Source organism: Micromonospora sp. CPCC 206061 (assembly GCF_036906915.1).
GTDB lineage: Bacteria > Actinomycetota > Actinomycetes > Mycobacteriales > Micromonosporaceae > Phytohabitans.
Genome location: NZ_JBAKHX010000028.1, coordinates 1 through 89553, shown reverse-complemented (window position 1 = coordinate 89553; position 89553 = coordinate 1). Strand labels below are relative to the sequence as shown.

Genomic DNA, 89553 nt, shown 5'->3' with positions numbered 1-89553 from the left:
CGCCGGGGCGCGGGCCCGCCGGGGTGCGGGCCCGCCGGGGGCGCGCCGCGCGGGGCCGCGGGTGGTGGGTTCAGAAGAGGGTCAGGGGGAAGACTTCGAACTGGGCGGCGTGGCGGGTGCCCAGGCGGGTGCCGGTCGCGCGGCCGATGCCGTCGAGGAACTCTTCCGGGTCGAACGTGCCCGCGCCAAGGCCGCGCAGGTAGGCGTCGTGGGCGCGCAGGGACTCCAGGCCGCGGGCGAACGTGTCCGACACGTCGACGGCGTGCTTCGCGTCTGGCGAGCCGGAGCACCAGACCTGTTGCACGCCGCCCCATGGTTCGAGGCCATCGTCTAGTTGGTCGGTGAAGACCCAGCGGTTGCCGGCGTCGCGGACGGCGTCGAGCACGGCGCGGCCGGTCGCGATGTGGTCGGCCTGGTTCAGCATGATGGCGCCGTCCCAGGTGTCGCGGAAGTTGTTCGTGATCACGATGTCGGGACGGTGCCGGCGGACCACCTTCGCCAGGGCGCGACGCAGCGGCACACCGTACTCGATGATGCCGTCGGGGAAGCCCAGGAACTCGACGTCGTGGACGCCCACGACGGCGGCCGAGGCCCGTTGCTCATCCTCGCGGACGCCGCGCGTCTGCTCCGGTGGCATCCCGTCGATGCCGGCCTCGCCGCTGGTGACCAGGCAGTACGCGATGTGCTTGCCCTGGTCGGTCCAGCGCGCGATGGCCGCGGCGGCACCGAACTCCAGGTCGTCGGGGTGGGCCACGATGGCCAGTGCGCGCTCCCAGGTCTCGGCGAGCGGTTCCAGCGGGTTCGTCATGCGCCAAGTCTGTCAAACGCGGTGACGGAGCCCACGGTCTCTAATGGTTGAAGCTACAACTTTATTCGGCGTACGTTGTTGATGAAGGTTCATTGACTTGGAGGTCGGGATGACGGACGCGATGCTGGGAGTGCGCCCCGCCGCGGTGCGTACCCGGGTGACGGTGCCGCTGGCCTTCCCGGACGGGTACCGCACGAGTGCCGAGGTGTTCACCTTCACCGGGCTCGTGGACGGCCGGGAGCACCTGGCGCTGGCCCTCGGCGACTGGCGCTCGGCGGCGACCCCGCTGGTGCGCCCGCACAGCGAGTGCCTGACCGGGGACGTGTTCGGCAGCGAGCGCTGCGACTGCGGGCCTCAGCTGCGCGAGGCGGTCGAACGCATCACCGACGCCGGCGGGTTCCTGCTGTACCTGCGGCAGGAGGGCCGGGGGATCGGCCTCTACGCCAAGCTCGACGCCTACGCGTTGCAGGACACCGGCATGGACACCTACCAGGCCAACCTGGCCCTCGGCCACGGCGAGGACGAGCGTGACTATGCCGCCGCCGCGCAGATGCTGCGGGCGCTGGGCGCCGACCGCGTGCGGCTGCTGAGCAACAACCCCGACAAGGCGCTGCAGCTTGACGCCCTCGGCATTCAGGTCGAGGAGCGGATCCCGACCGGCGTACACCTGTCGGCCGACAACGCCCGCTACCTCGCTACCAAGGTTACCCACACCCGCCACACCATCGATCTGCCACTGTGGAGCACCCGATAAACCTCGACGACGCCTGGCAGGCCCACGATGAGAGCTGACACGGACCGGCTGTGGCTGGCGGCCGCGATCCAGGTGTCGCGGCAGTCGCCGCCGTCGCCGCACCGGTATGCCGTCGGGGCGGTCGTCGTCGACCGTGACGGCACCGTGCTGGCGACCGGATACACCGGCGAGGGCGACCCCCGCAACCACGCGGAGGAGGTCGCGCTCGCGAAGCTGGCCGGGCTCGATCTCACGCGCGCCACGCTGTACACGTCGCTGGAACCCTGCACCGCGCGCTCGTCGCGGCCGGCGTCCTGCGCGGGGCTGATCCTCGCGGCCGGCGTCGGCCGGGTCGTGTTCGCGTTGCGCGAGCCGCCGCTGTTCGCCGACTGCGACGGTGTGGAGACGCTGCGCGTCGCCGGGGTGGAGGTCGTCGAGGTCGGCGACCTGGCGCACCTCGTTGGCCAGGTCAACGCCCACGTCCTTCGGTCAGGGCTTCGGGCCGAGGCGGGCCGAGCTGCGCTCGTCGGACCAGCGTGAGGCTGGATCGACGTAGCTGCGCAGCAACTCTGCGAGTTGCCCGAGCTCGAGGTCGAGGACCCTGCCGGCGACGAAGTGGGCCTTATCGGTGAGGTGGACGAAGGCGTTGCCGTGGAGAAGTCGTCTAGATCTACTTTTCGGCGGTCACGAGGTAGAAGGTGAAGCCGGCTACCACCGGGCCGCGGGCGACGCGGCGGAGCCAGGCGTCGGCTCTCGCCTCGGCGAGCCTGCCGGCCTGGATGGCGCGGGCGCAGTTGCGCCGCAGCCCCAGGATCTGGTCGGCCGTGCCGAAGTCGCGGAACAGCACCGCGATCGGCTCGACTGAGCGCACGCGCAGGCCGGCGTCGACGCACAGGCGTACCAGCTGGCGGCCGACCGTCGCGTTGCGCACCTGGCCCGCGACGAACTCGGCGAAGCCGCTGCTCGTCTCGTGGTCTTCATCGGCGACGGCGAGGGTGTGCCAGTCGGGCTCGGCCATGCCGCACAGCCCGCCGGGTCGCAGTACGCGGCGGATCTCGGTGATCGATGTCGTCGGGTCGGGCACGTGCTGGAGTACCCGGTCGACCCTGGCGCGGTCGGCGCTGCCGGAGGCCAGGGGAAGGTCGGCGGCGTCGCCGGGGCATACGACCACGTTTGGTCGGTCGGCAAGGCGGCGGCGGGCCTCGTCGAGCATCCGGGGGTCGCGGTCGACGCCGATGACCGAGCCGTCGGTGCCGGTCGCGTCGGCGAGCGCGGCCAGGTCGGTGCCGGGCCCGCAGCCGATGTCGACGACCGTGTGGCCGGGCAGCACGTCGAGGGCGTCGACGAAGCGTCGCTTGTAGGCCTGGCCCGCGGTCGTGGCGGCGGCGGCGTCCAGGTACGCGATCGGATCTGGGGCGGTCATTCGCCAAGCCCACCACAGGGGTGCGGGCGATTGGTGGAGACGTTGTGCAGGAACGGCGGGTCGCGGCCGCCTCAGTCTCAACAGCGGTACCAAATCCCGCGATAAGGCTGCGGCGCTGGCCAAGCTCACCTGTACTGAATCTTGGAAGCGTGCGCGGCTCGTCGTGATTCGGGCCGGCATATGCGCGGGGGTGTCTGCGGATGAAGACATGTCCCTACTGCGCCGAGCCTATTCAGGACAAGGCGCTCAAATGCCGGTGGTGCGGCAGCGAACTGCCCGGTACGTCGGTGGGGCCCGACACGAGTCAACGTGCGGCCGAGCCGTCACCGCCCGCACCGGCGGGCAGGATGGCCGCGTTCGCCGCGTTTCTGGCCGAGTCGGTGCTGTCGCCAGCCGGCCTCCGCCGCTGGTGGCGGACACCCGCTGTCGGCGCGGTCGGGGCGTTCGTCGCTGGATACGCGGCCTGCCTGATTCTGGTCAGCCTGCTCATCGTGCTCTCCGGGCCGGAGGATGGACCGGGACCGGACCTCTTCCTTCTCGCGATGCTGTGTCTGTTGCTCTTCCAACGCGTCGGCATCGTCTTCGATGGTGACTTCTCGACAACGACGGTGACGTTCGCGCCGCTCGGGGGGATGCTCATTGTTGGTGTGATCCTGGCGGCGGCCGGACGGTTCGTCGCGCGTTCCGAGCGGGAGCCGCGCGGCCGCTTCCTCGTCGTCGTGCGCCTCGCGGTGGTGTACGCGTTGCTGTCATTCGGGGGCTCGCTGATCGCCCGTCTCGACGTGGATGGCGACGAGGCCCATGCCTCGGCGGTGGGCGCGCTGTTCCTGCCGTTCGTGTGGGCCGTCGTCTTCGGAGCCACCGGGGCACTGCGGTCGAAGAGGGACCAGTCCTGGGCGCGAATTCTGGCCAGAATGGACGGTCGGCTCCCTGGTACGGCGGCCGGGACCACGGGAGCGGCGGCCGGTGCGCTGGTCGCTGGCGCCCTGGGAATGCTCGCGGTCGTCGTCGCCCTGCTGGCCGCGGCATTTGATGGCGACGCCGGCGTCGATGTGCGGCCCGGTGTCCTCGCCCTCCTGGCGTTGCTGGCCATGCCGAACCTGGTCACTTGGGCGGTGGTCGCGGGGATGGGGGCCACCATGAGCGCGAGCGTGAGTGGCTTCGGCGGCTACGAGTCCTCGTCGGCCGGCGTGTTCGGTGCGGCCGGCGCGGGCGACATGGACGTTCCCCGATACTGGCTCCTTCTGCTGTTGATTCCGCTCGCGGCCACGGTGCGGGCGGGCTATGTGGCCGCGGGCCGGGCCGGTCCCGAGCCGCGAACGGCCGTCACGGCCGCACTGTACGCCGGTGCCCCGCTCGTCGTCGGCTGCTGGGTACTGGCGTGGCTGGCGAGTGGGCAGATCGAGGCGGCTGGTGCCAGCGTCCACATCAGACCGTCCACGGTGGCCACCGTGTTTCTGCCGCTCATATGGGCGGTAGTGGGCACCTGGCTTGGCGCGATGATCCATCTGGCCAGGCAGCAGCCGGGTACGGCACGGCCGGTCGCCGGCCCACCCCCGGTCTTCTGCACCAGCTGCGGCCGCGCCTGCGCCGACGGCGACTCCTACTGCGAAGCGTGCGGCACGCGACTGAGAACCGGTGACTGAGCACGGTCAGGAGGCACGAATGACCGAGCGACTGGAGAACCGCTGTCCAAACGGCCACCCCGTGCGTCCCGACGCGCGATTCTGCCCCGCGTGTGGGACCGAGGTGACCGGCACGGAGCGCCCGCCGGACCTTCTCGCCCCCGCGCTACCCGACCGGGCCCGGTGGCGGAGCCGATGGGTGATCGTCGGTGCCGCCTTCGCCTTGGTCGCCGCCGTCACCGTCGGCGCCGCGGCACTCCGCCCGGGCGGCGGGGACGACGCCACGGAACCGGATACGCCGGCACCGCCGGCGCCATCGCCGACGCTCGCGGCTCCCGAGACCACGCCCGGCGCTCCGACCACCGCTCCGCCCGCGCCGCCGCGGAGGCGCACGACGGTCGCGCCCCCGCCACCACGCGAGCCGTACGTACCGCGCTACCTCGGCGTCGTCGACTACGCGCCGGCGAGCGCCGACCCACGGGCCGTCGACGTCGCCTGGATGCTGGACGCGTATTTCTCCGGCATCAACGAGCGGGACTACGAACGGACGCGCGCGGTGATCGATTCCCGACATCCGATCGACCCCCACAGCACCGCGGGCTGGAGCGCCTTCATCGATGGCGTGTCCACGACCTACGACAGCGACATCGTGTTGCGGGAGGTGGCCGACGACCATCTTGGCGAGGGGGCCGCGATTGCTTGGGTGACCTTCCAGAGCACCCAGGACCCCGGCTACGGGCCGAGCGGCAGCGAGGAGCAGACCTGCACGCGCTGGGAGATGCGGCACACGCTGTCCGAGCCGACGCCGGGACAGTTCCTGCTGCTGTCCACCGGCGCCGAGCACACCCCGTGTTGAGAGGCCAGACAGAGGAGGCGGCCCATGTCGGAGCACAGATCGGCGATCTCCCAGGCGAGTTCCCGTGCTGGTGCGGCGCGCGGTTTCGAGTGAAGGGCCCATACGCCACGCGTAGGCGCCCGCGGGCTGGACCGCTGAGTGGTTGACTGGGCGGCATGTTGCCTTGGGACGTCGAACTCGCCGGCCGCCTCGACCGCGTCACCATCGAATCCAAGCTGCTGCGCGGCAACCCGCTCGGCGACCCGCACCAGCGGCCGATCTGGGTGTACCTGCCGCCGGGTTACGACGAGAGCGCCGTGCGGTACCCGGCGGTGTACGTGATCCAGGGGTACACCGGGCACGTCGCCATGTGGGCCAACCGCGCGCCGTACCGGCAGCCGTTCATCGAGACCGCCGACGCCCTGTTCGCGTCCGGTGAGGCGCCGCCGTGCGTCGTGGTGTTCGTCGACGCGTGGACCGCCTATGGCGGCTCGCAGTTCGTCGACTCGCCCGGCACCGGGGCGTACCACTCGTACCTGTGCGACGAGGTGGTGCCGTGGGTCGACGCGCGGTACCGCACGCTGGCCAACCGGGAGGCGCGGGCGATCAGCGGCAAGTCGTCCGGCGGCTTCGGGGCGATGGTCACGCCGATGCTGCGGCCGGACCTGTTCGGGGCTTTCGCCACGCACGCCGGCGACAGCCTGTACGAGCTGAGCTACATCCCCACGTTCCCCAAGGCGGTGCGGCTGCTGCGCGACTACGACCATGACATCCAGCGGTGGTGGGCCGACTTCCGGTCCCGGACCTCCTTCACGAAGGAGGCCGACAGCGAGCTGCTGATCCTGCTCGGCTGCGCGGCCTGCTTCTCGGCGCGCCCGGACGGCACGCCGGAGCTGCCGTTCGACCAGAGGACCGGCGCGCTGCTGCCGGAGGTGTGGCAGCGCTGGCTCGACTGGGACCCCGTGCGGATGGTCGACCGGTACGCGGAGGCGCTGCGGTCGGTGCGCTCGATCTGGATCGACGCCGGCACCCGCGACGAGTGGTACCTGGATCTGGGTGCGGAGGAATTCCGGGCACGTCTTGACCGGATCGGGGTGCCGGCCGACCGGATCCACTTCGAACTGTTCGACGCCGGGCACGGCGGCATCGACTACCGGTACCCGATGGCGCTGGCCTGGCTCGCGAAGCGCCTGGCCCACGAGGGCTGACCCACGGCGAGGCCGGCGGGGCCCTGCCTTTAAGATCGCGATCATGATGGCACCTTCGCTGGACGGGCGTAGCTTCGCCGCCGTCGCCAACGTCGGCGGCGAGGTCGGGGCGGACACGATCTTCGAGTACCGCGAGCGGGACGGCGAGGTGTGGGCCACCTATCGGGGCGGGGCGGTGCGCCACGGGTACCTGGTCGGCACCCGCACTGGTGACACGCTGGACATCCGGTACGTGCAGCTGAACGCCGACGGTGAGACGTCGGGCGGGCACTGCGCGACCTCGATCGAGGTGCTGCCGGACGGCCGGCTGCGCCTGGATGAGGTGTGGGAGTGGGAGTCGAAGCCGGGCGGGGGCACCAGCGTCGTCGAAGAGCTCAGGAGTGTCCCGTGATCTGGTGGGGCCGGTAGGGGAACTCCAGCTCGGTGGCCTCTTCGTCGCTGAGCGTCACGTTGACGGCGGCGACCGCGTCGTCGATGTGCCCGAGCTTGGTGGCGCCGACGATCGGCGCGGTGACGGCGGGCTGGCGCATCAGCCAGGCGAGGGCCACCTGTGCGGCGGGGACGCCGCGCCGCTGCGCGACCGCCGTGACGGCCTCGACGACGTCGGCGTCGGAGGTGTGTGAGTCCGGGTACAGCTGGCGGGCCATCGGGTCGTTGCTGGCGCGGGTGGTGCCGCGACCCCGTCCACCGGCCAGCAGGCCACGGGCGAGAGGGCTCCACGGGACGACGCCGACGCCCTGGTCGAGGCAGAGCGGGAGCATCTCGCGTTCTTCCTCGCGGTACACCAGGTTGTAGTGGTTCTGCATGGACACGAACGGCGTCCAGCCGTTGGCCGCGGCCACGTGCTGGGCCTTGGCGAACTGCCACGCCCACATGCTGGAGGCGCCGATGTAGCGGGCCTTGCCGGAGCGCACCACGTCGTGCAGCGCCGCCATCGTCTCCTCGATCGGCGTCTCGTAGTCCCAGCGGTGGATCTGGTACAGGTCGACGTGGTCGGTGCCGAGCCGGCGCAGTGAGGCGTCGATGCCGGCGAGGATGTGCTTGCGCGACAGGCCCCTGTCGTTGGGCCCGTCGCCCATCGGGTTGTACACCTTGGTGGCCAGCACGTAGTCGTCGCGGTGGGCGAAGAGGTCACGCAGCAGCTTGCCGGTGACCTCTTCGCTGGCGCCGTCGGAGTACATGTCGGCGGTGTCGAAGAACGTGATGCCCTGCTCGACCGCGCGGCGTACGACCGGCTCGGCGTCCTCTATCTCCAGCACCCAGTCGCGCCATCGGGATGTGCCGTAGCTCATCATGCCGAGACAGACGCGGGACACCTTGAGGCCGGTCGAGCCGAGTCGTACGTACTCCATGCGCCCACCCTATGCGGGGGCGAAGGCCTTCACCTCCAGCAGGCCGACGGAGTCGGCCGCGCTCTGCAACACCACGCGCAGGCGCGTGGTGTTGACCGACGAGAAACTGACCACGTTGTACTGGTTGGCCGCCCGCGGGTACGTGGCGGGGATGTCGACGTACGCGCTGCCGTTCCAGTACTGGAGCTTCCACGATGCGGGCATGTCGATGCCCTGGTTGTCGTCGAAGAAGTACACCTCGGCGCGGCCGAGGTTGACCGCCGACGGCCAGGTCAGCTCGGCCCACTGCTCACCCTCGTTGGGCCAGGTGCCCCAGCGCGGGTTGACGGTGTCGTTGCTCGACGGCGGGTCGATGCCGTCGTTGATCGCGGCCACCGACTCCCACGACGAGGTGAACGACGCGCTGGGCGTCGCCTGGAGCGCCAGGTTCGGGTTGGGCTCCGGGTTGGGACCGCCGCTGCCCCGGTTGTACACCTTCACCTCGGTCAGCCCGGCCTTGGAGCCGGACGCGTGCGTCATCTGTATCCGGATGCGTTGCGCGCTGACCGGGGTGAACTGGACGAGGTTGTAGTTGCCCTGCGGCGTGGACGGTGTCTTGACCGCGTTGGCAACGTTCGTCCAGGTGCTGCCGTTCAGGTACTGGACGGTGTACGACGACGGCGCCCGGTACGTGGCGTTCTGCGGCCGGCTGTCGCGGAAGTGCAGCCGCACCTCGTCGACCGTCCGGGTCTGGTTGAAGTTCAGCTCGTACCAGTCCGTGGCGTTCGGCGAGCCGCTGGAGCCCCAGATCGGGTCGTTGATCGTGTACCCGTCGATGGCGGCACCGGTCGAGGTGCCCGAGGCGGTGTACGAAGCGGTCGCGCTCGCGCCCTGCGCCAGGTTGGGCAGCGTCGAGGTGATGTCGACGCCCGCCTTGGCGAAGATGTCCGTGATGCGGGGGCCGGTCAGCTGCACGCTCTGCGGCGTGCCGAGCCCGGCGACGGCGGTGTTGAAGGCGACGGTGCCGCCGGCGGGCAGGCTCACCGAGCCGTTGGCCGGGTTGTAGACCGCGCGGGTGAGCGAGTTGACGGTGAACGCGCGGTTGCCGTCGATGTAGACCGAGTACCCCTGCGGGACGCCCGAGTAGCGGGTCACGCCGTCGGCCGGGTCGTCCCAGACGATGCTGAGGTCGTGGCCGCGGTACCGCAGGTTGTTGATCGCGAAGTGCGACCAGTTGATGTTGATCGGCCACAGCTCGATCTGGGCGTCGTTGCGCGGACGCAGGCCGGCGACGTCTTCGATCACGGTCCAGTTGCTGCTGCCCAGGATGTTGTGGTGGATCCAGGACCGGTACGTGATGGAGCTGCCGTTCCAGTTGGCCCAGAACTCGTTGGCGTCCGGCCACGACGTGTTGCCGCCGATGTACTGCGCCCAGGCGTTCCAGTAGAGCAGCTTCTTGTACCACTCGTTGTTCATCCACTGGTTGGGGTAGTTGCGCAGCACCGATCCGAGCAGCCTGAACTGGACGGTCGAGTTGATGGTGGAGAAGTTGTTGCTACCGGTGCCCGAGGCGGCCTTGTCGCGCTGGTTGGCCGTGTAGAACGGGTAGATCGGGTACTCGGCCGGGTCGTCGAACAGGCGCAGCGCCTGCTTGTACTGGTCGGTGTTGGGCATCAGGCCGACCGCGTACGGGTAGAAGTTGTTGATCTCCTTCCACGGCACGTGCTCGTTGGTGGACACGTGCCGGTGCTCGAGCATCTGCCGGTTCGGGTTCCACAGCTGGGTGATGATGCCGTTGCGCACCCGGTCGGCGATCGCCTGCATCTCGTTCGCCTTGGCGGTGTTGCCGATCGCCTGGTACGCCTGCACGGCGGCCAGCGCGTTGCTGTACACGTACGCGCCCTCGGCCCGGTCGAGCCAGCCCGAGCGCCAGTGGAACGACACCGCGTCGGCGTCGTTGCCGGTCAGCGCGCCCCAGTCGTACTCGATGACCCCGTCGTTGTCGTGGTCGTAGAACGAGAGCTGACCCTTGACGTCCTGCTCGGCGTACCGGGCGAAGTTGGCCAGCATCGCCGGCTGTCCACCGTGGATCTGGTACGCCCGCCAGCCGGCCTCGGAGATGTACTGGGTGTAGCTGTTGGACCAGTTGGCAGGGTCACCGGGGTTGTCCATGTACCGGCCGTTGCGGGACACCGTGCCGACGTTGAGCCAGTTGCCGTAGGCGTACATCGGGTTCCGCAGGTACTTCAGGTCGTCGATGTGCATCGGCTGGGTCAGCACGATCGAGTTGTTGTACCCCAGCACGCCCTCGGTCGAGGTGGGGAACTGGTAGGTCTGGCCCGGCAGGTCGCCGTCGAAGCTGTTGAAGCGCATCAGCCACCAGCGGTAGTAGATGTTCTTCTTGATGGCCGCCTCGGGCACGTCGATGTACGGGATGTTCTCGGCCCACCAGCGGTTGTAGGCGCGCACGTGGGTGGCGAACGCGGTCGCGTTGTTGTACCCGCGGTAGGTGTTGTACTCGGACAGCGACGCGGGGATCTCGTTCGTGACGAAGCCCATCACGACCTTGGCCTCGACCGTCTGCCCGGCGCCGACGGTGACGGAGCGGTTGAGGCCGCCGCTTCCCACCGCGAACCCGCTGTCGCCGCCCAGCCGGGGGAACAGCGTGGTGAGGCTGTTGTATGAGGCGCGCTGGCCGGTGAGCTCGGTGCCGCTCGCGGTCGTCGCGTACGGCGAGGTGGCCCGCAGTTGCAAAGTCGTCGAGGCGGAGCCGGTGTTGGTGATCGACATGTTCGTCACCAGCACGTTGTTGTCGGTGATGAACTTGGTCTGGTTGACGCGGACCGAGCCGGACGTGTGCACGCTGCGCCAGTGTGAGGGCCCCTGCCAGCGCTGGGACGCCTGCTCGGTGAACGTGCCGGGGGTTATGGCCACCGTGTACGCGCTCTGGTCGCTGAGGCTCTCGAAGTGGGCGACCCGCCCGCCGAAGCCGATGGTGCCCGGGGTGTGCAGCTTCATGAACACGCCGCGGCCGCGGGTCATCAGGATGCCGCCGTCGGCGTCGGCCGGGTCGCTGCCCGTGCGGCCGAGCAGGCGGTCCATCCAGAAGTCGGTGCCGCCGGCTTCCGCGTCGTAGATGGCCTGCATGGTGTTTCCGGTGGAGTACCCGACGGGCGGCTGGGGGATGGCCGGGCCGTTGAAGGACGGGTATCCGATGGTCTGGGCGGCGCTGGCTGGCGACGCCAGGAGGCTGGCCACAACGACCGTGGTCAGCACGAAGGACAGGGGTCTGCGCATCGCGTACCTCTCATGAGGGGGACCGGGTGGGGCCGGCAGGAGCCGGTGCCGCGAGCTACGCCGCCCGGCCGCGCTCACGTGATGCGTAAGGCGGAGCGTACAGATGGTGATCGATGGGAGCAAGCCCGGTACGCTCCTGGCGTGTTGTACCCACCGGATCGCCTGGTCGCGGCGCAGCTGGCCACCGCCGCCGCCGGGCTCGACGCGCTGCTGGTCACGCCCGGCTCCGACCTGCGCTACCTGACCGGCTACCACGCCCACGTGCTGGAGCGCCTCACCTGCCTGGTGCTGCCGGCGCACGGCGAGGCGACCCTCATCGTGCCCCGGCTGGAGCGTCCGGCGGCCGAGGCGTCACCGGCGCCGGCCACCGGGGTACGCATCGTGGACCACGCCGACGGTTCGGACCCGTATCCGCTGGTCTTGAAGGCGCTGGGCGGTCAGGTCGGGTCCGTTGGGCTCTCGGACCGGATGTGGGCGATGCACGCGCTGGCGCTGCGTGACGCGCTGCCCGGCGCGCGGCAGCGGCTCGCCAGCGAGGTGCTGGCGCCGCTGCGGATGCGCAAGTCGCCGGCGGAGGTGGCGGCGCTGCGCGAGGCCGCCGCGGCGATCGACGCCGTGCACGCGCGGATGGGCGACTGGCTGCGGCCGGGCCGCACCGAGGCCGATGTCGGCGCCGACATCGCGGCCGCGATCCGCGGCGCCGGGCACGCCACCGTCGACTTCGTCATCGTGGCCTCCGGCCCGAACGGCGCCAGCCCCCACCACGAGACGTCCGCGCGGGTCGTCGAGGCCGGCGACCCGGTGGTGGTCGACATCGGCGGGACGATGCCGTCGGGCTACTGCTCGGACTCGACCCGGACCTACGCGGTGGGTCGCCCGCCGTCCGACTTCATCGCGTACTACGACGTGCTGCACGCCGCGCAGGTGGCGTCCGTGGCGGCGGTCGCTCCCGGGGTGAGGGCGGGTTCGGTCGACGCGGCCGCCCGGGACGCGATCGCCGCGGCGGGGTACGGCGAGGCGTTCCTGCACCGCACCGGGCACGGCATCGGGCTGGACGGCCACGAGGACCCGTACATCGTTGCGGGCAGTGAGCTGGAGCTGTCGGAGGGGATGGCGTTCTCGATCGAGCCCGGCATCTACCTGGCCGGCCGCCACGGCGCCCGCATCGAAGACATCGTGGTGGTGACGGCGACCGGCGTGGAGCGCCTGAACACCATCCCCACCGACCTGGTCACCCTCTGACTCGGGCCGGCGAAGACCCGCGCCTGACCCGCGACCGGACCTTCCGGTACGGGCTCGACCTGGTGCTCGACGGCGTGGCGGCGCGCCTGCCCTCATCCCTTCCCTAACGAGCGTTAAGATTGCGGGCATGGAGCGCCTCCTGCCCACCGACGACGCGTACCAGCTGCTGGGTCTCGCGACCGAGATCGCCGACGGCGAGCTCGCCCCGCGGGCCGACGACTTCGAGGCACGCGGCGTGTTCCCACGCGAGGTGGTCCGCACCCTCGGCCGCGCCGGCCTGCTCGGCCTGCCCTACCCGGAGGAGCACGGCGGCGCCGCCCAGCCGTACGAGGTGTACCTCCAGGTGGTCGAGGTCCTCGCCAGTCGGTGGCTGGCCGTCGCCGAGGCAGTCAGCGTGCACACGCTGTCCTGCTATCCCGTGTACGCGCACGGCGGCGAGCAGCTGCGCAAGCTATTGCCCGACATGCTCGGCGGCGAGCTGCTCGGGGCGTACTGCCTGTCCGAGCCGCAGGGCGGCTCCGACGCGGCCGCCCTGGCGACCAAGGCGACCCGCGACGGCGACGACTACGTCGTCACCGGCACCAAGGCGTGGATCACGCACGCCGGCCAGGCCGACTTCTACAACGTCTTCTGCCGCACCGGCGGGCCCGGCCCGCGCGGGATCTCGTGCCTGCTGGCAGACGCCGCCACCCCGGGCATCCTGCCGCAGGCAGCCGAGAAGACCATGGGGCTGCGCTCGTCTCCGGTGGCGCAGATCGTCTTCGACGAGGCGCGGGTGCCCGCCGACCGACTCGTCGGCGAACTCGGCGACGGCTTCAGGATCGCCATGGAGGCGCTGGACTCCGGGCGGCTCGGCATCGCCGCCTGCGCGGTCGGGCTCGCACAGGCGGCCCTGGACTACGCGGTCGCGTACGCGCGGGAGAGGGAGCAGTTCGGGCGCTCCATCCTGGACTTCCAGGGGCTGCGGTTCATGCTCGCCGACGCGGCGACCGGGATCTCGGCGGCTCGCGCGCTGACCCTGGCGGCCGCTCGGCTGCGCGACGCCGGCCGGCCGTACTCGGCGGAAGCGGCGAAGGCCAAGCTGTTCGCCACCGACATGGCCATGCGGGTGACCACCGACGCGGTGCAGGTGATGGGCGGGTACGGCTACGTGCAGGACCACCCGGTCGAGCGGTACATGCGCGAGGCCAAGGTGCTGCAGATCGTCGAAGGCACCAACCAGATCCAACGCTTGGTCATATCCCGCTCTCTCTAGAGCCCGGGGTGTATTTTTCTGGCCGTGGAAGAGACGGACCGCGCGATCGTCGCGGCACTGACCGCGGACGGCCGCCTGTCGTACACCGACCTCGCCGACAAGGTGGGACTGTCGGTATCGGCGGTACATCAGCGGGTACGGCGGCTGGAGCAGCGCGGCATCGTCAAGGGATACACGGCACGGGTCTCGTACGAGGCGCTGAGCCTGCCGCTGACCGCGTTCGTGGCGATCCGGCCCTTCGACCCGTCGCAGCCTGACGACGCCCCGGAGCGCCTCTCGCACCTGCCCGAGATCGACTCGTGCTACTCGGTGGCGGGGGAGGACTTCTACATGCTCCTGGTGCGGGTCGCCAGCCCCGCCGACCTGGAGCGCCTGCTCCAGGAGATCCGCACCGCCGCCAACGTCACCACCCGCACCACCGTGGTCCTGTCCACGCCGTACGAGGGACGGCCGCCCCGGATCAGCAATTCCACCTGAGGATCACCGGGCGGCCGTGCTCGTGGCCCAGCACCGACAGCGTCGCCGTGTCCAGCCGCAGCAGGCCGCCCCCCGACGGCGGCAGCCCGACCCACCGCGCACCCAGCACGCGCAGGGCGTGCGCGTGCCCGACGATCGCGACGTCCCCGTCGAACGTTTTCGCGTGGGCCAGCACCCGGTCCAGCCGTGCGCCCACCTGCTCGGGGGACTCGCCGCGGGGCGCGCCGTCCGTCCACAGGTTCCACCGCGGGTCGCGGGTGCGGTGGATCTCGTCGGTGGTGACGCCCTCGTAGTCGCCGTAGTTCCACTCGGCGAGGTCGTCGTCGACCGCGGTCACGGCGAGCTTGGCCAGCTCGGCGGTGCGTAGCGCCCGCTTGCGCGGGCTGCTCAACACCGTCGCGAACGGCCAGCCGGCAAGGCGGTCGGCCAGGTCGCGGGCCTGGCGCTCCCCGTCGGGCGTCAGCTCGATGTCCGTGTACGAGGTGTGCCTGTGCCCCAGGCTCCACTCGGTCTGCCCATGCCTGACCAAAACGATGTCCCCCACGCGCCTAGTCAACCAGACCCCGCCTGTAACCCAGCCTCCTAGGATGCCGTAGCGGGTGTGGCCCGCTCCACACTCGTTGCCTGGCAAGATCGCGGGATGCGAAAGGTGGCGTTGGTGACGGGGTCGGTATCCGGGATCGGGCTGGCCACGGCGCGACGGTTGGCGGCGGACGGGATGAGCGTGGCGGTCCACTCGCGGTCCAGTCGCGCGGCGGGGGTCGCGTTGGCGGAGGAGCTTGGCGGGTCGTATCACCAGGCCGATCTGGCTGACGACACGGCCGCCAGTGAGTTGGTGCCGCGCGTGGTGGGGGAGCACGGGCGTCTCGACGTACTCGTGAACAACGCCGGCATCAGCTGGCCGGTGCCGCACGCCGACCTGTCCGGGCTGACCGCCGACGACTGGCGCCGGCTGCTCGACGTGAACCTGATCGCGCCCTGGCTGCTGTGCACGGCGGCGCTGCCGGCCCTGCGCGAGTCGGGCGGATGCGTCGTGAACGTCACCAGCCACGCCGGGGTCCGGCCGAAGGGGAGCTCGGTCGCGTACGCCGCCAGCAAGGCCGCGCTCAACCACGTCACGAAGCTGCTGGCCGCGGCCCTCGGACCCGACGTCCGCGTCAACGCGGTCGCTCCGGGGCTCGTCGACACGCCGCTCACCGCCGACTGGACCGCCGCGCAGGAGTTGTGGAGGACCTCGAGCCCGATGCGCCGCGCGGCCCAGCCCTCCGACGTCGCCGCCCTGATCTCGATGCTCGTCCACCACTCGTACCTCACGGGAGAGGTCATCCTCTTGGACGGCGGCCTGAACCTCCGCTAGAAGACCTTCAAACTAGCGTCCTAGGACGCCTTACAGGGTGTGTCAGGCCGCACAGGGGGAGAAGGCGTTTTCGACGACCACGAACGGGGCACCTTGACGGGGATGGTTACTTCGGAAGGAGTGACAGATGAGCTTCACCGATAAGGCACGCAACAAGGCCGAAGAGCTCAAGGCCGAGGCCAAGGAGCGCTACGGCGACGCGACGGACGACGAGCGTCTGCAGGCCGAGGGTGCGCGTGAGCACACTGGGGCGAAGGCGAAGCAGGCCGGCGAGCACGTCAAGGACGCCGGGCGGGACGTCAAGGACGCGTTCAGCTAAAGGTCGCTCAGGGTTAGAGGGCGCTGCCTCCATCGGAGGCGGCGCCCTCTTGTTGCTTGCGCCACCACTTCTGGCCGGACTCGGGCAGGGTGTCGATCGGGTCGTAGTACGGGTACTGGCGGGCCAGCGCCTCGTCGTCTTCGGACTCCAGCGAGGTGCGGTAGTTCTTGGTCCAGTACGAGATGCCGTGCTCGCGGTCGTACTCGGTGACCATGTGCACCCACCGCTTCCCCACGAACGGCACGTCGCAGACGATGCGCGGTGTCGCGTATCCGGGCAGGTAGCCCATCAGGTCGTGCTGGAGCTGCTGGGCCTGCCAGACGGCGACGCGCCAGTGTTCGGCGCCGGGGATCATGTCGCACATGTAGAAGTAGTACGGCAGGATGCCGGCCTCCCCCTGCAGGGCGAAGCACAGGTCGAGCAGGTCGGTGGAGGTGGCGTTGACGCCGCGCATGAGGACGCCCTGGTTGCGTACGTCGCGGACGCCCACCTCGAGGGCGGTCTGCGCGGCGCGGGCGACCAGCGGGGTGAGCGACTGTACGTGGTTGACGTGGGTGTGGATGGCGAGGTTGACGCCGCGGCGGGCGGCGGTGCGGGCGACGCGTTCGAGTCCTTCGACGACCTGGGGCTGGAGCCAGTGTTGCGGTAGGCCCATGAGCGCCTTGGTGGCGAGCCGGATGTCGCGGATGGTTTCGATGTCGAGCAGCCGCATGAGGTACGACTCGAGGTGTTTCCAGGGGACGTTGGCGACGTCGCCGCCGGAGACGACGACGTCGCGTACGCCGGGGTGGGCGTTGAGGTAAGCGATGTGGGCGTCGTAGCGGTCGACGGGTTTGAGGGTGAGTTTGAGCTTGTCGACGGCGGGTGTGGAGTTGCCGACGAGGTCCATGCGGGTGCAGTGGCCGCAGTATTGGGGGCAGGTGGAGAGCAGTTCGGCGAGGACTTTGGTGGGGTACCGGTGGGTGAGGCCTTCGGCGACCCACATGTCGTGTTCGTGGAGCGAGTCGCGGCTGGCGTTGGGGTGTGACGGCCAGTCGGTGCGGCGGTCGCTGGCGATGGGGATCATGTATCGCCGGATGGGGTCGCCGTGGAGGTCGTCGGTGTTCATGGTGTTGAGCATTTGTGGCGGTACCAGCATGGACATGGTGGCGGCGCCTTGCTGGTCGGCGAGCAGGTCGTCGTAGAAGGCGTCGGGTGCGAGGTCGCCGAGGACGGTGTGGAGCTGTTTGGTGTTCTTGACGCAGTGGGCGCGCTGCCATTGGGCCGATTCCCATTGCTCGCGGGTGACGTCGCGCCAGCCTGGGAAGCGGGTCCAGTCGGGTTCGACGAGTTCGCGGCGGCGGTACTCGTATGGCTGCGTCACCGGACCCCCTTGTAGAAATCTTCCTGCGATCTAGTTAATCTACCGTAAGACTTCCCGCACAGAGAGGCAACGGGCGTGAGTTCACCGGTTGGGCTGCATCGGGTGCTGGCGCCGGCGGGAGTGCTGCCGCAGGCGGCGCAACGGCTGGACGCCCGCTCGGAGATCAGCGCGGACGAGGTGCGGATAGCCGTGGAGCGGCTGAACCTGGACGCGGCCAGCTTCCGCCAGCTCGCGCAGAAGCACGGCGGCGACGGTGACAGGGTGCGCGCCGAGGTGCTGGACATCATCGGCACCCGGGGCAAGATGCAGAACCCGGTCACCGGCTCGGGCGGGATGCTGATCGGCACGGTCGACGAGGTGGGCCCGGACTCCCCGCTCGGTCTCACGAAGGGCGACCGGGTGGCGACGCTGGTGTCCCTCACCCTCACACCCCTCGCGGTCACCGACGGGCTGGTCGGGTGGGACGGGCGCAGCGAGCAGGTGCCGTGTGTGGGTCACGCGATCCTGTTCGCCCGGTCGGTGGCGGCGGTGCTGCCGGACGACCTGGATCCGCGGCTGGCCCTGGCGGTGCTGGACGTGTGCGGTGCGCCGGCGCTGACGGCGCGGGTGGTGCGGCCGGGCGCGAGCGTGGCGGTGGTGGGTGGCGCGGGCAAGAGCGGTTCGCTGTCGCTGGCGGCCGCGCGGCGGGCGGGCGCCGGCCGTACCGTCGGGGTCGTCCCCACGCAGGCGGAGGCCGCGTTGCTGCGCGGAGCCGGCCTCGCCGATCACGTCGCGGTCGCCGACGCCCGCGACCCGGTGGCGTTGGCGGCGGCGGTTGGCGAGCCGGTGGACGTGACCGTGGTGTGCGTGGACGTGCCGGGCTGCGAGCACGGGGCGATCCTGGCGACCGCGGACGGCGGCACCGTGGTCTTCTTCTCGATGGCGACCAGCTTCGCCGCGGCGGCGTTGGGCGCGGAGGGACTGGCCGCGGACGTGACGATGCTGGTGGGCAACGGGTATGTGCCGGGCCACGCCGAATATGCCCTCGGCCTGGTGCGCGAAGTTCCCGGCGTGCGGAAACTGTTCGAGGGCAGACTGACCCTATGACTTCGACCCTGTACCGCAACGGCCGCGTCTACTGCCCCGCCGACCCGTCCGCGACGGCACTGCTGGTGCGCGACGGGGCGATCGCGTGGTTGGGGCCGGACGCCGACGCTCCTTCCGCGGACGTGACCGTCGACCTGGGCGGCGCGCTGGTGACCCCGGCGTTCGTCGACGCGCACGTGCATGCCACGAGTACCGGACTGGTGCTGTCCGGATTGGACCTGTCGGGCACGCGGTCGGCGGCGCAGGTGCTGGACGCGGTGGCGGGGCGGGCGGCCGGGCTCCCTGGCGACGCGGTGGTGATCGGGCACGGCTGGGACGAGACCACGTGGGACGACCAGCGCAAACCGGACGCGGCGGAGCTCGACCGGGCCGCCGGTGGCCGCCGGGTGTACCTGTCGCAGGCGTCGATCCATTCGGCGCTGTGCTCCAGCGCGCTGCTGCCGGTGGCGGCCGGGCTGCCCGGGTACCAGGAATCAGGGTGGGTGCGCAGGGACGCGCATCACGCGGTGCGCGAGCTGGCGCTGGGCTCGATCCCGGCGTCGCAGCGCCGCTCGGCGCAGGCGGCGACGCTGCGACGGGCGGCGGCGCTGGGGATCGCCGCCGTGCACGAGTGCGGCGGGCCGGGCACGTCGAGCGAGGCCGACTTCGCGGGCCTGCTCGGCATCGCCGGGGGGCAGCTTCCGGAGGTGTACGGGTACTGGGGTGAGCTGCTGGCCGCTGGCAAGGCCAAGGAGTTGGGTGCCGTGGGGGCGGGTGGCGACCTGTACGCGGATGGGGCGTTGGGGTCGCAGACGGCGCACCTGTCGGAGTCGTACCTGGACGCGGACAGCCGCGGGCACGGGTATGTGACGGCGGAGCAGGTGCGTGACCATCTGCTGGACTGCGCGGCGCACGGGATCCAGGGCGGGTTCCACGCGATCGGTGACGCGGCGATCTCGACGGTGTTGGCCGGGTTCACGGACGCGGCCCGCAAGCTGGGTGTGGATCGGGTGCGGCAGGCGCGGCACCGGGTCGAGCACGCCGAGATCATGAACAAGCGGCTGATCGCCGGGTTCGTCGAGTACGGGATCGTGGCGAGCATGCAGCCGGCGTTCGACCGGTTGTGGGGCGGCGAGGAGCAGATGTACGCCCAGCGGCTGGGGGTGGCGCGGTCGCTGGAGTCGAACCCGATGGGGGCGTTGCACGGGGTGGGTGTCGCCCTGGCGTTCGGTTCGGATTCGCCGGTGACGCCGCTGGACCCGTGGGGCGGCGTGCGGGCGGCCGTCCGGCATTTCAACCCGGTGCACCGGATGAGCGTGAAGGCGGCGTTCGCGGCGTACAGCCGGGGTGGTTGGCGGGCGGCGCATCGTGATCACGAGGGGGTGCTGGCGTTGGGTGCGCCGGCGACGTTCGCGGTGTGGGAGACCCCGGCGGGTGTCGACGGCGGGCTGCCGGTGCTGTCCGGTGAGGACGGCGAGCCGGCGGCTTTGCCGGTGTGCCGCCGCACGGTCCTGCGCGGCAACGTGATCTTCGAGGAGTGAGATGAGCAAACCGTCGCGATCACCGCGATCCTCCGCCAACGCTGGACCATCAAAACTCAACCTCGATCCGGCCCTGGTGGCGCGGGCTCGGGAGCTGGCGGCGGTGGCGGGGCGGCCGGTGGTGGACCTGGCGCGGGCGCACACCACGGTGTCGGTGGAGCGGGCGGTGCTGCGGCTGGCCGGTGTGGCGGGCGCGGACCCGGACGGTATCCCGTGGGTGAACCGCCTCGTCGACGCGGTCGCCGCCGATGTCGGGCTGGGCCATGGTGTGGCGGTGCCGGTCTTCGACGCCCTCGCTCGTGAGGGGCTCGAAGACCTGACGCTGCTGGCGCAGAAGGCGGCTGCCGGGTCGGTGCGGTTCGCGGTACCCGAAAGGTCGCGGACGGCGCGGGCGGCGGCGCGCAAGCAGGTCCGCGCGGGTCTGCACCGGATCGACCGGCGGCGCGCGGAGCGGGAGCGCCTGGTCCGCCGGCACGGCGATCCTGCGCGGCGGCCGTGGATCTACCTGATCGTGGCGACCGGCGACATCTACGAGGACATCCCGCAGGCGCAGGCGGCGGCGCGGGCGGGCGCGGACGTGATCGCGGTGATCCGGTCGACGGGGCAGTCGCTGCTGGACTACGTGCCGGAGGGCGCGACCCGGGAGGGGTTCGCGGGCACCTATGCGACGCAGGAGAACTTCCGGCTGATGCGTGCGGCGCTGGACGAGACGTCGGCTCAGGTGGGCCGGTATGTGCGGCTCACCAACTACGCCAGCGGGCTGTGCATGCCGGAGATGGCGGTGCTGGCCGGCTTGGAACGGCTGGACATGATGCTGAACGACTCGATGTACGGGATCCTGTTTCGCGACATCAACCCGGTTCGCACTTTCGTGGACCAGCGGTTTTCCCGGCAGGTGCACGCCCGGGCCGGCATCATCATCAACACCGGTGAGGACAATTACCTCACCACGGCCGACGCCGTCGACGAGGCGCACACGGTGACCGTGTCGCAGCTGCTCAACGAGTTCTTCGCGCACGAGGCGGGGCTCGCGGACTGGCAGCTGGGGCTCGGGCACGCGTTCGAGATCAACCCGGACGTGCCGGAGTCGTTCCGGCTGGAGTTGGCGCACGCCCTGCTGGCCCGCGAGCTGTTTCCGGATGCGCCGCTGAAGTGGATGCCGCCGACCCGGCACATGACCGGTGACGTGTTCCGCGGCAACCTGCTCGACGGGTTCTTCAACCTGGCCGGTGCGCTGACCGGTCAGGGCATCCTGCTGGTCGGCATGATGACCGAGGCCGTGGTGACGCCGTGGCTGTCCGACCGCGACATCGCGCTGCAGAACGTGCGGTACGTGTTGGGGGCGGCCGGCAACCTGCACGAGGACTTCGCGCCGGCGCCGGGCGGGTTCATCCAGCGGCGGGCGCATGAGGTGCTGGCTGACGCGGTCGCGTTGCTGGAGCGGATCGACTCGTCGCCGGGCGGGCTGTTGTCGGCGATCGCCGACGGGACGTTCGGGATCATGAAGCGGCCCGCGGACCGGGGCAAGGGCCTGGACGGCGTCCACCCCCACGCCCCCGACTATTACAACCCCGCCACCGAGCTGCTGGAGGAGGCGTGAGCGTCGTGCGGCCGTACGGGGACACCACCGGCGACGGGATGGTGCAGGTGTCGTTCACGCTGCCGGTGCCGCACGACAAGCGCGCTGAGGGGGCGGCGTTGCAGCTGGCCGGGAAGATGGGCATGGAGCCGGCGATGCTGGTGCACGCCCGCCAGATGGGTGACGGGTTCACGTTCTTCGTCGTCTACGGGCGGGTGAACCACCTGGTCGATCTGGCAACGGTCAACGTGGTGGAGCGGGACTACCCGCTGCTGACCGCCAAGGACGTCAACACGGTGGTGAAGCGGCGGCTGCGGCGCAAGCTGTCGGTGGTCGGCGCGTGCATCGGCACCGACGCGCACACCGTCGGGATCGACGCGATCCTCAACGTCAAGGGCATCGCCGGCGAGAAGGGCCTGGAGTACTACCGGGAGTTGAAGGTCACCAACCTGGGGGCGCAGGTGACGGTGCCGGAGCTGGTCGAGGCGGCCCGGGCGGAGAAGGCCGACGCGGTGCTGGTGTCGCAGGTGGTCACCCAGCGGGACGCGCACCTGACCAACACGCGGGAGATGTCGGCGGCGTTCCGGGAGGCGTTCGCGGCGGGGCGGCGACCGCTGCTGGTGGTGGGTGGGCCGCGGTTCGACGAGACGATGGCCGGCGAGCTGGGCGTGGACCGGATCTTCGGGCGCGGCACCACCCCGCGCGAGGTGGCCAGCTATCTGGTTTCGGCGCTGGTGCCGGCGGGGGCGGGAAACGGGAGGGCGAAGGCGTGAGTGTGGGTTTGACGGTTACGCACCGGCGGTATGTGCCGTATTCGCACGCGCACTACGCGGGGAGTCTCGTCGACGGGGCCTACGCGCTCGGGTTGTTCGGAGACGTGGCAACCGAGGTGTGTATCCGTACCGACGGGGACGAGGGGCTGTTCGCGTCCTACTCGGACGTGCAGTTCAAGGCGCCGATCCGGGCCGGTGACGTGGTCGAGGCGACCGCCACCGTCACCCGGATGGGCTCGCGCAGCCGGACCGTCGAGTTCACGTGCCGGGTGGTGTGCCGGGGCACCGAGGGGTCGAAGGCGCAGGTGCTGGACCCGCCGATCGTCGCGGTGAGCGCCGTGGGGACCGTTGTGGTGCCGTGAGGGTGGTGTGCGCCGATGTCGGCTCGACGTACACGAAGGTGGCCGTGGTCGACGTGGCCGGCGGCGGCCTGGTGGCGACTGCGGCGCACCCGACGACGCTCGCCGAGGGACCGCTCGCGGGCCTGAGGGCCGCCGTCGCCGCGAGCGGCGCCGCAGGCCCGCGAGCGGCGGACGAGTGGTACGTGTGCTCCTCGGCCGGTGGCGGGCTGCGGTTGGCGGTGATCGGGTACGAGGAGCTCGTCACCGCGCAGGCCGGACACCGGGTCGGGTTGTCGGCCGGGGCGCGGGTGGTGCACGTGGCGGCGGGGCGGCTGGACCGGGCGGGGCTGGCCGGGGTGCGCGCGGCGCGGCCGGACGTGCTGCTGCTGGTGGGCGGCACCGACGGCGGTGACGCGGAGACCCTTGTGCACAACGCGAAGCGGCTGAGCCGGTGGCGGGTGCCTACCGTGGTCGCCGGTAACGCGGACGCCCGCGGCGAGGTGACCGCCGTGCTGCCGCACGCCGTGGTGACCGCGAACGTGTTGCCCCGCATCGGGGTGCTCGATCCGGGGCCGGCGCGGGCGGCGATCCGGGAGATGTTCCTGCGGCATGTGATCGGCGGCCGGTTCGGCCGGGAGTTCGCGCGGCTGGTCAGGGCGGCCACCCCGGACGCGGTGCTGACGGCGGTGGAGTTGCTGGCCGACCACACCGGCGGTGGCCTGCTCGTCGTCGACGTGGGCGGCGCCACCACGGACGTGTATTCGGCGCTGCCGCCCGGTGCGGAGCAGCTGGCCGAGGCGGCCGGGACGCTGGCCCGGGCCCGCACTGTGGAAGGTGACCTCGGGGTGCGGTGGAACGCGCCCGGCGTACTGGCCGCGGCCACCGCCGAGCGGATCGCCCACAGTGGACTGGCGCAGCAGGCCGCGGCGCGCGCCGCCGACCCCGGGCTGCTGACCGACGACGGCGCCGACCGGGAGCTGGCCACGCTCGCCGCGACGGTGGCGCTGCGCCGCCACGCCCGTGGGGAGCCGGGCGGACGGGGCCGGCGGGATCTGCGGGACGTGCGGCTGGTCGTGGGCTCGGGCGGGGCGCTGCGGCACGCGAAGCCGGCTGACGCGCTGGGCGTACTCGACGCCCTGCTGGCGGACCACGGCGGCGGGTGGCCGGTGCCGCGGGCCGCGGGCCGGGTTGTCGACAGCGATTACGTCCTGGCCGCCGCCGGCCTCCTCGCGGGTGACCACCCGGCGGCCGCGCTCGCACTTGTGAAAGATCACATCGAAACACGCCGGGCGCCGACACGCCGAGATGGTTGACAGCCCACCCGGTCCGGCGCGTACCGTCTTTAGGTCCTACTACGGGAAAGCGGCTGTTGTTCGCTTCGTCCCTTCGCCCGCTGGCCGAGCGGTGCCCCTCGGAGGGCCAGTCTCACCAGGTCCAGAGGGCGGGGGTCGGCGGGGCGGCGCGAACCGGTCGTTGTCCGGTGTGTGGGCAGGGGGGTACCGCGGCCAGTAGACAACGGCGCGGCGTGGGCAGCCAGTACGCGTCCCGTCGGTCCGAAGGTCGCGGCGGGTCAACTGCCGCACCGGCCGGGGGAGGGCTTCGGAGCATCGGGGCGCCGCCACAGGTGGCGCCCCGATTTCCCATCCGGTGATCGTTCGGCGGTACTGTTCGGCGGGTGACGATGGTGGAGCCAGCCGAGACCGCGGTGAGCGACGGCGACAGCGAAGACAGACCGCCGCGCCCCCTGCCGCTGCCGGTCGCGGTGGCCGCGGCGGTGGCCGCCGGTCTGCTGCTGCTGCTGGCGTTCCCGCCGTACGGGCTGTGGTTCCTCGCCCCAGCCGGGGTGGCGCTGCTGGCCGCGGCGGTGCACCGGCGCCGGTTCCGGGCCGGCCTGGGCCTGGGCCTGCTGGCCGGGCTGACCCTGTTCGCGCTGCTGCTGCGCTGGACCAACCTGCACACCGGGTTCGTGCCGTGGCTGCTGCTGTCCACGCTGGAGGCCGCGTTCCTGGGGCTGCTCGGCGGGGCCGGCGCCACCCTCAGCAAGCTCGTCGACCGGCACCCGTGGGTGTGGCCTGGATCGGTGGCGCTGCTGTGGGTGGCGCAGGAAGCGTTCCGTGACCGGGCACCCTACGGCGGGTTCCCGTGGGGACGGCTCGCGTTCAGCCAGGACGGCTCCCCGTTCGTGGGCCTCGCCGCGATCGGCGGGGCGCCGCTGGTCACGTTCGCCGTCGCCCTGGCCGGCGGCCTTCTCGTGGCGGCCGCCTGGCGCATCCGCGACCGCGCCCCGATCATGACTGGCGGGCTTGTAGCCGGCGCGGTCGCCGTCAGCGCCGCCGGGTTCCTGGTGCCGCTGCACACCCCGTCCGGCACGCCGGTGCGGGTCGCGATCGTGCAGGGCAACGTGCCGCGGATGGGTCTGGACTTCAACGCCCAGCGCCGCGCCGTCCTCGACAACCACGTCAACGCCACCATCGCCCTCGCCGGCCGGGTCGCCGCCGGCCAGGAGCCGCGCCCCGACCTGGTGATCTGGCCGGAGAACGCCAGCGACATCGACCCGCTGCGCAACGCCGACGCCGCCGGCCGCATCGACGACGCCGTCGCCGCGATCGGGGTGCCGATCCTCGTCGGCGCCGTCCTGCAGGGACCGGAGCAGGGGCAGGTGCGCAACGTGGGCCTGCTGTGGCGGCCGGGCGCCGGCGTCGACACCGAGCAGATGTACGTCAAACGGCACCCGGTGCCGTTCGGCGAGTACATCCCGCTGCGCTCCCTCGCCCGCAAGGTCAGCGCCGAGGTGGACCGGGTACGCGACATGGTGCCCGGCGACCATCCCGGCGTGATCCGCACCGGCCCGGTCGTCATCGGCGACGTGATCTGCTTCGAGGTCGCCTACGACGAGGTCGTGCGCGACACCGTCACCGGCGGCGCCGGCATCCTGGTCGTACAGACGAACAACGCCACGTTCGACGAGGCCGAGGCCCGGCAGCAACTGGCGATGGTGCGGCTGCGGGCCGTCGAGCACGGCCGGTCGGCGCTGATGGCCTCCACCGTCGGGGTGTCTGGTTTCGTCGACGCCCACGGCACCGTCTACGATGCGACGGACTTCAATACCCAGGAGGTCGTGGTCAGGGAGTTGGCGCCATCCGGTGCGCGCACGCTGGCCACCCGGCTGGGGTACTGGCCGGAGGTGCTGCTGGTGGTGCTGTTCTTGGGTGTCGTCGGCGGGGCCGTGCGGCTGCGGGTCCGTGGCTGAGGCCGGCTACCCCGGCGTGGGCCGGGTCCTCGTCGTCATCCCCACCTACAACGAGGCCGACAACCTGGGCGTCATCACCGACCGGCTCCGCCGCGCCGTGCCGTGCGTCGACGTGCTGGTCGCCGACGACAACAGCCCCGACGGCACCGGCGCCCTCGCCGACCGGCTCGCCGCCGACGACCCGCGCGTCCACGTGCTGCACCGGCCCGGCAAGCAGGGCCTGGGCGCGGCGTACGTGGCCGGGTTCGCGTGGGCGCGCGAGCACGGGTACGACGCCGTCGTGGAGATGGACGCCGACGGCTCCCACGCACCCGAGGAACTGCCCCGGCTGCTCGACGCGCTGCGCGAGGCCGACGCGGTCCTCGGCTCGCGCTGGGTCGAGGGCGGCAGCGTGAAGAACTGGCCCGCGCACCGGCTGCTGCTGTCCCGCGGCGGCAACCTGTACACGCGGCTGATGCTGGGTATCCCGATACGCGACGCCACCGGCGGCTACCGGGCGTACCGGCTGGCCGTCCTCGACAAGATCGACGCGGGTTCGGTCTCGTCGCAGGGGTACTGCTTCCAGGTCGACCTGGCGTGGCGCGCGGTACGGGAAGGGCTGCGCGTGGTCGAAGTGCCGATCACTTTCGTCGAACGCGAACGCGGCGCCAGCAAGATGAGCCCCGCCATCGTCGGTGAGGCGCTGGTGCGGGTCGCCGGCTGGGGACTACGGGCACGCACCACGTCGCTGCGCCGTGTCATGCTGGACAGATGAGGCGTTCGCTCGCACTCACCCCGTTGCTCCTGGCGTTGACGGCGATCCTGGAGATCGCCGCGTTCGTGCTGATGTCCCGGTGGATCGGCTTCGGCTGGACGCTGCTGGCCGTCGCGGCCCTGTCGGTGCTCGGCGCTTCCCTGCTGCGCCGGGAGGGCATGCGCGCGTGGCGCGGGTTCGTCGCCGCCGCCAACGCCGGGCAGCCGCCCGGTGAGCGGGGCACCGACGGCCTGGTCGGGTTGCTGGCCGGCGTCCTGTTGACGGTGCCCGGCTTCGTCACCGGGGTGGCCGGGCTGCTGCTGGTGATCCCGCCGGTACGGGCGCTGGCGCGCCGCGGCACGCAACGCTGGGCCGAGAAGCGGGTGTCCGCGATGGTGGCCGGTGACCTGTTCGGCCCCCGCAAGGTCAAGGTGCACCAGGGCAGTCCCGAGCGCGACACCCCCATCGAGGGCGAGATCGTCTAGACATACGAAACGCCCCCGTCGACAACGGGGGCGTTTTCGTCGGTGTGCGCGGGTCGGGTCTAGCGACCGCGCCGGTTGCGTACCTCTTGGAGCCGCTCGGCGAGGATGTCTTCCAGCTCGGCGATCGAACGGCGCTCCAGAAGCATGTCCCAGTGCGTGCGCGGGGGCTTGGCCTTCTTCTGCTCAGGCTCGTTGCCGTCGACCAAGCGCGCGACGCTGCCGTCGAACTTGCACTCCCAGGTCGTCGGGACCTCGGCGTCGACGGCGAAGGGCACCTCGAACCGGTGACCCTTGGCGCAGAGGTACTCGCGGGTCTGTCGCGGGGCCAGCTCGGTGTTGCGGTCGGACTCGTAGCTGACTGCTCCCAGACGGCTCCCGCGCAGCATGCGCTCGCCCATGATCGGCTTTCCCCTCGGTTGTGGTGCTGGTCTGCTGGATGTAACGACAGAGGTCGGTCAGGCGATTCCCGACCGGCCCCGGGTCTGATTCGGCATGGTGACAATTCGAGAGTAGCCGGAGTTGGATCTCGTCATCGACCGTGGGCGGCGTTCGTGGCCTCTTGTCCGTTTTGAGGTACGGGCGGGGCGGGCGCCGGGCGCAGGTTCGCCAAAGCGGCGGCCAGGTCGCTGACCTGGGTGGACAGTTGCGCTGCGCGGGCCTGCGCGGCGTCCCGGTCGGCGTCGGCGGCGGCCAGGCGTACGGTCAGCTCCGCCAGCCGGCCCTCGGCGGCGGCCGCGGCCTCGTGCGCGGCCCGTAGCTGGGCCCGCAGCTGTTCCCGGTCGGTGTCGGCGGCGGCCAGCTGGGCGCGGGCGTCGGAGGCCGCCGCGCCGGCGGCCTCGGCCTGCGACCGGGCCGTGCGGGCCTGGTCAGCGGCGGTGCCCGCCTCCGCGCGGAACCGTTCCGCCTGCGCCTGCGACTCGGTCGCGGACCGGGTGGCGCGGTCGGCGTCGGCGCGGGCGGTGTCCCGGTCGCGGCGGGCCTCGGCCAGCTCCCGGTGGGCGGTGTCGCGTTCCTGACGCAGCGCCTGCGCCTCCCGGCGGGCCTCGTCACGGTCGCGGTCGGACTGGTGGCGCAGCGCGTCGGCGGCGGTGGCCGCGCGGTGCGCCTCGTCGCGGGCCGCCTCGGCCGCCTCGGCGAGTTCGGCTGATCGCGCGGCGGCCTGCGCCGACCGTGCGGCATCGCCCTGGGCGGCCACCTTTTCGCGTACCGCTTCGTCAGCCACCTGCCGCGCCTGGGCGAGCGCCACCTCGGCGGCCCGCGCCTGCTGCCGGGCCTCGTCGCGCTCGTTCTGCGCGGCGGCGACCTGGGCGGCCGCCTCCGCGCGCACGTCGGCGACCTGGGCGGCGGCCTCGGCGCGGATCTCGGCGACCTGCCGCTCCACGCCATCCGGGGACAGTTCGGCGTGCAACGCCTCACCGAGGGTCTCGACGACCTGGTCGAGGCGGTCGACGACCTCCCAGGCGCGGGCCACCTGGCCAGCCAGGCCCGGGGCGTTGCGCTGGCGCATCCGCACGTTGCGGGACGCCTTCTGGCAGGCGCCGTCGTTGTCGCGGCAGTAGCGGTACGGGCGCCCGGCGGCGGCCCGCTGCGGGACCGGCCGCCCGCAGTTGGCGCACGGTCGGGTCTCAGCGGCGGCCATGGTGTCCATCGACGCCGAATACTAGGCCGGCGGCGGCGCGGACCGGTGGAGGCGCGCTGGACGTCCAAAGTCTCCCGTGGGACCACGTCGCCGTCGAACCGATCGAGGGCCGCCTGGTCACGAAGCTGCGGTGACCGCCCGCGTCACCCGCTCGCCGAGTGCCCGCAGGTACTCGGCGAGCTCGGGCGGCTCGTGGACCTCGAAGTCGCAGCCCAGCGTCGCCAGGCGCACCGCCAGCCACTCCAGGGTGTCGGTGTGGCTGCGCACCAGACACGAGTTGTCGTCGATCGGCTCGACGTCGCCGGGCCCGTCGCCGACCCGGCCCGCCACCTGAGCGGCCGGCGCGTGCAACGTCACCACCGCCCGGTACGTGCGGGCCAGCGCCGACAGCTGCTGGGTGACGAACGTGGCCGCGTCGTCGGCGGGCAGCTGCCGGGGCGGCACCCGCACCCCGGTGCGGGCCGGGCCGGACACCCGGTCCATCCGGAACGTCCGCCAGTCGCCGCGCTCACAGTCGTAGGCGACCAGGTACCAGCGGCGGCCCGCCGACACCAGGCGGTGCGGCTCGACGAGCCGGTCGCTGGCGGTGCCGTCGTGCGACCGGTACCCGAACCGCAGCCGCTCGTGACCGGTGATCGCCCCCGCCACCGTGGTCAGCGTCTCCGGGGCGACGGTGGGCCGCTCCCACGCCAGCATCGGCTCGGTCGCGGCACCGAGCGCCCCGACCCGCTGCCGCAGCCGCGACGGCAGCACCTGCTCCAGCTTCGCCAGGGCGCGTACCGAGGCCTCCTCGATGCCGGCGACGGCCTGGGCGGCGCCGGCTCGCAGGCCCACCGCGATCGCCACCGCCTCCTCGTCATCCAGCAGCAGCGGCGGCATCGCCGCGCCCGCCACCAGGCGGTACCCGCCGATCGCGCCCATCGTGGCCCGCACCGGGTATCCGAGCTCGCGCAGCCGTTCCACGTCCCGCCGCACTGTGCGCAGGCTCACCTCCAGGCGCTCGGCCAGCTCGCCGCCCGGCCACTCACGCGGGGTCTGTAGCAGTGACAGCAGTTTGAGCAGCCGCCCAGCGGTCTCCAGCCGCGCAGAAAGCTCCGTCATGTGTGCCAGTATCTGGCCTACATGGGCTCTAGCGTTAGAGGCATGACGCCATTTCGCATCGACATCCCCCAGGCCGCTATGGCCGCCGACCTGGCCGCGGCCTTCGCGAAGGTGCGCTGAGGTGCGCCAGTACACGTTCGCGCAGGTGTGCGCGCGGCGCCTCGGCTCGGTGCCGCGCGGACCCGCGAGCTGGAGGCGCAGGTCGCGCGGGTCGGCGAGATCCTCGGACGATCGGCGAGGTCACCGCGGGCCCGCACGCCTGATGACATCGGGTGACCGGCACCCGTCGCCGGCTGACCCGCGCCCGTGCGCCTCGCGCGGATGACCGGAATCTCCTAGTTCGTGGCCCGAAAACTGAGAGGATTTTGGCGGCTGTGGCGTGCGCTACTGCGCGCCGGATCGCCAGGCTCAAAGCTGCGAGTTACGTGACCACTTTCCAGGAGCGGCCATGATCGATCCGCACGCCGGGCACTGGCCGGATGGCCCGCCCGTGACCCCCGACCGCGCCCTCGCCGAACTGCGCGCCGGCAACAGACGCTTCGTCACCGGCACCCGCATCCATCCCAACCAGGACGCCGAGCACCGGGCGGCGCTGGCCGGCGCCCAGACGCCGTTCGCGGTGATGTTCGGCTGCTCCGACTCCCGCCTCGCCGCGGAGATCATCTTCGACCGTGGCCTCGGCGACCTGTTCGTCGTGCGCACCGCCGGGCACACCGTGGGGCCGGAGGTGCTCGGCAGCATCGAGTACGCCATCACCGTGCTGCACACCCCGCTGGTGGTCGTACTCGGGCACAACTCGTGCGGCGCCGTCACCGCCGCCCGCGACGCCGTGGCCGGCGGCGCCCAGCCCACCGGCCACCTGCGCGCCGTCGTCGACGCGATCGTGCCCAGCGTCTCGGTCGCCACCAGCCGCAACATCGACGACATCGACCAGATCGTCGACATCCACATCCAGCGCACCGTCGACCACCTGCTCGCGCACTCCCAGCCCCTCGCCCGCGCCGTCGCGAGCGGCGCGTGCGCGGTCGTCGGCATGTCGTACCAGCTCGGCGACGGCCAGGTCCGCGAGGTGGCCGGCCAGACACAGGCGCTGCAGTAACGGCGTACCAGCCGGTGGACCAGCGCCGCCGGCTGGCACCCCGGCCCGCTACTGTGCCGGCGATGGATCTCGTGACGCTGTGGCGGGCGGTCGGGCCGGCCGAGTTGGAGCAGGTGGCGGCCGCGGGCTGGCGCGCCTGGCCGGCCGCCGACCTGCGTGCCACCCTGTCCCGGACGGCCGCCGCCACGGTCGCCCGGCAGCGGTACGTGCCCGCCGAGGGCGCCGGCTTCGTCACCACGTTCGACGTGCCGCGGCGGTTCCTCGACCGGTACCCGGTCAGCGACGGCGAGTACCGGATTCCCGCCGGCGACGTGCCCGCGCTGAACGCCCAGCTGGCCGGCGCCATCGTCGAGATGTCCGACTACCGCGCGCCGGTACCCGACGATCAGCTCGACCCGGCGCTGCCCGCGGCCTGGCGCGCCTACCTGGCGGGCCCGTCATGGCTGCGCCGCGGCTGGCTCGACACCGGCTGCTACCTGTGGCTGTATCCGCCCGGCGAGGCCGCCGAGCTGCTCGACGCCTGGGGCGAGCCGTCCGTCGCCGCCCACCCGGGCATCGCCATCATCGGCGGCGACGGTAGCCGCGAGCACCTCGCGCTGGACCTGCGCGTGGATCCCCCGCCGGTGCTGATGGTCGAGATCACCAGCGCCGGCTGGGAGGGCACGGTGTGCCAGGCCACCGACGTGGCGTCGTTCCTGGCGCGCGTCGAGGCGGGCACGTTCGACTTCACCTGGGAGTAGACGCGAGGTCCCCGACGGCGCGCTCCACGAGCGTCGCGCGGCGTTGGGGGGTGCGGGCCTTCAACAACGGCAGGATCACCAGGTACTGGCCGGTGCGCCCCAGCGACTCGAAGGCCACCCGGGCCGGCTCGTTCGCGGCAAGGGCCGCCACCAGATCCGGCGGGACCTCGGCGGTGGCCTGCGAGGCGTACGCGGCGTCCCAGCGCCCGTCCGCCCTGGCCCGCTCGATCTCGGCCAGCCCCGCCGGGCGCATCCGCCCGGCCGCGATCAGCTCCTCGGCCCGGCCGACGTTGACCCGCGACCAGGGGCTGCGGGGACCGCGCGGCGAGTACCGCTGCACGTAGTGCTCGGCGTCGCCGCCCTTGCGCTGGCTGTCGATCCAGCCGTAGCACAGCGCCACGTCGAGCGCCTCCTTGATGGTCACGGACGGGACCGTGGCGCCCTTCTTGGCGATGCGCAGCCACACGTCGGGCCGGCAGTCGTGGTGTGCGGCCAGCCACGACTCCCACTCCGCCGCGTCGGCGCAGGTCAGAACGTCCATCACCCGCGCCCGGTCGTCTTCAGGACCTCGAGGCAATGCGGGTTGGCAGCGAAATAGCTGATCGTCGCGAATCCCTTCAACATGTCTACGACGCTACGCGCCGGCTCGGTCACGCCTCGGCTCCCGGGGTGACCAGGCCGGTCTGGTACGCGGCGACCACCGCCTGGACACGGTCGCGCAGGCCGAGCTTGGACAGGATGCGCGCGACATGCGTCTTCACCGTCGCCTCGGACAGGTGCAGGCTGCTGGCCAGCTCGGCGTTGCTCAGGCCCTGGGCCAGCAGCTTGAGCACCTCCACCTCGCGCGGGGTGAGAGCGGCCAGGTCGCGGTGCAGGCTCTGGGCGTCGGGGGCGCGGCGGGCGAACCGCTCCACCAGCCGCCGGGTGATCGCGGGCGCGAGCAGGGCGTCGCCGGTGCGCACCATGCGGACGGCGGCGACCAGGTGCTCGGGCGTGACGTCCTTGAGCAGGAAGCCGCTGGCGCCGGCGGTGAGCGCCGCGTACACGTAGTGGTCGAGGTCGAACGTGGTCAAGATGATCACGCAGGGCTCCTCGGGCGCCCCGGTCAGGATGCGGCGGGTGGCCGCGAGACCGTCGAGCTCGGGCATCCGGATGTCCATCAGCACCACGTCGGGTCTGGTGCGGCGTACCGCGGCGACCGCCTCGACACCGGTGGTCGCCTCGGCCACCACGTCGATCCCGTCGGCGGCGAGGATCATCCGGAACCCCGTCCTGACCAGCACCTGGTCGTCCGCGACGACTACGCGCACGCGCTCTCCTCGATCGGTTCCAGCGGTATGACGGCGCGCACCCGGTAACCGCCGGTGGGGCGCGGGCCGGCGTCCAGGGTGCCACCGTAGATCGCCATCCGCTCCCGCAGGCCCACGAGCCCACGGCCGTTGCCGGTGGCGGTGGAGGCGTTGGGGCGGCCGCCGTTGTCGAGCACCTCGACCCGCAGGTGCTCGACCTCGTACCCGAGGGTCACCGTCGCGGTGGCGCCGGCCGCGTGCTTGACCGTGTTGGTCAACGCCTCCTGCACCACCCGGTACGCGGTCAGCGACACCCCGGCCGGCACGGGCCGGGAGCGGCCCTCCACCGTCAGGTCGACCGGCAGCCCGGCGGCGCGGACCCGCTCGACAAGGGTGACGAGCCCGTCCAGGCCCGGCTGCGGCGCCAGGTCGGGAGCGTCGGCGGCCGGCGAGATCAGCCCCATCACGTGGCGCAGCTCGGCCATCGCGGCCCGGCCGCCGGCCTCGACCGCGAGCAGCGCCTGCCTGGCCTGGTCGGGCGCCGCGTCCATCACCTTGCGGGCGGCCCCGGCCTGGATGACCATCACGCTGACGTTGTGGGTCACCACGTCGTGCAGCTCGCGGGCGATGCGGGCACGCTCCTGCTCGGCGGCGCGGCGCACCGCCTCGGTCTGTTCCCGTTCGAGGGTGAGGGCGCGCATCCGCCACGTGCGCCGGCCCAGGCTCGCCACCACGATCGGCACCAGGATCAGGAACGTGGCGTACTTGTTCGGCACCGTCGGCAGCGCCTCGTCCTGGAACACGCTGACCGCGAGCGCCGCCACCGCCAGGCTCACCATCGTCTGCGCCCGGTACGGGCTGTAGGCGGCGGCGCTGTAGGCGGCCACCACGCAGGCGAAGAACGTCAGCCGCGGGTGCGGGGTCACGACGGTCGCCACGATGACCACCAAGAGCACCGCCAGCGGGTACCGGCGGCGCAGCGCCAGCGCGCCGCAGGCGACCAGCACCACCAGCACCGCGCCCGCTATCTCACCGTCGTCGGCCGGCGGCATGAACGGCGGTGGCGGCACCGGGTAGGGCACGTCCTGGCCGATGACGAGCTCGCGCCCGTGCAGGTCCATCTCTTCGATCGCGTACCAGAGGCCGAGGGCGGCCAGCAGCACCGCCACGGCGGTGTCGAACAACAGGTTGGACAGGCTGGGCCGGGGCAGCGGGTCGAGCCGGCGCAGCAACGGACCGGCCGCCGCACGCAGCCGGCCCGTCCACGTCCCGGCCGTCACGCCGACCATTCTCGCCGACGGCGAAGGCAGCGACGTCCGTCCCGCTGACTACATCGCACGGATGACGCCGCGGCGGGTCATCTGTACGCGGTACCGGCGATGCGTCGCCGGACCGACGCGCCGACCCCCGGCGTCCCCCTAGCGTCGGTCCGACCCCGAGACCGACCCGATAAGGGCAGACAGGAGACCTCACTATGACCACGCCGCTGATCGAGCTGCGCGCGGTGAGCCGCGCGTACGACGGTGGGCCGCCCGCCCTGGACGACGTGTCGCTGAGCGTGGCGCGCGGGGAGGCCGTCGCGATCCTCGGCCCGTCCGGCAGCGGCAAGTCCACGCTGCTGAACCTGGTCGCCGGCCTGGACCGGCCCACCAGCGGCACGGTCACCGTCGACGGCGTACGCGTCGACAGGCTCGGCGAGGCCGCCGCCGCGAAGTACCGGCGGGCCAGCGTCGGGATGGTCTTCCAGTTCTTCAACCTGATCGACGACCTGACCGTCGCCGACAACGTCGTACTGCCCGCGCAGCTCGCCGGCGTACCGGCCCGGCAGGCGCACAAGCGGGCCACCGACCTGCTCGGCATGCTCGGCATCGGCCGGCACGCCAAGGCGTACCCGGGCCGGCTCTCCGGCGGTGAACGGCAGCGGGTCGCGGTCGCCCGCGCGCTGATGAACCGCCCCGCGCTACTGCTCGCCGACGAGCCCACCGGCGCGCTGGACACCGCCTCCGGCGAAGACGTCAAGCGGCTCCTGGTCGACCTGCACGCCGACGGCCAGACCGTAATCGTGGTGACACACGACCTGTCCCTGGCCCGGGACTGCGCCACCCGCACCGTCCGCCTGGTCGACGGCCGCGTCGCCGTCGACGCCGTGGGAGCGGTGCGATGAGCGAGGCAGCTGGCGCGGCGCCGCCTGGACCGAGGAGGGAAGGCGCCGCCTTCAGCGCCGCACGACCGAGCGAACCGGGAGGCTCGGTGCGTGGCCTTGGCAAGGTCGTGCGGTCCGGTGTCGGGCGGCGCCGGGTGCAGACCGTGGCGATCGTGCTGGCCACCGCGATGTCGGTCGCCTCGGCCGTACTGGGCCTGGCGCTGCTGGTGGCGTCGTCGGGACCGTTCGACAAGGCGTTCGCCGAGCAGCGCGGCGCCCACCTGACGGCGAGCTTCGACGCCGGCAAGGTCACCACCGACCAGCTGTCGGCCACCGTCCACGCCACGGGGGTGGCCACGGTGGTCGGCCCGTACCCGACCATGACGGTGAGCCTCGCCGGCGGCCCGAACGGCGAGTTCTCGTTGCCGCCGATGACCATCGCGGGACGCGCCGAGCCCGGCGGCGACGTCGACGCGGTCACGCTCACCGCCGGTCGCTGGGCCACCGCGCCGAACGAGATCGTCCTGTCGGTGGACGGCCCGACGATCGGTGTCGGAAAGTCGTTGCGCGCGCCGGACGCGCCGGGCGGCCCGACGCTCACGATCGTCGGCATCGCCCGGTCGGTCGGCGGCACCGCCGACGCCTGGCTGTCCCCGGCGGGCCTGGCCGCGCTGGGCGAGCCCACCGGGTACCAGATGCTCTACCGCCTCACGACGGCCTCGACCGCCGCGCAGGTCGAGGCGGGCCGCGCCGCGATCGCGGCGGCCGTGCCCGACGGCGCCCTCACCGGCGCGACCTCCTGGCTGACCGTCAAGCAGGAGGCGGTACGCACGATCGCGCTGTTCGTGCCGTTCCTGACCGCGTTCGGCGTGCTGGGCCTGGTCATGTCGGTGCTCGTGGTCGGCAACGTGGTGGCGGGCGCGGTCGGCGCCGCGACCCACCGCATCGGCATCCTCAAGGCGATCGGGTTCACACCGGCGCAGGTGGTGCGGGCGTACGTCATCCAGGCGCTGATCCCGGCGGCCGCGGGCGCCGGGATCGGTGTGATCGTCGGCAACCTGGCCGCCGGTCCGGTGCTGACCCAGACCGAGTCGGTGTACGCGACGGCCGGGCTCGCGGTCGCGCCGTGGATCGACGTGGCGGTGCCGGCCGGGGCGCTGGCGCTGGTGGCGCTCACCGCGTGGATCAGCGCGCTGCGGGCCGGCCGGCTGCGCACCGTCGACGCGCTCGCCGTCGGCCGTACCCCGCGGGCCGGCCGCGGCCGGTGGGCGGCCCGGCTCAGCGCCCGGCTGCCGCTGCCCCGGCCGGTCACGCTCGGCCTGTCCCGCCCGTTCGCGCACCCGGCGCGGGCACTGGCGATGGTCGCGGCGGTCACGTTCGGGGCCGCGGCGGTCACGTTCGGCATCGGCCTGGGCGCCTCGCTGTCGGAGGTGCAGCGTCTGCGCAACCACAACGCCGACGTCACCATCGACGCCATGGGCCCGCCGCAGCAAGGGCCGGAAGGTGGGCCACCGCCAGGGGGTCCGCCACCGCCGGGGGCGGGGCCGAAGCGGCAGGGGTCCGACCCGAACGCCGACGGTCCCGACCCGGCCAAGGTCGCCGCGGCGATCAACGCCCAGTCCGGTACCCAGGGCTTCTACGGCACGTCCCAGCACGAGGTCGCGATCTCGGGCCTGGCCGGCAACGCGACCGTCTACCCGGTCGTCGGCGACGCCTCCGGCTACTGGGAGCTGATCTCGGGTCGCTGGTTCGACGGGCCGGGGGAGGTGGTCGTGCCCACCACCGTGCTGACCGCTACCGGCACGAAGGTCGGCGACACCCTCACCCTGGCCACCGACGGTGCCACCGTGACCGCGCGGATCGTCGGCGAGATCTTCGACACCAGCAACGACGGCCGCAGCGTGTACACCGACGCGACCACCTACCCCGACCGCAAACCCGGTGAGTATCAGGTCGCCGTCCGCCCCGGCACCGACCTGACCAGCTACAGCAAGGCCCTCGACGCCGCCGTCGATTCGCTCGGGCTCAGCGCCTACCCCAGCGTCGACGGCGCCGGCGGGGACATCGCCATCGCGGTGACCGGCCTGGCCACCACCCTCGCCCTGATGCTCGCCGCGATCGCGGCGCTGGGCGTGCTCAACGCCGCCGTCCTCGACACCCGCGAACGCGTCCGCGAGATCGGCATCCACAAGGCGCTGGGCATGGTGCCGAGGCAGACCATCGCCATGGTGGTGGCCTCCGTCGCGGTGGTCGGCCTGGCCGGAGGCCTTTTGGGTACACCCGCCGGCGCGGCCATGCACGCCGCGGTGATGCCCGCGATGGGCGACAGTGCCGGCCTGACGCTGCCCCCGGCGGTGATGCGGGTATATCAGCCGGCCTGGCTCGTCCTGCTCGTCCTGGGTGGACTGGTGATAGCCGTGTTCGGTGCGGTGCTCCCGGCCGGCTGGGCGGCGAAGGTGCGGACCGCAACCGCGTTACGCACCGAGTAGGCGGTTGACCGGCTGCCCTAAGCTGGCGATCTTGCCTCAGGGAGGATGCCGTGGGCGGTCGGATGCCGGCGCGGCGGCGCCGCCGGATCAACACGATCTGGCTGGTCGTCGCCGCGCTGCTGGTCGGCTTGGCTGCGACGGTCGGCGCGCTTGGTGGCAGCACCGAGCGCGTCACCCGCATGTGGGTCGGCGCGCGGATCGCCGACGACGGCAGCGCCCGCATCACCGAGGTCATCGACTACGACTTCGGGGTCGGGTTCGAGGACCGGCATGGCATCTACCGCGACGTGCCCGGCTTGTCGCCCGACGGCGCCGATGTGACGGTGACGTCGGACTCGGCCCCCGCGAAGTTCCTGCTGCTCGCCGACCGCATCCGCATCGGCGACCCGGATCAGCGGGTCTACGGCCGGCACCAATACCGGATCGAGTACACGCTCAAGGACGTCGCGCCGAACGGCAAGCTCGCGTGGGACGCGGTCGGCACCGGCTGGCAGGTCGACGCCGACGTCGTCAAGATCCATGTGGTGGCGCCGTTCGCGCTCGACGGCGTGCGCTGCGTCCAGGGAGCCGAGGGCTCCATCTCGCCATGCCCCATGTCGCGGCCTTCACCGGGCGAGGTCATCGCCCGCGTCACCAAGCTCGCGCCCGGCAAGGGCGTCACCGTGTACGCGGACGCGGGCAACCGCCTGGCGGCGATGGCGGCCCCGCCAAGCGAGTCGACCGAGGCCCTGGGCGGCGACACCGGCACCGGCCCGAACCCGTTGCTGCCCGGCCTGCTGGCCGCCGCGGCCGCCCTCCTCGTGACGCTCGCGGTCGCCCGCGTGCTGCGGATCCTCGGCCGTGAACGGGTCGGCGGGCGCCGCGTGGAGCTCGAAGACCTTCCGCTCACACCGACACCCACACCACCCGACGGGCTGACCCCCGCCCAGGGCGGCATCCTGCTCGCCGAACGCGTCCAACCGCAGCACAAGGTCGCGTGGCTGATGACCACCGCCCTGGACGGCCACCTGCACATCGACGATGACGAGTACCGTCCGACGCTGACCCGCGCGGCGGGACCGGTCGAGTCCGACGACCTCGCGGTCAACCCCGTCCTGGACCGGATCTTCGCCGGCCGCGACAGCGTGACCCTGGGCTCCTACCACCCGGACCTGAAGGCGGCGTGGGACCTGCTTGGCAGCAGGTTGACCTGGTGGTGGGACGACTCAGGCCTGCCGAACAAGGATGCCGAGCTCCGTCACCTACGGGTCAGGCTCGCCGGCTTCGCGCTCCTGGCGCTCGGCGTGGTGGCGGCGATCGCTGGCGGCGTGCTCAGCGGCGGCATCGGCTCGTCGTGGCTGCCGACCGTCGTGGCCGGCGCGGTCCTCGCCGGCGCCGGCTTCGCGATGGTGCTCCGCGGCTGGGAGCTGCGGGTCCGCACCGAGCGCGGCACCGCCCTGTGGATCGAGGTGGAGTCGTTTCGCCGCTACCTCGCCGACGCCAGCAGGTATCCGACCGCGCGGACTGTCGCCGCCGAGCAGGTGGAGCGGTACACGGCGTGGGCGGTGGCGCTCGGCGAGGTCGAGCGGTGGTCGGAGGCGGTGAAGAGGTCGACGGTGGCGCGGTAAGTCAGGTTGACCGCCCTGGCGCACGGTCGCCGAGCGAGACGAGCAGCCGGCGCAAAAGCTCGGCCAGGCGGTCGCGGTCGGCGGCGGCCAGCCCGTCCAGTAGGCGCCGTTCGTTGGCCAGGTGACGCTCGACGAGTTCGTTGACCAGAGCTAGCCCCTGCGTGGTGAGGGAGATCAGCACCCGGCGCCGGTGGCCAGGGTCGACGGCGCGTTCAACCAGGCCCCGGTCCAGGAGCCGGTCGATGCGGTTGGTCAGCGCGGCCGAGCTGACCATCGCCGCCGTGCTGAGCGCTCCGGCGCTGAGCACGTGCGGCGGCCCGGCGCGCAACAGGGTTGCCAGCACGTCGAACTCCCAGGGCTCGACGCCATGCGCTGCGAACTCGTCCTTCACCGCGCGTTCGAGGAGGCGGGAGGCGCGCGAGAGACGGCCGACGACCTCCATCGGCGAGCAGTCCAGATCGGGGCGGGCGATCCGCCACTGGTCGATGATCGCGTCGACGCCGTCGCGGGGCTCGGTGGCTGCCATGTTGCGAATCTAACATTTCGACGTAGAAGACTTTGATGAATGGCCGAGCGCGATCTAAAGTTTCGACATCGAAATCTTCCACGGAGGTCATGATGAAGGTTCTGCTGCTCGGTGCCACCGGCTACATCGGCTCGGCCGTCGCCGACCACGTGACCAGCCACGGCCACGAGGTGGTCGAACTGGCCCGCGGCAACGGCGACCGGCCCGGCCGCGAACGGCGCATCGGCGACCTCGCCGACCCGGACTCCCTCACCCGGGCCGTGACGCCCGACATCGACGCCGTGGTCCACGCGGCGACCCCAACCGGTGACGCCGCCACCGACGCGGCCGCCGTTGACGCCCTGCTGGCTCCCCTGCGCGGCACCGGACGCCCGTTCATCTACACCAGCGGCGTGTGGGTGCTCGGCGCCACCGGACCGGTGCCCGCCGGGGAGGACGCCGCCACCAACCCGATCCCGATCGTCGGCTACCGCCCGGGAATCGAACGGCAGGTCCTCGCGGCCGCCGCCGACGACGTGCGCGCCACCGTGATCCGGCCGGGCATCGTGCACGGCCGGGGCCGCGGGATCCCCGCCCTGCTCGTGGACCTAGCCCGCAAGCACGGCACACCGGTGTTCGTGACCCCTGGCGACCACGGCGGCGAGCCCGTCCACTGGCCCATGGTCCACGTGGACGACCTCGCCGAGCTGTACGCGGCGGTACTGCAACGCGCCGACGCCGGCACCATCTGGCACGGCGTGACCGAACCGGCCGTGCCGGCGCGGGACCTGGCACACGCCGCCGGACGCGCCGCCGGCGTCCTGGCGGCCCCGCGCGCCTGGCCGGTGGCCGAGGCCAGCGAGGCGCTCGGCAAGGCGTTCGCCGACGCCCTCGCACTCGACCAGCGCGTCACTGGCGACGCCGCCGGTGCGCGGCTGGGCTGGCGGCCGCGCCGCCCCGGTGCCGTCGCCGACCTGGCGAACGGCTCCTACCGCGCCTACGAGGTCCTGGGCGCGGACGACGGCGCGGACGACGCCGCGGACGACGACGTCCAAGCCATCGCCGCGCTGGTGGCCGCCGTCGAGCACGCCCAACAGAACGAACTGCCCGACGCGTTCATGAGCCTGTTCCGCACCGACAACCCCGTGTGGACCACCGCCCACGGCAAGCGACTGGCGGGCTGGGACGAGATCAGCGCGTTCACCCACCAGGTCCTACCGGGTGCCATGCGCGAATCCACCGCGGTGTACGACATCGAGCGGGTGCTGTTCGTGCGCTCCGACGTGGCGGTGGTCAACGTCCGGCAGCGGCCCATCCGGCTGGATGGAGACCCGCTCCCTGATGCCCCCGAGGGCCGCCCGCTGCACGTCCTGGCGAAGAGCGGCGGCACCTGGCGGATCGCGGCCGCACAGAACACCCAGGTCGTGCGCGGCTAGCGCCCGCGTCGAAGTCTTTGAGCAGTGGCACCGGGGCGGGCGGCCCCCGGGTGCCACTGCTACGAGTTGGGGGAGTACGTGTTGGCGAGGGCGGCAACCCGGTCGTCCCTGGTTGCTTGCTCCACGGAACCATCCTGGAGGTCGATGCCGCCGGCCAGCCAGCCGCCATCAATGGTGAACACGCTGCCGGTGATGAACGACGCGCTATCACTGGCCAGGAACGCGACCAGGTTGGCGACCTCCTCGCTGCGCCCCGGTCGGCGCAGCGGAAATCGGCTATCGATGTCGAGTTCCTCGCCCATCTTCCGCATGAGATCGTTGCTGGCGATGTACCCCGGGCAGATGGTGTTTACCCGGATACCGACCGGCCCCAGCTCCAGGGCAGCCGACTTGACCAAGCCGATCACACCGTGCTTCGAGGCCGAGTACGCCGATGACATCCGAACACCGGTGAGCCCGGCCGCCGACGAGGTGACCACAACCGAGCCACCACCCACGTCGCGCATCGCCCGACCCGCCGCCTGCAGTCCGAGCAGTACACCACGCAGGTTCACCGCCATCGTGCGGTCCCACTCCTCCAACGGGTACTCCAGAACACCGGCCCAGTGCCCCGTTCCAGCGTTGAGATGTGCGATATGTACGGCGCCGTATCGGGCAACCGTCTCGCGGACCATCGCATCGTTGTCCTCCGGCGACGCCACGTCGACCCGCAGCCCGAACGCCTCGCCACCAGCAGCCGCGATCTTCTCGGCCGTCCGCTCAACACGCTCGACGTTACGTCCGGCGCAGCACACCCGCGCTCCGAGGGCCGCCAGCGTTGCCGCAGTCGCCGCGCCGATACCGGACCCCGCTCCGGTCACGACCGCCACCTTCCCAGCCAGCGAAACCGTTCCTTGCTCCGTCATAGTCATCAATTGCTTCCTTTTCCCGATCCGAGATGGAGTCCGTTGGTGTTCAGTGAAGAGTTAGCGTTGTCGCGGATGTGATGTGGGACAGTTTCTCGGGGTTGCGGACGTAGTAGAGGCCGGTGATGCGGGCGTTCTCGACACTGATCGCCATGACGCCGTCGATCTCGCCGTCCAGGCGGACGAGGAGTGCCGGGTTGCCGTTGATCACAGTCGGTTCGGTGGTGATCGTGCCTTCGACCTTGCCGATGCCGCCGGCGAACATTCGGGCCACCCGGTCGGCGCCGGTGACCGGCCGCAGCGCGGCGTGTTTGATGCCGCCGCCGTCGCTCATCAGGACGACCTCGGGGGCGAGTACATCGAGGAGGGCCTGCAGGTCTCCGGTCTCGGCGGCGCGCTGGAACGATTCCAGGACCGCCTGGCTTTCGCTCGAGGAGACCACCTGGCGGGGGCGACGGGCATCGACGTGCCGGCGGGCGCGGTGGGCGATCTGGCGGACGGCCGCAGGGCTCTTGTCGACGGCGGCCGCGATCTCGTCGTAACTGATGTCAAAGACCTCGCGCAGCACGAAGACAGCACGCTCGGTCGGTGACAGCGTCTCGAGGACGAGCATCAGCGCCATCGACAGGCTCTCGGCCAGCTCGACGTCCTCGGCCACGTCCGGCGAGGTGAGCAGCGGCTCGGGCAGCCAGGGGCCGACGTATGCCTCCCGGCGGCGCTTCATGGTGCGCAGCCGGTTGAGCGCCTGGCGAGTGGTGATCCGGACCAGGAAGGCGCGCTGGTCTCGCACCTGCCCCCGGTCGGCCATGACCCATTGCAGCCAGGTCTCCTGGAGGACGTCTTCGGCGTCGGCCGCCGATCCGAGTACCTCGTAGGCGACGGTGAAGAGCAGGTTGCGGTGGGCGAGGAACGCCTCGGTCGCCGGGTCGGTGGCGTCGTCGCTCAACTCTGGTCCCTTCGCCTCGTCCTTCGCGGTCGGCCGTGGTGGCCGACCGCGTTCGCGTGCGTCCACGGCACGACCCTCGCCACACGCACCGGTCAGGCCGACCGGCCGGCGGCGGCCTGTGCCTCGGCGGCGGCCGATGCTGCGGTGCGGTTGGCGCGCAGCAACTTCTGGCGCTTGGCGACGCCTCCCGGCATGCGGTGCAGCTTGAACGAACCGGGCTTGTGCGCCTCGCCGGCCAGGTGCTTGGGAATGCCCGTGCAGACCTTTTCCTTGATCCGGGCGCCCAGCCGATCGTCGATGTGCAGCCAGACCGCGACGTCGGACCGGTTGGCGAACTGATAGATGCCCCCGCCGCGGCCCAGGCTGACGCACTGGGCGTACGTCGACTGGTGGAGCTTCTCCGGCTCCTCACCGGCGAGTCGGCTGAGGACCGTGTCGGCGGCCCGCGCACCCAGCGGCGTCGCGTTCAGGCAGCTCATCCGCAGCGGCAGACCGGACGGCGCCGCCGAGTCCCCGGCCGCGAGGATGCGCGCGTCGTCCACGCTCGTCAGCGTCTCGTCCGTGAGCAGGCGGCCCACCGCGTCGGTGCTCAGCCCACTGCGCGCGCCCAGGTCGGGAACGCCGAAACCGACGGTCCAGATGGTGACTTCGCTCGGCAGCTCACGGCCGTCCGCCAGCCGTACGGCGTCGCGGGTCACCGCCGTCACCTTCGCATCCGGGCCGTCGACCACCGTCACGCCGAGCGCGGCCAGCCGCTTCGCCACCGACCGCCGGCCCCGGGCGTGCAGATACGGACCGAGGACGCCGCCACACACCAGGGTCACCTGTCGGCCCTGCTCCGCCAGCTCGGCGGCGGTCTCGATACCGGTCGGTCCCGCGCCGACCACCGTCACCTGGGCCGAATCGGGCACGTTGTCGAGGACCGCCCGCAGCCGCCGCGCCGCCTCCAACGTGACCATCGGGTAGGCGAACTCGGCCGCCCCCGGAACGTCCGGTTCGGCGCTGCCGCTGCCCACGGCGTAGATCAGGTAGTCGTAGCCGAGCGTGCCGCCGGCCGAAGTCGTCACGCTGCGCTCGGCCGCGTCGATCCGGCTCACGGTGTCGACCATCAGTCGGACGCGTTCGGCCAGGACGTCCTGGTACGCGACGATCGCGTCGTCGGTCCCTCCCACCAACTGGTGCAGGCGGACCCGGTGGACAAAATCCGGGCGCGGGTTGATCAGCGTCACGGCCACGTCGTCGCGTCGGGTCAGCCGGTTCGCGGCCATCACGCCCGCATATCCGCCGCCGACGACAACCACATGCGTGTTCCCAGCCATGGTGCCTCCTCCGTTTGCGGGTGTTTGGCCATAGGTCACCGCACCATCGATCGCTGTGACAGGGCGTGAATCAGATCACTTCGCTGGGCTCAGGTGGAACTGTGACCGCATTGGCTCGCCAGCGTGAGGCGAGGTTGCGTGTCACCGGATCAGAAAGTTTTCTGCCGGCCGATGTCCGGATCGGCGTGGTGCGCGCGACGCGTATGTGACAGGCGCCCACCAGGCGCTCACAAGGGAGCAGATCATGACCACGACCAGCCACGCAGCCACCGCCGTCACACCGCTGGCACCGAGGGATCGCCGCTCCGCCCGGCGTCTGCTGGCTTGCGGCCTGCTGGCCGGTCCGGTGCTGCTCGGGGTGGGGCTGGCCCAGGTGTTCACGCGTGACGGATTCGACCTGGACCGGCACGCGCTCAGCCAGCTGGCGCTAGGCCCGTGGGGCTTCGTGCAGATCGTCAACTTTCTGGTGACCGGTGTTCTGGTGATCGCGGCGGCCCGCGGACTGCGCGGTGCGCTGGGTCCGGGCAGGGGGACGGTATGGGGGCCACGCCTACTGGCCGGCTTCGGTACCGGAATGCTCATCGCCGGCGTGTTCGTCGCCGACCCCGCCTTCGGTTGTTGAAAAGGCTGACATGTCTCGTCAGGTTTTTCTGTCAAGGTCTCCGTCATGGATCTTGATTTGGCAGGCAAGGTTGCTGTGGTGGCGGGGGCGACACGCGGTGCGGGGCGCCAGATTGCCGTGCAGCTTGGTGCCCGTGGGGCGACGGTGTATGCCACCGGCCGTAGTACCCGACGGCAGCGGTCGGAGATGGACCGGCCGGAGACCATCGAGGAGACCGCTGAGCTGGTGACCGCAGCCGGTGGTGCGGGGATCGCCGTCCAGATCGATCACCTCGTCGCGGAGCAGGTGCGTGCGCTGGTGGAGCGCATCGACGCTGAACAGGGGCGCTTGGACATCCTGGTCAACAACATCTGGGGTGCGGAGCTGTTGTTCAGCTGGGACCAGAAGCTGTGGGAACACTCTTTGGACACCGGCCTGCACATCCTGTGGCTGGCGGTCGACACCCACATCATCACCAGCCACTTCGCACTGCCGCTGCTGATCCGCCGACCGGGTGGCCTGGTGGTCGAGATGACCGACGGCACCGCCGAGTACAACCGTACGAACTACCGGGCGACGTTCTTCTACGACCTGGCCAAGGCCTCGGTACTGCGCATGGCGTTCGCGCAGGCTCAAGAGTTGGCGGCGTTCGGTGCCACCGCGGTGGCCCTGACGCCGGGCTGGATGCGTTCGGAGATCATGCTGGAGCACTTCGGGGTCACCGAGGCCAACTGGTTTGACGCCACGGCAACGGAACCGCACTTCGCGATTTCGGAGAGCCCCGCCTTCGTCGGCCGGGCGGCCGCCGCGCTCGCGGCCGACCCGGACGTCGCCCGGTGGAACGGGCAGTCGCTGTCCAGCGGACAGCTGGCTCAGGTCTACGGCTTCACCGACCTCGACGGTAGTCGCCCGGACTGCTGGCGGTACCTGGTCGAGGTCCAGGACGCCGGCAAGCCGGCGGACGTCACCGGCTACCGCTGATACAACCTGGCCAGCCGTTGTGCGGCAACCCGCATCCGCTCGCGCAACGGCTGAGGCGCCAGTACCTCCACCTCTGGGCCGAGGCGTAGCAGCTGGTCATAGGCGACCTCGGCGGACTCGACTGGCAGGCGGGTGACCACCCAACCCTGTGCGTCGGGTTCGCCCGCCGCGTCGGTGGCCGCCTGCACCGCGGGCGGCTCGACGGCGAACCGTAACGCCCGCAGCCCGGCCTGACTCAGTCGTACCGTCACCTGCTCGGCGAGCATGCCCCGGACGAACTGTGCCGCCCGTTCGGCCCACACTGTCGGCAGGTCAAAGGACTCCTCGCGGACGAACCGCTGATCAGTGACCTCGACGGCTACGACCCGGTCGACGCGGTATACCCGGAGGTCCGCGCCGACCCGCGCGACGAGGTACCAGATCCCCGCCTTGAGGACCACGCCGTAGGGCTGCACGGTGCGCGTCACCTCGTCATGACGGTGGTAGCGAAGGATCACCGTCAGGTCCTGCCACACCGCGCGGACCAAGACACTCAGCGCAGGCGGCGGGTCGTTGTCGTGAAACCACCCCGGCACATCGAGGTAGAAGCGTTGCGCCGCCTGTGCCGCCGCATCACGTAACCCGGCTGGCAGCGCCGCGCTGACCTTGAGCTGGGCGGTGGCCAGCACATCACCGAGCCCCATGTCTCGCGCCGGGCCGTACAGACCGAGCAGAAACAACGCCTCAGCCTCAACCCGGCTGAGTCCGGTCAGCCGGGTGCGGTAGCCATCGACCAGTCGGTAGCCACCGTGTCGTCCCTGCTCGGCGTAGACCGGCACCCCCGCAGCGGCCAATGCGGTGATGTCGCGGTAGACGGTCCGTTCTGAGACGCCTACTTCACCCGCCAGCTCCGCTGCGGTCATAGCCCCCCGCGCTTGCAGCAACAGCACCATCGTGAAGAGCCGGGACGCACGCACATCCGCCATCTTGGCCGTAGAAGCCAGCACCCGGCACCTCGCCCACCCGACTCGCCCACCCGACACGCCCAGACTCGATAGCGACGAGCCAGCAGGGGGATCAGTCCTCGTCGCCCGCGTCAGGGTCGCGCAGTATGCGCCGGGCGCCGCCGAGCTCGGGCAACTGAAAACGAGTAGTGACCATCGACGTTGATGTGCTTGCGCAGGTACGGCGAGAGCCGAGCCACGTCAGCGTCCAGGACCGGGTAGCCGATACGGGCGGATGTCTCCTCGCCGAGTCGGACGTAGATGCCGAGGGTGGCCAGGTGTCGGTGGCGGGACTTGGCCTGTAGTTCAGCGGCGCTGCGGCCCTTGGCCGCGAGGTGGGTCAGGCCGGAGTGGCGCAGCTGGTGGAGGGTGTACCCGGCACCGTGCGGGTCGTGGAGCTGGGACGCCTGCTTGAACAGGTACTCGGCGCGCGGGTACGACAGCCTGCCGCGGCCGGTGTCCGGGCAGACGTCGACCAGGGCCGGCGCGCGGCGTCCGGCGCCGGGAGCACGCCGGTCGGCCAGAAACACCGGCCCGGCGGTACGACCGGCCAGCAGCCGGGGCAGCAGGCGTGCGGTCGGGGTCTCCCAGTGCACGTAGGCGCGGTCGCCGCCCTTCTCGGTGACCAGGGCGCGGCGGAACTCCATGTCGAGGTCGGGCACGTCCAGGCCGAGGATCTCCTCGGCACGGGCGCAGGTCTCGTAGAGCGTCCGCCACAGCAACCGCTCGCGCAGCGGGTGGCGGTCGTCGGTGAACAGCCGCTCCAGGCGAGCACGCGGGATGGCCTTGTCCCGGGTTCGGGTGACCTTGCGGCGCTCCAGACGGCGGCCGGGGTTCGGTGGTCAGCCAGTCCTGACGGCGGCAGTAGGTGGTGAATGAGGTCAGCGCGGACAGGTGCTTGTTCCAGGTGTTCGCGGCGCCCTGGTCCCAGCGGGCCATCGTCTGCTCGTAGAGCTCCGGGGTGAGCGCGGCGACCGGCACCTGATCCCCGGCAGTCTCGCGCAGCCGGCGCAGGGTCTCTGTGTAGGTGGCGCGGGTGCGGAGATCGCCGCGGAACCGGTTGAGGAACGCGTCGACGGCGACCACAAGCGCCACCGGGCGCCGGGCGGTCGGCAGCGGGATCACGGACACCTCGGCGACCTCTTCCGGCGATGTGACACAGAATGTGGCCGAGTCGCCCCCACCGTCCGACTCGGCCCGCTGCGTGGGTTTGTCGCTGCGTTGTTCTCTGCGGAGTGGTCAACCCTGACGATCGTCTGGGGTGCGCGGTTGCCGTTCGGCTCGGGTTTCCGGCTGCTTTCGTTTCTACGGTCGACCCCCATGAAACGAGAAACACGAGCTACCAGCGGGGCTGGTCGGTTGTTGGCTGCGGTCGGCGTCTTGGCAGCGGTTGCGGCGACGGTCGCCTGGCTTTCTCCGGGCGGGTTGGGCCGAGCCGGGGCCGTGCAGGTTACCGACGGAGTTTCGGTGTCCGGGTACCGAGCGGTCATCGGGGCGACGGCGGGCGCACCGTCGTGGTTTGGCCCGGCGCTGGAGGTGGCTACCGAGGGCACTCTGGTGCTCCTGGGCATGCTGCTGGTCGCGATGTGGTGGACGGCGATGCGCCGCCGGGACGTTCGAGGGGTTACCGGGACCGTGCTGACCGGTCTCGGCATCGTGGCGGCGTACGCAGTCAGTGAAGCGGTAAAGCTGGTGGTGGACGAGGAACGACCGTGCCGTGCGCTGCGTACGGGGATCGAGCTGATCGCCGATTGTCCCGCAAGCGGGGACTGGTCGTTCCCGAGCAACCACGCCACCTTGGCCGCTGGGCTGGCCGTCGGGCTGGCGGTGCTGTGGCCGCGCCTTGCCGCGCTGACGTTGCCCCTGGCCGGGGCAGCCGCGTTGCTGCGGGTGCTGGTGGGGGTGCACTACCCGCACGACGTTCTGGCCGGTGCGTTGCTCGGCGGCGCGGTGGTGGCGGCTGCCCTGCTGGGGCTCATGCCGCCGGCCCAGCACGCGGTGTCGTCACTGCTGCGCAGGTGGTGGAACAGTGATGCCCGCTTCGTGGGCGACCACCGCGGCCGCAGCCCGGTTCTCCACACCGAGTCTGGCCAGGATGGAACTCACGTGCGCCTTGACCGTTCCTTCGACCACATGCAGCCGTCGGGCGATCTGCCCATTGGACAGCCCGCTGCCGAGGAAGGCCAGCACATCCCGTTCCCGGGGGCTGAGGGCGTCGACCCGGTCACGGGCGCTGGAGCGCCGCACGGCCAGGGTGTCCGCGCCCGTCGCGGCGAGGTGCGCTACGACGCGGGCCGCGACTTTCGGTGACAGGTAGGCGGCGCCGTCGGCCACCGCGCGTACCCCGATGATCAGCTCCTCGGGCTCGCCGGACTTGATCAGGAAGCCGGCGGCGCCGCCGCCGAGCGCCTGCAGGATGTAGTCGTCCTCCCCGAACGTGGTCAGAATGATCACGCGTGTGGCCGGCACGGTCCTGCGGAGCTCCGCCATCGCTTCGATGCCGTTCATGCCGGGCATCCGGATGTCGAGGACGGCCACCGCGGGCCGGTGCCGCCGCGCCAGCTCGACGGCGTGGTGTCCGTCGCCGGCCTCGCCGATGACTTCGATGTCAGCAGCAGTGGCGAGAACCGCGCGTAGCCCGGCACGGATCATCGGCTCGTCGTCGGCGATTAGTACGCGGATCATCGGCGGCTCACGAGGTGACCGAGTCCTGAGACACCAGCACGTTGTCGCGGAAGCAGAGCCGGTAGGCGTCCCCGGAGCGATCGTCGAAGCGATCGGCCGTCATCGCGTAGTACTCGCACGTCACCCCGTCCTCGGTCGGCGCGGCAGTCAGCGGCCGGTAGCGCGTCTGCCGGCGCGGCAGGACACGCTCCACCTCGGAACGATCCTGCCCGATGCGCAGGCGGGCGTAGTCGCCCGGATCCAAGACCGCCTGTGCCGCGGACAGCGTCTCCCAGCCCGCCAGAGCCCCGCTCAGCAGCCCACCAGTGACCAGCGGCACCATCACCGCGATGACCAGGGAACGGCCCACCCGCCGCCGGGCACGGCGATGCTCCTGCGGCAGCGCCCGATCCGTCCAAGGGGTCACCGGCGGTGGCACCGGGATCCGCGGGATCCGCGCGGTGACGGCGAAACCTCCATGGTGCGAGCCGTACTCGAATGTGCCGCCGACCAACCGCACCCGTTCGGCGAGGCCGACCAGACCACGCCCGCCGCTGCAGGGGCGGACCTGCACGCCGGCCGGTGACGGTGGCGGGCCGTTCTCTACCACGATCGTCGTCTCGGCCGCCGTATGCGTCACGGAAATGATCGCCGTCGCTCCGGGCGCGTGTTTGGCCACGTTGGTCAGCGCCTCCTGCGCGACCCGGTGCATAGCCCGCTCGGCCATCGGCGGCAGATCGCCCGCCTCCCCATCGATACGCAACTTCACCACTAGCCCCGATGCCGAAGCCGCGGCCGTCAGCGCCGCGAGATCGGGCCCGTAGACGTCCATTGGAGCGCTATCGGTCTGCTCGCGCAGGACGCCGATCACCTCGCCGAGGCGGTCCACCGCAGCTCCGGCCCGGGCCCTGAGGTCTGCGGCGGCCTTTCGGTGGTGCTCTTCCAGGCCCGGCGCCAGTTTCAACGCGCCCGCGGACAATGCGATCAGGCTGAGGTCGTGACCGAGCAGATCATGCATGTCCTGAGCGATCCGCGCACGCTCGCGCAGCCGAGCTTGCTCGGCGACCAGCCGCTGTTCACGCTGCGCCTGCTCGGCCCGTTCCCAACCGGCCCGGACCAGATCCTGATACTGGCGCCAGGACCGTCCCGCGAACCATGGCGACATCGTGCCGGCGACGATCACGATCAGGAACCGGCTCGCCAGTTGCAGCCAGCCGGGCACGACCGAGAACACCACCACACCGGCCGAGAGCACCGCCACTAGCGCAAGCACCGTCGGGCCCGTCCGCCCCGGGCGCCGTCCGGCCAGGAACGCGGTAACCACGGTCGGCAACAACCACCACCCGCTCACCATGCTCAGACCGGCAAACACGACCGCAGCCCCAGTCAGAAGAAATCCCGGGTCAACAGCCCGTGCGGTGGCAGCCGTTCCGGCTGCCACCGCGACCTTGATCGTCGCGCGCTTCACCGAGGCGACAGTACGGGCCACGGTTGCCGCGCGACACTGCCGAAAGACAAATCAGCGGACGCTCAAGGCGCGGCGCCCGTCGTCCATCATCGGATCCGAAACGCCGGGCATATAGCCTGCCCGAGCCACTGAGGTGATCTCAGCGACTTCCTGGTAGCACACGCAGCGGCCGGTAGCCGTCGCTGTCGAGCTGGGCAAGCTCGCCGTCGATGTCGACCGAGTGGGTGCCGTAGAAGTGCACGTTCTCGTGGTGCGTCGGCCAGATGTGCGCGAGGACCTCGTCGTCGACCTGGCGGTCGGCCCGACGCAGCGCGGCCACACCAAGACCGTGATACTCCGTCGACCAGCAGACGATCGCGTTTGTGGCCAAGGTCAGGCACCACATCTCCTCGGTCTGCTGCTCGTGGTGCCGACGCCGCAGCGCTCCCTCCCCGGCGTACGCGAGGGAACGGCGCAGAGCGTGCAGGTTCTCTCCCTTGTTCAGCTGCCGGGCAATGCGCCGCCGGTAGGTCTCGTCGGCCAGGTAGCGGGCGGCGTAGACGGTGCGGCGCAGCGCCCCGTACTCCTTGATCGCGCTGGTCAGCGCGTTTTGCTGTCGTTTCGACGAGCACAGCTTCCCGACGATCAGCGCCGCGGTGGCGTGCCCGCCCTGCACGCTAGCGGCCACGCGCAGCAGGTCGTCCCACGTGTCCGTGATCAAAACCAGGTTCAGCCGGCGAGTCAGCAGCGCCCCGGCGCGCGGGGAGCGGTCGAGGAAGTCGGCGCGGGGCCCGGTCCGGTACAGGGTGATCTTGCCGAGGTCGCGGATGCGCGGGGACAGCTGTTTGCCGACCAGGTCGAACAGGGCGAAGTTTGCCAGGGTAGCGCCGTGGGTGTCAGTGGCGTGCTCGAAGACCGGCAGGTCGGTGGCGTTCCCGAGCAGCCCGTCGAGCACGTAGTGCGACTCCGGCGCGGTCGCCACGATCACCTTGGTGTCGAAGGTGGAGTGCTGGTCGGAGACGTGGGTGTAGGTGGAGACGCCCTGGCCGCGGGCGAAGTACCGGGACAGGTGCCGGGCGGTGATGGACTTGCCTTTGACCGGGAACCCGCCGCAGGACTCGGCCATCGCGGACAGGCCCATGTTGGTGGCCTCCGCGATGATCACGTAGGGGTGCGGCCAAGGTAAGCCCAAAAGCCGCCATGAGTTGATCTTGGACTATCGAGGCGGCTTGGGCGCCGTACCTGCGTGACCGGGATCTGCAGCGCGAGATCGGTGACGGGCTGAACGTGGCCGAGGGTTGGAACGGCAACCAGGTGCTGTTCTACGGCAAGGGCGGCGACATCGCTACCGACCGCCGCGACGAGCAGGAGCTGTCGGTGCCTGCCTGCACGTGCTGCGGGCCGCCGTTGCCTGGGTTCGGCATCGAGGAAAGGGCGGATGCCCGCGCCGAGGCGCACATCGGTCAGACGGTGACGTCGGCTCCGGGATCCGGCACTGCCGTGGCCCAGGCCGCCATGGCCTCCAGGACGTCGCGCAGCCCCTCGCCGAGAGCGGTGAGCTCGTATTCGACGCGCGGCGGGATCTCCGCGTACATGGTGCGGGTCACGATGCCGTGCCGCTCGAACTGGCGTAGCCGGCTGGTCAGGGTGTGCGGACTGATGCCGGGCAGGGCCCCGCGCAGCTCGGTGAAGCGACGCGGGCCGTGCAGCAGCTCGCGCACGATCAGGGTGGCCCACGGCCCGTTGAGCAGCACGAGGAACCGGGCAACACCGCACTCAGGAAGACAGGAATCGGTCACACTTTGACCGTACCCCCATTAGTGCAGTTGATGTAACCGGTACACCTCGTGCACTAATGGGGTCCATGACTTACGTGATCCACGGCGCTACCGGCGCCCAGGGTGCCCCCGTCGTCGCTGCCCTCGCCGCTGCGGGCAAGCCCGTGACCGCTCTGACCCGCAACCCGGACGTCGCCGTGGCCGGCGCCCGCGTGGTGGCCGCCGGCTACTCCTCCACGCAGGCACTGACCGAGGCATACCGCGGTGCCGACGGCGTGTTCATCCACCTGCCGATCACCTCGGAAGAGCAGCGCCAGACCTACGTGCGCAACATCGTCGCCGCCGTCCGCGCGGCCCGCCCGGCCCGTGTCGTGTTCTCCACCAGCGGTATGCCGACCGGCACCGGCGGCACGGCCGACCTACTGACCAGCGGCTTGGCGGACAGCGGGGTGTCGCATGCGGTGATCGAGCCCACCCTGTACCTGGAGAACCTGCTCATGCCCTACGTCATGGACACGGTCCGCGAGCGAGGCGTACTGCCCTACCCGATCCGCGCCGACCTCCCCATCTCCTGGGCCTCCCACCTGGACATCGCCGACGCCGTCGCCGCCCTGTTCGACCGCCACGACGTGACCGGGGTGGTCTCCGTCGGTCAGTACCCGGCGATCACCGGAGCGGACCTGGCCCAGGCGTTCGGCGCCCACTTCGGCAAGAACGTCGTCTTCGAGCCGATCACCCCCGAGCAGATGCAGACCTCCATCGCGCCCGCGATCGGCGAGGGCCCCGCCGCCGACGTCGCCGGAATGTACGCGGCCATGAACACGCTTCCAGACCGCTCCATCACCCCCGAGAACTCCGCCCAGAAGCTGCTGGACATCACCCCCCGCACCACGGGTCAGTGGATGACCGACATCAGGTGCGAGTGACCGCGGCGCAGTCCACGGCCGGCCCGTCGCTCCGGTAAGGGGTCTCAGTAGTTTCCAGCGAAAAACCAACGCTAAGGACGATCTTCGATGAGGTGCTTGGATCTGTCGGATAGGCGCGACGGACGTCGCGGACGTGAAGTTCGCTCGTTGCGCCGGACGTGGCGACTCGGGATGTGTTCTCCGCAGAGGAGTTGGACCAGCTTCGGGCGTTTCCGGAGATCAACCGTGCGGAGCTGATCCGGCACTTCACGCTGACTTCGGCGGATGAGGCGTTCCTTCGGCGGTTCCGGCGGCCGTCGAACGTGTTCGGCGCGGCCGTGCAGATGTGCACGCTGCCGTGGTTGGGGTTCGTTCCGGACGAGGTGGCCGCGGTGCCGCCGGCGGCGGTGGCGCGGCTGTCGGAGCGGCTTGTGATCCCGGTGGCCGAGTTGGACGCCTATGCGCCCGTTTTTGAGACTCAAGTCGGGCATCCGGGGGCCCTGTCGTCAAGGCCACACACGAAACTAATCGACATAACTGAATTTGCTCTAGAGTCAGCTCCAGGGGGCATGCTTGCCGCCATGACGATCGAGGCGTCGCTGGTCAACGGGCCGACCATCGGACAGGTGTCGGAGATGGTGGGCCTGTCCCCGGACACATTGCGCTGGTATGAACAGATCGGATTGCTCGACACGATCCCGCGCGATGCCGCCGGACAACGCAGGTACCGGCCAGTCGACATCGACCGACTGCAGCTGTTGATCAAGATGCGGGCAACCGGCATGCCGCTTACTGAGATGCACGACTATGTGGCATTGATCCATGGCGGACCGGCCACCCGGGTCGACCGGCTCGCCTTGCTCGAAGCCCACCGCCAACGGACGTTGGAGCGCATCACTGCGCTGCAACGCGACCTGGTGGTCATCGACCGGAAAATCGACCGATACCGCACCCTCCTGGAGCAGGATCATGCGTAGAACGACCCTCGGTAACGGCAGCCCACAGGTCTCGGCCCTCGGCCTGGGCTGTATGGGCATGAGTGCACACTATGGACCCCGCCCGCCGCAGGCTCAGTCCATCCGCACCATTCACCGCGCCCTCGAACTCGGCATCGACCTCATCGACACCTCTGCTTCCTACGGCGCCGGGCACAACGAGGAGCTTGTCGCCAAAGCCATCCACGACCGGCGGGACCGGGTCTTCCTATGCACCAAGTTCGGCATCCGACGTGACCTTGGGCCCATGCGCATCGACTCCTCACCCAACTGGGCGCGTCAGTCCTGCGATGAATCCCTCCAACGCCTTGGCGTCGATCACATCGACCTGTTCTACCTGCACCGCCGAGATCCCCAGATCCCTATCGAGGACACGATGGGTGCCATGGCCGACCTGGTAGCGACGGGCAAGGTCCGCCATCTGGGGTTGTCCGAGGTCAACGCGCAAACACTGCGCCGGGCACATGCCGTCTATCCGCTCACCGCGCTGCAAACCGAGTACTCACTGCTCAGTCGTGAGGTTGAAACGGAGATCCTGCCGACGTGCCGTGAGCTGGGCATCACGCTCGTCGCCTACTCGCCCATCGGTCGCGCGCTGCTGTCCGGGCAGATCAACACTGACACCGCGTTCGGCGACGACGACCTGCGCAGCAGCAACCCTCGCTTCGGCGACGGCAACCGTGTGGCCAACCTCGCCCTTGTCGATCGGTTGCGCGCCCTCGCCGATGAGATGGGAGTCATGCCGGCCCAGCTCGCACTCGCGTGGTTGATCGCGCGAGAAACCGTGCCGATTCCCGGCACCACCTATGTCCGGCACATAGAAGCCAACGCAGCCGCCGCCGCAATCGAGCTGACATCCGAACAAATCCGAGATATTGAAGAGCTCATACCGGCCGACGCCGCCGCGGGCGAGCGCCTTTCAGCGGCCGCCGCACGCTGGATCGGCAAGTAAGAGAGGAAGCCCTGGGCCGTCGCGCTGTGCATACGCCGCAAGGCGCCCTTGTTCCAGGCCCGTGACTAACAAGATCCACGAAAACGGCGCTAGCGATGATCTTGAAAGTTGTCCGATCTTGGATCGGCCCTTGAGGGCCAACGCTCGGAGACGTCCCGTCAGGCAAGATCATCTTCGGTGGGCGGGACGGCGCCGTCCCGCAGGGGCAATAACGATCGTTTTCGCCCCGTACCCGCTGGCCGTCACACGGGCCCTGGAACCATTCTCGAAACCGGTAGCAAAACCATGGAGCAAAACCGGCATGTAGCAGAAGACTCGCAATCACCGTTTTCGCTACGGTGACGGCCTCGCCCGCACTCTGGGAGGCCACCATCAAAGATCACCTCATCCTCAATGACGACCCGACCGCCCGCGAGAACCTGATCGGGCTGGCCCGGGTATCCACCGACGCCCAGGAACTCGCGCGCCAGATTGATGGCCTCAAGACCGCCGGCTGCTCCCGGATCTACCTCGACAAGGCATCCGGTGCCAAGGGCACTACCCGGCCCGGCCTGACCGCCGCCCTCGATCACATGCGCCGCGGCGACACCCTCGTCGTGCTCGACCTGACCCGGCTGGGCCGCGACACCCGCGAACTCCTCGCCATCGTCGAAGACGACCTACACGCCAACGGCCGCCACTTCCGCACCCTCGACGGCATCGTGCTCGACACCAGCGACGACATGTCCGGCGAACTAATCTTCACCGTGTTCGCTGCCATCGCGAAGTTCCAGCGCCAGCAGATCGTCAAAGGCACCCGCGAAGGCCTCGCCGCCGCTCGCGCCCGAGGCCGTGTTGGCGGCCGCCCCCGCGCGTTGACCGCCGAGCAGATCACCGACGCCCGCATCCTGCTCGGTGCCGGGCAAACCCAGTCGGCGGTCGCGGCCAAGCTTCGGGTCTCGCGCTGGACCCTCAGACGCGCCCTCGACACCGCGCTGCGCTGATCTGCGCCGCCCGGCAGACAACCTTTGACAGCAGCGAGAATGCGCCCGGATCGAGGCAGGATGCATGGGGGCACCGAGGGTCCAGCTGGGCTACGGGCGCCGGCTGCTGCGGTGCTCGCGGTCGGCGCTGCGGGAACGTGCCTGTGCTACCAGTCGCGTCACCTCGGCCGCGGTGGCTGGGCCTGGGTTGACCACGCTCGCCCAGCCCTGCACGGCGTAGGCCGGATGTGGCATCAGTCGGTCTGTCTCCGCGAAGTCGAGCTTGTCGCTGTGTGCGGCGAATTCCTCCGGGCCGTAGCCGAACAGGTTTCGGAACTCGGCGCGCCCCACCTCGATGTTGAGCCGGTACCGTCCAGGCTCGGACAGGCGGGACTGCTCGTCGAAGTCTGGGACGTCGTGCAGGACGATCGTGGCGAAGGGCCGCATCCGATCTTCTCCGGCGAAGAAGAACCGGTCGCCCCAGGTGTAGGGCGGCATGTCGGAACCCGGCTCGATCCAGGTCTCGGTCACCCCAGGAAGGCCGGCGATCCGGGCTGCGTCGGCCGCGCCGGGCGCGGAGCCGATGTGCAGGATCGCGTCGCAGGTCTCGATCGTGGCTGTGTCCAGCGGGAAGTACCCGAGCAGGTCCGCCACGCGTTCGCGCAGATCGCTGCCGGACGGAGGTGGAAAAATCCCGGTCTCCGGGCCGAGGCGCTCCTCGTAGGTGCCTGGCTCCGGCTGCCCAAGGCCGACCGGCCCGCTCGCCCCGAGACTGCCGGCCACGTACATGTACTTGTCCCCGAGCAGCGGCGACACGATCGAGCCGGCGCCGTTCCACTGTGCGGCCAAATCTTGGCCCTCCCAGTGGGTGTCCCACAGGCTGGGGTGCCGTTGCAGGTGGGCGTTGTTGGCGGACACCAGGGTCGGCCCGCGGTCACGCTCGTGGGCGAGGATGTCGAGCAGGTTCTGCGCCATCAGCGCGTCCCGCACCGCGAGCAGGCGGCCGAGCCGCTGCGACTGGGTGCCCGGTTCGGCCATCGCGGCATGGTAGGCGAGCAGGCCGATGGCCGTGGTGGCGAGCACCCTGGCTCGGTTCCAGGACTGAGTGGAGGTGTCCCTGGTGAGGCGGGGTGCGTCGGCGTACAGCTGCGTGCGGAAATCCTCGGCGAGGCCGCGCAGGGCGGCAGCCTCCGGTGACCGGCCGGGAGATCGCGTCGCGTCGTACATGATTTCCTGGGCGGTCCAGCGGCCCTCGTCGCCGACCAGGCGGTCCAGGTCGGGCGCTGGTACGCCGAGGTATTCGCGCAGCTCACGCAGGATTGGGCCAGGGCTCGGCGCGCCGGCGATCTCGGTGGGAGCGTCGAAACCGTGGAAGGCGATGCGCTCGCCGGGCGGCAGCTTCTCGTTGTGGGCGCGCAGCCAGTCGATCAGTTCGCGGGTGGCCGGGTGTGTGCCCCAGCCGTGACTGATGCCGGTGGTCAGGTCCACGTCATCGCGGCGGCCTTGCACGTAGTCGTCGACGGCGAGGCCGGCCGCCCGGTCCGACTCGATCGCGATTGACCGGAAGCCGTGCCCGGCGAGTGTCTCGAGGATCCGGTTGCGCAGGCGGGGGAACGCCGGCTCGCCGTGGTAGGGCTCGCCGATCGCGAGCAGGTGGGGCCGGCGTGCGGCGATGAGGGACTGCAACTCGGTGTCGAAAGCCATGACCTCAACCGTATCGTTGAACCAGCGGTTGAAACTTTGGCTGAATTGACGTGGAGCATATCCCGGTGAAGTTTAAAAATGGGGTGTACCGGCCGGTGGATTTGGCGCGGGCACATGGGCTGTCCGCGCAGGCGGTCCGCAACTACGAGCAGGCCGGGGTGATCCCGCCGGCCGCGCGGACGGTGAGCGGTTACCGGGTCTACACCGACGACCATGGGGGCGCGCTGGCCGCTTACGTCGCGCTTGTCCCGGGGTACGGGTACCCCGCGGCCGGTGAGATCATGAGGTCGGTTCTCCGCGGCGACCTCCCGACGGCCTTGGCCGTGATCGATACCGCCCATGTGCAGCTTCAACGCGACCGGGAGACCGTGGACCGGGTCGCTTCGGCGGCTGTCGTGCTGGCGTCCTGCACGCCGACCGCGCCAGGTCCGGACGGGCCTGTTTCGGTCGGTGTCCTCGCCCACCGGCTCGGTGTCACCCCGGCCACCCTGCGCAAATGGGAACGCGCCGGCGTCCTGGCCCCGGCCCGGTCTCGGACCGCACGGTCCTACTCACCCGATGACGTGCGCGACGCCGAACTCGCCCATCTGCTGCGCCGCGGCGGCTACCTGCTGGAGCACATCGCGACTGTGATCGAGCAGGTTCACGCCGCCGGTGGGCCCGGCCCACTGGCCGCCTCGATCGACCAGTGGCGGGAACGGCTCACAGCCCGCGGCCGGGCGATGCTCACCGGATCCGCCCGCCTCGCGGACTACCTGTCCTTCCTGGAGCGGACGTCCCGCGACGCTTCCGCCTCATCCGATACGTAGAGGAGTTCGACACGCTACGCGGGTGGTGCCCGGTCGGGGGTTGCGCAGCGGACGGCCCCAGGACGGACACGGCCGAGGGCACGTCCGGACAGGACGGCGCAGATCACCCTCGGGCCCGACGCCCGCATCCTCGACAACACCTGCGCCGTGGTGGGGTGGATCGCGTAGCCCCCAAGCGCTGGGCCTTCATCCGCGCTCACTCCTCGTCGGGGTCGGCGTTGTCTGGGTCCCGCAGCGGTCGTCGCCCGATACCTTCGGCCAGCAGGAGCGGTTGGAACGAGTAGTGGCCGTGCACGTTGATGTGGGCGTACCAGTAGGGGTGGATGCGCAGCACGTCCTCGTCGAGCACCGGGTAGCCAGATTCGCGCAGCGTGGCCAGGATGCGGTCCAGATAGACGGTGTTCCATAGAGCGACGCAGTTGACGACGAGGCCGAGCGCGCCGAGCTGATCCTCCATCCCCGCGTGGTACTTCTCGCGTAGTTCGCCGCGACGACCGTGGCAGATGTACTTGGCCAGCCGATGGCGCTCCTCCTGCAGGTTGCGCATCCGCTTGATGTCGCGCCGGTACTGCTCCCGGTCAACGTAGGACAGGACGTGCAGCGTCTTGAAGATCCGGCCGAAGTGGGCCAGCGCGTCGCCGAGCTGGGTGGGATTGCCGCCGCGTTGCAGGATGCGCATCACCTCCGACGCGGCCACCTCCCCCGCGTGCACGGACGCGGCGATGCGCAGGATGTCGGACCAGTGGCGTTTGATCTTCTCCAGGTCGATCAGGTTCCGTGACGCGGTGTCGAGTGGCCCGTAGTCGGGCGCGCGGGCGGTGCGCCACAGCCGCTGGTCGGGCAGGCCCGCCAGTTCCGGCCGGTAGTCCACGCCCAGCAGCTTGAGCAGCCCGAACACCATGTCGGAGTACGAGCCGGTATCGGAAATGAACACCTCTGGCCGGGCTCCGCCGTCACGGCGGTACATGAGATCGATCGCGTACAGCGAGTCGCGGGGCGTTCCCGACAACACGATCCCCGCGGTCCCCACACCCTGATCGTTGATCATATTGAGCCAGGTCACGCCCTTCTTGCGGCCGAAGTACTTCGGGTTCGGGCGTGCGTCGATGCTGCGTACCGGGACCACGAACCGGGTGCCGTCCACCGCGGCCACCAGGCCACCGCCCCACAGCGTCGCGGTGGGGATGCCGGCCTGGCCCCAGATCAGCGGCACGTTGGCGGCGGCATGGCATTCGGGTCGCACGTAGTTCTGGTACACGTGGTTGATCCGTGAGCGGGTCAGTGCCTCCACGCCTGGGGAGACCACCGGAGCCCAGCCGACGTTGAGGGCCTGTGCGGTCAGTACCGCCGCGAGGCTGGGGGCCATGTCGCCGGAGATCGGGCCACCGCGGGAGATGTGGGTGTAGGAGGCAATGAACTCGGGATGCCAGGACATGACTTCCTGCACGACGTCGCCGATGTCGGCCTTGGGCATCATCTTGCGAGCGGTGTTGCGCAGGTCCTTCAACGACGCCGGTTCCGCGATGGCCTCCAGCGCGGCGGCGTGCAGCCTGCCGTCCTTGTCCACGTTGATGTCGCCGGCCTGCGCCCGGGCCGCCATGTACTGCCAGGTGGCACCCAGCTCGGCGGACCACCCGGCCAGCAGCTCATCGGGGTGCTCGGGCAGCTGCATCGAGTCGAGCAGTTCCTCACGCCGCGCCTGCCACACCTGCCCGGACAGCAGTTGGGCGCGCGGGTCCGCCCACCGTGACGACGCTGCGGCGAAGATGTCGCGGCGCTTGAGCCGCTGGTAGAACTGCTCCAGCACGCAGAACACGTAACTGTTGCGGTCCACCGTGCCCTCGGGGCGAGGGTCCTTGAACACCAGGGGACGCCATCCCGCGGGCACCACATCCACCTCGACCTTGTGGGCGTCCAGACATCCCGGCGGCACCCGTTTGGTCGGGTTGGCGTCGACCAAGTCCGGCAGCGACTGAAACGCGATCAGGATCTTCGCCGAGTCGGCGGTCGCGCCGAACTCCACCGTCTCCACCAGCAGCCGCAAGAACTTCTTGACCAGTGGATACCGTTGGGTCAGCGCGGCGCGCCACTCGCCGTCCGGGTCGGCGTCCGGCGGCAACACCAGGCCGCTGATGTTGGCCACCGACGCGCGAAGTTCCGAGCGCGACACCACGTTCTCGATCGCGTCCCACACCACGTCGAGCGTGATGTTCTCGCCCCACTCCACGGCCTCCAGCAGCACCTCTACCGCCGCTGCCAGCTTGCCCGCGTCCCGGCTCAGCCGTGGATAGCGGCGCAGCTTCTCCGTCTTGGACGCCCGCTCCGCCCGGGCCAGCAGCTCACTGGTGACGATCAGGTCGAACAGTTCCAGCGCGTCATCGGTCGCCTTCGCCTCCAGGTACACGATTGCCGACAGCAGCGTGGCCAGCTGGTACTCGTACGGACGGCGTCGGCGCAGCGCGGTCGCGTTGCGCATCATGCCGTCGCGGGCCAGCTCCCGCAGCCGCCGCTGCGGGACCACGGTCACATCCACACCGCCCACGCCTGCACCGACAACCTCACCGACCCGCCGCAGTGCCTTGATCAACCCGGTCACCGTTTGCTCGATCGGCCGGCGTCGCAGGATCTCCAGCGCGGACTTGTTCGTCTTCGGGTCCACGTCCAGCAAGCTCAGTAGGAACGTGGCCTGCCGCCCGTTGATCTGACTGACCAGCTCATGCCGCAACCGGGCCTCGGCGGCAGACCGGGTACCGCTGACGTCCTGCATCAGTCGGGCCAGCCCCGGGAGCTCGACCTGGCGCTGCCGTAGCCAGCCGATCGCCCCGTAGAACAACTGCGCACTCGTCTCGCCGGTGTTCCAGCAGCGCCGCTCCAGCCACAGCGCCAGCTCAGCCGAGCCCTCTCCATAGCCCCGCCAGCCGGCCCGCTGGCGAATCTCGCGCTGATGCTCCCACTTGGTGTTCACCCGTTGCGAGTACGCCTTCACGCACGACGGGTCGGCGATACCGAGCTGGGCGGCCACGTCGTCCAGCACCACCGCAGGCACGTCGAGAGGGTCGTCCAGGAACTTGCCCAGATACCGAAGCGTGGTCAACTGGAGCATGAAGCCCAGCCGGTTGGCGTCCCCACGCTTGTCCGCGATCAGGTTCCGGTCCTCGTCGTCAAGTACGAAGAACTGATCCAGCTCATCAACGGTCGGTGGACGGGCGTAGCAGCCGTACGCGGCCAACTGCTCGCCGGTGAGGAAATCCTCGGCGTCTTCACCGGGTTCCCCAGACTCATCGGCCAACTGCCCGGATAGCTCGCCATCATCGGCAGGATCGTTGCCCGCCAACGGACTCTCCTCGTGATCGACCATGGTCGATCAAACTACGCAATCCCATCCAGGATCACGCACCGCTGTCAAGATCATCGCTAGCGCCTTTTTCGTGGATCTTGTTAGTCACGGGCCTGATCGGCGCGGCCCCGCCAACCCCGGAGACTCTGATGTGCTGATGTCCTACCCGGCGGGCAGGATGGGCGCGGGAGGTGCAGATGAGCGACATCGCGGACGTTCCGCCCGCCGTTGTGGGCCGGCTCCGGGTGATCTGCGGGGAGCTGCCCGAGGCGTACGAGGAGCCGGCGTGGATCGGCCTGCGGTGGCGGATTCGCCGGCGGACGTTCCTGCACGTCTACACCACCGACGGGAGGCGGTCGGCGTACATCGATACGGACGATCCGACCATCCTGATGACCTTCCGGGCGCCGCCCGGGGAGTTGGCCGCGCTGGCGCATGTCGGCCCTCCGTTCTTCCGGGCCGACTGGGGTGTGAATGTCGTGGGAATGGTGCTGGACGACGAGACGGACTGGGTCGAGGTTGCCGAGCTGGTGACGGACAGCTATCGAGTGCAGGCGCCCCGCCGCCTCGCGTTCCGGCTGAAGGCAGGTGGATGAACCGCCGGCTACCTCCCCACGTTTCCGCTTATCCAGGTTCGGTGCTGAGAAACATTCGTATTCACGGTGGGATAGGTCGGGTTGCCGCACTGGCCAGAGATATTTCAGGAGACGATTCCGATGACGACATCACCCAGTGCCGCATGCTCCGGCCGTCTGGCCGGATGCGGGTGCAGTTCATTCCGGGCGTGATCGGCTTCACGAACTGGTAGATGGCTTCGCAGGTCCACCGCGGCGTGACATCGAGGAAGACCTCGCGTCGTTCGTTGGGGAAGCTGCCCGCATTGCTGGTCTTTCCGTAGCTGGTCTTTCCGTAGCTGGTCGTGACTACCTCGCCGGTCGGCACCGCGCCCTGGCTGGGCAGTGCGGGTGCGATGAGGGGCTCCGACAGCAAGATGGGCTGGTCCAGCGCAGGATCGCGAGATCGCCGTCCATTGCCGGGACGCGCCTTCACTCGGTTCGGGCACCGGCCTCGAGCACGGTGAGGTCGCGCACCGCGTACCGGTGATGCTCGGCCTCTTCCTTGCACACCACCGTGAGGCAGCGGCGCACAACGTACTCCCGGTCCGGATATGGGTCGGCCGGCTTGCGACCACATACCCGGTCGAGCTCGGCCTCGGTGAGCTCGACGACTACCCGGCGTATCGTGGCCATGCGGGCGAGCCGCGGCGCGAGTACCTCGTCGAGCGTCGGGGTGGCATCGAGGGTGAGCCCGAGCTTCGCCGATGCTTCGGCCGGCATCCCGCCGCCAGGAAGGCCCAACGGGTGGTACGGCGCGTCCTCCTCGAGCACGGCGTTGCCGATCCAGGCATCGCTGGCCATCAGCAGATGCCGCTGCGTCTCGACGAACGACCACTCGCCGTCGACCTGCTCGTGCAGCTTCGCCTCGGGTAGGCGCCTGGCGCGGTCGAGCGTCTCCTCCCATTGCTTCTCGATGGCATCCCAAGCGGCCCGGTATTCGGCGGCGGACGTGGCCTCACGGGCCAGCACCCGGTTGGGATGCAGCCGGTCGAGCTCGGCCTCGACGTAGGCGGTCACGTCGACGTCGTTGACAACGACACGCTCGAAGCCGCCACCGAGGGAGACGTTGCCCCCATAGCAGTCCACGATCTTCAGGCCGGTGACGTCGCAATCGCGAATCTCGAGGCCGGAGAGGTCGCACAGGTGGATGCGGGCACCACGGAACTGGTCACCTTGGGTGTACTCAGCGGGCATCGGGACAGTTTCCCGTATCCGTCCCGCCCGCGCCAGTGAATGGCGGCACCTGGCAGCAGCGCACCGAAGTACTCTGGTCCAACCGTCCACTCCGGGCCACCGTCGAGAACGACGCAACCGCTTCCCTTTCCAGCCGATGGCCGCCGCGAAACCCGACGGTCCTTCTTGAACCGGGCACTTCACCGGGCGGGGCTTGCGGCGCTCACCCGGGTTCGGAACCCAAGCACGCGGCCATCCGATGTTCTTGGCCGGATTATTGGATTGGCATTACCGGTAATCCGTTAATCCAAAAACGGACATTTGGGTAGAGTGAGCGCACGCACCATAATGACGACTATGAAGCGTAAGGATTTACGCTGGTGTCGCCCGGCTCTTCCAGCGGCTCTGTGCGGCCGCCATGCCCTCCGGCGTTTGCGACAGCCGCCGTTGCTCCGCCTGACGTTCCCGCCACCGGCGCTGCGCGTCGGCGTTGCATGCCCGGCACTGCCGCCGGTACCGCCCCGTCGCCGGATCCACCTCCCGTGGGTGCCCGCTGCGGCACGTGTCCGCCTGGGTGCGCGAGCGGCAATTCTCCGCGTGCGTGGTCAGGCGTAGGTGGGTCGGCTCGATGCAGTCCTTGACGCCGCAGGTGTGGTCGACCTCCAGCCCTGGCTCCAGCGGCCCGACGAAGACGGCGTAGGCCGCGATGTGTGCCCACGCCCGCCCGGCGAGCTTCTGGTACACGCCGCGCTGCGAGCCGTACCCGCGCACGATCAGGCAGCCGCCTGGCCCGGACTCGGCGCGGGAAAGCAGGTACGCGGCCAGGGTCTCGGGGGTGAAGTGCCGGGACAGCCCGGTCACGCCAGCAAGTACGCTCACGCCTGACATGATGCAAGCCGTGTCCGACACCCACCCCACTCATCTGCTGTTCGACTTCTTCGGCACGCTCGTGCACTACTCCGAGAGCCGCACCGAGCAGGGCTATCACGCCTCGCACGCTCTGCTGCGGCGGTTCGGCGCCGACCTGACGTACGCCGAATTCCTCACCGACTGGGCGGCGCTGTGCGCCGACTTCGACCGGCGCAGCGACGTCGACGACCACGAGTTCTCCATGGTGGACGTCGGCACCGAGTTCCTCGCCGCGGCGCTCGGCACCACTCCGGCACGCGCCGACGTCGAGGCGTTCGTCGAGGCGTACGTGCGGGAGTGGAACACCGGTGTGCGCTACCCGGAGGGCATCGCCGACCTGATCCGGGGCCTGGCCGCCCGCTACCGCCTCGCCGTCGTCACGAACACCCACCACCCGCCGCTGGTGCCCGGCCACCTGGCGGCCATGGGCATCCGAGACTGCTTCGAGGTGGTGATCACGTCGGTGGAGGTGGGGTGGCGCAAGCCGCACCCGACCATTTACGCCACCGCGCTGTCCGCGCTGGGCGTCACGGCTGCTGCCGCCGCCTTCGTCGGCGACACCTACGCCGCCGACTTCGAAGGCCCGCGGCGGGCGGGCATGACCGCGTTCCTCATCGACCCGCGCGGCATTCACCGGGTACCGGAGGAGCACCGGCTCGGTTCCGTCTTCGATCTGCCCATACGCTGTACGAAGTGACGACTCAATCCACCGACCAGGGCTGGCACAGCGGAACCGGTGACCCGGCCCGCACCGTCGAGCTGCTGTGGGGCCTGCGAGAGCCGAGCCGCCGCGGGCCGAAGCAGCGGCTGACAGTACCCCAAATCGCCGAGGCGGCGATCGCGCTCGCCGACGGCGAGGGACTGGCGGCGTTGTCCATGCGCCGGGTCGCGGAGCGGCTCGGGGTCACCGCGATGTCCCTCTACACCTACGTGCCGAGCAAGGCCGAGCTGGTCGACGTCATGCTCGACACGGTGCTCGGCGAGCTGCCGAGCACCGTGGTGCCGGGCGGCTGGCGTGCCCGCCTGGAGCGGGTGGCGCGCGACAAGTGGGACCTGTACCTGCGGCATCCGTGGCTGCTGCAGGTGGCGACGAGCCGGCCGCCGATGGGGCCCAACCTGATGGCCAGGTACGAGTACGAGCTGGGCGCGGTCGAGGGCACCGGCCTACCCGACGTGGCGATGGACCTGGTGGTGACCCTGGTCGGCGACTACGTGCACGGCGCGGCCCGGGCGGCGGTGGCGGCCGCCCAGATCCAGCAGCGCTCCGGTATGAGCGACGCCCAGTGGTGGGAGGGGTACGCGCCGCTGCTGGCCCAGGTGCTCGACGCGGACAAGTACCCGGTGGCGTCGCGGGTGGGCACCGCGGCCGGTGAGGCGTTCGACGCACCGAGCGACCCCGAGCGGGCGTTCGAGTTCGGCCTGGAACGGGTCCTGGACGGCGTCGAGGCGCTGATCACTGGCTCCTGACCAACCAGAGCTGTCGGGAGCAGCTGCCCGGAAGGGGGTAACGGTGTTCGGCGGGGTGTCGCTGAACAGCCGTTTGCCCGCGCTGAGCAGGACGGGGAAGACCAGCAGGTGGTAGCGGTCGATCAGGCGGGCATCGGCCAGGTTGCGGTTCAGGGTGGCACTGCCGTGGATGATGATCGGCCCGCCCTCGGCCGCGTCACTCGGCCGGTGGGAGCGGGATCGACGTCCAGGTGCGGCCGTCGTCGGTCAGGTACGCGCTCTGCGTCGCGTGGTCGATTGTCCAGAGCCGTCCGGACGCCGACCCGGCGGTGCCGTCGCCGGGCGCTGTCGTGTCGCGGGCGAAGTGCCGGCCGCCGTCGGAGCTGATCCACACCCCATCCGAGTCGCCCACGACGACCGTGCCGTCCGCGGCGACCGTCCGACCCGGGGGGTAGTGCGGCGACGATGTCGGCGAGGCGGGGCATCAGATGGCGCCACATGTTCGGCCTTCGGGGAATCGGCGCAGGAGCAGAGCGAGCAAAGAGGGTAGTGCGGTCAGTAGCGTTTGTTCAGGTACTGCAGGGTGAGGCGGGCGATGTTGTCGTCGCCGTGCCCCGCGTCGATGACGGCCTGGGCGAGGGGGCGGACGGCTCCGAGCGGCCCGGGGTCCATGCCGCGGCTCTGGGCGGCGTGGATGATGTGGTCCATCGTGGCCACATTCGAGACGATGCTGGAGCCGTCGGCGGGAAACTCGCCGCGGCTGAGCTTGCCCGCCATGTCGGTGACGGATTCGGGCACAAGGCCGATGATGCCCTGGGCGAACGGCGCGAAGTCCGCGGCGTCAATGTCCTCGGCCTTGGCCATGGCGAAGGCGTGGGCGAGACCTGACATCGAGGTCCAGAAGATGTTGAGCAGCGCCAGGTCGAAGCCCGCGGCACGGCCGGGGTCGGCGCCGAGGTGGGTGTGCGAGCCGCCGAGCGCGGCCAGTGTCTCGGCGTGAGCACGGTACGGCTCCTCGGGGCCGCTGTAGAGCACGACGGCCGAGGGGGTGCCGATGGTGAAGGTGGGCGACATGATCGCGCCGTCGACGTATTCGATGCCGTGCTCGGCCGCCCAGGCGGCGGCGGCGCGTGAGCGGGCGGGAGTGTCGGCTGTCAGGTTGATCAGCGTGCGGCCCTTCAACGCGTCCGCGATCGGCAGGAGGATCGCGTCCGAGGCGTCGTAGTCGAGCACGGCGACGATCACCAGTGGGCTGGCGGCGACCGCCTCAGCCGGGGAGGCGGCCAGGACGGCCCCCTTGGCGACGATCGCGTCTGCCTTGGCCGCGGTGCGGTTCCAGACCGTCGTGGGGTGGCCGGACGTCAGAAAGGCGGCTGCGAGCGCCTCCCCCATGGGGCCGAGGCCGATGACGGTGACGGGGGTCTTGTGCGTCATTTGATTCCTTTCGTCGTTCGATGGCTCCACGGTGCCCGGGAGCGCTGTCGGCCGGCCGTCGGTCGGCTGTCGCTCCGTTGTCGGCCCGTTAGGCTGCGCGTATGCGTTTTGGGGTGCTCGGGCCGCTTTCTGTGTGGACGGAGGACGACCAACCCGTCCGGGTCCCCGAGGCGAAGGTCCGGCTGCTCCTGGCGGATCTGCTCGTCAACCGCGGCCGTCCGGTCTCGGCCGACCGGCTCATCGAGGACCTGTGGGGCGAGCGGCTTCCTGCCGATCCCGCCGGAGCACTGCAGATGAAGGTGTCGCGCCTGCGGCGTGCTCTGGGCGACGCGGAGTCCGTCGCGTTCGGGCTTTCCGGGTATCTGCTGCGGGTCGGGACCGACGAGGTGGACGCGGACCGGTTCGAGGCGCGGGTGAGGCGCGCTTTCGGGCTGACCCGCGCCGAGGAGCGGGCGCGCGAGCTGAGCGATGCGCTGGGTCTGTGGCGGGGACCGGCGTTCGCCGGATTCGACGACGAGCGGTTCGCCCTCCCCGAGATCCGGCGGTTGGAGGAGCTGCGGCTGGTCGCGTTGGAGGAACTGGCCGAGGCACGGCTCGAGCTGGGCGAGCACGAGCTCGTGGCGGGTGAGCTGACCGGCCTGGTCGCGGAGCATCCGCTGCGGGAGCGGCTTCGCGCCGCGCACATCACCGCCCTGTACGGCTCCGGCCGGCAGGGCGAAGCCCTGGAGAGCTACGGCGACGTGCGCCTGCGGCTCAGCGACGAGCTGGGCATCGATCCCAGCCCGGAACTCCAGGCTGTGCACACGGCTGTCCTCCGGCAGGATCCCGCGTTGCGGGCGACGCGCAGCGCTCCCGCGATCCGCGGCAACCTCCCGGCCCGGCTCACGGGGTTGATCGGCCGGGAGGGCGCGGTCGCCCAGATCGGCGGGCTGCTGGGCACCGGACGGATGGTCACGCTCACCGGGCCTGGCGGGGTCGGCAAGACACGACTGGCGATCGAGGCGGCCGGATCCCGGGCGGAGCGGTTCCCGGACGGGGTGTGGCTGGTGGAGCTGGCCGGATTGCCGCCCGGCTGCGGGGCTGAGGACGTCGCCGACGCGGTGGCGGCGGCCGTGGGGGTGCGGCAGGACGGCGCGCGCCAGGGTTCGGCCGTACCCGAGTCCGGCGGGGGATGGCTGGCGGCCGCGCTGCGCGACAGGCGGCTGCTGCTCGTGTTGGACAACTGCGAGCACGTGGTTGAGGCCGCGGCTGAAGTGGCGGCGGGTCTCCTGCGGGCGGTGCCCGGTCTGCATGTGCTGGCGACCAGCCAGGACCGGCTGGCGATCGCCGGTGAGCTGCTGTGGACCGTTCCGCCACTCGACGAAAACGCGGCGTTGCGGTTGTTCGCCGAGCGAGCGGCGGCGGCGGAGCCGGGGTTCGCGGTGTCCGAGGAGAACCGGGCGTCGGTGGAGTCGATCTGCCGTCGGCTGGACGGGATTCCGCTCGCGCTGGAGCTGGCCGCCACGCGGGTCCGGTCGATGGACGTGGCCGAGCTCGCCGAGCGCTTGGACGACCGCTTCCGTCTGCTGTCCTCGGGCAGGCGGGACGCCCCGGCTCGGCAGCGGACGCTCCGCGCGATGATCGAGTGGAGCTGGGAGCCGCTGGCCGATGCCGAACGAGTAGTGTTGCGGCGGCTGGCGGTACACGCCGACGGCTGCACGCTTCACGCGGCCGAGGAGCTCTGCGCCGGCGACGGCGTGGACTCCGCCGACGTCCTGGACCTGCTGGGACGTCTGGTCGACCGGTCGCTGGTGGTGCACCAGACGGGGCGCTACCGGCTGCTGGAGTCGGTCGCGGCCTACTGCGCCGAGCAGATGAGCCGGGCCGGCGAGCTGGAGCGCATGCGTGACCGGCACCTCGCTTACCATCTCGGCCTCGCCGAGCGCGCCGACCTTCGAGGCCGTGACCAGCGGTCCTGGCTGGACAGGCTGGACGCCGAGTCGGGCAGCCTGCGCGCCGCGCTCCAGTACGCGGGCGGTTCGAGGAGCGGCCTGCGGCTGGCGAACGCCCTCGTCTGGTACTGGTTCCTGCGCGGGCGTCTCGGTGAGGCGCGGCGCTCGCTCGCCCTCGCGCTCTCCCGTGCGCACGACGACGATCCGGTCGCGATCGAGGCGACGGCATGGCAGGCCGGTTTCGGGATGCTGCTCGGCGAGGACGTCGATCCGGCGGGACGCTCCCGTGAGGTGCTGGCACGGTTCGACGCCCACGGAGTGCGTGCCGTGCGGGCGAAATGGTTCATGGCGTTCACGCAGTTCGGCCACGGGGACCAGGACGCCCTTGAGGAACGGCTGCTGGGCGTGCTGGCGGAGTCCCGTGCGGAGGACGACTCTTGGTGCGTGGCGGCGGCGCTGGTCACGCTGGCCACGCCCGCGCTGCTCCGCAGTGACATCGCGGCGGCCCGGCGGGCCGGGACGCAGAGTCTGGCGCTGTTCGAGGAGATCGGGGACCGCTGGGGCCAGTTGCGAAGCATCGACGTGCTGGGCGATCTGGCCGAGATCACCGGCGACTACGCGGAGTCCGCGCGGCTGCGGCGGGCCGGGCTGAGCGGCGCCGAAGAGCTCGGGCTCTGGCCGGAGGTCTCCTCCTGGCTGGCGACCCTGGGCCGCCTGGCACTGCTGGCCGGGGATCTCGACGAGGCCAACGAGCTGCACGAGCGGGCGCGGAAGATCGCGGCTGAGCGGTCCAGCAGGCAGGAGGAGCAGTTCGCCGAGATCGGCCTGGCCCTCGCGGCGCGGCGGCAGGGCCGGCTCGACGACGCCGAACGGCACCTGCGCCGTTGGTTGGAGTGGAACCGCAGCAGGGAGGGCGAGCCGGGCGTGGCGCTGATCCTCGCCGAGCTCGGCTTCGTAGCGGAGCTGCGCAGCGACGCCGAGGCCGCGCTCGCCCTGCACCTTGAAGGGGAGGCCTCCGCGCGGGCCATGGGCGATCCCCGGGCGATCGCGCTCGCCCTGGAGGGTCTGGCGGGTGCCCACGCCCTGGCCGGGCGGCACGAACAAGCCGCCGTCCTGTTGGGGACGGCGGCTTCGCTCCGCGAGTCGGTGGGTGCGCCACTGCCTTCGGGCGAACGGGGCGATGTCGACCGCATCGCTGCCACGGCCCGTTCGGCGCTAGGAGAGCGGAGGTTCGCAGTGGTTTTCGACACCGGCCGTAACTAGTAGGAGTGTCTGAGCACCGTCCACAACTCACGCCGGGCGCTGGGACGGCGCCAGGCCAAGACGCGGGAGGCGTCAGACCGTCGCCTGTTCCCGGGGTCCACTCCTGGTCGGCCCAGGCTGGGTCGAGGGGGGTGTGGGCGATGTGGTTGGTGTAGTTGGACAGGGTCTTCATGCCGACGCCGAGGACGATGTCCAGGACGTGGCGGCGAGTGCGGCCGGCGGCCAGGAATGCCTCGATCTCGGCCTTGGCCACGGCTCGGGACTCGGATCCGCGACCAGAACAAACGGCCCTATGGGGGGCTGATGACGGAGAGCATGCGGGCCAGCTTCCATGGCCGAGGTCCCCAAGCGGCGAGCTTTCCACCGAGAAGCGGTTTGGCTATGCCTCGCCGGCCGATGAACACCAGCATGAGAGCTGCGGGGTCGGCGGACAGGTGGGCGTCGACGTCGCGTGCGCTCCCCGAGTCGAGCGTCAGCGAACCGCGGTCGAAGACCATCAACGTGCGTCCGCCTCCACGCAGGCGCACATCGAAGCGAGCTCGAAAGGATCCGGCCTTGTCCTGGTTCACCAAGGCCGTGGGCGGCAGCGCCGCGATGAGCGGCAGCACGCCGCCCTCGACCGCGAGCAGAGCGTGGTGGCGCTGGATCGGCCACGAGCGCCCGGTGGCTGTGGCGATGTCATGGCCATGGATCAGGCATTCTTCGAGCAGGTGACACGCCACCGCCGACGGCGGCAGGCGGGCGCCTTGCAGCCAGGCGGCCGTGGCCGCTCGCGAACGCGAGGCGATGTCGTCGAACTCGCTGGCAAGCGCGGCGATACGATCCGCGAGCACCGAGGGGGCTCGTTCGCCGTCCTCAGCCAGCATCTTCGCGTTGACCTCGGCCATGCCGGCCGTCGTCACCGTGGCGTCCGGGACCGGTCGCGCGGCGACGGCGTCGGCGTCGAAGCGGAAGACATGAGCCAGGTGAGCGGCGACATCGCCCACCGTCCACGTACCGACCGATACGGCGTGCGGGTCGGGGACGCTCCGCACCAGTGCGACCAGGCGGGGAACAACCTCCCGCAATGCCACGCGAGCCCGCGCCATGGTGTCGGGTCCACCGCCATACGCCGCGGCCGGGGCCATGTCAGCACCTCCCTGGATTTCGGAGCCGGAGTCTCGCCTGAGTAGAGGTCCGTCATCGAGCCTCCTGCGTTAGCCATGACCACACTCACCGATGATGTGCTGGATATTGTCAGGCGCACTTGAGAATGTAAAGTGCTCTCCATGAGTCGGAGTTACGGCCAGTACTGCGGTCTCGCCCGGGCGCTCGATGTCGTGGGCGACCGGTGGAATCTGCTCATCGTCCGCCAGCTCCTCATCGCCCCCGCCCGCTACCGCGAGCTGCTCGACGGGCTGCCCGGCGTGGCCACCAATCTGCTCACCGACCGTCTGCGCGACCTTCAGGCCGCCGGCGTGGTCGATCGGCGGCTGGCCGAGGAGGCCGGCGCCATCGTGTACGCGCTCACCCCCTGGGGCGCCGAGCTGCGGGAGCCGATTGAGGGCCTTATCCGCTGGTCCACGCCGCTCATGGCGCGCGGGCCGGGCGGCGACCGCTTCCACGCCGACTGGCTCATCGTCGGCCTCCGCGCCTTGCTCACCGGCAGGGCGGCAGCACCCCAGGAGTCGAGGGTGGCAATCGCGGTCGACGGCCGGCTGCTCCAGGTGCGGGCGACGGGCTCGGGCATCGAGGTGACCCTGCACGATGGCGGCGATCTCGACGCCGTCGTGCGCGCTGACGCCTCGATCGTTCTCGGGCTGGCCGCGGGCGTGCTCACCCTTGACGATGCCCGTGGGCTCATCGACGTCGAAGGCGATGAAGCTGCCGTGCGAGTCCTTTTCAAGCAAGGCGGCCGGAATGCGGCGTTATAGCAGGTCAGGGTGGGGGCGTGTCATGGCCGCCCTCAGCATCACCGGTGCAGGTCACGAATGAAGATCACCACGGTTTGGGTCCCGGGACGATTCCTACGGTCACCTCTTCCCGGCCCTGCGCACCGTCTCGGGTATGTACGTGATAATGATCTATTATCACGTACATGAGCGATCATGGCGGCGCGGCGACCAGGACAACCCCTCGCCGGGACGGTGCGCGACTTCGGCACGTTATCCGGTACATCGTCCGGACGGGCGCGGCGACTGCCGCCCGGCGGCCGGCATGAGCGCCGCGCCGAAGATCACCGCCCTGCGCGGGCAAGGTGTCAGCCTCGCCGCAGCCAGGCCACGGGGTTGTCCAACTCGGCGAAGCGCTGCGGATCGGCCAGCGCCCGCACGAACGCTTCCTGAACCGCCTCCTGCGCCTCGTGCAGGTCGCCGGTCATGGCGTACAGCTGCACGACAAGGCCGTTGAAGCAGCCCGCGTACACCTCGCCGACGACGTCGTCATCCTCCACGGCTTTCCCCCTCTCACCCAACTCCACTACTGGGAGGCGGGAAAGGTTCCCTGCGCCACCCCGCGGGTCGGGTCGTGCGCCCGGTGCGCTGGCAGTTCCCGCCCGACGCCGGGGCCTGGGACGACCGGTGGCTGGTCATCGACGGCACCGTTAACCTCGTCGATAGAGCCTGGCGTTCACCGATCCCTGCCTGCTCATCGAAGAGGCCCGCGAGCTGGCAATCTGGCTGCGCAACGCTGCGCAGGACCGGATAGCGTCAGGCCGGACCGTGCCCGGCGAGCAGGTAGAACCGTCGCTCTCGTTCATGGAACCGGTACTCGGCTTCCCCGTCGCTGCGCACCGCGACGACGAACTCGTCCTCCACGTCGAGTTCACCGCCGAGGCCACGCCGCCCTGGTTGCGTGTCGAAAATCCGCATTCCGCGCAGTACACGGTTGAACTGCGCCTGCGATCCGACGAGCTGCTCGCTGCCGCGACAGCCTGGAGCCAAGAACTGGACGCCCTCCCCAGCCGGACGTTCGCGAGCACCGATTAACTCCCCGGCGCTACCGCGCCCAGTGATTAGGCGGTCTCACCAGACTCAAGCCCGGACCAGGACGACGACGGGGATGGTGCGGCCCGCCTTGGCCTGGTGGTCGCCGAAGAACGGGTACTTCTCGACCACCCCGGCGAAGAGTTCGTCGCGTTCGTCGCCGCGCGGCACCAGCGCCTTCGCCTGGTAGGTCTCGCCGTCGACCTCGACGGTCACGGCCGGGTCGGCGAGCAGGTTGTGGTACCAGTCGGGGTTCTTCGTCGCGCCGGCGTTGGAGGCGATCACCATCAGGCGGTCGCCGTCGGGGATGAACATCATCGGTGTGGTGCGGGCCTGGCCGGTGCGGGCGCCGGCCGTGGTCAGCAGCAGCATCGGCCCGCCCGTGGGCGACTTGCCGCCGTTGGCCCGGAACTGCTCGATCACCTGCGCGTTGTGTGCCCCCATGTCCTCGGGCAACGACATCGTCTCGTCCTCCTTCTCGTAGAGCATGGACAGCTCTTGCGCGGTGCGGGCGAACCGCGCCCGCAGCTCGGCCGGGGCCAGCACCTCGACGTCCTCGCCGAGCTTGAGCAGCTCGATGTGGCCGTGCCGGATCGACTCGATCGGCACGACGGTGCGCAGCCAGCCGGTCTGGTCGGGCTCGGTCGCGGCCGCGGCGGCTCCCCGCGACATCGCCGGCGGGAAGATGAACGGCATCCGCGCGAGCGCGTCCGGGGTCATCCGCACGACGGCCTCGTCCCGGTACACCTTCTCCTCGAACTGGGTGGTCCACTCCTGCCAGAAGGCGGCAAGGTCGAAGCCGGCCGGGCGCTCGAAACCCTCGTCGAGCACCTCGACGCCCAGGAAGTTTCCGACGCGGTACGTGAATGGCTCGTCGTCGCGGGCCGCCACCAGGTACCACCGGCCGGCCTTGAGCACGACGCCGAGCGGCGCCAGGGTGCGGGTGACCTCTCGCGGGATCTTCCACCGCCGGTACCGGGCCCGCACCAGGCGCCCGCCCCACACCGCGTCGGAGAGCGCGGCCAGGTGCGGCACCGGCTCGGCCAGCCGGAACCAGCCCGGCGCGTCCAGGTGGAACCGCTCGCGGATGCGCCCGGCCCGCTCGCCCAGCTCGGGCGGGAGCGCGGCGCGCAGCTTCAGCTCGGCCGCGGCCAGGGCGGCGCCGAGGCCCAGCTCGGCGGCCGGCCCGGGCACCCCGGCGAGAAACAGCGTCTCCGCCTCGTCGGTGGTCAGGCCGGTCAGCCGGGTCCGGTACCCGTCGAGCAGCTGGTAGCCGCCCGCTGGCCCGCGGTCGGCGTACACCGGCACCCCGGCGGCGCTGAGCGACTCGACGTCCCGGTAGATGGTGCGGACCGACACCTCCAGCTCGGCGGCGAGCTCGGTCGCGGTCATCCGGCCGCGGCTCTGCAGGAGCAGCAGCAGGGACAGCAGTCGACTCGCGCGCACACCCCGAAACTAGCCGGCGATCCTGACAGAAGGTGGCAGGTATCCCCGCCAGGATGGCCGCATGACAGCAATCGGCACCTACCTGGGCATCACCGTCGACTGCGCCGACCCGGCCGCACTCTCCGAGTTCTACCGCGCGGTGACCGGCTGGGACGCCAGCTACAGCAGCGACGAGTTCGTGTACCTGGCGCCCGCTTCCGGAGGGGCAGGCCTCGGCTTCCAAAAGATCGAAAACCACCCGCGACCGAGTTGGCCGGACGATGCCAAGCAGTTTCACCTGGAGTTCCAGGTCGCCGACATCGCCGAAGGGGAGAAGCGGCTGGTGGAGCTCGGTGCCGCCAAGCCCGAGTTCCAGCCCGGCGGCGACAAGTGGGTGGTGCTGACCGACCCGGCCGGCCACCCGTTCTGCATCAGCGTCGCCGCCTGACACACCCGGCGTACCGAGGTGCGCGGCGGGCGGTGACGACCGGATGACAATGGGCGTCATGCATCCGGCCGTCCCGCCTGCCGCTAGGTTGTCCCTCCCGAGCGGCGGCACCGACTTCACGGAGGCGTGGCTGCGTAACCGGCGGCTGTCCGAGCACACCCGGGCTGCGTACCGCCGCGACATCGCCTCCTGGCTCGCCTGGTGCGAGACGCGCGGGGCCGCGCCGCTGTCGGCGACGTTCCTGGACGTCAACGAGTACGCGCGGGCGCTGGAGTCCACCGTGGACCCGCGCAGCGGCCGCCCGCTCACCCCGGCCACCGTCGCGCGGAAACTGTCGGCGCTGTCGAGCTGGTACGAGTTCCTGGTCAAGCTGCGCGCCATCGACGGCAACCCGGTCTCCGGCGCCGACCGCCCCCAGGTCGCCCGCGACCACTCCGCCACGCTCGGCCTCACCCCGGACGAGGTCGACGCGCTGCTGACCGCCGCCGACACCGCGACCGGCCCGACCGCCGCCCGCAACCGTGCGGTGATCGCGCTGCTGGCCGACCTGGGCCTGCGGGTCGGCGAGGTGGTCTCGCTCAACCTCGACGACCTGGGCTACGAGCGGGGACACCGCAGCGTGCGGTTCGTCGGCAAGGGCGGCAAGCCGCGCCGCCGCGCCTTGACTCCCGGCACCGCGGCCGCCCTCGACGCATACCTTGCCGAACGCCCCGGCGGGCTGGTGCCGGCGCTCACCACGGCGGCCGCCGAGCCGATGTTCGTCACCGCCAGCGGGGGCCGGCTGGACCGGCACGCGGTGTTCCGCCTGGTGCGCCGCCTGGCCCGGGACGCCGGCATCCCGGCGTGGGCGCGGCTGTCGCCGCACTCGCTGCGGCACGCGTTCGCGACCACAGCCCGCGCCGAGGGCGTGCCCCTGGAAGACGTCCAGGACGCGATGGGCCACGCCGACCCGCGCACCACCCGCCGCTACGACCGCGACCGCCACAACCTCGACCGCGACCCCGCGTACGCGATCTGGGCCGCCCGCGCCCGCCGCCGCTCCTAGCTCCGCGCCGCGTTCACCGGCGAAACCTGTCGCGCGTTCGTGGACACAGCGATTAGGGTGCCCGGATGTCCTACCAGCCGGCCCTGCTGCCGCGCTCGACACCGGCGGCCGCGGGGGTCTCGTCCCGTTCGATCGCCGCGCTGCTGGACCGGCTCGAGGAACAATCCGTCGAGCTTCACTCAATCATGGTGGTGCGCCATGGTCACGTCGTCGCCGAGGGCTGGTGGGCACCATACTCGGCCGGACGCCCGCATCTGCTGTACTCGCTGACCAAGTCGTTCACCTCGGTCGCCGTGGGGCTGGCGATCGCCGACGGGCTGCTCTCGCTGGACGATCGGGTGGTGGACGTGCTGCCCGACCGCGTCCCGGCCGACGTCTCGGAGCAGGGGCGCCGCCTCACCGTTCACCACCTGCTGTCCATGACGGCGGGGCATCCCACGGACAGCCTCGCCGAGGCCTGGCAGCTCGAACCGGACGACCTGGTGAAGGGCTTCCTGCGCGTACCGTTCACCGAGGCCGAGGGAACACGGCACACCTACGACAATGCGACCACGTACGTCCTGGCCCGGATGGTGGAACGGGTCACGGGCCGCGACCTCCCGGGACTGCTCGACGACCGCCTCTTCAAGCCGTTGGGCGTCGAGCACGCCGAATGGGATCGGGTCGCCAGCGGTGCCGCCTTCGGATTCCACGGGCTGCACCTGACGACCGAGGCCGTCGCCGCCTTCGGCGAACTGCTGCTGCGCGGCGGCTTGTGGGGCGACCGGCAGCTCGTCCCGCGCGAATGGGTGCGGCTCGCGACCAGCCGGCACGTCCAGACCACGCAGGTCGAGGACTGGTCGCCGAACCCCGACGCCCTTTGCGGGTACGGGTACCAGTTCTGGATGTCGCGTCACGGTTACCGCGGTGCCGGCGCCTTCGGCCAGCAGTGCCTCGTCGTCCCGTCGCGCGATCTCGTGGTGGTCGTGACCGGCGCCGAATCGCCCGAAGTGGCGATGCCCGGCGCCCTGTGGGACTGCCTGCTGCCCGGCATGGACGATCCGGGAAGCAGCCGGGACGACGAGATCCTCGCCGAGCGGCTGCGGCGGCTGTCGCTCGCACCGGTGTCCGGGTCGGCCGATCCGTCCCGTTCCGCCGCGGCGAGGATCGATGCCTCCGCCGAGGAGTCGGCCCTGCCCGACGGAACCGCGATAGCCGTCGATCCGGCGGACGGCGGCTGGCGCCTGCGGCTCGGGGAATCCATCACCATCACGGCCGGACACGGCGAATGGCGGGAAAGCTCGCCGCTCGGGCGCCCGGTCGTCGCGGCCGGCGCCTGGCAAGGCGACACGTTCGTCGCCGATCTCTACGTCATCACCACTCCGCACCGGGTCCGCCTGGTGGTCGACGCCGGCGCCGGCACAGCGGCGGCGACGTGGGCCACCGTGCCCCTGACCGGCCCCGTCCTGGAGCGGCACCTACGGTCGCCGCTGATGACGCGGCCCGACGTCGCGTAGCTAGGCGAGGGAGTCCAGCTCGTGGTGGGCGTCGACCGCGATGTCGTCGCGGCGCAGCCAGCGTCTGGTCCATAGGCGGGCGGCCGCCTCGCCCTGTTCGTCGCCCCAGCCGGCGTGTTCGAACAGCAGCGCCGCCGCGAGCGCGTACGCCATCCGCAGCGCGAACCCGCGCGCCCCGGCCACCACACCCGCCGCGCCCGGGTCGGCGACGATCTCGGCGGCCTGTTCGCGCAGGGCGGCCGTGGTGACCGCGAGGGCGTCCGCGAGGGACGGGGAGAAGCCGCGGGCCACGTCGACAGCCGCGTCGAGGCGGGACAGCAGCGGCTTGGCGGCGTCTTCGCGGGCGGTGGCGCGCAGCACGTCCAACGACAGCACGTTGGTCGTGCCCTCCCAGATCGGCAGGACCTGGGCGTCGCGCAGCAGCCGGGGCACGCCGGTGTCTTCGACGTAGCCGGCGCCGCCAAAGGCCTCCACGTACTCGCTGGCGCTGGACACCGCGAGCCGCCCCGTCGCCAGCTTCGCCAGGGGCGCGACGATGCGCAGTTCTGCGGCCGCGTCCGGGTCGGCGCCGACCTCGACCCGGCCCAGCAGCGCGAACGCGTGCGCCGCCAGCGCGAACGCGCCCGCCGCGTCGACGGCGAGGGTGCCGAGGGTGGCGCGGTGCAGCGGCGAGTCGGCCAGTACGCCGCCGGCGACCCGCCGCGCGGAGGCGAAGGCCCGCGCGTACGCCAGGCCGCGCCGCATGCCGCCGGCTGCGGCCGCGGCGTTGTGCACGCGGGTGACGACGACCAGGGTCATCGCGCGCACCAGGCCGGGCTCGTGGGGGTCGCCCAACGGGATCGCGTACGCGTCGCGCAGCCCCACCTCGGCGGTGGGCAGCGCCCGGGTGCCGAGCTTGTCCTTGAGGCGGTGCACCCGCACACCCTCCTGATAGCGGGGCACCAGGAACGGGGCGAGCACCCGGCTGCCGGGGCCGGCGTCCGCGGGCCGGGCGAGGGCCACCGCGATCGCCGAGTCGACCGCCGAGCAGAACCACTTCTCGCCGCTGAGCCGCCACTCACCGTCCCGCTCAGTAGCCACTGTGGACGAACGGGACAGGTCGGAGCCGCCCGCCGACTCGGTCATCCACTGTCCACTGGTGACGGCCACGTCCGGGTCGGTGCTGATCAGCCGGGGCAGCCACTCGTCGCGCGCCGGCCGGTCGACGTCGGGGTGGCTGAGCAGCGCGGCGGCGCCGTCGGCCATCGCCACCGGGCAGGAGAACGTCGCCGACTCCGGCCCGTACATGTGCAGCAGCGCGTGCTGGACCGTGCGCGCCGCGGCACCCCACGCGCCGCGCGCCTCCGGCAGGTACGGCAAGGCCACCACGGCGTGCCGGGCGGCGGCCGCGCGCTGCGCCTGCCATCCGGCGGACGTGTCGACCCGGTCGACGCGGGCGCCCCACGGGTCGAACTGGACCAGGGTGGGCGGGTGCGCCTCGGCGTCGGCGTGCGCGGCCCGCAACGGCCCGGACACGTCGGCGGCGAGGGCGGTCAGCCGGCTCTTGGCGGCGGCGTGCCCGGTGGCGCCGAGGGTGCGTTCCAGCCAGGAGCGCAGCAGCGGGTCGCCGGTGTAGGGGTCGTCGGGGGGTGGGACGGGCTGCACGAAGCGGTCCATGACCGACCCTACCGCTTACAGCAGGCGCGGCGGCGTGTTGCCGACCGCCACGATCGCCCGCCGGATCGGCACCAGCATGAGCAGCACGAAGCCGACCACGAAGAACGCGACCAGCGCGACGATGCCGACCCGGTAGCTGTTGGTCAGCTGGAACACCAGACCGAAGGCGAGCGGCCCGAGCCAGCTGGTGCCCTTGTCGCTGATCTCGTAGAACCCGTAGTACTCGCCTTCCTTGCCTTTCGGGATGAGCTGGCTGAACAGCGACCGGCTCAGCGCCTGGCTGCCGCCCAGCACGATGCCGATGGCGGCGCCGAGAGCGATGAACGGCAGCGGCGCCTCGGAGGGCAGCCAGTACGCGGCGAGCACCACGGCGGTCCACAGCACGAGGCTGAGCAGCACCGTCTTGCGGGCGCCGATCCTGCCGGCGAGCCGGCCCAGCCCGAGCGCGCCGAAGAACGCGGTCAGCTGCACGACGAGGATGGTGATGATGAGGGTGTTGGTTTCCAGGCCGAGCTCCTCGCTGCCGAACTGGCTCGCGAGGGCGATCACGGTCTGGATGCCGTCGTTGTAGACCAGGAACGCGAGCAGGAAGAACAGCGTCAGCGGGTACGCGCGTATGCCGCGCACCGTGCGGGCGAGCTGCCGGAAGCCGTCGGTGACCACGTTGGCGCCGGTGCTGGCGTGCACGGCCGGGTGTTCGCGCATCCACCGCAGCGGCACCAGGGTGAACAGGCCCCACCAGACGCCGGCGGACACGATCGACCACCGGGCGATGTCGAGGGTGCGCTGGTCGTCGCCGTCGACGCTGAACAGCGTGACGGCGACCAGGTTCAGCGCCAGCAGCAGGAACCCGCCCAGGTAGCCCAGGGCCCAGCCGCGGCTGGAGATCTTGTCGCGGTCGTCGGGCCCGCTCAGCTGCGGCAGGTACGAGTGGTAGACGACGATGCTGGCCCCGAACGAGATGTTCGCGATGAGGAACAGCGCGCCGCCGAGCAGGTACCGCTCGCCGGTGACGAACGCGAACCCGCAGGTGGCGGCGGCGCCCATGAACGCGGCGCCGGCCAGCAGCCGCTTCTTGTGCGCCGACCGGTCGGCGACGGCGCCCATGACGGGCAGCACGAACACGGTCAGCAGCACCGACAGCGACACCAGGTACGGGTAGTAGGAGCCGGCCGCCACGGTGATGCCCAGGGGGTGCACTGTGCCGTCGCACTCGTCGGCGCCCAGCGGGCAGCCGGCCGCCTGCTCGGTGACCGCGGTGAGAAACGGCCCGAGGAACACCGCGATGACGGTGGTCTGGAAGGCGGAGTTGGCCCAGTCGTAGAAGTACCAGCCGGTGCGTTCGGAGCGGGTGCTGGAGGCAACGGGCTCGGCGGTGGTGGTCACGGGTTCCCTTCGGTGGGCCAGACGCCCCGACTGATGTAGACGTCGCGCAACACGTCGACGCGATCGGTCATGATGCCATCCACACCAAGATCAAGTAACTCGTGCATTTCGGCGGGATCGTCGATCGTCCACACGTGCACCTGAAGGCCAAGGCGATGGGCGTACCCGATGAACCGGCGGTCGACGAGCCGCATCCGGCCGTAGCGGACCGGGACCTGCGCGGCGACCGCCGACGGTGGCAGCGCCAGCCGCCACCCGGCCAGCGACGCGGTCTTCAGCCGCGCCACGGCCCGCATGCCCAGGGACGTCGCGACCTTCGGCCCGGCCAGCAGCCGCAGCCGGGCCAGGCGGGCGTCGCTGAACGAGGCCAGCAGCACCCGGTCGCCGGCACCGGTGCCGGTCAGCGTGTCGACGGTGGGCTCGATGGCGCTGGCCGCCTTCACGTCGATGTTGAACCGGATGTCGGGCCACGCGGCGAGCACGTCGTCGAGGCGCGGCACGGCGGCCGCCCCGCCCACCCGCACCGTCGACAGGTCGGCCCAGCGCAGCGCCTCCACCCGCTCCGGCCGACCCGCCACCCGAGCGAGTGTCGCGTCGTGGAACACCACCGCCACGCCGTCGGCGGTGGCGTGCACGTCCGTCTCGACGTACCGGTAGCCGAGCGCGACCGCCCGCGCGAACGCCTCGGCGGTGTTCTCGTCGCCTTCGGCCGCGCCACCGCGGTGCGCGAACGCCAGCGGCAGCGGCGCGTCCAGGTACCTCGTCACTGGGCTTGCCTTTCGTTCGCGACTGCGGGGCTCGCGTGCGGGCCGCCGTCGTGGCCTGCGGGCCGTCGAAGCTCACAGCTCGCATTCCGGCTCCGCGGTGCTGCGCCGGGCGGACCCGGAACGCTCGTCCTCGCGCTCACGCGCGCAGTATGCATTGTCGGTGCGACGGTAGGGTGGCGGCCATGCGGGTGCTCGGCATCGACTTCGGCACGTCGAACACGGTGGCGATGGTGCGGGGGCCGGACGGCCGGGCCCGGCCGCTGCTGTTCGACGGTTCGCCGCTGCTGCCGTCCGCCGTCTACCTCAACCCGGCCGGCCGGCTGCTGGTCGGCCGCGACGCCGAACGCTCCGCCCGCCTCGACCCGGCCCGCTTCGAACCCAACCCCAAGCGCCGCGTCGACGACGGCGTCGTGCTGCTCGGCGAGCAGGAGCAGGCGGTGCCGCAGGTGATCGGCGCCGTGCTGCGCCGCATCGCCGTCGAGGCTCAGCGCCACTTCGGCGCCGCCGCCGACGAGCTGCGCATGACCCACCCGGCGCGGTGGGGGGAGCGGCGCCGCGCGGTACTGCTGGAGTCCGCGCGGGTGGCTGGCCTGCCCGCGCCGCGCCTGGTCGCGGAGCCGGTCGCGGCCGCGTCCTATTACACCGCTGTACTGGGCAGCGCCGTGCCGGTCGGCCGAGCCTTGGCGATCTACGACCTGGGTGGCGGCACGTTCGACGCGACCGTGGTGCGGCGCTCGGCCACCGGGTTCGACGTGCTGGCCGAGCACGGGCTGTCCGACCTGGGCGGCCTCGACTTCGACCAGGCGCTCGTCGAGCACCTCGGCCGCGGGTACTCCGACACCCGCACCACCCTGTGGAACAGCCTGGTCAGTCCCGCCGACGCCGGCCAGCGCCGCCAGCGCGCCCTGCTGTACGACGACGTGCGCGGCGCCAAGGAGATGCTGTCCCGCACGACCACCGCCGACGTGCACCTGCCGGCCCTGGACATCTCCGCGCACATCACGCGCGACGAGTTCGAGGGGCTGATCCGGCAGTACGTGATACAGACCGTGCACTGCCTCGCGCAGACCATCACCGCCGCCCGGATGGCCCCGCCCGACCTGGTTGGGATCTTCCTGGTCGGCGGCTCCAGCCGCATCCCTCTCGCGGCGCACCTGATCCACACCGAGCTGGGCGTGGCCCCGACGACCCTCGAACAGCCCGAGACCGTGGTGGCCGAGGGCGCCCTGTTCTTCGGAGCGGCGGCCGCCGAGCCGACCGGTCCCGTCCACTCGGGTGTGCCACGCGTCGCCCCACCGCCCGCCCGTCCGGTCGCGCCGCCCCGCCCACCCACGATCAGCCGCCCCCAGGCCCAGCGCCCGCCGGTGGCGGCCCCGCCGGGAGCGCGCCCAATGGCCCCGGCCCAGCAGCACCAGGCCGCGCCCCGCGCCGGCGGCTACACCGTCCCGGGCGTGAGCGGCCGCGCGCCGTACGGTGCCACGGTGGGCAGGCCGCCACCGGTCAGTTCGGTGCCGGTATCGCCGCCGCGGGCACCGACGCCCGCGCCCCGGCCGGTGCCGGTCATGCCGCCGCAGTCGCCGGCCGTGGCCCCGCGCCGCGCCTGGTACGAGGAGGCCACTCTGGTGTGGACGCTCGCCCTCGGCGTGATGGTGGTGATCGCCCTCGTCGTCCTCGTTGTCCTGGCGAACAGCTAGTGGTCCTGTCGCGCCGGCGCGAGGTTGCTCGCCGATCAAGGAGGTCTGCGTCGGTCATGGGCGAACGCACGCGGAAAAGAGATCGAACCACGCGCGTTCGCCCATGATCGACGGAACGGGGCGCGGGCGACGCGGGCGAGGGCGGGGCTACGGGGTCTGGGACCACCAGCGGGCTAGCGAGCTGGTGGCTGGGTCTTCGGATGCGGTCAGCGCCGTCCAGGGGTCGGCGCCTGCTGGGATGTCCTCGGCCGCGTACGACGCCAGGTCGTTCGGGTCGGGGGCGGCGTTGTTGGCGGCGACCGGGTCGGCGAGGGGGGCTTCGCCGAGGGTGGTCGGGTCGGCCCAGGGGTAGCCGTCGACGGGCTCGGGTGGCGGGTCGAGGTCGAGGGCGGGCGGGAAGACCGGCTGGCTGTCGTGGTCGGCGGCCGGGTCCAGGTCGGGGTCGGCCCCAACGGGCGGGTCGCCACCGCCGTCGCCTGGAGCGCCGGTGTCGTCGTCGAAGTCGTCCTCGAAGGAGTCGTCCGCGTCGTACGCGGCCTCATCGAGGGAGTAGGCGGCGGCGTCGGGCACGTCCGGCTCCGCCACGTCCGGCGGGTCATCCGGCGTGTCGTCGGGTAGGTCCAGGCCGTCGAAGGGCTGGCTCAGGTCTGCCGTGTCGGCGCCGCCGTCGGGGTACTCCGGTTCGAAGTCCGGATCCGGCCACTCGTGATCGGTCATGTCTCACTCCTCTGTGGCGGGTGCCGGTAGCAGGGACCGGGCGCGGGCCAGGACCTCGTCGAGCTGCCTGAGGCGGGCGCGCAGGCCTTCGCGTTCGGCCTGGAGGGCGGCTTTGCGGCGGCCTCGTTCGGCTTTGTCTTCGGCCATCGCCTTGTCGATCTCGGCGATGTGCGCGTCGAGCTGTTGCAGTCGCCGCTCGATAGCGTCGTCGAGGGCGAGCGTGAGCCCGTACTGCAGATCGGTGAACCGGTGCATGATCTCGTCGGAGAGGGCGGCACGGGCCTCGCCGAGCACCTCGCGCAGCCACACCCGGGCCTGCTGGCGGTCGTTCTGCACGCGCCGGCGGTACAGGATGAAGGCACCGGCGGCGAGCCCCAGGCCGAGCCCGGCGACGGGGATCAGCAGGCCGCCGCCGACGAGGGCGCCGGCCCCGAGCGCCGACGCGCCGGCCATGGCGCCGCGCCCGGCCATGAACGCCATACCGCCCGCGGACATCGCGATCATGACGTTGTCGGCGCCGGCGGCGCCCTCGCGGCGTGGTTTGGTGGCGAGGGCGTGGCGGAGGGTGGCGTTGAGCCGGCGCAGCACGAACTGCAGCTCGTGCGGCCCGAACACCTGCGCGAGGGTGCGTTCGGCGACCTTGCGGAACCGGAACTCCAGGTCGTTCGACAGGCGCACCGACAGGGCGTGCAGGGCCCGGTCGACCTCCTGCGGCAGGCCCTTGATCTCGTCGCCCTTGCCCTTGTCGATCCTGTTGAGGAACTCCTCCTGCAGGGAGGTGATGTAGTTGCGCAGCCGGCCGGTGGCCTCGACGCGGGCGCGCTGGGTCTCGGTGTTGAGCGCCAGGGACCACTGCCGGGACTCGGTGCGCTTGCGGGCGGCGAGGGCGGCGCGGTCCTCTTTGGCCTTGGCCATGTCGGCCGGGTCGGGGTCGGTGGCCTTGATGCGTTCGCCGACCCGCAGGTCGAGCCGGATGATCTCGCTGCGCACCGCGCGGAGCACATTGGACTGCTGCAGCAGGTGACCCTTGCCGGCCAGGTCGATGAGGGCGTGCTGGAGCTCGGCGATCCGGGACTCGCGGACCAGTTCCTGCGCCGCTTCGCGCGGCATCGTCATCGCCAGTTCGGCCAGCCGCGCCGACACCGGGTACCAGGGGGCGGGCCCGAACCGGGGGGCGTGCGCCTGGAGCTGGGCACGGTCGTCTTCGGCGATGGTGCGCCAGCCGGGGTACGCGTCGGTCTTGGTCAGCGCGAACACGACGAAGTTGACCCGCTTGCTGGCCTCGATGAGGAAGTCGAGCTCGGGTTTGGCGAACGGCGCGGACGCGTCGACGACGAACAGCAGCGCGGTGGCCCGATCGACCGCGTCGAGGGCGATCTCGGCGTGCAGCGGGTCGAGGCCGCCGGTGCCGGGGGTGTCGACGAGCGTCAGGTACTGCAGCAGCGGCGCCGGGTGGGTGACCTCGACCCGCCGGGGTGGCCGCATGCCCTCGGGCAGCCGCCCGAACGGGGTCGCCCAGTCTCGCAGGGCGTCGAGGCCGAACGGCACCGGGTCTTCCCGGCCGGGCAGCCAGGCCTTCGCGCCGGGTTGCGGCCCGTGGGCGAACTCCAGGTAGGTGGCGGTGGCCACCGCGGCGTCCACCGGCGACAGTGCCGGCACGCCGATGAGGGCGTTGACCAGGGAACTCTTGCCGCGCTTGGTTTCGCCGACGACCACGATGGAGGGCCGGCCCAGCTCGCGGCGGCGCAGCGCGTCGACGTCGCTGGCCGCGTCCGGGTCGGTCTTGCGCAGGTATGCCATGGAGGCGTCGACGGCACCACCAAGCAACTTCGCCAGCGAAGCCGGGGACGGCTGGCTCATCCCGTGCCTCGCACGCGCTGGGAGAGCAGGTAGAAGCCGCGGTGGGCGACCAGCGCGACCCGGGACTGGGCGGGGCTGGCGCCGGCGACCGCGTACACCCGCCACCGGGTGGCCGCGTCGAGGGCGGCCTTGACCAGCTGCTCGGTGCCGGCCGTCGGCAGCCCGAGGATCCACTGCGGATCACTGGACAGCGCCAGCCGGGTCAGTTCCTGCTCCATCGGCTCGGGCAGTTCCACGGAACCGGTGCTGACCAGCTGCGCCACCTCCATCAGCCGCAGCCGGTGGTAGTCGGGCTGCTGCAGGACCCGTTCGATGGCGTCGCGCAGCAGTTCACGGTCGCCCAGACGGGCGGTGTGGCTGGCGACCTTCTCCAGGCTGGACAGTGCCCAGCCGGCCTTGATCGCGTCGGTGCGCCACCGGAACGCCTGGTCGAGGGTGTGCCGCAGGCGCGGGAACCCGGACGCCTGGTACAGCATGCGGACCAGGTCGCCGCTGGCCAGCTGCGGGCGGGCGGCGAGCTGCGCGATGGCGAAGCTGATCCCGTACAGGTCGAGCAGGCGCAGCAGCCGTTCGCGCTGCTCGCGGGGGACCGCGCACTCGCGTGAGGTGAACAGGTCGACGGAGGCGAGCAGCACGAGCCGTTCGGTGTGCGGCAGCTGGGCCAGGGAGCGCAGGGCCTCACAGTCGGAGGCGGTGAGCCGGCCGGCTTCGGTGGTCTCGGCGAGCAGCCCGACCACGGGTACGACGTCGGAGACGACGCGGCGCAGCACCTTGGTCTGGTCGCTGGCCAGGGGCCCGGCGACCGGCCACGGGTCGGCGACCCCGGCGACCAGCTTGTCGACCTTGTTGAACAGGCCGACGGAGTTGATCGGGTTGCTGGCCAGCCGCGCCGAGATGGACCGGAACGCCTCCAAAGCCTGCAGGTCGTCGTCGCGGACCGACTGGGTGAACACGTAGACGATCGCCTCGGCGCCGGAGATTGCCCCGACCGAGTCGTCGTCGATGTCCTCGTCGATCGGGGCCTCGTTGAACAGGAACCGGCGGGCCCCGGCGCTGACCGACGTGTTGGTCGACGACAGGCCGGGCGTGTCGACCACGGTCAGGTCACGCAGGTGGTCGCTGGTGAGGGTGACGTCGACGAACGCGATCTCGTGCCGGGCCACGCCGAGGCGCTGCGGGATCATGCCGGCCTCGTCGAGCGGCAGGCTGGCCCGGGAGCCGTCCTTGCGCACCACGTCGACCCGATCGGCGGTGCCGTACCGGAACTGGGTGACGATCCGGGTGCATTCGCCGACCTCGGTGGGGGCGACCCGGCGGCCGATGAGCGCGTTCACAAGTGTCGACTTTCCGGCTTTTAGACGACCGGCGATGGCGACCCGCAGGGGCTCGTCGAGCCGCCGCCGGACGCCCAGCACCTGCGTCTGGGCGGCGGGGCCGACACGAGGGCCGACCTCGTCACACAGGGCGGCGACGCGGGCGGAGAGTGGACCTGGTCCCATGACTCGTCAGCCGACCATGCGGTCGGCGACAATGACGAGGTACCCGCGGTCGTGCTCACTCATGGTGTTGGTCGTCCCTCCTACGGTCCACATTACGAATATCCTGCCGACGCAGAATCCCATGTTCGTGCCACCCCCATGCCGGAGGCCCAACGTGCGTCACGCGACCGCAGCGGTGCGGCCCGGTTCCCTCGTCGCGGAGGCTACCGGTCTGCTGGCCGCGCCGGCCCTGGTCGTCGTCGCCGGCGGGCCTGGTGCCGGCCGCAGCACCGTACTGCGGCAGCTGGGCGAGGCGTTCCGCGGGCCGGTGTTCGCCGGCGGCGGCCTGGCCATGCTGTCGGCGGTGCCGGCGTTCGCCCTGTCCAGGGCGGTGCGGGTGCGGCTGCCGGCCGCTGACCCGGCGCTCTTGGCCGAGGCGGTGCGGTCCCGGGTGCGCGGCGGGCTGCTGCTCCTGGACGACGTGCAGTGGGCCGACCCGGCCACGCTCGGTGCGCTGCCGGCGATCGCCGCGCACTGCCGGGTGGTGGTGGCGCTGCGCACCCCGCACCGGCTGCCGCCGGACGTGGTGGCCCGGCTGCGTGACGCCGCCACCGGCTGGCTGGCCGTGCCGCCGCTGGACTCCGATACCGCCGCCGCGCTGGCCGCGCGGGTCGCGCCCGGCCTGGACGCGGCCGCGGTCGCGTCGGTGGTCGCCCGCGCCGGCGGCGCGCCGCTGGCTGTCGAGGCCCTGGCCAGGCACGCGGCCGCGCGCGGCGCCACCGACCTGGCCGCCGAGGTGGGGCAGATCGAGTACGCCGTGGCGGCGGCCCTGGCCGACCTGACCCGACCGGCACGCACCGCGATGGCCGCCCTGGGGCTGCTGGGGCGCCCGGCCACGGCGGCGGTGCTGGGCACCGGTGTCGACGAGCTCGCCGAGGCGGGACTGATCGTGGCCGTGGACGGGAATCTGGCGCCGGTGTCGCCGTACGTCGCCGAGGTTGCCGCCGGGCTGCTCGACCCGCCGGGGCGGGAGGCGCTGCACCGCCGCCTGGCGGGACTCGTGCCGCCGCGGGAGGCCGCGCGTCATCTGGCCGCCGCGGGTGACGGTGTGTCCGCGTACCGGATGGCCGTGACGGCGGCCGACCACAGCGCGACGGCGGGCGAACGCGCGGAGCTGTTGCTGCTGGCCTGCGACCTGCCGGGCGTCGACGCGGAGCCCGCGGTGCGGCTGGCCGCGGCCGCCGCGGCCCTCGCCGCCGGGCGACCCCGCGCCGCCGTGCGCGCCCTGACCACCGAGGCACCGTTGGGCGTCGACGCGGCTGTGCTGCGCGGCGAGGCGTTGCTTCAGGTGGGCGACGTCGCGGCGGCCCGGGCGGCCGCCGCGCCGGTGCCCGACTCCGCCGGCCCGGCGCTGGTGGCCGCCCGCGACCGGGTGCTGCTGCTGGCGCAGCTGGCCGCCTCGCCGCGGG

Annotated in this window: 80 protein-coding genes and 5 pseudogenes; 46 read left to right on the top strand and 39 right to left on the bottom strand. The window is 71.3% G+C overall.

Annotation, left to right across the window (positions count from 1 at the left end; all coding sequences use genetic code 11):
* Positions 1-70 precede the first annotated feature (70 nt).
* Positions 71-808, bottom strand: coding sequence for a PIG-L deacetylase family protein (locus V6V89_RS20250; protein WP_334620733.1), 738 nt, complete (start codon positions 806-808; stop codon positions 71-73).
* Positions 809-917: 109 nt separating this feature from the next.
* Between V6V89_RS20250 and V6V89_RS20245 the strand changes: the two genes are divergently transcribed.
* Positions 918-1562 (top strand): GTP cyclohydrolase II, encoded by a 645-nt coding sequence (locus tag V6V89_RS20245; RefSeq protein ID WP_334620732.1) that lies wholly within the window; start codon positions 918-920, stop codon positions 1560-1562.
* Positions 1563-1589: 27 nt separating this feature from the next.
* Entirely contained in the window at positions 1590-2081 is a 492-nt protein-coding gene (locus V6V89_RS20240; protein WP_334620731.1) for a deaminase, read from the top strand.
* A 130-nt stretch (positions 2082-2211) separates the two neighbouring features.
* Here V6V89_RS20240 and V6V89_RS20235 read toward each other — a convergent pair whose 3' ends face one another.
* Positions 2212-2964 carry a methyltransferase domain-containing protein gene (locus V6V89_RS20235; RefSeq protein WP_334620730.1) on the bottom strand — a complete coding sequence of 251 codons (753 nt, stop codon included), beginning with the start codon at positions 2962-2964 and terminating at the stop codon, positions 2212-2214.
* A gap of 200 nt (positions 2965-3164) precedes the next feature.
* Between V6V89_RS20235 and V6V89_RS20230 the strand changes: the two genes are divergently transcribed.
* From V6V89_RS20230 to V6V89_RS20215, 4 genes are all read left to right on the top strand, one after another.
* Positions 3165-4610: a zinc ribbon domain-containing protein gene (locus tag V6V89_RS20230; RefSeq protein WP_334620729.1), complete on the top strand. Its 1446-nt coding sequence runs from the start codon at positions 3165-3167 to the stop codon at positions 4608-4610.
* Positions 4611-4629: 19 nt separating this feature from the next.
* Positions 4630-5445 carry a zinc ribbon domain-containing protein gene (locus tag V6V89_RS20225; protein ID WP_334620728.1) on the top strand — a complete coding sequence of 272 codons (816 nt, stop codon included), beginning with the start codon at positions 4630-4632 and terminating at the stop codon, positions 5443-5445.
* Positions 5446-5600: 155 nt separating this feature from the next.
* Positions 5601-6632: an alpha/beta hydrolase gene (locus tag V6V89_RS20220; RefSeq protein ID WP_334620727.1), complete on the top strand. Its 1032-nt coding sequence runs from the start codon at positions 5601-5603 to the stop codon at positions 6630-6632.
* A gap of 43 nt (positions 6633-6675) precedes the next feature.
* Entirely contained in the window at positions 6676-7023 is a 348-nt protein-coding gene (locus tag V6V89_RS20215; protein ID WP_334620726.1) for a hypothetical protein, read from the top strand.
* Here V6V89_RS20215 and V6V89_RS20210 read toward each other — a convergent pair.
* Positions 7007-7984, bottom strand: coding sequence for an aldo/keto reductase (locus V6V89_RS20210; protein ID WP_334620725.1), 978 nt, complete (start codon positions 7982-7984; stop codon positions 7007-7009). The genes V6V89_RS20215 and V6V89_RS20210 overlap by 17 nt on opposite strands.
* A gap of 9 nt (positions 7985-7993) precedes the next feature.
* Positions 7994-11260, bottom strand: coding sequence for a discoidin domain-containing protein (locus V6V89_RS20205; RefSeq protein WP_334620724.1), 3267 nt, complete (start codon positions 11258-11260; stop codon positions 7994-7996).
* A 141-nt stretch (positions 11261-11401) separates the two neighbouring features.
* On the opposite strand from V6V89_RS20205, the gene V6V89_RS20200 reads away from it, so the two are divergent.
* From V6V89_RS20200 to V6V89_RS20190, 3 genes are all read left to right on the top strand, one after another.
* Positions 11402-12502: a M24 family metallopeptidase gene (locus V6V89_RS20200; RefSeq protein WP_442935181.1), complete on the top strand. Its 1101-nt coding sequence runs from the start codon at positions 11402-11404 to the stop codon at positions 12500-12502.
* A gap of 127 nt (positions 12503-12629) precedes the next feature.
* A complete protein-coding gene (locus tag V6V89_RS20195; protein ID WP_334620722.1) occupies positions 12630-13757 on the top strand; it encodes an acyl-CoA dehydrogenase family protein in 1128 nt (375 codons plus the stop codon).
* Positions 13758-13781: 24 nt separating this feature from the next.
* On the top strand, positions 13782-14234 hold the full coding sequence (locus V6V89_RS20190) for an Lrp/AsnC family transcriptional regulator (RefSeq protein WP_334620721.1): 453 nt from the start codon (positions 13782-13784) through the stop codon (positions 14232-14234).
* On the opposite strand, the gene V6V89_RS20185 is transcribed toward V6V89_RS20190, so the two are convergent.
* A complete protein-coding gene (locus V6V89_RS20185; RefSeq protein WP_334620720.1) occupies positions 14218-14778 on the bottom strand; it encodes a histidine phosphatase family protein in 561 nt (186 codons plus the stop codon). The genes V6V89_RS20190 and V6V89_RS20185 overlap by 17 nt on opposite strands.
* A 114-nt stretch (positions 14779-14892) precedes the next feature.
* Here V6V89_RS20185 and V6V89_RS20180 point away from each other — a divergent pair, with 114 nt between their 5' ends.
* Both V6V89_RS20180 and V6V89_RS20175 read left to right on the top strand, forming a co-directional pair.
* Positions 14893-15591 (top strand): SDR family NAD(P)-dependent oxidoreductase, encoded by a 699-nt coding sequence (locus tag V6V89_RS20180; protein ID WP_334620719.1) that lies wholly within the window; start codon positions 14893-14895, stop codon positions 15589-15591.
* Between the two features lie 127 nt (positions 15592-15718).
* Entirely contained in the window at positions 15719-15910 is a 192-nt protein-coding gene (locus V6V89_RS20175) for a CsbD family protein (RefSeq protein WP_334620718.1), read from the top strand.
* Between the two features lie 13 nt (positions 15911-15923).
* On the opposite strand, the gene V6V89_RS20170 is transcribed toward V6V89_RS20175, so the two are convergent.
* On the bottom strand, positions 15924-17303 hold the full coding sequence (locus V6V89_RS20170; RefSeq protein ID WP_334620740.1) for a KamA family radical SAM protein: 1380 nt from the start codon (positions 17301-17303) through the stop codon (positions 15924-15926).
* Positions 17304-17348: 45 nt separating this feature from the next.
* Between V6V89_RS20170 and V6V89_RS20165 the strand changes: the two genes are divergently transcribed.
* From V6V89_RS20165 to V6V89_RS20125, 9 genes are all read left to right on the top strand, one after another.
* Positions 17349-18359 carry a hypothetical protein gene (locus V6V89_RS20165; protein ID WP_334620717.1) on the top strand — a complete coding sequence of 337 codons (1011 nt, stop codon included), beginning with the start codon at positions 17349-17351 and terminating at the stop codon, positions 18357-18359.
* Positions 18356-19879, top strand: coding sequence for an amidohydrolase (locus V6V89_RS20160; protein ID WP_334620716.1), 1524 nt, complete (start codon positions 18356-18358; stop codon positions 19877-19879). Before V6V89_RS20165 ends, V6V89_RS20160 begins: the two co-directional genes overlap by 4 nt.
* Position 19880: 1 nt before the next feature.
* On the top strand, positions 19881-21479 hold the full coding sequence (locus tag V6V89_RS20155) for a lysine 5,6-aminomutase subunit alpha (RefSeq protein WP_334620715.1): 1599 nt from the start codon (positions 19881-19883) through the stop codon (positions 21477-21479).
* Positions 21476-22231, top strand: coding sequence for an OAM dimerization domain-containing protein (locus V6V89_RS20150; protein ID WP_334620714.1), 756 nt, complete (start codon positions 21476-21478; stop codon positions 22229-22231). Before V6V89_RS20155 ends, V6V89_RS20150 begins: the two co-directional genes overlap by 4 nt.
* Positions 22228-22593, top strand: a complete 366-nt coding sequence (locus V6V89_RS20145) for a hotdog domain-containing protein (RefSeq protein WP_334620713.1) — start codon at positions 22228-22230, stop codon at positions 22591-22593. The genes V6V89_RS20150 and V6V89_RS20145 overlap by 4 nt, the downstream gene beginning before the upstream one ends.
* Positions 22590-23885, top strand: a complete 1296-nt coding sequence (locus V6V89_RS20140; protein ID WP_334620712.1) for a glutamate mutase L — start codon at positions 22590-22592, stop codon at positions 23883-23885. Before V6V89_RS20145 ends, V6V89_RS20140 begins: the two co-directional genes overlap by 4 nt.
* Before the next feature lie 368 nt (positions 23886-24253).
* Positions 24254-25822 carry an apolipoprotein N-acyltransferase gene (gene lnt / locus V6V89_RS20135; RefSeq protein WP_334620739.1) on the top strand — a complete coding sequence of 523 codons (1569 nt, stop codon included), beginning with the start codon at positions 24254-24256 and terminating at the stop codon, positions 25820-25822.
* Positions 25815-26576: a polyprenol monophosphomannose synthase gene (locus V6V89_RS20130; RefSeq protein ID WP_334620711.1), complete on the top strand. Its 762-nt coding sequence runs from the start codon at positions 25815-25817 to the stop codon at positions 26574-26576. The genes lnt and V6V89_RS20130 overlap by 8 nt, the downstream gene beginning before the upstream one ends.
* Positions 26573-27040: an FxsA family protein gene (locus tag V6V89_RS20125; RefSeq protein WP_334620710.1), complete on the top strand. Its 468-nt coding sequence runs from the start codon at positions 26573-26575 to the stop codon at positions 27038-27040. Before V6V89_RS20130 ends, V6V89_RS20125 begins: the two co-directional genes overlap by 4 nt.
* Positions 27041-27099: 59 nt before the next feature.
* On the opposite strand, the gene V6V89_RS20120 is transcribed toward V6V89_RS20125, so the two are convergent.
* The 3 genes from V6V89_RS20120 to V6V89_RS20110 form a co-directional block, all read right to left on the bottom strand.
* Positions 27100-27438, bottom strand: a complete 339-nt coding sequence (locus V6V89_RS20120; RefSeq protein ID WP_334620709.1) for an RNA polymerase-binding protein RbpA — start codon at positions 27436-27438, stop codon at positions 27100-27102.
* 131 nt (positions 27439-27569) lie between these two features.
* Entirely contained in the window at positions 27570-28688 is a 1119-nt protein-coding gene (locus V6V89_RS20115; RefSeq protein WP_334620708.1) for a hypothetical protein, read from the bottom strand.
* Positions 28689-28796: 108 nt separating this feature from the next.
* Positions 28797-29780, bottom strand: coding sequence for a helix-turn-helix transcriptional regulator (locus tag V6V89_RS20110; protein ID WP_334620707.1), 984 nt, complete (start codon positions 29778-29780; stop codon positions 28797-28799).
* Positions 29781-30228: 448 nt separating this feature from the next.
* Here V6V89_RS20110 and V6V89_RS20105 point away from each other — a divergent pair, with 448 nt between their 5' ends.
* Together V6V89_RS20105 and V6V89_RS20100 are read left to right on the top strand one after the other, a co-directional pair.
* On the top strand, positions 30229-30879 hold the full coding sequence (locus V6V89_RS20105) for a carbonic anhydrase (RefSeq protein WP_334620706.1): 651 nt from the start codon (positions 30229-30231) through the stop codon (positions 30877-30879).
* A 62-nt stretch (positions 30880-30941) separates the two neighbouring features.
* The gene (locus V6V89_RS20100; protein WP_334620705.1) at positions 30942-31619 is read left to right on the top strand and encodes a hypothetical protein; all 678 of its coding nucleotides are present in this window, start codon (positions 30942-30944) and stop codon (positions 31617-31619) included.
* Here V6V89_RS20100 and V6V89_RS20095 read toward each other — a convergent pair.
* The 3 genes from V6V89_RS20095 to V6V89_RS20085 form a co-directional block, all read right to left on the bottom strand.
* A complete protein-coding gene (locus V6V89_RS20095; protein WP_334620704.1) occupies positions 31606-32160 on the bottom strand; it encodes a YdeI/OmpD-associated family protein in 555 nt (184 codons plus the stop codon). The genes V6V89_RS20100 and V6V89_RS20095 overlap by 14 nt on opposite strands.
* A 109-nt stretch (positions 32161-32269) precedes the next feature.
* Entirely contained in the window at positions 32270-32878 is a 609-nt protein-coding gene (locus V6V89_RS20090) for a response regulator transcription factor (RefSeq protein ID WP_334620738.1), read from the bottom strand.
* A 41-nt stretch (positions 32879-32919) separates the two neighbouring features.
* A complete protein-coding gene (locus V6V89_RS20085; RefSeq protein ID WP_334620703.1) occupies positions 32920-34188 on the bottom strand; it encodes a sensor histidine kinase in 1269 nt (422 codons plus the stop codon).
* A 194-nt stretch (positions 34189-34382) separates the two neighbouring features.
* On the opposite strand from V6V89_RS20085, the gene V6V89_RS20080 reads away from it, so the two are divergent.
* Genes V6V89_RS20080 through V6V89_RS20070 form a run of 3 tightly spaced genes read left to right on the top strand, consistent with a single transcriptional unit; the run spans position 34383 to position 39147 of the window.
* Positions 34383-35072, top strand: a complete 690-nt coding sequence (locus V6V89_RS20080) for an ABC transporter ATP-binding protein (RefSeq protein ID WP_334620702.1) — start codon at positions 34383-34385, stop codon at positions 35070-35072.
* Complete coding sequence (locus V6V89_RS20075) at positions 35069-37540, top strand: FtsX-like permease family protein (protein ID WP_334620701.1); 2472 nt, start codon at positions 35069-35071, stop codon at positions 37538-37540. Before V6V89_RS20080 ends, V6V89_RS20075 begins: the two co-directional genes overlap by 4 nt.
* Before the next feature lie 50 nt (positions 37541-37590).
* Positions 37591-39147, top strand: coding sequence for a DUF2207 domain-containing protein (locus V6V89_RS20070; protein WP_334620700.1), 1557 nt, complete (start codon positions 37591-37593; stop codon positions 39145-39147).
* Position 39148: 1 nt separating this feature from the next.
* Here the strand turns inward: V6V89_RS20070 and V6V89_RS20065 are convergent, their stop codons facing one another.
* Entirely contained in the window at positions 39149-39673 is a 525-nt protein-coding gene (locus V6V89_RS20065; RefSeq protein ID WP_334620699.1) for a MarR family winged helix-turn-helix transcriptional regulator, read from the bottom strand.
* A 92-nt stretch (positions 39674-39765) separates the two neighbouring features.
* On the opposite strand from V6V89_RS20065, the gene V6V89_RS20060 reads away from it, so the two are divergent.
* Positions 39766-41088: an SgcJ/EcaC family oxidoreductase gene (locus V6V89_RS20060; RefSeq protein ID WP_334620698.1), complete on the top strand. Its 1323-nt coding sequence runs from the start codon at positions 39766-39768 to the stop codon at positions 41086-41088.
* A gap of 59 nt (positions 41089-41147) precedes the next feature.
* On the opposite strand, the gene V6V89_RS20055 is transcribed toward V6V89_RS20060, so the two are convergent.
* From V6V89_RS20055 to V6V89_RS20045, 3 genes are all read right to left on the bottom strand, one after another.
* Positions 41148-41999, bottom strand: coding sequence for an SDR family NAD(P)-dependent oxidoreductase (locus tag V6V89_RS20055; protein WP_334620697.1), 852 nt, complete (start codon positions 41997-41999; stop codon positions 41148-41150).
* 43 nt (positions 42000-42042) lie between these two features.
* Positions 42043-42939 (bottom strand): RNA polymerase sigma-70 factor, encoded by an 897-nt coding sequence (locus V6V89_RS20050; RefSeq protein WP_334620737.1) that lies wholly within the window; start codon positions 42937-42939, stop codon positions 42043-42045.
* Positions 42940-43031: 92 nt separating this feature from the next.
* Positions 43032-44258, bottom strand: a complete 1227-nt coding sequence (locus tag V6V89_RS20045; protein ID WP_334620696.1) for an NAD(P)/FAD-dependent oxidoreductase — start codon at positions 44256-44258, stop codon at positions 43032-43034.
* Between the two features lie 244 nt (positions 44259-44502).
* Between V6V89_RS20045 and V6V89_RS20040 the strand changes: the two genes are divergently transcribed.
* Both V6V89_RS20040 and V6V89_RS20035 read left to right on the top strand, forming a co-directional pair.
* The gene (locus V6V89_RS20040; RefSeq protein WP_334620695.1) at positions 44503-44880 is read left to right on the top strand and encodes a DUF998 domain-containing protein; all 378 of its coding nucleotides are present in this window, start codon (positions 44503-44505) and stop codon (positions 44878-44880) included.
* A 45-nt stretch (positions 44881-44925) separates the two neighbouring features.
* Entirely contained in the window at positions 44926-45840 is a 915-nt protein-coding gene (locus V6V89_RS20035; protein WP_334620694.1) for an SDR family oxidoreductase, read from the top strand.
* On the opposite strand, the gene V6V89_RS20030 is transcribed toward V6V89_RS20035, so the two are convergent.
* The gene (locus V6V89_RS20030; protein ID WP_334620736.1) at positions 45831-46805 is read right to left on the bottom strand and encodes a helix-turn-helix transcriptional regulator; all 975 of its coding nucleotides are present in this window, start codon (positions 46803-46805) and stop codon (positions 45831-45833) included. The genes V6V89_RS20035 and V6V89_RS20030 overlap by 10 nt on opposite strands.
* Before the next feature lie 110 nt (positions 46806-46915).
* Positions 46916-47545, bottom strand: a complete 630-nt coding sequence (locus V6V89_RS20025; RefSeq protein WP_334620693.1) for a site-specific integrase — start codon at positions 47543-47545, stop codon at positions 46916-46918.
* Between the two features lie 598 nt (positions 47546-48143).
* On the opposite strand from V6V89_RS20025, the pseudogene V6V89_RS20020 reads away from it, so the two are divergent.
* Positions 48144-48779, top strand: a pseudogene (locus V6V89_RS20020) (phosphatase PAP2 family protein); the annotation flags it as partial.
* A 48-nt stretch (positions 48780-48827) separates the two neighbouring features.
* On the opposite strand, the gene V6V89_RS20015 reads toward V6V89_RS20020, so the two are convergent.
* The 4 genes and pseudogenes from V6V89_RS20015 to V6V89_RS20000 all read right to left on the bottom strand — a co-directional run bounded on the left by V6V89_RS20015 (position 48828) and on the right by V6V89_RS20000 (position 52733).
* On the bottom strand, positions 48828-49508 hold the full coding sequence (locus tag V6V89_RS20015; RefSeq protein WP_334620692.1) for a response regulator transcription factor: 681 nt from the start codon (positions 49506-49508) through the stop codon (positions 48828-48830).
* A 7-nt stretch (positions 49509-49515) separates the two neighbouring features.
* On the bottom strand, positions 49516-50955 hold the full coding sequence (locus V6V89_RS20010; RefSeq protein WP_334620691.1) for a sensor histidine kinase: 1440 nt from the start codon (positions 50953-50955) through the stop codon (positions 49516-49518).
* Between the two features lie 139 nt (positions 50956-51094).
* A pseudogene (locus V6V89_RS20005) lies at positions 51095-52102 on the bottom strand (Tn3 family transposase); the annotation flags it as partial.
* 295 nt (positions 52103-52397) lie between these two features.
* Positions 52398-52733, bottom strand: a complete 336-nt coding sequence (locus V6V89_RS20000) for a winged helix-turn-helix transcriptional regulator (RefSeq protein ID WP_334620690.1) — start codon at positions 52731-52733, stop codon at positions 52398-52400.
* Positions 52734-52798: 65 nt separating this feature from the next.
* Here V6V89_RS20000 and V6V89_RS19995 point away from each other — a divergent pair, with 65 nt between their 5' ends.
* The 5 genes and pseudogenes from V6V89_RS19995 (at position 52799) to V6V89_RS19975 (ending at position 56547) form a co-directional block, all read left to right on the top strand.
* Positions 52799-53638: an SDR family oxidoreductase gene (locus V6V89_RS19995; RefSeq protein ID WP_334620689.1), complete on the top strand. Its 840-nt coding sequence runs from the start codon at positions 52799-52801 to the stop codon at positions 53636-53638.
* 158 nt (positions 53639-53796) lie between these two features.
* A pseudogene (locus V6V89_RS19990) lies at positions 53797-54108 on the top strand (DUF4158 domain-containing protein); the annotation flags it as partial.
* Between the two features lie 78 nt (positions 54109-54186).
* Positions 54187-54594 carry a MerR family transcriptional regulator gene (locus V6V89_RS19985; RefSeq protein ID WP_334620735.1) on the top strand — a complete coding sequence of 136 codons (408 nt, stop codon included), beginning with the start codon at positions 54187-54189 and terminating at the stop codon, positions 54592-54594.
* Positions 54587-55564: an aldo/keto reductase gene (locus V6V89_RS19980; RefSeq protein ID WP_334620688.1), complete on the top strand. Its 978-nt coding sequence runs from the start codon at positions 54587-54589 to the stop codon at positions 55562-55564. The genes V6V89_RS19985 and V6V89_RS19980 overlap by 8 nt, the downstream gene beginning before the upstream one ends.
* A gap of 338 nt (positions 55565-55902) precedes the next feature.
* On the top strand, positions 55903-56547 hold the full coding sequence (locus V6V89_RS19975; RefSeq protein WP_334620687.1) for a recombinase family protein: 645 nt from the start codon (positions 55903-55905) through the stop codon (positions 56545-56547).
* Between the two features lie 90 nt (positions 56548-56637).
* On the opposite strand, the gene V6V89_RS19970 is transcribed toward V6V89_RS19975, so the two are convergent.
* A complete protein-coding gene (locus V6V89_RS19970) occupies positions 56638-58230 on the bottom strand; it encodes a DUF6194 family protein (protein ID WP_334620686.1) in 1593 nt (530 codons plus the stop codon).
* A gap of 83 nt (positions 58231-58313) precedes the next feature.
* Between V6V89_RS19970 and V6V89_RS19965 the strand changes: the two genes are divergently transcribed.
* Entirely contained in the window at positions 58314-59039 is a 726-nt protein-coding gene (locus V6V89_RS19965) for a MerR family transcriptional regulator (RefSeq protein WP_334620734.1), read from the top strand.
* A gap of 196 nt (positions 59040-59235) precedes the next feature.
* On the opposite strand, the gene V6V89_RS19960 is transcribed toward V6V89_RS19965, so the two are convergent.
* Positions 59236-62397: a Tn3 family transposase gene (locus tag V6V89_RS19960; RefSeq protein ID WP_334620685.1), complete on the bottom strand. Its 3162-nt coding sequence runs from the start codon at positions 62395-62397 to the stop codon at positions 59236-59238.
* Positions 62398-62573: 176 nt separating this feature from the next.
* Between V6V89_RS19960 and V6V89_RS19955 the strand changes: the two genes are divergently transcribed.
* The gene (locus V6V89_RS19955) at positions 62574-62972 is read left to right on the top strand and encodes an MmcQ/YjbR family DNA-binding protein (RefSeq protein WP_334620684.1); all 399 of its coding nucleotides are present in this window, start codon (positions 62574-62576) and stop codon (positions 62970-62972) included.
* A 61-nt stretch (positions 62973-63033) separates the two neighbouring features.
* On the opposite strand, the gene V6V89_RS19950 is transcribed toward V6V89_RS19955, so the two are convergent.
* The 3 genes from V6V89_RS19950 to V6V89_RS19940 all read right to left on the bottom strand — a co-directional run bounded on the left by V6V89_RS19950 (position 63034) and on the right by V6V89_RS19940 (position 65045).
* Entirely contained in the window at positions 63034-63366 is a 333-nt protein-coding gene (locus V6V89_RS19950) for a hypothetical protein (RefSeq protein ID WP_334620682.1), read from the bottom strand.
* A gap of 56 nt (positions 63367-63422) precedes the next feature.
* Complete coding sequence (locus V6V89_RS19945; RefSeq protein WP_334620681.1) at positions 63423-64187, bottom strand: DinB family protein; 765 nt, start codon at positions 64185-64187, stop codon at positions 63423-63425.
* A 351-nt stretch (positions 64188-64538) separates the two neighbouring features.
* Positions 64539-65045 carry an HNH endonuclease signature motif containing protein gene (locus V6V89_RS19940; protein ID WP_334620680.1) on the bottom strand — a complete coding sequence of 169 codons (507 nt, stop codon included), beginning with the start codon at positions 65043-65045 and terminating at the stop codon, positions 64539-64541.
* Between the two features lie 19 nt (positions 65046-65064).
* Here V6V89_RS19940 and V6V89_RS19935 point away from each other — a divergent pair, with 19 nt between their 5' ends.
* Both V6V89_RS19935 and V6V89_RS19930 read left to right on the top strand, forming a co-directional pair.
* Positions 65065-65772 (top strand): HAD family hydrolase, encoded by a 708-nt coding sequence (locus V6V89_RS19935; RefSeq protein WP_334620679.1) that lies wholly within the window; start codon positions 65065-65067, stop codon positions 65770-65772.
* Positions 65769-66542, top strand: a complete 774-nt coding sequence (locus V6V89_RS19930; RefSeq protein ID WP_334620678.1) for a TetR/AcrR family transcriptional regulator — start codon at positions 65769-65771, stop codon at positions 66540-66542. The genes V6V89_RS19935 and V6V89_RS19930 overlap by 4 nt, the downstream gene beginning before the upstream one ends.
* A gap of 54 nt (positions 66543-66596) precedes the next feature.
* Here V6V89_RS19930 and V6V89_RS19925 read toward each other — a convergent pair.
* The 3 genes and pseudogenes from V6V89_RS19925 to V6V89_RS19915 form a co-directional block, all read right to left on the bottom strand.
* A pseudogene (locus V6V89_RS19925) lies at positions 66597-66728 on the bottom strand (dihydrofolate reductase family protein); the annotation flags it as partial.
* A gap of 10 nt (positions 66729-66738) precedes the next feature.
* Positions 66739-66933, bottom strand: coding sequence for a hypothetical protein (locus V6V89_RS19920; RefSeq protein ID WP_334620677.1), 195 nt, complete (start codon positions 66931-66933; stop codon positions 66739-66741).
* A gap of 143 nt (positions 66934-67076) precedes the next feature.
* Positions 67077-67955 (bottom strand): NAD(P)-dependent oxidoreductase, encoded by an 879-nt coding sequence (locus tag V6V89_RS19915; protein WP_334620676.1) that lies wholly within the window; start codon positions 67953-67955, stop codon positions 67077-67079.
* A 101-nt stretch (positions 67956-68056) separates the two neighbouring features.
* Here V6V89_RS19915 and V6V89_RS19910 point away from each other — a divergent pair, with 101 nt between their 5' ends.
* Entirely contained in the window at positions 68057-71149 is a 3093-nt protein-coding gene (locus tag V6V89_RS19910; protein WP_334620675.1) for a BTAD domain-containing putative transcriptional regulator, read from the top strand.
* Between the two features lie 290 nt (positions 71150-71439).
* On the opposite strand, the gene V6V89_RS19905 is transcribed toward V6V89_RS19910, so the two are convergent.
* Positions 71440-72276 carry a maleylpyruvate isomerase N-terminal domain-containing protein gene (locus V6V89_RS19905; RefSeq protein ID WP_334620674.1) on the bottom strand — a complete coding sequence of 279 codons (837 nt, stop codon included), beginning with the start codon at positions 72274-72276 and terminating at the stop codon, positions 71440-71442.
* Between the two features lie 141 nt (positions 72277-72417).
* Between V6V89_RS19905 and V6V89_RS19900 the strand changes: the two genes are divergently transcribed.
* A complete protein-coding gene (locus V6V89_RS19900) occupies positions 72418-73062 on the top strand; it encodes a winged helix-turn-helix transcriptional regulator (protein WP_334620673.1) in 645 nt (214 codons plus the stop codon).
* 326 nt (positions 73063-73388) lie between these two features.
* Here V6V89_RS19900 and V6V89_RS19895 read toward each other — a convergent pair whose 3' ends face one another.
* On the bottom strand, positions 73389-73580 hold the full coding sequence (locus tag V6V89_RS19895) for a sigma factor (protein WP_334620672.1): 192 nt from the start codon (positions 73578-73580) through the stop codon (positions 73389-73391).
* Positions 73581-73749: 169 nt separating this feature from the next.
* Here V6V89_RS19895 and V6V89_RS41750 point away from each other — a divergent pair, with 169 nt between their 5' ends.
* Positions 73750-74115: a WapI family immunity protein gene (locus tag V6V89_RS41750; protein ID WP_442935183.1), complete on the top strand. Its 366-nt coding sequence runs from the start codon at positions 73750-73752 to the stop codon at positions 74113-74115.
* Between the two features lie 45 nt (positions 74116-74160).
* On the opposite strand, the gene V6V89_RS19885 is transcribed toward V6V89_RS41750, so the two are convergent.
* The gene (locus V6V89_RS19885; protein WP_334620670.1) at positions 74161-75558 is read right to left on the bottom strand and encodes a nitroreductase/quinone reductase family protein; all 1398 of its coding nucleotides are present in this window, start codon (positions 75556-75558) and stop codon (positions 74161-74163) included.
* A 61-nt stretch (positions 75559-75619) separates the two neighbouring features.
* Here V6V89_RS19885 and V6V89_RS19880 point away from each other — a divergent pair, with 61 nt between their 5' ends.
* From V6V89_RS19880 to V6V89_RS19870, 3 genes are all read left to right on the top strand, one after another.
* A complete protein-coding gene (locus V6V89_RS19880; protein ID WP_334620669.1) occupies positions 75620-75985 on the top strand; it encodes a VOC family protein in 366 nt (121 codons plus the stop codon).
* 49 nt (positions 75986-76034) lie between these two features.
* Complete coding sequence (locus V6V89_RS19875) at positions 76035-77030, top strand: tyrosine-type recombinase/integrase (protein ID WP_442935182.1); 996 nt, start codon at positions 76035-76037, stop codon at positions 77028-77030.
* A 65-nt stretch (positions 77031-77095) separates the two neighbouring features.
* The gene (locus V6V89_RS19870) at positions 77096-78526 is read left to right on the top strand and encodes a serine hydrolase domain-containing protein (protein WP_334620667.1); all 1431 of its coding nucleotides are present in this window, start codon (positions 77096-77098) and stop codon (positions 78524-78526) included.
* Here the strand turns inward: V6V89_RS19870 and V6V89_RS19865 are convergent, their stop codons facing one another.
* The 3 genes from V6V89_RS19865 to V6V89_RS19855 are packed head-to-tail and all read right to left on the bottom strand — an operon-like array spanning position 78527 to position 82335.
* Positions 78527-80182 carry an acyl-CoA dehydrogenase family protein gene (locus V6V89_RS19865; protein ID WP_334620666.1) on the bottom strand — a complete coding sequence of 552 codons (1656 nt, stop codon included), beginning with the start codon at positions 80180-80182 and terminating at the stop codon, positions 78527-78529.
* 15 nt (positions 80183-80197) lie between these two features.
* A complete protein-coding gene (locus V6V89_RS19860; RefSeq protein ID WP_334620665.1) occupies positions 80198-81568 on the bottom strand; it encodes an MFS transporter in 1371 nt (456 codons plus the stop codon).
* The gene (locus tag V6V89_RS19855; RefSeq protein WP_334620664.1) at positions 81565-82335 is read right to left on the bottom strand and encodes a glycerophosphodiester phosphodiesterase; all 771 of its coding nucleotides are present in this window, start codon (positions 82333-82335) and stop codon (positions 81565-81567) included. Before V6V89_RS19855 ends, V6V89_RS19860 begins: the two co-directional genes overlap by 4 nt.
* Positions 82336-82517: 182 nt before the next feature.
* Here V6V89_RS19855 and V6V89_RS19850 point away from each other — a divergent pair, with 182 nt between their 5' ends.
* Positions 82518-84029, top strand: coding sequence for an Hsp70 family protein (locus V6V89_RS19850; protein ID WP_334620663.1), 1512 nt, complete (start codon positions 82518-82520; stop codon positions 84027-84029).
* Positions 84030-84176: 147 nt separating this feature from the next.
* On the opposite strand, the gene V6V89_RS19845 is transcribed toward V6V89_RS19850, so the two are convergent.
* Genes V6V89_RS19845 through V6V89_RS19835 form a run of 3 tightly spaced genes read right to left on the bottom strand, consistent with a single transcriptional unit; the run spans position 84177 to position 88105 of the window.
* Positions 84177-84746 carry a hypothetical protein gene (locus V6V89_RS19845; RefSeq protein WP_334620662.1) on the bottom strand — a complete coding sequence of 190 codons (570 nt, stop codon included), beginning with the start codon at positions 84744-84746 and terminating at the stop codon, positions 84177-84179.
* Positions 84747-84749: 3 nt separating this feature from the next.
* Entirely contained in the window at positions 84750-86606 is a 1857-nt protein-coding gene (locus tag V6V89_RS19840) for a dynamin family protein (RefSeq protein ID WP_334620661.1), read from the bottom strand.
* Positions 86603-88105: a dynamin family protein gene (locus V6V89_RS19835; protein WP_334620660.1), complete on the bottom strand. Its 1503-nt coding sequence runs from the start codon at positions 88103-88105 to the stop codon at positions 86603-86605. Before V6V89_RS19835 ends, V6V89_RS19840 begins: the two co-directional genes overlap by 4 nt.
* Before the next feature lie 154 nt (positions 88106-88259).
* Between V6V89_RS19835 and V6V89_RS19830 the strand changes: the two are divergent.
* A pseudogene (locus V6V89_RS19830) lies at positions 88260-89553 on the top strand (LuxR C-terminal-related transcriptional regulator); the annotation flags it as partial.

Excerpts from the sequence above, each read along its gene's own strand:
- V6V89_RS19850 (WP_334620663.1), top strand. The coding sequence starts at position 82,518 with ATGCGGGTGCTCGGCATCGACTTCGGCACGTCGAACACGGTGGCGATG.
- V6V89_RS19880 (WP_334620669.1), top strand. The coding sequence starts at position 75,620 with ATGACAGCAATCGGCACCTACCTGGGCATCACCGTCGACTGCGCCGAC.
- V6V89_RS20160 (WP_334620716.1), top strand. The coding sequence starts at position 18,356 with ATGACTTCGACCCTGTACCGCAACGGCCGCGTCTACTGCCCCGCCGAC.
- V6V89_RS19900 (WP_334620673.1), top strand. The coding sequence starts at position 72,418 with ATGAGTCGGAGTTACGGCCAGTACTGCGGTCTCGCCCGGGCGCTCGAT.
- V6V89_RS19960 (WP_334620685.1), bottom strand. The coding sequence starts at position 62,397 with ATGGTCGATCACGAGGAGAGTCCGTTGGCGGGCAACGATCCTGCCGAT.
- V6V89_RS20120 (WP_334620709.1), bottom strand. The coding sequence starts at position 27,438 with ATGGGCGAGCGCATGCTGCGCGGGAGCCGTCTGGGAGCAGTCAGCTAC.
- V6V89_RS19870 (WP_334620667.1), top strand. The coding sequence starts at position 77,096 with ATGTCCTACCAGCCGGCCCTGCTGCCGCGCTCGACACCGGCGGCCGCG.
- V6V89_RS20250 (WP_334620733.1), bottom strand. The coding sequence starts at position 808 with ATGACGAACCCGCTGGAACCGCTCGCCGAGACCTGGGAGCGCGCACTG.
- V6V89_RS19915 (WP_334620676.1), bottom strand. The coding sequence starts at position 67,955 with ATGACGCACAAGACCCCCGTCACCGTCATCGGCCTCGGCCCCATGGGG.
- V6V89_RS20045 (WP_334620696.1), bottom strand. The coding sequence starts at position 44,258 with ATGGCTGGGAACACGCATGTGGTTGTCGTCGGCGGCGGATATGCGGGC.
- V6V89_RS19865 (WP_334620666.1), bottom strand. The coding sequence starts at position 80,182 with ATGGACCGCTTCGTGCAGCCCGTCCCACCCCCCGACGACCCCTACACC.
- V6V89_RS20220 (WP_334620727.1), top strand. The coding sequence starts at position 5,601 with ATGTTGCCTTGGGACGTCGAACTCGCCGGCCGCCTCGACCGCGTCACC.
- V6V89_RS19980 (WP_334620688.1), top strand. The coding sequence starts at position 54,587 with ATGCGTAGAACGACCCTCGGTAACGGCAGCCCACAGGTCTCGGCCCTC.
- V6V89_RS19955 (WP_334620684.1), top strand. The coding sequence starts at position 62,574 with ATGAGCGACATCGCGGACGTTCCGCCCGCCGTTGTGGGCCGGCTCCGG.
- V6V89_RS20080 (WP_334620702.1), top strand. The coding sequence starts at position 34,383 with ATGACCACGCCGCTGATCGAGCTGCGCGCGGTGAGCCGCGCGTACGAC.
- V6V89_RS19985 (WP_334620735.1), top strand. The coding sequence starts at position 54,187 with ATGCTTGCCGCCATGACGATCGAGGCGTCGCTGGTCAACGGGCCGACC.
- V6V89_RS20215 (WP_334620726.1), top strand. The coding sequence starts at position 6,676 with ATGATGGCACCTTCGCTGGACGGGCGTAGCTTCGCCGCCGTCGCCAAC.
- V6V89_RS20225 (WP_334620728.1), top strand. The coding sequence starts at position 4,630 with ATGACCGAGCGACTGGAGAACCGCTGTCCAAACGGCCACCCCGTGCGT.
- V6V89_RS19845 (WP_334620662.1), bottom strand. The coding sequence starts at position 84,746 with ATGACCGATCACGAGTGGCCGGATCCGGACTTCGAACCGGAGTACCCC.
- V6V89_RS20030 (WP_334620736.1), bottom strand. The coding sequence starts at position 46,805 with ATGGCGGATGTGCGTGCGTCCCGGCTCTTCACGATGGTGCTGTTGCTG.
- V6V89_RS20035 (WP_334620694.1), top strand. The coding sequence starts at position 44,926 with ATGGATCTTGATTTGGCAGGCAAGGTTGCTGTGGTGGCGGGGGCGACA.
- V6V89_RS20110 (WP_334620707.1), bottom strand. The coding sequence starts at position 29,780 with ATGACGGAGCTTTCTGCGCGGCTGGAGACCGCTGGGCGGCTGCTCAAA.
- V6V89_RS20075 (WP_334620701.1), top strand. The coding sequence starts at position 35,069 with ATGAGCGAGGCAGCTGGCGCGGCGCCGCCTGGACCGAGGAGGGAAGGC.
- V6V89_RS20060 (WP_334620698.1), top strand. The coding sequence starts at position 39,766 with ATGAAGGTTCTGCTGCTCGGTGCCACCGGCTACATCGGCTCGGCCGTC.
- V6V89_RS19905 (WP_334620674.1), bottom strand. The coding sequence starts at position 72,276 with ATGGCCCCGGCCGCGGCGTATGGCGGTGGACCCGACACCATGGCGCGG.
- V6V89_RS20090 (WP_334620738.1), bottom strand. The coding sequence starts at position 32,878 with ATGATCCTCGCCGCCGACGGGATCGACGTGGTGGCCGAGGCGACCACC.
- V6V89_RS20105 (WP_334620706.1), top strand. The coding sequence starts at position 30,229 with ATGATCGATCCGCACGCCGGGCACTGGCCGGATGGCCCGCCCGTGACC.
- V6V89_RS20230 (WP_334620729.1), top strand. The coding sequence starts at position 3,165 with ATGAAGACATGTCCCTACTGCGCCGAGCCTATTCAGGACAAGGCGCTC.
- V6V89_RS19840 (WP_334620661.1), bottom strand. The coding sequence starts at position 86,606 with ATGAGCCAGCCGTCCCCGGCTTCGCTGGCGAAGTTGCTTGGTGGTGCC.
- lnt (WP_334620739.1), top strand. The coding sequence starts at position 24,254 with ATGGTGGAGCCAGCCGAGACCGCGGTGAGCGACGGCGACAGCGAAGAC.
- V6V89_RS19945 (WP_334620681.1), bottom strand. The coding sequence starts at position 64,187 with ATGCCCGCTGAGTACACCCAAGGTGACCAGTTCCGTGGTGCCCGCATC.
- V6V89_RS20125 (WP_334620710.1), top strand. The coding sequence starts at position 26,573 with ATGAGGCGTTCGCTCGCACTCACCCCGTTGCTCCTGGCGTTGACGGCG.
- V6V89_RS20195 (WP_334620722.1), top strand. The coding sequence starts at position 12,630 with ATGGAGCGCCTCCTGCCCACCGACGACGCGTACCAGCTGCTGGGTCTC.
- V6V89_RS20245 (WP_334620732.1), top strand. The coding sequence starts at position 918 with ATGACGGACGCGATGCTGGGAGTGCGCCCCGCCGCGGTGCGTACCCGG.
- V6V89_RS20015 (WP_334620692.1), bottom strand. The coding sequence starts at position 49,508 with ATGATCCGCGTACTAATCGCCGACGACGAGCCGATGATCCGTGCCGGG.
- V6V89_RS19875 (WP_442935182.1), top strand. The coding sequence starts at position 76,035 with ATGGGCGTCATGCATCCGGCCGTCCCGCCTGCCGCTAGGTTGTCCCTC.
- V6V89_RS20100 (WP_334620705.1), top strand. The coding sequence starts at position 30,942 with ATGGATCTCGTGACGCTGTGGCGGGCGGTCGGGCCGGCCGAGTTGGAG.
- V6V89_RS20235 (WP_334620730.1), bottom strand. The coding sequence starts at position 2,964 with ATGACCGCCCCAGATCCGATCGCGTACCTGGACGCCGCCGCCGCCACG.
- V6V89_RS20155 (WP_334620715.1), top strand. The coding sequence starts at position 19,881 with ATGAGCAAACCGTCGCGATCACCGCGATCCTCCGCCAACGCTGGACCA.
- V6V89_RS19995 (WP_334620689.1), top strand. The coding sequence starts at position 52,799 with ATGACTTACGTGATCCACGGCGCTACCGGCGCCCAGGGTGCCCCCGTC.
- V6V89_RS19910 (WP_334620675.1), top strand. The coding sequence starts at position 68,057 with ATGCGTTTTGGGGTGCTCGGGCCGCTTTCTGTGTGGACGGAGGACGAC.
- V6V89_RS20205 (WP_334620724.1), bottom strand. The coding sequence starts at position 11,260 with ATGCGCAGACCCCTGTCCTTCGTGCTGACCACGGTCGTTGTGGCCAGC.
- V6V89_RS20210 (WP_334620725.1), bottom strand. The coding sequence starts at position 7,984 with ATGGAGTACGTACGACTCGGCTCGACCGGCCTCAAGGTGTCCCGCGTC.
- V6V89_RS20240 (WP_334620731.1), top strand. The coding sequence starts at position 1,590 with ATGAGAGCTGACACGGACCGGCTGTGGCTGGCGGCCGCGATCCAGGTG.
- V6V89_RS20040 (WP_334620695.1), top strand. The coding sequence starts at position 44,503 with ATGACCACGACCAGCCACGCAGCCACCGCCGTCACACCGCTGGCACCG.
- V6V89_RS20095 (WP_334620704.1), bottom strand. The coding sequence starts at position 32,160 with ATGGACGTTCTGACCTGCGCCGACGCGGCGGAGTGGGAGTCGTGGCTG.
- V6V89_RS20175 (WP_334620718.1), top strand. The coding sequence starts at position 15,719 with ATGAGCTTCACCGATAAGGCACGCAACAAGGCCGAAGAGCTCAAGGCC.
- V6V89_RS19970 (WP_334620686.1), bottom strand. The coding sequence starts at position 58,230 with ATGGCTTTCGACACCGAGTTGCAGTCCCTCATCGCCGCACGCCGGCCC.
- V6V89_RS20065 (WP_334620699.1), bottom strand. The coding sequence starts at position 39,673 with ATGGCAGCCACCGAGCCCCGCGACGGCGTCGACGCGATCATCGACCAG.
- V6V89_RS20115 (WP_334620708.1), bottom strand. The coding sequence starts at position 28,688 with ATGGACACCATGGCCGCCGCTGAGACCCGACCGTGCGCCAACTGCGGG.
- V6V89_RS19835 (WP_334620660.1), bottom strand. The coding sequence starts at position 88,105 with ATGGGACCAGGTCCACTCTCCGCCCGCGTCGCCGCCCTGTGTGACGAG.
- V6V89_RS20055 (WP_334620697.1), bottom strand. The coding sequence starts at position 41,999 with ATGACTATGACGGAGCAAGGAACGGTTTCGCTGGCTGGGAAGGTGGCG.